The organism is Microvirga sp. 2TAF3 (assembly GCF_052114965.1).
Taxonomy (GTDB): Bacteria; Pseudomonadota; Alphaproteobacteria; order Rhizobiales; family Beijerinckiaceae; genus Microvirga.
Genome location: NZ_JBFRFT010000003.1, coordinates 115344 through 226624 on the forward strand (window position 1 = coordinate 115344; position 111281 = coordinate 226624).

Below are 111281 nucleotides of genomic sequence, written 5' to 3' on the forward strand. Positions count from 1 at the left end.
AAAATGTGACGATAGGCGAGTAATCAACTACTGCAAACATAGGATTATTTCCAATTACTTTACGTCTCGACAAATCACCTCGCCAGCATATACTGCTCACACGGAATGTCACCCTAGAATAGGTCGATCTCTATAAACAATATAAAATGTTACAACTTAAAAGTTTAGGGAAATAGCCTCGGAAATAGTTCGAATTTCGAACCAATCACTCTAGAGCGTGGCAGGAGAAGGCATGGAACATAAATTCAGCAAAGAGATGAAGTATTTTCGGGAAGTGTCATCCAGCGGCCTCTCGCACCTCCCTCCATTAACGCAACCCTCGATGCCCTCATCTCTCAGAACGAATCCGATGCCGTCATCCGAAGATTCATTCACGGTGTCGCATCTCGATCTGGTGCGGGTCGTCGAGCGTGTTCACCGCCGCTATCTCGACTTGTTCCGGCTCGATCTCGGACGGCTTGGCGTCGACGATCTAAGCCCGTCACAAGTCATGATGCTGTTCACCATCGGCGGTGACGAACTGACCGTTCGCGATCTCATCGATCGAGGCTATTATCTGGGATCAAACGCCTCGTATAACCTCAAGAGACTTGTCGAAACGGGTTACGTCGACCGCAGTGCGTCCGAGCGGGACCGGCGTTCCGCACGCATCCGCCTGTCGGAGAAAGGGCGCAAGCTCTGTGAAGCAGTCCGAAAGATGGACGAGTCCTATCATCGTCTGGTCGCGCGCAATGCGGAAGAAAAACGCGAACTCGAAATCGCCTTCAAGACCCTGAAGCGTCTCGAGAATGTCTGGACGAGCGCTCTGCGATATGGAGAAACCCAAATCGTCTAAAGTACGATTTTCGCAAGAACGACCTCCCTCTCCTCATCTCTTCGGTCCCGCTCAATAGACGTGCCTCAGTAGTCTCGCGCTGCTTTGGACAACATCCGTCAAAGGTCCAGAATATGGCCAGGTTTCTCGTTACCGGTGGCGCCGGATATGTCGGCAGCCACACTGTCCTTGCGCTCGTCGAACGCGGCGACGAGGTTGTCGTGCTCGATGATCTCTCGCAGGGACATCGCGCAGCATTGCCTCCAAACGTCGAGCTGATCGTCGAGGATATCGCTGATCGCAGGCGTCTTCAGGAGATCTTCGCGGCTTGGCGGTTCGATGGCATCGTTCACTTTGCAGCGCGCTCCCTCGTGGGGGAAAGCATGCGTGAACCCCTTCTCTATATCGCGGAGAACGTGAGCAACACGCTTCGCGTCGCGGAAGCGGCCATCAAATCCGGATGCAATCGCTTCGTGCTTTCATCGACCGCAGCACTGTTCGGCACTCCCGACCGCATCCCGATCGATGAAGATTCCAAACTCGCCCCCCTGTCACCCTATGGCGAATCGAAGCTCATGGCGGAGCGGGGGCTCGAATGGGCGCAACAGATTCATGGACTCCGCTGGGCAGCCCTTCGCTATTTCAATGCCGCGGGCGCCGATCCGAAAGGTCGGATCGGGGAGGACCACGACCCCGAAACGCATCTGATTCCCCTGACGATCAACGCCGCTCTCGGCTTGGGTCCCGAGCTGACCATTTTCGGAGACACCTACGATACGATCGACGGCACTGCTGTTCGTGATTACGTCCACGTCACCGACCTGGCGGATGCCCATCTTCGCATCCTCGATCGCCTCGAGGCCGGGCTCAGCGGTCGTTATAATGTGGGCAACGGCACCGGTTACTCCGTTCGGCAGGTGATCGAATCCGTCGAGCGCATCTCGGGCCTCAAAGTGCCGTACAAGATCGGACCACGGCGGGCCGGCGATCCGCCGGTTCTGGTCGCATCGAATGCGCGCCTGCGCCAGGATACCGGATGGGCGCCGCAATACCCCCTGCTCGATGATATCGTAAGAACGGCTTGGAATTGGCGTTCCGCCAATCCAACAGGTTTCGAGGGACCGCACGCCGCTTCCGAGGAATTGGTCCGCGTCGCGTGAAAGGTCCGCGATAGGACAGAGGACGTCCTGAGAAGCCGATATCCAATCGGAGGAATTCCCTCCGGTCCGCGACTTCGGCATGCAATGCCGATAAATGAAAACTCAATGAAAATAAGAAGGGGGCCCAAGGCCCCCTTCGACGTTTAACGTTCCATTCAACGCTATGCGACCAGCTTCATCCCCAGCTGACCGATCGTGCCCACGACGCGGGCCCTTACGCGGCGGGCATCGCCCGGAAGATATGCGATCGGAATATCTTCCGCCTCGACCAAACTGATTGTCGCAAGATCGGCTCCGGCCTCCACCGCCCTGCGCGTCGCGATCTCCTGGGCCGCAGCAAGGGCAGCCTCGCGGCTCATTCCCGAGAAGACCTGGTCGACCTCGCCGGAGACTTGAGCCATCGCGGCGCCGAGAGCATTGGCGACACCGGCATGCGGCACATGAATGACCTCGCTCACGCCCGCCAGCATCTCGGGCACGAGGAACGCTCCGCCCCCGACCACGATGATCGGCATGTCGCCGGCCGATGTCTTCATCCGGTCGACACCGTCCTCGATCATGGCATGAATGCCTCTGAGGTGTTTTTCGACCATGGCGCGATTCAGATGCTTGACGCGCTCGCGATCGCCTATTTCCACAATTCCCGCTGCAACGGCGATATCCGTCGTCGTCAAAATATCGCCGCCGAAAACGAGAGCTTTCTCCGTGATGCGATAGCCGACGCTGCGGGGACCGATCTTACCGGTTTCCGGATCGATGATCGTCCCGCCGCCGAGCGCCATGGGGAGGAGATCGGGCATGCGGAAGAGGGTTCTCACGCCGCCGACTTCGACGATGTTGTTCGCCTCCCGCGGGAATCCGTTCACGAGACAACCAATATCGCTGGTCGTTCCGCCAACGTCGATGACCATCCCGTCTTCGCGACCGGACAGGAACGCGGCGCCCCGCATCGAATTGGTCGGACCCGATGCGAAACTATAGACCGGGTTGGTGGCGGCGATCTCGGCCAGCACCACCGTGCCGTCGTTCTGCGTGAGATAGAAGGGTGCCCGGATCCCGACGCTTGCAAGAGCGTTCCGGAAGGCCTCTACCGTCGACGTTCCGAGAGTCTGCAGCGAAGCGTTGAGCAGGGTCACGTTTTCCCGCTCCAGCAAGCCAATGCGTCCGAGCCGGTGCGAGAGCGTAATCCTGGCATTGGGGATGATCGAGGCTACGATCTCGGCCGCTTCCAGCTCGCACTCCGCCGTCAACGGCGAGAACAGGGCCGCAATCCCGATAGCCGTCACACCTGCATCGCGAATCTTCGATGCCGCATCGCGGATCGCCTCGCGGTCGAGCGGGACAAGCGGACGGCCGTCATATTCATGTCCGCCTCTCACCATGAAGTTGAGCGGATCGACGGCGGCGCGCAGGTCCTGCGGCCAGTCGACCAGGGGTGGCAGGGAGGCGGAGGCCGGCATGGCGATCCGGATCGCAGCCACCCGGTCGAGGCGCGCGCGCTCGACCACCGCATTGGTGAAATGCGTCGTGCCGATCATGACGGCGTCAACATCGAGCGGTCCGTCGCCTTGCATCTTGACCAGACGTTCGATGCTCTTCACGACGCCGGACATGACATCCGGTGTCGTTGGGGATTTGACGGCTCCCAGAACTGTCGTGGAGTCGATCAGAACGGCATCCGTATTGGTGCCGCCAACGTCAATGCCGATGCGCTTCATGCTGCGAATACCGATTTGAAGTCGAGGTCGTAACCGAAAGCCCGGGGGCCGACATGATCGATGCCTTTGGGCGTGAGCAGAACTTCGGGTGCAGGCAGAGCGATGACCGTGACCCGCTGTCCGTAGCGGAGCGTTTCCGTTCCGATCGCCTCGCCGGAAACCGTGTCGAGCACGCAGATGAGATCCGGCGTCATGACGATGGGCGCCCCATCGCGGAACCCGACGGCCCATTCGTTCTGGAAGGCGAGTTCGAGCTTGCTGCCGCGATCCGTATCGAGCCCGTCGAGAATGGCCTTGCCGCGAAGAAAGCCGCCGGTCGTCCGACGCTCCACATCCGCGACTTTGCCCTTGAACACGACCTTGCCTCCTTCATGGGCCAGAACGGCGGCAATCGGATCGGCATGGGCGGCGCGGGCATCGAGCACGGCCTGGCCGAGGCGGGTGGCCTTGGTGACCGTGTGAAGCACGCCCCATTCCTTCACTTCCTTTCCGGTGCGCGGAGCCTTGCAAGTCGCAGAGGTAGATCCGACCTCCGTGCAGACATTGCGCGAAATGCGCTCCATCCATTTCCAGGAAGCGGCTCGCGCCACCACGACTTCGTTGTCGCGGCAGTCGACAAGGCTCAGCGGATACATTTGCAGATCACCGATCGCGAAGCTCGTCATCTGGGCTTCCGGATAGGCGCGGCCCATCGCATCGGCATCGACCACGGGAAGGTCGAGAATGGCGCCGGCGAGGAAGGGCGAGATGGCATTGCCGCCACCGATCTCGACGCTCATGATCGCGCGGAATTTCTTCCCCATGTAATCTTCCATCACCTGCACCGCGCGTGCGAGATGAGCAGGGTCGACCAGACGCTCCTGGCCCACCAGGGGTGCGCCCATCTTGGACACGACCGCGACATAGTCGTCATCGTCCAGAGCCAGGGGATCGATCAGCCGGCAAGGTCTCCCCTGGGCGTAAAGCTGTTTCAGATTAAGCTGGGCAAGATAGGGACTGCCGCCGCCGCCGGTCCCTAGAATCCAGGCTCCGATAGCCAAAGGATCAATTTCGTCTGCCCCGAACTCACGGATCATTGCGCTCCCTCCGGTGATGATGGGAACGGTACCGGCCCCGTCTGCCGGCCGAAATAAGGGTGTACACCTAATCCGGGTTCATGCGTCTTCGAGCGCGCTCGTGCGCGTACGCGCTTGTCCCCCGTCTTGTCATCGCTATACAAGTCATAGGGTCGGCACTAGGGGTCGGCATCTGGGCGGATTGGACTGCAACAAAGATGCACATAAGCGAAAAGCCGGATATGCTGCGCGTGGCTTTCGTGAGTGTTGGACAGACGCCGCGCCTCGATATCGTGCCGGATATGCTCTCCCAGCTCGACCTTCCCATCGCAGCGACCGAGTTCGGCGGCCTCGATGGCCTTTCGGATGTCGAGATCGCGGCCCTTACCCCCAGGACCTCCGAGCAGGCGATCATCACCCGCCTGGCTGATGGCAGCGATATCGTCCTTTCGAAGCCGCGCATCGCCGAGCGCATGGCCGCCATCGTTTCCCGGTTCGCGCCTTACGATTTCGATCTGGTCGTCATCCTCTCGACCGGGCTGTTTCGGGAGTTCGACAGCCGCTGCCCGACCGTGAATGCGCAACGCGCCATCGAGTCCGGCATCCTGGCTCTGGCGTCCCAGGGCACGGCCATCGGAATCGTGCAACCCCTCGCGCAACAGGTCTATGAGGTGGAGGTGCCTGCCCTCTCCGCCTACCGGGTGCTGATGAGCCATGCCTCTCCCGGCGACCGGGGTGCCCTCGCCGAGGCCCTCGTCGACCTCGCGGAGAGCGAGATCATCGTTTTGAATTCGGTCGGTTATACCGAGGCGGACAGGGCGATGGTGGCTCGCGCCAGCGGCAAGCCCGTGGTGCTGGCCCGACGCATCGTCGCAGGCGCCATGCGTCTGCTCCTGGATGGACGCCGGGAAGTCCCACGCTCTTACCATGCCTCGCCCATTCTGGCCGAGCGCCTCCAGCGGCTCACGCCCAGGGAACGCCAGGTTCTCTCCCTGGCGGCCGAAGGCTTGTCGAACAAGGCGATCGGCCGCCAGCTCGGGATCAGCCCGAAGACGGTGGAAATTCATCGCTCGAAAGTCATGAGCAAGATGGAAGTCACATCCACGGGCGCCCTCATCCGGCTCGTCGTTTCGGCAGAACATCCGGGCCTGTGAGCAATTGCCCAAATTCCGGGCATGCTCTCACTACGGGCAATCCCCTATAGCTTGATCTGGAAATCAAACGTTAGCCTGCTTCCTGTCTTAAGGCGGGATTGAGTGATGACGAAAAGGCTGCGGCTTGCATTCGTAACGATCGGCGAGAGCCCAAGGGATGACATTGTGCCGGAGATGCTGGCGGATATCGGCGGCGATGTCGAAGCCGTCGAGTTCGGGGCTCTCGACGCCCTCTCGGAGCCCGAGATCCAGGCCCTGTCTCCCCTCGCAGGCGAGACTTCCTTCGCCACCCGCCGCCGCGACGGACGCGAGATCACGATTTCCAAGGAACGTGTCGAGGTTCACCTGGAAGAATTGCTCGGCCGGATCGACGGCGAAGGTTTTGATGCCGTGGTGCTGCTATGCACGGGCACGCACGTGAAGCCTCTCCGCAAGACGCTGATGATCGAAGCCCAGCGCATCGTCGATTCCATGGTGGAGGCGATGGCGGCCTCGTCCCAGCGCCTCGGCGTCCTTCTGCCCCTCGAGCGCCAGATCGAAGAATTTCCCAAGCGCCATGTCTTCACCTCGACACCGAAGCTGGCGGCGGCTTCGCCCTATGCGGGAGACGACATGGCAGCAAAGGCGGCAGTGCTTGCCGATTGCGATCTCGTGATCATGCACTGCATGGGATACTCGGGTGCCATGCGCGAGGAAGTCCGCCGCGCGATCTCCGCGCCCGTCCTTCTGTCACGACGTATCGTTTCCGGAGCGATCCGGCAAATCGTTTGAACACAATCCATAACCACAAGGGAACCGGAGAGAACGATGAGGAACTGGATTTTCGGCGTTGCCGCAGCAAGTCTCATGGCGGGAATGGTGCAGGCGCAGCCCGCCGCTGCTTTCGAGCGGGTGGGAGACGGCAAGATTATCGTGTTCGGAGGCAGGCAGCAGATTCCCGTCCTCGATCCTCATGTGCGCTACGACTGGTCGACACGCATGATGCAGCAGGCGGTCTATGACGCGCTGGTGAAATACGAAGGCGATCCGGCGGAGATCAAGCCGTGGCTGGCCGAGCGCTGGGAGGCGAGCCAGGATGGCAGGACCTGGACGTTCCATCTGGCCGCCAATGCGAAATTCCACAACGGCGATCCCGTCGATGCGGAGGCTATCCGCTATTCCTTCGAGCGCGGCCTGAAGCTCAACAAGGGCGTTGCCTGGATGCTCAAGGACTTTCTCGAGCCGGAAAGCATCGAGGTCGTGGACCCGCGTACCGTCCGCTTCAATCTGAAAACCCCTTACTCCGCGTTCCTGTCCTTCCTGCCCTGGTGGTATGTCGTCAATCCCAAGGAAGTGAAGGCCAATGAGGTCGATGGCGATTACGGCCAGAAATGGCTGACCGAGCACGCGGCCGGATCCGGTCCGTTCAAGCTGAAACGCTGGGAGCCTAATGTTCTCTACGAGATCGAAGCGGTCAAGGATTACTGGAAGGGCTGGCCGCAGGCGGAAGCCAACCGTCCTGCCGGCGTGATCTACAGGATCGTGCGTGAGCCGGCGGCCCAGAAGGCGGCTCTCCTTCGCGGCGAGGTCGACATCGCCGAAGGTTTGACGCCGGACGACTATGTCCAGATCGCAAAGCAGCGCGGAGTGACGATCCAGGATCACCCGGGCATGACGACCTTCAGCATCAAGTTCAACAACCAGGAAGGCCCGACGGCGGACAAGAACCTGCGCAAGGCCATCGCCTACGCCCTCGACTACGACGGCCTCGTGCAGATCTATAATGGCGCAGCGAAACTCCAGACGAGCCCGTTCCCGAATGCGCTGCGCGGCTATGTCAATGTTCCGAACATGCCGCGCCAGGATCTGGCCAAAGCGAAGGAATATCTCGCCAAGTCGAAATATCCCAATGGCGGCCTGACGCTGGAATATTACCACGTCGCCGGACTGGAAGAAGCCCGCCGCATCGGCCTCCTGCTCCTCGACAATTTGGCGTCTCTCAACATCAAGGTCGATCTGCGCCCCGAGCAATGGCCCAACATGGTCGCCAAAGGCGCCAAGGTGGAAACCTCTCCAGCCATGACGTCGGTTTACGTCACCCCGATTTCGACCGACCCGGATGCGGTGGCTTATCAGTATCACCCGAACTCCTATGGCCAGTACTTCGCCATGTCGTTCTACAAGAACCCGGAGGTGGCGGCGAAGATCGACACGGCCCGGCGCAGCAGCGACTGGAACGAGCGCTCGAAGCTCTATGCGGAGATCCAGAACCAGATTGTCGAAGACCAGCCCGAGGTGTTCGGCATGATGCAGAACCGGCGCTGGGCGCACCGGGACTATCTCAAGGGGTTCGTGTTCAGCCCAGTGCGGTTTACCGGCGAGGTCGATCTCTACCCGCTTTGGATCGACGCGAAGTGAGGATGGCAACCTGGATCCTGCCGCGGTACCTCGCCTTCGAAGCGCATGGGGGCCGCCGTGCCCCCCTCCCCTTGTGGAATGACGCATCCTTCGTGGGAAGGACTTGACGCCATGATCTCGTTTGCCCTCCGCAAGCTTATGGTGCTCGTCGGCACCATGCTTGGCCTCGCGGCCCTGACCTTCATCATCACCAATGTCGCGCCGGGAGATCCGGCGCGCCTTGTCGCCGGGCCTGATGCCACCAACGATATGGTGGAGACGATCCGTCAGGAATATGGCCTCAACCGTCCTCTCTACGAGCAATTCGTGATCTATATGCGCGATCTGCTCACCGGAGATCTCGGCCGCTCCATCGTCTCGACCCGTCCCGTCCTCGACGAACTCGCCCGCTATGTCCCTGCGACTCTGGAGCTGGTTCTCGTCGCCATGGGGCTCGGGATCATCGTCGGCGTGCCCTTCGGCATGTTGTCCGCAGTCTACAAGGATCGTTTCCTCGATCAGGCAACCCGGATCTTCTCGATTTCGGGCGTGGCGCTGCCCGCCTTCTGGTTCGGCATTCTGCTGCAGCTCTTCTTCGCCGTACGCATGGAATGGCTGCCGGTTTCGGGACGCCTTCCCTTGACCGAATTGCCGCCTGAACCGATTACCCATCTGCTTCTGGTCGACAGCCTGCTCCGGGGACAGTTCGACACGTTCCGGGCCGCGCTCTCGCACATCATCCTTCCCGCCATCGTGCTTTCATTTCCCTGCATGGCCTCCATCCTGCGTGTGAACAGGGCGGAGATGATCGAGGCTCTGCAATCGGATCATATCGTCGCGGCCCGCGCACACGGCATCAGCGCAACAAAAATCGTAACGATCTATGCGCTCAAGAATGCGCTGTTGCCCACGCTTGCCATGATCGGCCTGCGGTTCGGCTGGATGCTCGGATCGACCGTGCTGGTGGAAACCGTGTTCGACTGGCCGGGCATCGGGCTCTATGCGGTCTCTTCGGCCCTTGCATCGGACTTCAAGCCGGTCGTCGGCATCACCCTCGTGATCGGTTTCTTCTTCATGATCGCCAACACTCTGGTCGACCTCGCCTATGCCTGGATCGATCCTCGCTTGAGGAGCGCCTGAGATGTCTGCCGACCTGCAAAGCGCCCCCGTGCAGATCCCGAGCTTTCGCGAGCGCCATGCCAGCACCATCCGGCAATGGCAGCTCTACATGCATCTCTTTTCCGGCAGCTTCTCGTCCTTGCTCGGCTTGGCGCTCGTACTGCTGTTTCTGATCCTGGCGGCTTTCGGGCCATCGATCGCACCTTACCCCGAAGATACGATGGGTGCGGTGAAACTGGGTCAGCGTCTCCTGCCGCCCAGCTTCGCTCACCTCTTCGGCACCGATGAAATGGGGGCGGATATTCTCTCCCGTGTCATTGTCGGCGCAAGGACGTCACTCTGGATCGGTATCGTCATCACCGGCCTCGGTGCGGGCATTGGCGTGCCGCTCGGCATCATTGCAGGGTACAAGGGCGGTCTGATCCGTGCGGTGATCATGCGGATCACCGACCTGTTCCTGTCGGTCCCCGGCCTTGCCCTTGCGCTCTCTATCGTCGCGGCGCTCGGTCCGGGCATCACCAATTGCGTGATCGCCCTCGCGGTCGTGTGGTGGCCCGGCTATGTGCGCCTCGTGGAAGCCAAGACGCTTTCCATCAAGGAGGAACTGCACGTTGAGGCCGCCCGCGCGCTCGGTGCGAAAACGCCCTGGATCCTGCGGCGCCATATCCTGCCGAATTGCCTGACACCCATTGTCGTCAAGGCCAGCATGGATATGGGCATGGCGATCCTGTCGGCTGCGAGCCTGGGCTTCATCGGCCTGGGCGCGAAACCTCCGCATCCGGAATGGGGGGCGATGATCTCCGTTGCCCGTACCTATATGCCCGACTGGTGGTGGTATTCGGCCTTCCCAGGCCTGGCGATCTTCCTGACGGTTCTCGGCTTCAATCTTCTCGGTGACGGCCTGCGCGACATCCTCGATCCCCGGAGCCGTGGCCGATGACGACTTTGCTCTCCATCGAGAACTACCGCCTCGATATCCCGACCTTCGACGGCACATTGAAGGTTCTGGATGGCATCGACATCAAGTTGAACCAGGGCGATACGCTCGGCATCGTCGGCGAGAGCGGCTGCGGCAAGACGGTTCTGGCGCGCTCGATCCTCGGCATCGGCCCGAGACGGGCAAGGCGGGTCTCCGGGCATATCCTGTTCGAAAAAACCAAGCTCGATGAACTGAGCGAGGACGAGTGGCGGCACATTCGTGGGGTGAAGATCTCGATGATCTTCCAGGACCCCATGACCTATCTCAATCCGTTACTCACCATCGGACGGCAGCTTTCCGACGTTCTCGTCGCGCATAGCCGCGCGCAGGCTGCGAAGCCTCCCTCGCGCGCGGCGCGGCTGAAACGCTGCAAGGACCTGCTGGAACAGGTTCAGATCTCGGATGCGGATCGTGTCGTCAGGAGCTATCCCCATCAGCTCTCCGGCGGCATGCGTCAGCGCGTTCTCATTGCGATGGCCCTCGCCGGAGAGCCGAAACTTCTGATCGCGGACGAGCCGACGACGGCTCTCGACGTCACGATCCAGGCGCAGATCCTGAAACTCCTGCGAGATCTCGTGGATCGCCTCGGACTGACCGTCGTCATGATCAGCCACGATGTCGGCGCGATTGCAGCACTCTCCCGGCGTGTCGCGGTCATGTATGCCGGAACCGTAGTGGAACAAGGGGCGGCGGACGACATTCTCACTCGCCCTCGCCATCCCTATACGCGCGGGCTGCTTGCGGCCTTGCCGGAGATCGACGGCGACACACGCCCGCTGGAGGCCATCCCCGGCACGATCCCCAACCTGATCAACCCGCCTGCCGGATGCCGCTTCCATCCTCGTTGTCCGCGAGCCACCGCGATCTGCACCCAAGAGAAACCCGAGACGCGCAGCATCGGAGCCGATCATGTCGTCGCCTGCCATCATGCCTCTCCATAAGGCTGAAACCCACGAGGCGCCGCTTCTCTCCGCAACGGGCCTCACGAAGATCTTTACGACCGGCGGCAAGGAGTTTCGCGCGGTCGATGACGTTTCCCTCGATATCCGCTCGGGCAAGGTTCTCGGCATCGTCGGCGAGTCGGGATCGGGTAAGTCCACTGTCGCACGCCTCGTGATGCGCCTGATCGAACCGACCTCGGGGACGGTCCTGTTCGACGGCGAGGAACTGACGTCTAAATCCGGCGAGGCCTTGCGCCTGATGCGGCGGCATATGCAAATCGTCTTTCAGAATCCGCACTCCGCCCTCAATCCGCGCGACACGATCCGGGATGCGATAGCGGAGCCGTTTCTGGTTCAGACGAAAATTCGCGGCCTCGAGCTCGAGCGCCGCGTCGATGCGCTTCTCGACATCGTTAGCCTTCCGAAATCCTTCAGGTACCGTTATCCGCACGAATTATCCGGCGGGCAGAAGCAGCGCATCTGCATCGCCCGCGCCGTCGCTCTCGAACCGCGCCTGCTCGTTCTAGACGAACCGACGTCAGCCCTCGACGTTTCCGTGCAGGCCCAGATCATCACGTTCCTGCAGGAACTGCGGCAGCGCCTGAACCTGACCTATCTCTTCATTTCGCACAATCTCGCCGTCGTCAGGCATCTCTGCGACGAAGTCATCGTCATGAACCGCGGCAAGGTCTTGGAAAGGGGCATCACGGAAACGGTCTTCAAAGTGCCCGAGAATGCCTATACCCGCCAGCTGATCGAAAGCGTCCCGCGCCTGCCGCGCCTGGAGATCTAGGCTCAGGCCTCGCGATAATGCTCCAGGCGCAGGTGCAATAAAATCCGCACCTTCGACGAATTCGGAACGCCTACCCTGCGCCGGATTACAAAGACGCTCGATCTCCATGTTCGCCGCTGTAGCCATTACGTGCGGGTGAGGTCCAACCCTCAGGTGGTGCCTTTGGCCTATAGACCTCGACGAGCAGGGGGTGGCAGGCCGCCTCGTCGCTGGAGTGCTTGGTGCTGCAATCACCGCCGGGACAAGCGGATAATGCGCCCAGCAGATCGATTTCAGCAAAGAACTCAAGAAAATCGCCTGGCCTTACGGGACTGGCCTTCATGAAATACTGTCCCGTATCGCGGGTGAAGCCGGTACACATGAAGACATTGAGCACATCGTGCACCGCAGGCTCAACCGCTCCGAGGGGGCGGTTCAGACGATGGGCGAGAGCCCGCGTCAGGTTCGAGTGGCAGCAATAATGGTAGTCATGACCGGAGAGGAGCTGGTGCGTGTAGGGATCGCACCGCGTGCCGATCACGTCATGGACGGAGCCACCCCACTCATCGAAGCCATACCAGTCGAGCGTGTCCTGTGTGATCGTCGCCATCGGCCGAAGATACGGCAAGGACGACCAGAGCCGGTCTCCGGTGGACAGGTGCGTGCCGTGCAATGCTCTCGTCTTGCCGGAGAAGAAGCGCTCATTGAGATCATTGGCCGCCCACAGATTGAGGTCTCCGACTTGGGAGCCCTCGATAGAGACGATGCGAAAAAAGCAGCCTGCGGGAACCTCGAAGCATTGTGCATCCCGCGGCGGCACGATCACCTCATCCACCTTCTGCCAACTTTCCCGGGCGGCGCGGTACGCCGCAAGATCAGGCGGAACCAAACTGTCCGTAGGATAGCAGATGACAGGCACAACCTTCCGGCGCGCCTCTGCATCGAGCGGTTCCGGCAGCTCACCCTTTTCAAGTTTCATCAGAATCTCCAGCAATCCATCCGCTGCCACTCTACAGAGAAGCGGACCTGAGTGGCTAGCGGGAAGCCCCATCGACGGAAGCGGAACGCTGGAGCGGCCTTACCTGCGCCCGACCTGCCGGCGGCGCAAGACAGCATGCCCTTCTTGCTGTCATGGACTTGGTAATTACCCGCGTCCTTCGCCTTGCCACTGACCGTGAAGAATTTCTTGTTAAGCTTGCCGGGCTTGAGCATCGAATCCTGTCCGGAGTTTGAACGAAATGCGGAGCTTTCCGTTGTTCATGCACGCGGGGCTCCCCGCATCTTTCTGCAATGGAGGAACATATGCTTACGAAGCATCTTGTCCTTACCCTTCTTGGTACGGCCTTGATTTCTGCCCCGGTACTGGCACAGACACAGCCTTCATCCGGGCAGATGAATACGAGCAACTGGATGACCCAGGAACTGCCAGGCCAGTGGCGCGCCTCGAAACTCGAAGGATTGAACGTCTACAACAATAGCAATGAGAAGATCGGCGATATCAGCGAACTGATCGTCGATAACAGCGGCAAAATCCAAGCGGTAGTCATCGGCGTCGGCGGATTTCTGGGGATGGGCGAGCATGACGTGGCTGTGCCCTTTGACCAGATCAAGTTCACGAACGAGCCGCGCTCCATGACCACCTCGTCCACAGCCAATCCGAATGCGCCGGCCACGACGGGAACAGTGACGTCAAGTCAGCCCAGTACCGCAAACCGCACAGCTCCGGATCACGCTGAGCTAAACATGACCAAAGATCAGCTGAAAGCCGCCCCTGAGTTCAAGTACGCTCGGTAACATCGAGAAAGGCAAAGAAAGGAGCCACACGGCTCCTTTCATCAGAAGAGGATGGTGGGCCAAAAGACCCAGGCTGCATGCGGCCGTGACAAGTTCCTTCATGAGATAGACTACGTGCAGCTAGGAATGATCCTAGGCAGAATTCCGGACCGACCGATCGTTTTTCACCCTCGCCAGCACGTCGCGGGAAAAGGCTTTCTGGTAGAATCTGGAGATGGACCCTGCGATGTTTCTTCGGAATTGTCTTGGCCGCCTTCGGCCTCATTATCGCAAGCCTGTTCATGGGGCTTGAGGATGCGATTGGCGATGTCTTTTCGTGAAGCCAATCGCATTCCTAGATGCGGCGGCGGCAAATTGTTTACGGTGACTGTTTCAAGATGTGCGGAGCGGGAGCGTTGCGCATAGCCCGCCACGAATGGCCACCGCACCGCCCCCCCCGTGGTGACGATTCGCAATGCGCCTCGGCTGAGGACAATGATAGCCCCCTCAGCTGGGGCGTTTTGTTTCCGGCACAAGGCTGTGGACGCCGCAGATTTTCTCCCTAACGGGATAGCTCCTTTGCGCAGTTGATCCACGGCGTCTCGCGACTAGTGTCGCAGCGCGGTTTCGTACCGCTCACGCCCCGGCTGAGATTTCCGGCCCCGACACCGCCCAGCCGGGGCGCCCATCTCCTTTCAGTGCAATCTGAACAAAGAAAAGCCCCGTCTGGGAAAGACGGGGCGCGCTGAAGAGCGCTAAGTGGAGCTGCCTCGGGAATTGGAGGTGGCAGCGGAGACGACCGAGACCTGCGAAACAGAGGGGAGATGCGGCTCAGGTATCCCCGTGTCAATTTAATCAGTCCCCGCCATTCTCCTATTCAGCTAATCGGATTAGGCTAAAGGTCCTAGGACAATGCCCCGAGAACCTGCCCAAGGCTGCATGAAGTAGTCGGAATTGTACCGGCACCCTCGCCCAGTTCATTCTTAGACACAGGCCGCCTGCGCGACTTCGACAGTCAAAGCCAAGATCGCCTGTCCCGCTATGATTGACAGAACTGCGGCAACAACCATCCTTCTCAGAAAGGTGATATCCTCGACCAGCCGGCTGGCGAATCCGCACATCGATGTCTCGTCAGACCGTTTAATCCGCTCGTCTATTATGAAAGCGGCCCTGGATTCGCGTAGCGGCGCACCAGGAGATCCCTGAGAGTGAAATATTACAGCGGAACCGCAGATCGCATCTACGAGGTTACGGTAAGCTCAAACTGCGACAAAAGACATTGTATCTTCTGCGCCAGATTCGCAGCCCTGTATGGCTTGTAGAGAAGATCCAACTCACCGATAGAGGATAAATCCTCCACATATCCCGTCGTCAGCAATACTTGTACGTTCGGATATTCTCGCTTGATCAAACCCGCAAGCTCAATGCCGCTGAGTTGGCCCGGCATACGTACATCACTGAGCACGAGCCGCAAATCAGCTCTGGCCTTCAGCATCTCGACCGCCTTATCCGCGGTTTCAGCTTCCGCGACCTCAAAGCCGAGAGATCTTAACGTTGAAACAGCGACTGCCCGGACAGCAGAATCATCCTCCACGACAAGAGCCGCCTGTCCGTCGCCGAAAGGCAGTGTATCGACTGTCTCATCATCCGGCTGGGGGGCGTTTATCTCTTCATTAACCCGCGGAAGGATGAGACGAATTGAGGTGCCCTCACCCGGTTCACTGTCGATTTCGATATGCCCACCCGATTGCTTCACAAAGCCGTAGACCATGCTCAGCCCGAGACCTGTTCCCTTACCGGTCTCCTTAGTGGTGAAAAAAGGCTCGAAAACGCGTTCGAGCACATGGGCCGGCATGCCGGTGCCCTTATCGGTCACAGAAATCACCACGTGATCCCCAAGCTGTCCAGCGACTTCCAAGCTGCAGTTTTCAATCTCTATGTCGAGGTCGCCGCCGTTCGGCATCGCGTCCCGGGCATTGACAGCAAGGTTGAGAAGCGCGGCCTCAAGCTGTGCTTGATCGACCCTGATGGGCCAGACCGCTTCAGGGGTTTTAAGCTGAACGCGGATCCTTTCACCGAGGGTTCGCCGCATGAGATCCAATAGATTCGGCATCACCGCACCAACATCGATCGTCATCGCCTGGAGAGGTTCGCGCCGTGAAAAGACAAGCAAGCGGTGCGTAAGATCGGCGCAACGCTGAGCACCGTCCAGAGCCATTTTCACCCGCTTGCGTGCACGCTCATTGCTCTTGATTGACTTCTGCAGGAGATCGAGATTGCCGATCACGACGCTTAGCATATTGTTGAAATCGTGCGCGATTCCTCCAGTCAGGCGACCTACGGCTTCGAGCTTGCTGGCATGAAGGAGATTCTGCTCGAGCTGCTTTCGGTCCGTTATGTCGAACCACATGCCAAAAGTTTCGCGCGGGTTGTCATCCTCGTCACGGACGACGGTGGTGTGATCCAGAAAATATCGATCGGTGCCATCAGCACATTTCCAGCGATACTCCAACGAGACAGAGCCTAGATCGGGAAGATCCGCCAACTGAGAGAGGACACGGTCACGATCTTCAGGATGCAGTCGGGAAGACCAGAAGTCCGTCCGCGCAAGAAACTCCTGAGGCTTGAATCCTGTGATGGCTTCAATATTCTCATTCGTGAAATGCAGGCGGCGATGACCTTCCTGAAGCGACGCCGTGAACAGCGCCATCGGCAGTGAACCCAGGATAATCGACTGATGCTCCTCACGGCGGCGTAGCATCTGCTCGGTTTTCAGTTTCTCACTGCGAACCTGCAGATTCTCCATCAGGAGACGGCGTTCCTCTTCGCCCTGCCGGCGGATCTCCTCCGTCTTTCGATGGAGGTCGACAAAGACATCGACCTTCGACTTCAAAATCAGCGGTTCGATGGGCTTGAACACATAGTCCACCGCGCCCGCACTGTAGCCCCGGAAGACCTGAAGATCGTCCTTGTTATAGGCGGTTAGGAACAGGATCGGCACACGCGAGGAGCGGTGACGCGCACGGATCATCCCGGCAACTTCATAGCCGTCGATACCGGGCATCTGCACATCGAGCAGGATGACGGCAAAGTCCTCCTTCAGAACGAGCCGAAGCGCTGCCTCGCCGGATTCCGCCGTTACGACCTCTACCCCCGGCGCCCCTAGCATCTCCTTGACAGCAAGAAGGTTGCGGGAGTCATCATCAACCACAAGTATCTTGGCCGAAACTGGCGAGCTGGCGTAACCTGGCGGGCGACCAGCCTGAATGTCAGCCTCCTTTACATCAGAGAATTGGTTCATAGATGCGCCCTATCATCTGCTGCACTACGATCATGCAATCTGTAGTGACTCCGTGAGAGCTGGACACGCAGAACGGCCAGAAGCTGGTCGATATCGACCGGCTTGGAGATATAATCCGTAGCCCCAGCTTCGAGGCACTTCTCGCGATCCCCTTTCATGGCTTTGGCCGTGATAGCGACCAAAGGAAGGTCTCGGTATTCCGGCCGCTCGCGGATGGCCCGCATCGTCTCAAAGCCGTCCATCTCGGGCATCATGATGTCAACCAGCATGATCTCGACACCGGATATACTTTTCAGCATCTCGATGCCTTCACGTCCATTTTCGGCAAAGACAACATCCATGCCGTGCTGCTCCAGGACGCTCGTCAACGAAAAGATGTTGCGAACGTCGTCATCCACGATCAAGACTTTCCGGCCCTGCAAAGAAACCTCGCTGGAGCGCTCAACCTTAGCCTGCTGATGCCCGGCGTTATCTGTAATAGTCTTGTGAAGAAACAAGGAGGTTTCGCTGAGAAGCTTTTCCGGGGAACCATTGCCCTTGACGATGATTGTCGAGGCGATGTTTTCCAGGCGCATTTCTTCGGCTTTTGAGAGATCAAGCCCCGTATAGACGATGATCGGCAGCTCTTCGCCGCCACGGAGGCCACGGATCCGCTCGATAAGTTCCGCTCCAGGTAGGTCCGGAAGGCCGAGATCGATGATAGCGCAATCAAAACGGCTCGCTTGTATCGCTTCGAGCGCAGCCTCGGCCGTTCCCAAGTCGGCCACCTCAACCGCGCTATCTTTCAAAAGCTCGACCATGCTCATGCGCTGATTGGCGTCATCCTCCACCAGCAACAGGTTCTTTACGGGACGGTCTATGAAATCTCTTGTGCGAGACAGCGCGTTCATTAGCGCATCCCGATCCACAGGCTTCTCCATGAAGCCGAATGCACCTGCGCGGAGACCGCGCTTCTTCTGATCGTCGACCGATATGACATGGATCGGCACATGGCGCGTCCGCGGATCATGCTTGAGGAGATCCAGCAGAGCCCAGCCGTCCATATCGGGCAGGCCGATATCGAGCGTAATAGCATGGGGTTTGTACCGGTGAGCGAGGGCCAATGCCGTCGCGCCGTCATTTGCGATCAACCCCTTGATGCCCTGCTCGCGGGCAAGTTCGAGCAGAACCGAGGCGAACATGGTGTCATCCTCGATAATGAGCACCACATGATCGCCGGGCGAGATCGTGTGGCGATCATCTGAAGAGGCCGAGAGAACGCTCGGCATCGCCGGACGTGTGATCGTCCCTTCGAGATTGCTGGATCGAGCATCGAACTCCGCGCCGGACGGAGCCTCAAGCGGCAAGAAAAGAGTGAACGTAGACCCTTCGCCCTCTTGGCTCGACAGAACGATCTCGCCCCCGAGCAGTCGTGCAATTTCACGACTGATGGCAAGGCCGAGCCCTGTGCCGCCATATCGCCGGCTCGTGGTTCCATCCGCCTGCTGGAAGGCTTCGAAGATGATGCGCTGCTTGTCCTCGGGAATACCGATGCCGGTATCCTGGACCGAGAGCGCGATCCAATCGCTGCCCGCCCGAAGGGGCGACCCTTCCGCAGAACCAATCTTCAAGGTTACCCCACCTTTCTCGGTGAACTTGAAGGCGTTGGAGAGAAGATTCCGTAGGACCTGCTGCAACCGTTTCGAATCTGTCCGGATCGTTGCCGGCAGCTGGGGATCAATAACGATATCGAAGTCGATATTGTTCTCCTCGGCCACCTGCCGGAAGGTCCGCTCCATATGGTCTGTCAGCTCATGGAAGTTCACGCTGGTGACTTCCAAGCTCACTGTTCCCGACTCGATTTTGGAGAGATCGAGAATATCGTTGATGAGAGCAAGGAGATCCGAGCCAGCGGCGTGGATCGTCTTGGCGAACTCACGCTGTTTTTCGGATAGATTACCTTCCGGGTTTTCCGTGAGAAGCTTCGAGAGAATGAGCAGACTGTTCAACGGCGTGCGCAGTTCATGGCTCATATTGGCCAGGAATTGGGACTTGTAGCGCGACGTCAACGAGAGCTGCTCGGCCTTGTCCTCAAGGGCGGACTTGGCATGCGAAACTTCCCGGTTCTTGCTTTCGACCTCTCGTTTCTGGATCTCCAGAAGCCGAGCCTTATCCTCGAGCTCTTCGTTGGTTTGCCGCAGCGCGTCCTGCTGTTGGCGCAGGAGTTCCTCGGAGCGCCGCAGGGTCGCCGCCTGCTGTTCGAGGCGGTCGTTCGTGGTCTTCAGCTCCTCCTGCTGGCTCTGGAGCTCCGTAGTAAGAAGCTGTGACTGCTTGAGTAGGCCTTCGGTTCGCATATTCGCGGCAATCGTGTTGAGCACGATACCGATCGACTCGGTCAGCTGATCCAGGAAGGATTGATGCGCTTCACTGAACCGGTTGAATGATGCAAGCTCGATGACGGCCTTTACCTCCTGCTCGAACAGGACGGGCAGGACGATAATGTTGAGCGGCGCAGCCTCGCCGAGTGCAGAACTGATGGTAATGTAGTCGCCTGGCACCTGCGTCAGAAGAATCCGTTTTTTCTCATAAGCGACCTGCCCGACGAGCCCCTCCCGAAGGCGGAACTTGCTCGCCAAATGCTTACGTTCGGTATGAGCATAAGAGGCTGCAAGCTCGAGTACAGACTCAGCTCCTTCATCCTCGACAGTATAGAAGACGCCACGCTGCGCATTCACCAGGGGAGCAATCTCGGATAGGATAAGATTGGAAACCGTGCTGAGATCGCGTTCGCCCTGGAGCATGCGGGTAAACTTGGCCAAGTTCGTCTTGAGCCAATCCTGCTCCGCATTCTTCTGCGTCGTATCGCGCAGGTTGCGGATCATCTCATTGATGTTGTCCTTAAGCGCGGCGAGTTCGCCCAGGGCTTCAGCTGTAATCGAGCGGGTAAGATCGCCACGCGTCACTGCGGTTGCGACCTCGGCGATCGCGCGAACCTGGTTCGTGAGGTTGGCGGCCAGCTGGTTCACGTTGTCGGTCAGATCGCGCCACAGGCCGGACACGCCTTCGACTCGTGCCTGACCGCCGAGCTGCCCCTCCGTCCCCACCTCCTTGGCAACGCGGGTCACTTCGGAGGCGAAGGAGTTGAGCTGGTCCACCATGGTGTTGATGGTGTTCTTCAGTTCCAACATCTCGCCTTTGACGTCGACCGTAATCTTCTTCGACAGGTTGCCATTGGCGACGGCCGTGGTGACGTCGGCGATGTTGCGCACCTGACCGGTCAGGTTGGCCGCCATCATGTTCACATTGTCGGTCAGGTCCTTCCAGGTGCCCGCCACGCCCTTCACCTGGGCCTGACCGCCGAGCCGTCCCTCCGTGCCCACCTCGCGCGCGACGCGGGTGACTTCGGAAGCGAAGGAGTTGAGCTGGTCCACCATGGTGTTGATGGTGTTCTTCAGTTCCAGCATTTCGCCTTTGACGTCGACCGTAATCTTCTTCGACAGGTTGCCATTGGCGACGGCCGTGGTGACGTCGGCGATGTTGCGCACCTGACCGGTCAGGTTGGCCGCCATCATATTCACATTGTCGGTCAAATCCTTCCAGGTGCCCGCCACGCCCTTCACCTGGGCCTGACCGCCGAGCTTGCCCTCGGATCCCACCTCGCGCGCGACGCGGGTGACTTCGGAAGCGAAGGAGTTGAGCTGATCCACCATGGTGTTGATGGTCGATTTCAGCTCCAGCATCTCGCCTTCGACAACAACGGTGATCTTCTTCGACAAATCGCCCGTCGCGACGGCTGTCACGACGTCCGCAATGCCGCGCACCTGGCCGGTCAGGTTCGCGGCCATGAGGTTGACGTTGTCGGTCAAATCCTTCCACGTTCCGCCGACGCCCTTCACCTGGGCCTGGCCGCCAAGCTTGCCCTCGGATCCCACCTCGCGCGCGACGCGCGTCACTTCGGAGGCAAAGGAGTTGAGCTGGTCCACCATGGTGTTGATGGTGTTCTTCAGCTCAAGCAGTTCACCCCGAACGTCGACGGTGATCTTCTTTGACAGGTCGCCGGTGGCGACGGCCGTGGTAACCTCGGCGATGTTGCGCACCTGACCGGTCAGGTTGGCCGCCATCATGTTCACGTTGTCGGTAAGACCCTTCCAAACGCCGCCAACACCTTCGACACGGGCCTGTCCGCCGAGTTTGCCCTCCGTGCCCACTTCGCGGGCAACGCGGGTGACTTCGGAAGCGAAGGAGTTGAGCTGATCCACCATGGTGTTGATGGTCGATTTCAGCTCCAGCATTTCGCCTTTGACATCGACGGTAATTTTCTTGGACAGGTCCCCCGTCGCGACAGCTGTGGTGACTTCCGCAATATTACGTACCTGACCGGTCAGGTTCGCAGCCATGGAGTTCACATTGTCGGTCAGGTCCTTCCACGTTCCGCCGACGCCCTTCACCTGGGCCTGGCCGCCAAGCTTGCCCTCGGTCCCCACCTCCTTGGCAACGCGGGTGACTTCGGAGGCGAAGGAGTTGAGCTGGTCCACCATGGTGTTGATGGTGTTCTTCAGTTCCAACATCTCACCCTTGACGTCGACCGTGATCTTCTTCGACAAATCGCCGGTGGCGACGGCCGTGGTGACGTCGGCAATGTTGCGCACCTGACCGGTCAGGTTGGCCGCCATCATGTTCACATTGTCGGTGAGATCACGCCACAGGCCGGCTGCTCCGGGCACGAGAGCCTGTCCACCGAGTTTGCCCTCGATGCCGACTTCTCGAGCGACGTTCGTGACCTGATCCGCAAAGGTCGCCAGCGTATCGATCATGCTGTTGATCGTATCGGCAAGAGAGGCGATCTCGCCCTTGGCTTCGACGGTCAGCTTATGGGTCAGATTACCGACAGCAACAGCCGTCACCACGTCTGCGATACCACGCACCTGACCGGTCAGGTTGGCCGCCATCATGTTCACATTGTCGGTCAGGTCCTTCCAGACCCCCGCCACGCCCTTTACCTGGGCCTGACCACCGAGCTTGCCCTCGGATCCAACCTCCTTGGCAACGCGGGTGACTTCGGAGGCGAAGGAGTTGAGCTGGTCCACCATGGTGTTGATGGTGTTCTTCAGTTCCAGCATTTCGCCTTTGACGTCGACTGTGATCTTCTTCGACAGGTTGCCATTGGCGACGGCCGTGGTGACGTCGGCGATGTTGCGCACCTGACCGGTCAGGTTGGCCGCCATCATATTCACATTGTCGGTCAAATCCTTCCACGTACCGGCAACGCCCTGCACCTGGGCCTGACCGCCGAGCCGTCCCTCCGTGCCAACCTCGCGCGCGACGCGGGTGACTTCGGAGGCGAAGGAGTTGAGCTGGCCGACCATGGTGTTGACCACCTTGCCAATCCGCAGGAACTCACCCCGAAGCGGCCGCCCTTGAATTTCAAGGTGCATTGGCTGGCTTAGGTCGCCCTTGGCCACGGCTCCGATCACACGGGCAACCTCCGTCGTCGGCTGGACCAGATCGCCAATCATCGAGTTCACGGATTCGATGCAATCGCTCCAGCAACCTCGAGCCTCTGGCAGCTTCCCGCGTTCGCCGATCTGCCCCTCCTTGCCGACGACCTTTGACATTCGGGCGAGTTCACGGGTGAGCCCCTGATTCAGTTCGACGACATCATTGAATGCCTCTGCAATCTCCCCATCGATCCCTGTAAGATCGAGCGGCAGGCGTGCGGAAAAGTCGCCTTTTCTAAAGGAGCGCAAAGCTTTGAGAAGGACCTTGCGGTCGAGCTGTGATGCAACGGTATCGGTCTGTGGCACGGGCCCCTCGTATAAACGCGCGTTCAGGAGGAAATAGGACTTTTGTCTGCGATGTTAATTGGAAACTATTATTTTTTTTGCAGCATTTATATGTCCAGAGTTGTTTCTCCAAGACAACTATGTATGGCGCACTTACCGCCGGATAAAGACGGCCCCGATTTATGAATTGATATAATATATCAATTATTTTCGAGATCGAAGGCTGTAACAGCACCCCAAAGTGTAGGTGATGTCATTGTAAATGTTCGATCTAGGATTTCTCTTTAAGAGTCGGAGCGAGGTGATGCACCTGAGATTTGGCACCAGGGTCTCGGCTGGTTGGCTTCGGGAACAACAAACATCGCCGATTATGCTTCTTCTCGAAATTGCGCTTTTCGCACCCACAGTGAGCCTGCTGTTGTGCTGGCTCATGCCAACGTTCTTTCTTGGGCAAGATTCACAATCACTGCTTCGCGCACTTGCAGCTTTGATGCCGGCCAAACTGCAGCGCCACCCCTTGGGATGACGAAGAGACAATGCAGATGGAGAAGCACAAGCGCGGACCAAGCATTCGACACGGACGAATTGCGATCGCGATCCCGGCGGCGTGTCACTCGCGAACCAGGACGAGATCCGTTGTCGGGCGGACGGGGCCGTTGACACCGATGCGGCTCAGGACAAGGATCCGCAGGTGGTCAGAACTGGGGATGGCGATCCTCATTTCCGACGTCATATTGCCGAAGACCGGCTTCGGCCAATTTATCATGAGATTGATGGCGGTTCCCTGTCGCTTGCCCGAAAGGCTTGCCGGACCAACGCGGGCCCCCGTATAGGTGCCGGTGACCTGGCCTGATCGAGGATCCAAGGCAAGGTCGGCACTGATCGACCTCGATATGATCAAATAGGCCCAACAGGTTCCGCGCAGAGCAAGACCGGCGGCGCCTTGCTGTGATGCCCTGAAGCGGCAGTTCACCCGGTGCGTGTTTGCATTCGGCCCCTCGACCACGATTCCGGACCCCGAGAACAAGCCCGTGAACAGATCAAAAGGATCCCCCCTCGTCGGAGGCGACCAGCCAAGGACTCCTATTCCAACCAAGAAAGCCGCAATGGTGCTTCTGGCAGTCATGGGGACCTGCAGAGCGGAGCTGCATATCTGGTATCTGGTTGAAGGTTAACCTCAGGATCGGAACCTTGCAACGTCGAGTGTTCGCCCCTTCGGTTTCGGGCCCCCCGCTCTCGGTGAGCTTCCGCTCAGGCTCGATATGCCGGCCCCGTTAGTACGTCCGGAATGAGCGGATGTGCTGTTATGAGTTGAATAGACCGAGCATCGGGTTATCGACCAGCCACAGCGTAGCTAGTTCGAGGAGGCCATCTCCATTGGAGAGAGTAAAATCTCATTCTGTAGCGACTGCCCCTCGAAAAAGGCTGCGACATTGGTCAGGACAGAGTCCATTTTGCCTATGAAAGAGTCCCATGTTCCCGCAGCGATGTGCGGCGTGAGCACGGTGTTGGGTAACGCCGTCAGTGGGTGGTCCGCCGGAAGAGGCTCGATCTCGAATACGTCGATGCCTGCGGCACCGGGCCTGCCCGCCTTAAGGGCCTCGACGAGAGCGGCCTCATCCACGATGCCGCCTCGCGCGGTATTGATCAGGATAGAACCGGGCTTCATGCGGACAAGCTCATCCCGACCGATCAGATGTCGTGTTCCTGCGGTCAAGGGAAGGTGGAGCGTCACAAAGTCGGCCTCCTCCAGGATCCGGTCGAGGGACGCCGGTTCAAGGCCCAACGCGGCTTCACGCTCCGGCGGCAACCGGACATAGGGATCGGAGTAAAGTCCCTTGGTCTGGAATCCCCTGAAGCGCTCGGCCGCGGCCTGACCGATCCGGCCCATGCCCACATACCCGACCGTCTTCCCGGCAAGCTCGACGGAGACCGGCCGCAGTTTGTTGGCATGCCAGCGCCCGCGTCGAAGCTCCGGATCAGCGAATGTCAGGCGTCTCGCCGCCGCAAGAGCCAGCATGACGGCATGCTCGGCAACCCCGATGGTTCCAGCCGTGCTGACGGCAAGCCGTATCCGGCGCTCGGCGAGGGCCGGAACATCGACCGTATCGTGGTAGCCGACACCCTGATGCTGGACGAAGCGCAACCGTGAAGCGGCTTCGATGGTCCTGCGCGTGAGCGGCGTTGCCGCCGTGATGATGGCCTCGCAATCACGGACTTTGGCAAGCCGCTCATCGTCATCGTCCTTCTCCAGAAGCACCAATTCCAGACAGGATGGCTTGAGGCGCTGCATGAGCCCGTAAATCTCGGGCGTGCCGAGGCTGTTGTAGAAAACCTTGACCGCTGAAGAGGCCATGTCTGTCTGCTCCTGGAGAACTGGATTCGGGGTTTCCGTCAGCGGTTGTTCCGGGTGCGCCAAGCCGCAAAATCAGGAAGGGTCTGCGGATCGGTCGGCGGATAAAGGCCGATAATCGAGCGGCCCTTGAGCACCTCCTCCTGAACGAAGTCCTCGAACGCGGTCATCTCGACGGCCTCGCTTGCGATCTCGTCTGCAAGATGGGCCGGGATCACCACCACGCCCTCTCCATCGCCGACGACCACATCGCCCGGCCATACCGGCACGTCGCCGCAGCCGATCGGGACGTTGATGTCGAGCGCCTGATGATGCGTGAGGTTGGTCGGCGCCGAGGGCCGGTTGTGGTAAGCGGGAATATCGAGCTGCGCGATCTCCGGTGAATCCCGGAAGCCGCCATCGGTGACGACGCCGGCGACGCCACGCTTCATCAGGCGCGACACCAGGATGCCGCCGGCCGAGGCGGCGCGGGCATCCTTGCGGCTATCGATCACCATGACGGCGCCGGGAGGGCACTCCTCCACGGCCTTGCGCTGCGGGTGAGTCCGGTCCTGGAACACGCCGATTGGGTTCAAATCCTCGCGGGCGGGAATGTAGCGGAGGGTGAAAGCCTCACCCACCATGTTGCCGAGGTTCGGGTTGAGCGGGCGAACGTCCTGGATGAACTGGTTGCGCAGCCCGCGCTTGAAAAGTGCCGTGCAGAGCGTCGCGGTGCTGACCGTTTTCAACTTCCCGCGGGTTTCCGGATTCAGTGTGGTCATGATTGGCTCCAGATTTCAGAAGATGGCTGGCTCGCCCGCAGGCGCGCCGAAACTTGTTTCCAGAAAGTCGAAGTCGCAGCCCTCATGGGCTTGGCGAATGTGGCGCGTGAACATCCAGCCGTAGCCGCGTTCGAATCGAGGCTCAGGCCGCACCCAGGCGGCACGGCGGCGCTCAAGTTCCTCGTCCGGAACGTCGAGGTCGATGGTGCGCTTAGCCACGTCGATCGAGATCATGTCGCCCGTCTTCACGAGAGCCAACGGACCGCCGACATAGGATTCCGGCGAGACATGCAGGATGCAGGCTCCATAGCTCGTCCCGCTCATACGCGCATCGGAGATGCGAACCATGTCGCGCACACCCTGCTTCACCAGCTTCCTGGGGATCGGCAGCATGCCCCATTCCGGCATACCCGGCCCTCCCTGTGGGCCGGCATTGCGCAGGATGAGGACGTGATCTGCTGTCACATCGAGGTTCTCATCCTCGATGCCCGCCTTCATGGATGGGTAATCGTCAAACACGAGAGCAGGACCCGTGTGCTTGAGGAAGCGCGGATCGCAGGCGCTCGGCTTGATCACGCAGCCGTCAGGAGCCAGATTGCCTTTCAGGACAGCAAGTGCTCCTTCGGCGTAAATCGGGTTGTCGACGGTACGGATGACGTCGTCATTGTAGACTTCCGCCCTCGCGATGTTTTCGCCTAGGGTTTGGCCTGTCACCGTCATAGCTTCGAGATGCAGGTGCTCGCGGATACGGGTCATCAGCGCAGGCAGCCCACCGGCATAGAAGAAGTCCTCCATCAGGTATTTGTCGCCGCTCGGGCGGACATTGGCGATGACCGGAACACTGCGGCTCGCCGCTTCGAACTCCTCGAGACCGATGTTCTGCCCGGCGCGCCGAGCCTGCGCGATCAGGTGGATGATGGCGTTCGTCGAACACCCCATGGCCATGGCGACGGCAATACCATTCAGGAAGGCTTCCCGTGTCTGGACCTTGCTGGGCACCAGGTCCTCCCACACCATCTCGACGATGCGCCGGCCGCACGCGGTGCTCATGCGGATATGGTTGGAATCCGCCGCCGGAATCGAGGAGGCTCCGGGCAAGGTCATGCCGATCGCTTCCGCGATAGCCGTCATCGTGCTCGCGGTGCCCATGGTCATGCAGGTGCCATAACTGCGGGCAATGCCCGCTTCCATGTTCAGCCAGTCCGCATCCGTGATCGTGCCGGCGCGACGTTCGTCCCAATACTTCCAGGCATCGGAGCCCGACCCCAGGATCTTGCCCTTCCAGTTGCCGCGCAGCATCGGTCCGGCGGGCAGATAGATGGCTGGCAAGTCCGCGCTCGTGGCACCAAGAAGCAGCGCGGGCGTGGTCTTGTCGCATCCGCCCATCAGGACGACGGCATCCACCGGGTGAGAGCGAAGCAGTTCTTCCACGTCCATCGCAAGCAGATTGCGGTAGAGCATGGTCGTCGGCTTGACGTATTGTTCCGCAAGCGAGATTCCCGGAAGTTCTATGGGAAAGCCGCCGGTCTGAAGGACGCCTCGTTTCACGTCGTCGACGCGCTGCTTGAAATGGGCGTGGCACGGATTGATGTCGGACCAGGTGTTGAGGATGGCGATGATGGGACGACCAGCCCAATCCTCCGGGGCATAGCCCATCTGCATCATGCGGGAACGATGACCAAATCCCCGCAGATCGTCAGGCGCGAACCAGCGCGCGCTCCTGAGCGCATCGGGTGTTTTCTTGCGTGTCATAGGACGAGTACCTGTTGAAATGATCGGGAAGGTCGGGAGCGGAGCGCATGCTCAGCTCTGAAGCCCCCATTTCCGAATGGTCTTACGCTCGATGGTCCTGAAGATCAGGTTCTCGACGATCAGGCCGATGATGATAACTGTCAGAAGGCCTGCGAATACGGAGGGAATATCGAGCAGATTGCGGTTCTCGAAGATGAACCAGCCCAGCCCCCCCTGCCCCGACGAAACGCCGAAAACGAGTTCCGCGGCGATTAAGGTGCGCCAAGCGAAGGCCCAGCCGACTTTCAACCCGGTCAGGATCGATGGGAAGGCTGCCGGAACGAGGATCTTGAAGACATAGGAAAGACCTTTCAGACCGTAATTCCGCCCGACCATACGCAGCGTCTGCGACACTCCGAGGAAACCCGTATGCGTATTGAGAGCCACTGCCCAGAGAACCGAATGGACGAGGACGAAAACGAGGCTGCCATTGCCGAGACCGAACCAGATCAGGGCCAGAGGCAGCAGCGCGATCGCCGGCAGCGGGTTGAACATCGCCGTCATCGTCTCGAGGAAATCCGTGCCGATGCGGGTGTTGATGGCGAGGATCGTCAGAACCGCGGCAATCGACACGCCGGAGGCGTAGCCCATGAGGAGAACCTTGATCGAGGTCCAGGCCCGCAGCGGGATCGTGCCGTCGGCGATCCGGTCCGAAAGGGTGGACAGCGTGTCGAGGAGCGTTGGGAAAAGCAGCGGATTATCAAGGTAACGGCCATAGATCTCCCAGATGATCCCGAGGAAGACGATGACCACCGTCTTCCGGACGAAACCGTTGCCCCAGGCCAGCTCCAGGGTGCTGAGCTTGCGCTCGACCTCGCTCGCATGCGCCTGCGCCGGCCCCGTATCGGTGCGCATTACGATCTGTGCATTGCTCATGAGCGTTATCCCTGGTGCGCGCCTTCTTCCGCGAACAGAAGCTCGTGGATGTGTTTCTCGAGCTGGCCCGCGCTGCCATCGGTCGGTGAGACGCGATCCACATCGTTCACCTCGGCCTTGACGCGACCGGGATGGGGAGAAAGGAGAAGAATGCGGTTGCCGATCTTGATGGCCTCGGCAATCGAGTGCGTGACGAACAGAACCGTGAACTTCGTATCTTCCCAAAGTTGCAGGAGTTCATCCTGGCAGGTACGGCGGGTGAGAGCATCGAGCGAGGCGAATGGTTCATCCATGAGCAGGATGTCCGGCTCCATCGCCATGCCGCGAGCAATGGCCACACGCTGCTTCATGCCGCCGGAGAGCGTATGCGGATAAGCGTTCACGGCGCGGGTGAGATTGACCTTCTCGATATAGGCTCGCGCCTTGTCCTCAGCCTCCTTGCGCGGCAGCTTGCGGGCGATGAGCAAGGGGAACATCACGTTCTCCAGCACCGTTTTCCATGGCAGAAGCTGGTCGAATTCCTGAAAGACCATCATGCGGTCCGCGCCGGGCTTGGTGACGTCGCGACCTTTGATACGGATACTGCCTTGGCTCGGGTTCAAATAGCCGCCGACGGCTTTGAGCAATGTGGACTTGCCGCAGCCGGACGGTCCGAGCAGAACGAAACGGTCCGATTGATTGACTTGAAAGCTGACCCGGTCGGTCGCTGTCACGAGAATGCTGGGAGTTTTATAGCGCAGCGTCACGCCACAGACGTCGAGAAGAGCGGTCATGAGCAAAACCTGAAAAGGAGAGTGGGATGGCGCGCCCTGCCCTCCAGCAGGGCGCGCTGCTCATCAGCTACCTTTGAGATCGTGCGCTATCGGCAGGTAGTAATCCGTCCAGGCCTTGGGCATCGTCTTGAGGGTACCGACCTTATAGAGATGCTCGGCGAACTTCATCGTGCCCTGGGGCTCAAGGTTCCATTCCATCATGCCGGGCTGCTTCAGCCACTCGAGGAGATCCTCGGCACTGGTCTTGTCGCCGGTAATCTCCTTGTAGATGTCGACCGCAGTCTTCGTATCGGAACGGATGAAGTCCTGCGCCTCCTTTGAGGCGGCGCGCACCGCCTCGATGATCTTGGGGTTGGCTTCGGCGAACTTCGTCGTCGCGAAGAATTGGCCTTGAGTCAGCGGTCCGCCAATGATGTCCGGAGATTGCAAGATAACGCGGGCGCCCGGCACCTTCTTGAGCTCGATATATTGGAAAGGGGGCGCCGCGAAGTGGCTCTTGACCTCGTGTTCGGAGTTGGTCATGGCGACGACCGCGTCCGGATGGCCGAGCTGGACCGTGTTTGCATCGAGCTTGGACCATTGATCCTCACCGAAGAGCTTCCGACTTGCCATCTGGAGCAGGATGGCTTGCGTGGATACCTTGACGGTCGGCACCGCGATCTTGTCGCCTGGACCAAAGTCGTTCAGCGATTTGATCTTAGGATCATGGGTGACGAGCGCCAGCGGCTGGGCCGATGTAGCCACGATACCCTTTACGCCACCCTTCGTCCGCTCCCAGAGCAGCAGGAGATTGCCGACACCGGTGTTCACCATGTCGACGCCGCCGGACAAAAGCGCATCCGTCTGCGCACCGCCGCCGCTGAAGGTGATCCACTTGGTCGTGACATTCTGCAAACCTAGACGAGTGGCATGCTTCTCGATGAGATGCTGCTTCTCGATGATATGGGTGGGCAGATAGAGAATGCCGGGCTGGCGGGTAATCGAAATCTCGCTTTTCTGTTGAGCCGAGGCTGTGTTCGCGAGGGCGAATAACCCGAACGCAGCCGCTATACCGGCGCCAAGGCGCCTCATCTGCATTTTCATGGCGTTTCCTCTATGTGGCCCCTCTTACCGGGGGTTCCTGTGGTCAATTTCGGCCTTTTCTACCGATGAATGGGACGCTAATGCATTAGTGCATTTCATACAAGTATGCTATAAAGAACCAAATGAGAGTTCGGATTTCTCGGAATGATGTCGTCCAAGTCAGCACTTAAGCAGCCATTTTCCGCCCAGGCGATGGAGCGTCTGGAGCGTGGCCGTCAGGCGGCCCCTCAGGTTTTTGAGCGGTTGAGGGAGGCGATTCTATCTCTGGCCCTGCCTCCCGGCACGACCCTGTCGCGCGCCACCCTCGCCACGCAGTTCGGCGTCAGCTCCACACCGATTCGCGATGCCCTCATGCGCCTGGAAGAAGAAGGTCTTGTCGAGGTCTTCCCCCAACACGCGACCGTCGTCAGTCCGATCGACCTGACGCTCGCCCGCCAAGCGCATTTCCTGCGCCGTTCCCTGGAACTCGAAATCGTGCGAGGTTTGGCCCTTGCCCCCGACCCGCGTTTGGTTGCGCGCCTGAACGGCATCCTGGCCCAACAGCAATCCCTGATGGAGGCGCAGGACCTGGAGGCTTTCGAGGCAACGGACCAAGCCTTTCACAGGCATCTCTATGAAGCGGCCCAGATGCAGGATCTCTGGATACTGGTGCGCAGCCGGAGCGGACATATCGACCGCTTACGCAGGCTATACCTGCCGACTCCCGGCAAGATCCAGGGCATCGTGCAGCATCATAAGCTGATCGTGCAGGCCATCGCCGACGGCAGACCCGATGAGGCGCAGCAGCATCTTCGCGATCACCTTTCAGGGACCCTTGCGCACGTAGACGAGATCAGCGCGCGATTTCCTGGCTATGTCAGGGGATAGAGGTCAAGAATCCCGCTCAACGAGAGTTTCACTCAACAACTCTGGTTCTTCTGGTTCTCACGCCTGATAATGATTCCGCTCCCTATCTGCGAACATCCAGAATGGGTCAGATCAGGTCAGGACCTACGCCGCACGGCGGTGACATGGCTGATGCAACAAGGCGTCGATACGTGGGAAGCGGCAGGTCATCTCAGCATGAAAGAGCAGATGATCCGCGACGTTTATGGACATCACCACCCTGACTTTATGCGGAATGCGGCAGATCGGATTAGGAGGAAGGGAGTGCGGCAATGATTGTCGCAAGTCGGAATAGCAGAGCTTAGGAGAGCGAATTGTCTAATGAAATCAGTGGTGGGCCCGGCAGGACTCGAACCTGCAACCAGACCGTTATGAGCGGCCGGCTCTAACCATTGAGCTACAGGCCCTTTGAGGAAGGGTCTGGGGCTTTTAGCGGGAAAAGGGGTCGCTTCGCAACGGTGTAAAGCAGATCGGGCTTTGGATCCCGCCTCAAGGTTCTTCAGCCCGTCGGAGCAGCGTGCGCAAAAGTGGACTCGATTTTGCGGCTACGCGATGCTCTCATCCGATGTTTTAGGGCTTGAAGACCTCGATCTTCTCGTCGAAGCCTTCCACCTCATGCGCTCCGAGCGGCGCGGGATCGCCCCAGAGGTGTTCGACGAAAGGCTTGGACATGAGCAGCGGCTCGCCGAGGCGCTTGTTCAGTTCGGCGATGCGGCTTGCGAGATTCACGTCGCGGCCGATCACCGTGAAATCGAGGCGCCGGCCCGAGCCGACATTGCCGTAGGCGGCATCCCCATGGTGGAGCGCGATACCGATATTGATGGGAACGGGAAAGCGTCCCTCGCTGTTGGCAGCCTGGACCCGCCGAAGGGCCTTGGTGGCTGCCGAGAGCGCCGCTTGGGGCGCGCCGCCCGTGTCGTCGCCCCGGTCGCGGACGATGGCGAGAAGCCCATCGCCCAGGTATTTCAGCACCTCACCGCCTTCGTCCTCGATGGGCGGAACAAGGCAGTCGAAATAATTGTTCAAAAGCTCGACCGCATGTTCGGGGCTCAAGGTCGACGAGATATGCGTATAGTCCCGCATGTCAGCGAACAGGATCGCCGAGCGGATCCGCGTCACCTGCCCGCGCAGGATTGCGCCGGAGAGGATGGCGCGGTGGGGATCGTCGCCCACATAGATGCGCAGCACCTCGTCCAGCCGGTTGCTCGTTGCACGCAGTTCGAGCACCAGGGCAAAGGACGGCATGACGAGGCGGAGCGCCTTCAAGGCCTGCTCGCTGAACCCCTCGGGGGATCGGGTGGCAAAGGAGATGGCGTTTTCGGCCCCGTTGCTGAACCTCAGCGGGATCGTGAGATAGTGCCGGTATCCGGCTTCCTTCAGCTCCGGAATAATCGGAAAGAGAGCGTCCGGCGTTTCGGCGAAATCGAGCAGCAGCCATTCGCCGATGCGGTTCACGTAGGCGAAGGGACTCGACGCATAAACCGTCTCGCGGCGCTCGCCATGAGGAAGGTAGCGTACGATTGTGCCCTCCTCCCGGGTCCAGAAACGACCGATGCCCGCATATTCCGAATGCAGCGCCTCGATGGCCGAAGCCGCGCGGTCGATGGGAATGCCCAAGCCGCGCAACTGCTCGATGAAGCCGTTGAGGATCTCGCTCGGGTCGTCCATCCGCGCGGCTTCGGTCACGAGCCAGTCCCGAAGGGCGATGACGCGCGACAGGGTCTCCGGATCCAGGCTGCGGGCCAAAGCCAAGGGATCTTCCATGAGGTCGAGGGGCGGCAGAGAGAGCATCATACGGCCAAGGTGGGTTCCTGAACCCAATCCTGCAAGCATGGAAACGCGCTGAGTCTAAGATAGGTCGCGCGCGCTTGCCGGGTAGCTTTCGTTTTGACAGGGTCGGCCGTGAGGGCTAGAGCGGATCTCGTTTCGATGGAATCGAAACCCGCTCTCGAACTGATGGGGCATGCCGCATTGTCGGACGGAAAACCGGTTCCCCACTTTTCCTGAAAATGCTCAAGAGCCGAACCATGTCCACCATCGATACGCTTTTCGTCACCAAGGTCTACCGCGCGGAACTCACCGGTGCGAAGGCCGAACGTCTCAATTCCGAACTCGAAACCGCCTGCTGGTCCATCGCCGAGGATGACGAGGCCGGCCAGCGCTGGTGCGAGAAGAACGGTTATCCGGGCTACACCTCCTACGCCTCGCTGGACGATCTGCCCTGGCGGATTCCGGTTTTCGGGGAGCTGCTCAAGGCCCTCAACACCCATGTGGCGGCCTTCGCAAAGGAACTCGAATTCGACCTCAAGGGCCGCAAGCTCGAGCTCGACAGCCTGTGGATCAACATCCTGCCTCAGGGCGGCGTGCATACCTCGCATATCCACCCCCATTCGGTGGTGAGCGGCACCTATTACGTCACGATTCCGGATGGAGCGAGCGCGCTCAAGCTCGAGGATCCGCGCCTCGGCTTCATGATGGCGGCCCCGCCGCGCAAGGCCAAGGCCAAGCCCGAAAACCGTCAATTCGCCTACATGACACCGAAACCCGGCACCATCCTGCTCTGGGAGAGCTGGCTGCGCCACGAAGTGCCCCTGAACGAGGCCGAGAGCGAGCGCATCAGCATCAGTTTCAACTACGCCTGGCGCTGATCCGGCAAAGTCGGGCTTTTACGAGATGTGGCCTCTCGGCCGCTCATGCGGCAGGAACACCGTGAGAAGCCCGATGGACGGCAGGAACGAGCAGACGCGATAGACCGTCTCGATGCTCGTCCAATCGGCCAGCTCGCCCAGGATCGCGGCGCCCAGGCCTCCCATCCCGAAGGACAGGCCGAAGAACAGGCCGGCGATCATGCCCACCCGTCCCGGCACCAGCTCCGTCGCATAGACGAGGATGGCCGAGAAAGCCGAGGCCAGGATCAGGCCGATGACGACGCTGAGCACGCCGGTCCAGAAGAGGTTGGCGTAGGGCAGGATCAGGGTGAAGGGCAGAACGCCGAGGATCGAGAACCAGATCACATATTTGCGCCCAATCCTGTCGCCGATGGGCCCGCCGAGGACCGTGCCCGCGGCCACGGCGCCGAGGAAGATGAACAGGTGCAGCTGCGCATCCTGCACCGAAAGCTGGAACTTCGAGATCAGGTAGAAGGTGAAGTAGCTGGTGATACTCGCCGTATAGAAGTTCTTCGAGAACACGAGCAGCATCAGGATCGTGATCGACCAGAAGATCCGCTTTCGCGAATGGGCAGATCTGATCTCCGCCGAACGCGGCTTGGCCCGCAAGGCGACGAGCTTGTCTCGATACCACCGCCCGACCTGGGACAGGATGATCATCGCCAGAAGCGCGACGGCGGAGAACCAGGCGATGCTGGGCTGTCCCAAAGGCACGACGATGAAGGCGGCGAGCAGCGGGCCGATGGCGGTGCCCGCATTGCCGCCGACCTGGAAGATCGACTGCGCCAGACCATGCCGCCCTCCCGAGGCCAATCGCGCGACGCGGGAGGATTCCGGATGGAAGACGGAGGAGCCCATGCCCACCAAAGCCGCGGCGAGCAACAGGAGCGGATAGGAATTGGCGCGGGAGAGGGTGAGCAGGCCGACCAGCGTGAAACCCATGCCGACGATGAGGGAGAACGGGCGCGGCTTCTTATCGGTGTAGTAGCCCACCATCGGCTGCAACAGCGAGGCGGTGAGCTGGAAGGTGAGTGTGATCAGCCCGATCTGTCCGAAATCGAGTTGATAGGCAACTTTCAGAATGGGATAGATCGCCGGGATTAGCGATTGGATAAGGTCGTTCAGGAAGTGGGAAAAGCTGATCGCCGCCAGGATCGGAACGGTCACTCCATCTGCCATGGTGCGAACGGGCGTTGCGGGAATGATCGGCGATTTCGTGTCCATGGCATTCTTTTCGAGAGGCCGAGGGGACGTTCAGCCTCGATTGGAGCATTCTTGCAGTCGGCTATAGACCAGAAAAGCCCCTATCTCTCCACTTGATTACGCAATGCTGGGTTGCCGGGTAGGCATCCCCGACCCGCCGGATCTCACGAAAACATGCGATCCCGCTTCGAAAGCCTGGGCTTTCCCGCACCCTCCTCTAAGTGAATCTTGAGGACTCCGTCCTCTTGCCGGGACGGGTCCGCTCCTGAATCTCAAGGCCCAACGAAAGTTCCATCGCTCATGCCGCAGCCGAGTTGGCGAGAGGTGATTTTCTCGATCAAGACCTTCGGCGCGGCGATGCTGGCTCTCTACATCGCCTTCCTGCTCAGCCTGACCCAACCGAGCTGGGCCATGCTGACCGCGTTCGTGGTCTCCCAGCCCATCACCGGAATGGTCGTCGCCAAGTCGATCTTCCGCGTCACGGGAACCGTGGTGGGGGCAATCATGGCGCTCGTGCTGGTGGGCCTGTTCGCGCAGGCGCCGCCGCTTTTCCTCGTGACGCTGGCCCTATGGATCGGGACCTGCACCTTCACGTCGGTGCTGCTGCGCGACGCGCCCGCCTCCTACGGCACCGTGCTATCGGGCTATACGGCCGCGATCATCGGGATCCCGGCCGCCCTCGCCCCGGAAACCGCCTTCGATTATGCGGTCGGCCGCTGCCTGGAAATCACGCTCGGCATCGGCTGCGCGACGCTCGTCAGCCAGATCGTCTTTCCGAGATCGGCCAGCGAAGCCCTGAAGGCCTCCGTGGACGCTACCCTGGCCGCCGCCGCACGCTGGATCGGCGACATGGTGCGGGGGGAAATCCCGCCCGACAGACTTCTTGCGGACCAGCGCAACCTCATCGCCGATGTGATCGCTCTTGACGCATTGAGGATTTTCTCGACCTTCGACACGCCTTCGGTGCGGGCGGCCGGCGACGTGGCGCGCCACCTGCAGGGGCAGATCCTGACTCTCCTGGCGCTTCTCGTATCGATCAACGACCGCATCGTGCTGCTGCGAAGCCGCACAACCGGGAAACTGGAAGCCCTGCAGCCTGTGCTGAGCGAGGTGGGAAACCTCTTCGACCGGGAGGATCTTTTTCAAACCGACGCGACTCGCGAGGCTGCCGTCAGGAATCTCGAGACCGAAATTGCAGGAAGAGTGCCATCGCTGGACGACATGATCCGCGATCCTGGAAGCATCATCGTCCGCAACATCCTGCTGCGCCTGCGCGATGCGCTCGATACATGGCGGCGCATCCTAGCCTTGCGCGAAAGCCTGTTCTCCGGACGCAGCATGAGGCTGCATGAAGCCGCGCCATCGACCGCTCGCTATCGGGATGTCGCGCTTGCCCTCGTCGCAGGCGGCATATCGACAACTGCCGTTCTCGCCACGTCCGCATTCTGGATTGCATCCGGCTGGCCCCACGGCAGTTCCGCGGTCATCTTCAGCGGCGTCATCTGCAGCATTCTTGCCTCCCTCGACGATCCGGCGACCGCAGCCGCGAATTTCCTGCGCATGACCTTGATCTCCGCCATAGCGGCGGCGATCTATCTCTTTGCCATCTTTCCCACCATCGATGGTTTTCCATCGCTGCTGATGGTGCTGCTACCGTTCTACCTGCCTTTCGGCGTTCTGCTTGCACTTCCAGGCTCCGGCACGAAAGTGACGCCGCTCGGCTTGAATCTCGTCGCCCTGCTCGGCCTTTCCAACACGACCGTGCAGACCGACTTCGCGAATTTCATTAATACGGCAACCGCTCTTCTCGCCGGCATCGCCGCAGGCGTGCTGATGTTCCGGATCCTGCGTCCGCTCGGTGTCGAATGGACGATCAGACGCATCCGCCGCGGCGTCATGAAGGATCTGCAAACCTTGGCCTTCGCCGAAACACGGATCGACCGGAACCGGTTTGCGAGCCGGATGTTCGACCGCATCAATGCCATCTTCTCCCGCGTGGATATCGCGCGGCCCGATCAGCAGCGAATGATGCGCGGCGTGCTCACGGCCTTGCGCATCGGCTTCAATATCCTGGCGCTGCGTTCGATCCGGCGAAAGCTGCATCCCACCGCGAAGCACGCGATCGATCGCGTGCTTGCGGAACTCGGCTGGCATTTCCGCAACCTCAAGAATGGGACGCCGAGCACGACTGCGCCGCCCGATCTCGGACGAGCCGTCAAGACCCTCCTCGAACATCGGTCTCCGGCGACGGTGGATGCGCTGACGGCACTGGTGGCGATTGGGAGCGCCTTCGACCGGCATCGGGATTTCTTCGGACTCGCGCAGCCTTATACGCTCCCCGCCGCCCTCGGTGCGGAGGCGCCCGTATGATCAAGGAAATCGACCTGTTCGGCGTCTTCCTTCCGCCCATGGTGGCCTATGCGGCCGTTGCGGCCGTGCTCTGGCTCGCCTTACGCAAAGTCCTCACCTGGATCGGCATCGATCGTTTTGTCTGGCATCCCGCGCTTTTCAATACGGCGCTCTATGTTCTCGTTCTGGCCGGCTGCGTCATGGCTGTCTTTCATTGGGATCGTTGAACCGTGCTCGTGTCTCGAACTGTCCGTGTGGTCGTGACGACATTGATCGTCGCATTGGCGGTCGTAGCAGGCTGGTTTGCGTGGCGGCTTTACGTCGAGACGCCTTGGACCCGGGACGGGCGCGTGCGTGCGGATGTCATCCAGATTGCCGCGGAAGTCTCCGGCACGGTGGCCGAGATCCGTGTGAAGGACAACGAGATGATCAAGAAGGGCGATGTGCTTTTCGTCATCGACCCGGAGCGCTACCGTTTCGCGCTGGCGCAGGCCGAAGCCAATGTGGAGGCCCGGGAGAAGGCACTGGAGCAGCGCCGCCGCGAACTCGACCGGCGCGCGCGTCTGTCGAGCGCGTCCATCACGGTGGAGGCTCGGGAGCAGGCGGAAACGGCTGTCGCCCTTGCGGAAGCGGCCTATGATGAGGCCCTGGCCGCTCTCAACACCGCCCGCCTCAATCTCGACCGGACAATCGTGCGCGCGCCGGTCAACGGCTATGTCACCAACCTGCAGATCCATGCCGGCGATTACGCGGTGGCGGGCAAGCCTTCGCTCGCCATCGTCGACAGCGATTCGTTCTACGTGGCGGGTTATTTCGAGGAGACGAAGCTGCGCAATCTCCGCAAAGGCGACAAGGCCAGCGTGAGATTGCTCGGCTTCCCTGACGAGATCGACGGGCATGTGGAAAGTATCGCGCGGGCGATTGCCGACCGCGAGATATTGCAGGGTTCGGGCGATCTCATCGCCAACGTCAATCCGACCTTCAGCTGGGTACGCCTTGCCCAGCGGATTCCTGTACGGATCGCGCTGGACCGCGTGCCCGAAACCGTGCGCCTGAGCGCGGGAATGACGGCGACGGTCGTCGTGCGGCCCGATGAGCGTCCGGCACCGCCGCGGTCTTGAGCGAGGCGCCTATTTCCCGGTTTCGTCCCACTCGTAGATCTGCTCGGGCCCGTCGGCTCCGTCCACAACCTCTTCCTCGACTTCGCGGAATATGATCTTGACCTGCGGCACGACGCTCTCGTCGCCCTGCTGGACGCGCTCGAAGCGCAGCAGGTCGTAATAGGCGCAGCGCGACCGTCCGGGATAGGAGCGGCACACGCCGGGCCTCGCGTGGTAGATCGTGCAGCCGCGTGTCTTCTGGTCGAGGAAGGTGCAGGTCTTCTCGAAGATCACGTCCTTGACCCGTTTCAGGACGCGCTCGCCGTCATACTCCGTCGTATAGCGCCGCTGCGCTTCCTCGAAGGACACGCCGAAATGCTTCGCCAGACGCGTAATGTCGCGCTTCGTCACCGCCACGCGCTCGTAGATCGAGCAACAGAAGGCCGGGCACTTGTTGCAATCGAAATAGACGCGAGGCTGATCGTCCTTGATGACCCGTTCGGCCATGCGCGCTCCTTTTGAATTCAGTTAGGTTATCATGGTTGGTCGGTGAGGAGTTTCAATAGACGCAGATCGTCACGCTATCGTTAAACCAGGCCCGAGGTGTCATCCACCGTTTCCTGCAGGCGCCGATAGGTTCCCGCACTCTGTGGCTTGATGAACAGTGTGGTGATCTCGGGGTGCGCCTCCCGCACCTTCGCCTCGATGCGCGTGACGCAGGCCTCGATGTCGGGCGTCCGCAGATCGTCCGAAAACTCGGCACTGAGAGCGGCGACGACCTGGTTCGGAGCGAGATGCACCGTCAGCACACCGTTGGCGCGCTCGACGGCAGGATCCGCCTGCGCGATGGCCAGGATCGATTTCTCCAGCCTCGCATGAGCCGCCTCACCGATCAGAAGGCCCTTCGTCTCCCGGGCCAGGAACAGTGCGGTGACGGTAAGCACGGCGCCGATGCCGAGGGACGCGATGCCGTCGAGCTCCGGCCGGTCGAAGAAATGTGCGGCCGCGATACCCACAAGCGCGATGGCGAGACCGGCAAGAGCCGCGCTGTCCTCGAACAGTACGGTGAAGGTGGTCGGATCCTTGCTTTCCCGCACGGCCCTGAAATAGCCGAGCGGCCCTTTCGCCTTGCGGAACTCCTTCAGAGCGACCCACCAGGAAGCGCCCTCGAACAGAAACGACAACCCCAGCACGGCATAGGCGATCGCCGGGCTTTCCATGGGCGCGGGATTGCGGATGTGAATGATGCCCTCATAGAAAGAAACGCCCGCGCCGAGCGAGAAAATCAGAAGCGCAACGATGAAGGTCCAGAAATAGAGTTCGCGCCCATGGCCGAGAGGATGCGCGCGATCCGGCGGCTTGGCCGCACGGTACATGCCGTAAAGCAGGAGCAGCTCGTTGCCCGTATCCACAAGCGAGTGCACGCCCTCGCTCAGCATGGCCGAGCTTCCGGTCCATGCCGCCGCCGCGAACTTCGTGATCGCGATCAGCAGATTGCCGATGAGCGCCGCGTAGATGACTTTCCTGGATGAGGTCTGTGCCGCCATGCCTGTCCTGCCTCGTCAGAAGCAGAACGGCCAAGTCTTTGCTTCAGTTGCAAAGCGCTCTTCGAAAATGCAGATATCCGGCCGGAACATGTCGAGCGTTCCGGCCGGAGGTTTTTTAGTCAGCCCTAGCGGTCGGCGCAGGGCGAAGGCCTTTACTCGGCAGCCTGGGTGATTACTTCGCTCGGCGACAGGCCCATGCGCTCGGCAACACCCAGCCCATAGGCCTTGTCGGCCAAGTAGAAGTGAACGATCTGGCGCTTGACGATGTCGAGCGGCACGCCCTGCATCGCCTCGGCGATGTTGCTCACGAGCTGGGCCTTCTGATCGTCCGACATCAGGCGGAACAGCGCGCCGGCCTGGCTGTAATCGTCGTTGCCGGCGCGGTGATCGTAACGGTCCGCATCGCCGGAGATCTTGAGCGGCGGCTCGGCGGCGCGACTATCCTGCGTCGGTCCGTTGAAGGAGTTCGGCTCGTAATAGGCATCGCCCCGGTTCGGGATATCCGAAAGCATCGCGCCATCCGCGTGATAATGCGCGACCGGGCAGCGCGGACGGTTCACCGGCAGCGCCTCGTAATGGGTGCCGACGCGGTAGCGGTGCGCATCCGCATAGGCGAAGATGCGGCCCTGCAACATCTTGTCGGGCGAGAAGCCGATGCCCGGCACGATGTTGGATGGCGAGAAGGACGATTGCTCGACTTCCGCGAAATAGTGCTGCGCATTCCGGTTCAGTTCCAGAATGCCGATCTCGTTCAGCGGGTAATCCGCATGCGGCCACACCTTGGTGAGATCGAACGGGTTGTAGGGGGTCTTCTCCGCATCGGTCTCAGGCATGATCTGCACGCAGACGCGCCAGCGTGGATAATCGCCCTTCTCGATGGCCTCGTAGAGATCGCGCTGGGCGCTCTCGCGGTCGGTAGCGATGACGGCTTCACCCTCGCGGTTCGACCATGTCTTGATGCCCTGCATCGACTTGAAGTGGAACTTCACCCAATAGCGCTCGCCTGCCTCGTTGAGGAACGAGTAGGTGTGCGAGCCGAAGCCGTGCATGAAGCGGTAGCCCTGCGGCAGGCCGCGATCAGAAAACAGAATCGTGACCTGATGCAGGCTTTCCGGCGACAGGCTCCAGAAATCCCACATGGCGGTGGGGCTGCGCAGGTTCGTCGACGGATGGCGCTTCTGGGTGCGGATGAAGTCGGGGAACTTCACCGGGTCGCGCACGAAGAAGACCGGCGTGTTATTGCCGACCACGTCCCAGTTGCCTTCCTCGGTATAGAACTTCACCGAGAAGCCGCGCACGTCGCGCTCGGCATCCGCCGCGCCGCGCTCGCCGGCAACGGTCGAAAAGCGCAGGAAAACCTCGGTCTTCTTGCCGATCTCGGAGAAGAGCTTGGCCTTGGAATATTTCGTGATGTCCTGCGTCACCGTGAAGGTGCCGTAGGCGCCGGAACCCTTCGCATGCACGACGCGCTCGGGAATACGCTCGCGGTTCTGGTGAGCCAGCTTCTCGATGAGCTGGTAATCCTGCAGCAGCAGCGGACCGCGCGGGCCGGCGGAAATCGAATTCTGGTTATCGGGAATCGGCGCGCCCGCCGTCGTGGTCATGGTCGGTTTCGACATGGTGGTCCTCCTGGGGATCGCACCATTGCCGATGCCTTTACGTTAGTCCAATTTTATTGTCTGAACGCAACGATCAGTTTAATTTATCGCCATGATCACCCTGCGCCAGCTTCGTTATCTCACTGCCATAGCCGAGACGTGCCATTTCGGCCGGGCGGCGAAGCTCTGTCATGTGACGCAGCCTGCGCTTTCCATGCAGATTCAGGAGCTTGAGCAATCCCTAAATCTTCATCTCGTCGAGCGCCGTCGCAACTCCATTGCACTGACGGCGGAGGGTCATGAGATCGCTCGGCGCGCCTCTGCGATCCTCGCCTCCGTCGCGGATCTTGAGGATTACGCCCGCCGGGAGAAGCCGCCGCTGGTCGGGCCTCTGCGGCTCGGCATCATTCCCTCGATTGCCCCCTACCTGCTTCCCAAGGCCCTCCCCGCGCTTCATCGCCATCACCCGGATCTAGACCTGCGTATCCGGGAGACCCAGACGGCCGCCCTGATCGATGAACTCGTCCGGGGAGATCTCGACCTCATTGTCGTCGCACTTCCCATCGACCGGCCGGAACTCGACACGATCAGCGCCTTTCAGGATCGCTTCCTGGTCGCCCGGCAGGCCCGGGCGGATGCGGTGGACACGCGGATGAACCCGGCCGATCTCGCCTCCGAACATCTTCTGCTGCTGGAAGAGGGCCATTGCCTGCGCGATCAGGCGCTCAGCGTCTGTAGTTCCCTATCACCCGATATCCATGCGGCCTTCGGCGCCTCCAGCCTCTCGACGGTGATGCATCTTGTTGCCAACGGCTATGGCGTGACGCTCCTGCCGGAAATGGCGGCGCAGATCGAAGGGATGGAGCGGGTCCAGCTCGTCCGCTTCGCCGAGCCGGAGCCCGTGCGCACAATCGGCCTTGCATGGCGCCGCTCGTCCTCACGGAAGACCGATGCGAAAGCGCTTGCGCAGGTGCTGATGGAAGCACGATCATGAACAAGCACAGCGTGGGAAGCCCTGAGGCTGCCTTTCGGGGTTGCGCTGCACTTTCCGGGGATTTCCGTTCATGATCCGAGACCCTCTTTTGCGCCTCGCCGTCGCTTTCGCGATCGGCCTCCTGATCGGTCTGGAGCGCGGCTGGAAGCAGCGCGAAGAAGCCGAGGGAGAGCGCACGGCGGGCCTGCGCACCTACACGCTCGCTAGCGTGCTCGGCGGCGTGTCGGCGGTTCTGGCCCAGGAGACGAGCCCGGTCTTCCTGGGTCTGTCCTTTCTCGGCTTCGCCCTCGGCTTCAGCGCCTTTGCCTGGCTGGAGGCCAAGACCGAGCGCAATTTCAGCGTCACCGGCGTCGTCGCCGCCCTTCTCGCCTTTGCGCTGGGTGCCTATGCCGTGCTCGGCGATCTTCAGGTAGCGGTCGCGGCGAGCGTGATCGTGACCCTGACCCTGGCGCTCAAGCAACCGCTCCATGCCTGGCTGCGACAGCTGACCTGGCCGGAGATCAGGTCGACCCTGATCCTTCTGGCAATGACCTTCCTGTTCTTGCCGCTGCTGCCCAATCGGACCATCGATCCATGGGGTGCCATCAACCCCGCCGCGATCTGGCTTCTCGTCATCATCCTCAGCAGCATCTCCTTCGTCGGATATTTCGCCATCCGCATCATGGGCAGTCAGGCGGGCATCGCCATGGCGGCGCTCGCGGGCGGGCTTGCCTCCTCGACCGCCACGACCCTGACCCTCAGCCGCCTTGCTAAGGAGGATCCCGCAGCAAGTCCCCTGGTGGCCGGAGGCATTCTGCTGTCGGGCTCCGTGATGGTCGCGCGGATCATCGTCATCGCGAGCGCAATCAACGTCGCCCTTCTCGTGCCGCTTGCCTGGACCTTCGGCTTGGCCGGGCTCGTTCTTGTCCTCGCGGCGGCCCTTCTGCTGTTCAGGCAAAGTTCGGAATCGGCGCGCCCTAAGCTGCAATTGAAGAACCCTCTCGATCTGAGCGCCGCGTTCAAGCTCGCCGCCCTCGTCGTGGCCATCAGCCTCATGGCCAAGGTCGTGACAACCTATGCGGGGGAAACCGGCCTCAACATCCTTGCGGCGCTCTCGGGCATCGCAGATGTGGACGCCATCACCCTGTCCTTTTCCCGCCTGTCGCTAGGCGGCATCGACGTGACGGCGGCGGTCATCGGCATAGGCATCGCGGCGGCAGTGAACACCATCGTCAAGGCGGGCATGACCTTCGCGGTCGGGACGCGCAAGGCAGGCTGGATCGTCGGCGCCGCCAGCGCCGCCGCCATCGCGACGGGTGGATTGGTGCAATTCTTCCGCATGTCTTGAGGATCTTAGAGCGGGTTTCGATGGGATCGAACCCGCTCTCGCATGGAAGGAAATGCCGCATTTTCGGACGGAAAACCGGTTCCCACTTTTCCTGAAAATGCTCTGGGCGATCACTTCACCAACAGCCGCAGCACGAAGGGCAGCAGCAGCGCCGTGACGAGGGCATTGAGCCCCATCGCGATGCTGGCAAAGGTCCCGGCCAGCGAATTGACCTGAAATGCCCTTGCGGTTCCGATCCCATGCGAGGCGAGCCCGACGGCGAAGCCGCGCGCCCGCCAATCCGTCATGCGCAAGCCGTTCATGAGCGGCGTTACCATGACGGACCCGATGACTCCGGTGAGCATGACGAGAATGGCCGTCAGCGCCGGGTCTCCGCCCAGCGTCTCCGTGATGCCCATGGCGACGGGAGCGGTGACGGATTTCGGCGCGAGCGAGACGAGGATGGAACGCGGAATGCCGAAGAGCTGCGCCACCGCAACCGCCGATATGATCGCGGTGACGGATCCCGCCACCAGCGCCAGCACCATGGGCGTAAGCGAGCGCAGCACGATGCGCCGGTTGTCGTAGAGCGGGATCGCGAGCGCCACCGTCGCCGGGCCGAGCAGAAAGTGAACGAACTTCGCTCCTTCGAAATAGACCGGATAGGAGGTCCCGGTCGCCCACAGCACGAGGGCGATCAGGATCACCGACATCAGCACCGGATTGCACAGGGGATGGCGGCCCGTCGCCAGAGAGATGCGATCCGAGATCACATAGGCGCCGAGGGTCACGGTGAGCCAGAGCAGCGGTGTCTGCGAAAGGTAGACCCAGAGGGCGAAGGACTGGTCACTCATGGTCTTTGTCCTGATGCGAAGCCTCGATCGACGAGCCGGTCAGCCGGGACACGATCACGAAGGTCAGGACCGTCACGATCAGAGTCAGAAACGTGGAGACGAGAAGCGCGACGGCAAGACCCGTCCCGTAATCCGCCAGCACATCGAGCCGCTGCACGACACCGACCCCGGCCGGGATGAACAGCAACGAGAGATGGGCGAGAAGCCCCTTGCCGGTCGAATCCAGATTCCTCCCGAATTCGGGCAGCACATTCCTGACTCGATCACGCATGCTCAAGCCGACGAGCAGGAACACCATTCCAAGCACCGGGCCGGGAACAGGCCACCCGAAACCACGGGCGACCACCTCGCCCAGAAGCTGGCAAAACAGAATTATGGTCAGACTGACGATCATGATGGCTCTCGAAGGCGAAGTGGCCTCCACGCGGGAACATGGCTCTTCTCGCTCTGTATCATCGGTTATAGCGCGAAGGGACACCGAGTACCGCATGCCAGACCGTCAGCACCGGCAACGCCGCTATTGCATGAGAATGCTCGTCGAGCCGACAGTTCAGCCAACCAAGCACTTGATATTACTCGAAGATGAATCCAGATCGGATTGCCGCATTCTTGCTACAATGAAACTTAATAACAATTATCGCGGCAGGATGAGCTGGAGCTTCTGGCAGCCGGCGAAAACTTGAGAGAATTGCCGGGATCGATGGGCCTTCCAGGATCAGCGCCAAAGAATAACTCCGCGTTATGGAAGAGAGCTCAGACGCTGCCGACATTTCCCGACGCGAAGAAATGGAGCCTCCTGGCCTCGCTCGCCGTTCATGCTCTTGTGTTATGGGCGTTGATTATCCTTCCAGCCTCCGAGAGGTCCTTTCCACTCCTTGAAGAGAACCTGTCGGTTGAAATCTGGACGCCGGGACAATGGGAGGAGCTTGCACCCAGAGAGAAACCACAGAATCTGGATGAAAGCCCTATTCCGTCGCCAAGAGCCGAGGCCGCCCCCAGCTCAGGCTCCGAGCCTGTTCCCGATGCTGAGGCGAAACATTCCGAGCCGCCGCCGGCCGAGCAGAAACCCCGTAATTCAGTAACGATCCGCGCAACGAAGATTCTTTCCGGAGCAGTCCTCTCTCATCCGCTCAGCCGGAAGATGGCAAACGTGCTTCCCTTGCTCGAAGAAGGAACTCGCTTGGAGCAAATATGCGGAATAGAGGCCATGGCCCAGATCGCGGCAGCGCTTAAACAATTCAAGCCCGACCGGGTCGTTGCTTACGCCATGGCGGACGTGAAGATTACGACCAACACCGTCCTGGCCGATGGCGCTGCATTTCGCAGCGACCGGCAGTGGTACGATCTGAAATTCAAATGCCAATTCGGGGCCGATCGTCACTCGATACAGTCCTTTGAGTTTTCGGTTGGCGATGCAATCCCGAAAAAACTCTGGGAGACTCATAATCTTCCTGAGATCTATTAAACAGAAGCGTTGGCCTCGGCATCCTTGCGCTGCGGCCGTCGCTGCCAATCCACCCTGCGCAGTCCATTGGTAGAAAATCCGCGAGGCGTGCAGTTCAGAGCTCGGTAAGCCGATTGATGCCGAGTCCCAAAAACAAGGGAGCGCCCCCATAAGGGACGCTCCCATATCGAAACGCTCGAACGAGCATGCGGGTCGAAAATTCGCTATTTCAAACCGCTTAATTGTCCAGGAAGCTCCTGAGCTTCCGGCTGCGTGAGGGATGCTTCAGCTTGCGGAGCGCCTTCGCCTCGATCTGACGAATGCGCTCGCGGGTCACCGAGAATTGCTGGCCGACTTCTTCCAACGTGTGGTCGGTGTTCATGCCGATGCCGAAGCGCATGCGCAGCACGCGCTCTTCGCGCGGCGTGAGCGAGGCGAGAACGCGGGTCGTGGTCTCGCGCAGGTTCGACTGGATCGCGGCGTCGATGGGCAGGATCGCCATCTTGTCCTCGATGAAGTCGCCGAGATGCGAATCCTCCTCGTCGCCGATAGGCGTTTCGAGGGAGATCGGCTCCTTGGCGATCTTCAGGACCTTGCGCACCTTTTCCAGCGGCATGGCGAGCTTCTCGGCCAGTTCCTCCGGGGTCGGTTCGCGGCCGATCTCGTGCAGCATCTGGCGCGAGGTGCGGACGATCTTGTTGATCGTCTCGATCATGTGCACCGGAATGCGGATCGTGCGGGCCTGGTCGGCGATCGAACGGGTGATCGCCTGCCGGATCCACCAGGTGGCGTAGGTCGAGAACTTGTAGCCGCGACGGTACTCGAACTTATCGACAGCCTTCATCAGGCCGATATTGCCCTCCTGGATCAGGTCCAGGAACTGCAGGCCGCGGTTCGTGTACTTCTTGGCGATGGAGATCACGAGGCGCAGGTTCGCCTCGATCATTTCCTTCTTCGCCTGCCGGGCCTCGCGCTCGCCCTTCTGCACCATCAGGACGATGCGGCGGAACTCCTGGATTTCCAGGCCCGTCTCGGAGGCGAGATTGTGGATCTGCTCGCGCAGGTCATGGATCTGGTCCTTGCCCTTGGCGACGAAGTCCTTCCAGCCCTTGCCGCCGAGCTTGGAGACGCGCAGCACCCATTTGGGATCGAGTTCCCAACCCTGGTAATGCTTGAGAAATTCCTCGCGGGCGACGCCGTGGCTCTCCGCAAAGCGCATCAGGCGGCCCTCATGGGAGATGAGCCGCTTGTTGATGTCGTAGAGCTGCTCGACCAGGGCTTCGATGCGGTTGTTGTTGAGCGAGAGCGACTTCACGCTCGTAACAATGTCTCCCTTGAGCGTCTTGTACTTGCGCTCCTGGGCCGGGGTCAGCTGCTTGTTCTGCAGGCGCTGCTCCACGTGCTCGACCTGGAGACGACGCAGCTTCTTGTAATTGTCGGCGATGGAATCGAAGGTCTCGAGAACGCGCGGCTTCAGCTCGGCTTCCATGGCCGAGAGCGACACGTTGTTCTCAAGGTCGTCGTCATCCAAGTCGCCTTCCGGCGGCGTGGCGCCCTCGCCATCCTCGGCGGCGGCTTCTTCCTCACCCTCGGCGATATCCTCGCGCGGCGCACCCTTGCCATCCGGACCGGCATAGGTCGCCTCAAGGTCGATGATGTCGCGCAGGAGCACCCGGCCCTCGACCAGCTCGTCACGCCAGATGATGATGGCCTGAAAGGTCAGCGGGCTCTCGCAGAGGCCCGCGATCATGGCCTCGCGACCGGCCTCGATGCGCTTGGCGATGGCGATTTCGCCCTCGCGGGAGAGAAGCTCCACCGAGCCCATTTCGCGCAAGTACATGCGCACGGGATCGTCCGTGCGGTCTGTCGGCTCCTTGGCCGTGGTCTCGCGGACGACGACGGCGCGGGTCTGGGAGGCTTCGACGAGGTCGCCGCCTTCGGCTTCCTCCTCCTCCGCCTCGGCCTTCTCGCCTTCCTCGGCTTCTTCGGACTCGACCACGTTGATGCCCATCTCGGACAATTGGCCAAGCACGTCCTCGATCTGCTCCGAGGAGAACTCCTCGGAAGGCAAGACCTCGTTCAGCTCGTCATAAGTGACATAGCCGCGCTTTTTCGCGAGCTTGATCATCCGCCGAACGGCGGCATCGGTCAGATCGAGAAGAGGCCCGTCGCTCTGCTGCTCCGGAGCCGCGGTCTCGCCTTCATCCCGTTCGGTTGCCTTCGTTGCCATGCTTTGCACTACTCCGGCGCTCCACCGATCCCCCTCCGGATCGGAGATGCGCGAATGGGCGGCAAAGCCGACCAGCTCCACCACCCGAGAATCCGTTCCAACTCATAAACAGTGAGTCGCTTGACTAACCGTTAACCATCTCCCCGCTCAGTCCGCATCCCTCCGCCTTTGCCGGACGGCCGACGCATGGGCGTCAGTGATCCCGGTGGACAACGCCGTTGTCCAGGTCGGCCTCGGCACCCTCGACGGAAGACAATTGGTTTTGGACCTCTCGCAGCCAAGCGAGATTGGCCTCATTGTCGTCTTCGGCAAGCGCGCGTTCAGCGGCCCGAAGTTCGCTATGTAACGTGCGTGCGCGGCGATGCAAGGTGATGGCTTGCCTCAATGCGTCTTCAAGCCGCAAGGGATCCGCATGCGAATCGAGCATCCAGCGGTCGCCGGGACGCACCAGAGAGGTCAATCTTTCCGCCACCTGGGCCAGACCCGACCGCTCCAGACGGGCCTGCATCACGCCCGGACCGGCTGGCTCGCCATGGGCCGCATCATCGATCAGAAGGCGCCGCAAACCTTGCGCACCCTTCCCCTCAAACTCAAGCTCAGCAAGGATTTCAGCGTGGTGTTGCAGCATCTCCGGATGGGCCAGGAAGGCGCACAGGATCATCGCTTCGCGGGGCGACTCGGCCGTGCCGCCAGTGAAAAGAGCGCTGCGCGCCAGGAGCGGGCTGACGCTCAAACGGGCGCTCGGCGTCGTTGGGGAAGGTCCCCACCGGTCGCGCCGCGAGCCACCGCCCTGACGATTGAAACGTCCAGGCCGAAGATCGGGATTTTGCACCGTTAAGCGCGCTTCGACCTCCTCCCGATAGTACCGTTTGAGGGTTTCGTCGCGAATCAGTGCAAGCGATTCGCGCAGGCGATGCTCCAGAGCCGCCTTCCGTTCCGGCGTATCGAGCGGCCCCGCCTCCATCTCCCGCGCCCAGAGAATGTCGATGAGGGGCCTCGCCGCGGCTAGCACCCGCTCGACGGCGGCCGCGCCGCCCGACCGGGCGAGGTCGTCCGGATCCTGCCCCTCGGGCAGCAGGGCGAAGCGCAGGGATTTGCCGGCGCTCAGGTTCGGCAGGGCGATATCGAGCGCCCGATAGGCGGCCCGCCGCCCGGCCTTGTCGCCGTCGAAACAGAGGATGGGCTCGTCCGCCATGCGCCAGAGCAGCGCGAGCTGGTCCTCCGTGAGCGCCGTGCCGAGGGGTGCGACCGCATGGGTAAAGCCCGCGACGCTTAAGGAAATCACGTCCACATAGCCCTCGACCGCGATGACCGTGCCTTTGTCATGGGCGGGCTTGCGGGCAAGATGGTAGTTGTACAGAAGCCGTCCCTTGTTGAAGAGCGGCGTATCCGGCGAGTTCAGATATTTCGCCGAGACTTCCGCGCTCATGGCGCGCCCGCCGAAGGCGATGACCCGGCCGCGCACGTCGCAGATCGGGAACATCACCCGGTCCCGGAAGCGGTCATAGGGAATCTTCACATCCTCGCCGGAATAGAGAAGCCCGGCCTCCTCCATCATCTCGATGGGGATGCCCTTCCCGGCCAGATGATCGCGCAGGGCATAGCGCTCCGGCGGCGCATAGCCGATGCGGAAACGCTCCTGCGTCTCGCGGCTCAGGGAACGGCCGGCGAGGTAATCCCGCGCCTTCAACCCGAAACGTCCCTGGAGCGAGGCCATGAAGAAATCCGCCGCCATCTCCATGACGTCATAGAGGGAGTTGCGCTTGACCTCCTCTTCCCGGTCCTCCCAGGAGAGCTTCGGCAGCGTCACCCCCGCCTCCCCGGCCAGCCGCTCCACGGCCTCGGGGAAGGATAGGCCCTCCGTCTCCATGAGAAAGGTGAAGATGTCCCCGTGCTTGCCGGAGGAGAAGCAGTGATAAAACTGCTTCTGGTCGTTCACATAGAAGGACGGCGTTTTCTCCGCATTGAACGGCGACAGCCCCTTCCATTCCCGCCCTGCCTTTTTAAGACGCACGCGCTTTCCCACGACAGCCGAAACCGGCAGCCGGGCGCGGATCTCTTCAAGGATTTGGGGCGGGTAGCGCACGAAGCGGGTTCTCCAAACCTGCTGGATAAACTAGGGCGTCACGATAGGGAACGACACGCTTCGGCTTCCCAAGGCTTTGCCCGCTATTCACAGGAGCCCGGCCCGCGAGAGCCACCGGGCGCATATCGCAACCCTCGGCTTCGCATTCGCGATGGTGGCAACGACGCGGGAGCTCGTGCCCCGGGGGTCATAACACCATCCTCCCCTCCCCCTTGCGGGGAGGGCTGGGGTGGGGTGTTGGCGCTTGGCTGGTTCCAGGTTAGCGCTCACACCCCCACCCTGCTCTCACCCCTTCGGCAGCATATCCTTCACGAGACCGCTCGCCTTGCCGAAATCCATGCGGCCCGCGTATTTGCCGCGCAGGAGGCCCACGACCTTGCCCATGTCCTTCATGGAGGCGGCGCCCGTCTCGGCGACGGCGGCCTCGATGGCGGCCTTCGTCTCGGCCTCATCCATCTGCTTGGGCAGGAAGGTGGCAATGACCTCGGCCTCCTCCTTTTCCTGCTGGGCGAGTTCGGGACGTCCGCCCTGTTCGTACATGGCGATGGATTCCTGGCGCTGCTTGATCATCTTCTGTAGGAGCGCGAGAATTTCGTCCTCGGTCGTCTGTCCCTTGCCGGCGCCGCGAGCCTCGATGTCCTTGTCCTTCAGGGCGGCCTGAATCAGGCGGATGGTGCCGAGCCTGCGCTTGTCGCCGGCCTTCATGGCCTCTTTCATTTCCGTCGTGAAACGTTCGCGCATGGCGCATCTCCTTTTATTTATAAGGCGCTTGAGCGTTGACGTGGCGCGAGCGGCCCCTTAAGTCACGGGGATAGTTCAAGGGCGGCCCAGGGTGGCCTCTGCTCAAGCGCGGCCCATTAGGCTCGGACTTAAAGAGATCATGACGATGCTGCAAGACAAAGACTCAGCGAGTGGCTGGACGGAGCCGCGCGCAACGGCCGTTCTCGTGCTCCAGGACGGCACGGTGCTGGAAGGCTTCGGCATCGGCGCGGCGGGCGAGGCCACGGGCGAGGTCTGCTTCAACACGGCGATGACAGGCTACCAGGAAATCCTGACAGACCCATCCTATGCCGGGCAGATCATCACCTTCACCTTCCCCCATATCGGCAATGTGGGCACGAACGAGGAAGACATCGAGAGCGTCAACGCCGCCTCGTCCTCCGGGGTGCGCGGCGCCATCATGGCGGCTGCGGTCACGGATCCGTCGAACTGGCGCGCCTCCCGCCACCTCGATGCCTGGCTGAAGGCCCGCAATATCGTCGGCCTGACCGGGATCGACACCCGCGCGCTCACCGCCCTGATCCGCGAGAAGGGCATGCCGAACGCGGTCATCGCCCATGACCCTGACGGCCGGTTCGACCTCCCCGCCCTCAAGGCCCGCGCCGCCGCCCTGCCCTCCATGGACGGCCTCGACCTCGTCCCCATGGTCACGAGCGCCCAGCGCTTCGACTGGGACGAGAGCACCTGGAAGCTCGGTGAGGGCTACGGCAAGCAGACGCAAGCCAAGCACCACGTGGTCGCCATCGATTACGGCGTGAAACGCAACATCCTGCGCCTTCTGGCCCGGGCGGGCTGCAAGGTCACGGTCGTGCCGGCCACCGCCTCGGCGGAGGATGTGCTGGCCCTGAAGCCCGACGGCGTCTTCCTCTCCAACGGCCCCGGCGACCCGGCGGCGACCGGCGAATATGCGGTGCCGGTGATCAGGAAGGTGTTGGAGGAAAAGATCCCGACCTTCGGCATCTGCCTCGGCCATCAGATGCTCAGCCTCGCCGTCGGGGGCAAGACCAAGAAGATGCACCAGGGCCATCACGGCGCGAACCACCCGGTGAAGGACAAGACCACCGGCAAGGTCGAGATCACCTCGATGAACCACGGCTTCGCGGTCGACCCCGAGAGCCTGCCCAAAAACGCCGTCGAGACCCATGTCTCGCTCTTCGACGGCTCGAATTGCGGCATCGCGCTCACCGACCGCCCGGCCTTCTCGGTGCAGTATCACCCGGAGGCTTCGCCCGGCCCGCAGGACAGCCACTATCTCTTCGACCGCTTCGTGAAGCTGATCGAGGACGGGAAGGCGACGCGCCAGGCCTGAAAACAGCGTCTTCCGGCGAAGCGGGCAGCGTTTCACCGGAAGAATTCCGCATCCGCGACAAAGCGGTGCGTTGCGCCCCTTCCCCAAATCACGTTAACCGTTTGGTAACCATAAAAACCGACGATTTAACCTTGATTTGGGGGTTTCTCCGATGACGATTGATGAGAATTCCGGCGAATTCAGCCGCCTGCACAGCCTGTTCACGTTTCATCTTGGGGTCGCCGTCACCCTGTCCTGGCTGACCTCGCTCTATGCCTCCTTCTATGCTCCCTGGGTCCGCAACATCCGTCCGCTCATCGACCCGTCCTATTCGGGCCAGGCGGAGAGCACTTGGTCGTTCCTGTTCGCCTTTCCGGTGGTGTTGAGCGTCGCCTGGGTGATAGCTTTTTCGGGGCGCGAGATCCTGCGCCATGTGAAAATGCTGAAGAACCAGACGCTCGAGTTCGGCATTGCCGCTGTCGTCGCCTTCGCCCTGTTCTATCTCGCCATCGACCGTGCCGTCACGGCAATGCTGATCGCCTCTTGAAGGCAGGATAAAAGTCCGCAATCCGAAGGTCGGAGCATCTCGGCCTGGAGGCTTTCTTCGCGCCGCGCTATGAGGCAGGGTGACAAATCCAATCCTCTCTCATGGCCATCAAGCATGAACTGGCGCGATTACTGGAACCAAGACACGCCGATCTATGCGGGCGAGCGGCACAAGCTCCTGCATTACCGGCTTGTGGCCAACGACATCGCCGGCCTGATCCCCTCTCCCAAGGCGCGGGTGCTCGATTACGGCTGCGGCGAGGCCCTGTTTGCGGACCGTGTCGCAGCGCGGTGCGGGCACCTTTATCTCTGCGATGCGGCCCCGCTGGTGCGCGACCGCCTGCGCGAGCGGCTTGGCGGCAATTCCAAGGTGACGATCCTCGCGACAGAGGAGCTTTCGGACTTGGAGGATGCCTCCCTCGATCTCATCGTAGTCAATTCGCTGCTGCAATACCTTTCCCTCGACGAGCTGCGCACCGTGCTGGAGATCTGGCGCGGCAAGCTGAAGGCGGATGGCAAGCTGGTGATCGCCGATGTGGTTCCCCCCGATGTGAGCCCGGTCACGGACGCCAAGGCGCTCCTCTCCTTCGCCTGGAAAGGCGGCTTCCTGAAATCCGCGATGTTGGGCCTCGCGCGCACCGCCCTCTCCGATTACCGCAAGATCCGGGACGAGATCGGCCTGTCGCATTACAGCGAGGCGGAGATGATTGAGATCCTGCGCGATGCTGGCTTCGCCCCGGAGCGCGTGGAGCGTAACCTGGGACACAACCAGGCGCGCATGACGTTTGCGGCGAGACCTGTCTTCCCCACCTCTCTTTGAGGGAGAGGTGGACGCGCGATACGCCCTTTGTCATTCCCGGCCGGAGCGCAGCGGAGGGGAAGGGAATCCATTTTCACCGCAACGTTTCCTCCTGGCCCCCCTTCCCGGCCTGACGGTCACCGGGGATGACAAGGGAGCATCACGCGAACGTCCACGCCTTGTGGGCCACAAAGCTCCACAGCATCACGATTCCCGTCGTCACGAGCTGAGCGGCCAGATAAGGCGCGCCGAGCCAGACGGTGAAGACGTGCATGAACAGCCAAGTCAGCAGGAACCCGACGAAAGCCACCACGGCGAAACGCCAGGTTGCTTCCCGGTGGGGACGACTGCTCGCGTAAGTGTGCTTGCGGTTCAGGGCATAGGAGACGAGCCCGCCTGCCACGTAGCCGACAAGAGTCGCGGGCACGGGATGGGATCCCGCTCCCTCCACGAGGCCGATCAGGAGGCCGTAATGAACGATCGCCGCCGCCACGCCGACACCGAAGAAGGCGACGAACTGGCGCGCAAGGCGCTGGAATGAGGTCAGTGCAGTCACGGCTCCCCGGATAGCCTTTATCGGCTAGTCTCGTCACCTCAAAAAGGAAATACGGAATCCGTTAGCCCTAGATGCGGCGCTGCTCCGCCTTGGCGATGATGTCCTTGAGGATCGCGGCAGTCTCTCGATCCGACTGCCTCAAGGACTCTTTGCAGATCCCGAGGACGCGCTCGTAACGCTCCGCATTCGCCGTGAGCGACCGGATCGCCGCGGAGCCGATCAGCAGCGGCATGGCATTGATCATGCCATCGCGGGTCCGGGGCACGCGAGATCCGAGCTTCGCCGCCTGAATGATCTTCACCACCGGCGCCGCCCGCCCAGTCGCAAAGAAGCGACCCCATAGGAAATCCAGATCTCCGGGATCCTTCACCATGATGGCGTCCGCCGAGGCAGGCGGCCCTGTCTTCGCCAAGTCCCCGTCCAGTTGCGCCCTCATCCGATCGGACCAGACGCTCCTGATGAATTCCCTTGCCTCGGGTCTTCCCGAATACCAGAGCGCCCTGACGATGAAAGCCCGTTCGGCATCCTCGAAAGTTTTCCAGTCCCTGAGCATGGCAGGAAGGCGCCGGGGGTTCTGCTCGAACACGCCGCTCAGGAACCCGGTGGTCCCCATCGCCAGGCCCAACGCCTGGGATGTCTTCGGGGTGTCGAGAAGCCGCAACCGGCTCATGTCTTTCAAGGCGTTCGGAATGGCTTCGGGATCGGGAGATCGATGATACGACTGGACCCATTCCCCAAGCTTGGCCTTCGACATCTCCTGGGAGTGGGATGGCGCGGAAAACGAGGCAGCCCAACCAACCGCAATCGCCGCCACCGTGAAGCGCAAGATGGATCGCATGACTTCCCCCTAGGCCGTACAAGCGCGAGCTTAAGTATATCATTACGCGTTGTACAATCATTCATCGGGCCCAAATGAGCGACGAGGCCTTTGAATCTGCGCCGGCTCCGTGTAAGAGCCTCTCTCAACCTTCAATCTGACACACACGCCAGCTGCGCTCGAAGCGCCGCATCATGCGGCCGCGCGGCTGGATATGCCTGGGTGGCCATATGCCGAAACGGACAGACATCTCTTCCATCCTCATCATCGGCGCGGGCCCGATCATCATCGGCCAGGCCTGCGAATTCGATTATTCGGGAACTCAGGCCTGCAAGGCCCTGAAGGAAGAGGGATACCGAATCGTCCTGGTGAATTCGAACCCGGCGACGATCATGACCGATCCCGATCTCGCCGATGCCACCTACGTGGAGCCGATTACCCCCGAGATCGTCGCCAAGATCATCGAGAAGGAGCGTCCGGACGCGCTGCTGCCCACCATGGGCGGTCAGACGGCGCTGAACTGCGCCCTTTCGCTCAAGAAGATGGGCATTCTCGAGAAGTACAATGTCGAGATGATCGGCGCGACAGCGGAGGCCATCGACAAGGCGGAGGACCGCCATCTCTTCCGCGAGGCCATGACCAAGATCGGCCTCGACACCCCAAAGTCCCGGCTCGCCAACGCCTCGGCCCTGAAGAAGGCCGACCGCGACGCCTATCTCGCCGAACTCGCCCGCCTGGAAGCCCTCGACATCCATCCCGGCGACAAGAAGCGCATGATTGCCGCCTACGAGCTCAAGTGGAACGCGGGCGAGAACGACCGTCGCAAGCGCTACCAGGAGCACGCCATGGGCGAGGCGCTGCTTGCCCTCTCCGAAGTCGGGCTTCCGGCCATTCTCCGCCCCTCCTTCACCATGGGCGGCACGGGCGGCGGCATCGCCTATAACCGCGAGGAATTCCTCGACATCGTCGAGCGCGGCCTCGACGCCTCCCCCACCAACGAGGTGCTGATCGAGGAAAGCGTGCTCGGCTGGAAGGAATACGAGATGGAGGTCGTCCGCGACAAGGCGGATAACTGCATCATCGTCTGCTCCATCGAGAACATCGATCCGATGGGCGTGCATACGGGCGATTCCATCACCGTCGCCCCGGCTCTGACGCTGACCGACAAGGAATACCAGATCATGCGCGACGCCAGCTTGGCGGTTCTGCGCGAGATCGGCGTCGAGACCGGCGGCTCGAACGTGCAGTTCGCGGTCAATCCCGAGAACGGCCGCATGATCGTGATCGAGATGAACCCGCGCGTGTCGCGCTCTTCGGCGCTCGCCTCCAAGGCCACGGGCTTCCCCATCGCCAAGGTCGCGGCCAAGCTCGCCGTCGGCTACACGATGGACGAGATCGCCAACGACATCACCGGCGGCGCGACCCCGGCCTCCTTCGAGCCGACCATCGACTACGTGGTCACCAAGATCCCGCGCTTCGCCTTCGAAAAATTCCCCGGCGCCGAACCGACCCTCACCACCGCCATGAAGTCGGTGGGCGAAGCCATGGCCATCGGCCGCACCCTGCCGGAATCGCTCCAGAAGGCCCTCCGTTCGCTCGAAACCGGCCTCACCGGCCTCGATGAGATCGAGATCGAAGGCCTCGGAAAGGGTGACGACAAGAATGCCATCAAGGCGGCGCTCGGCACCCCGACCCCGGACCGCCTCCTGAAAGTGGCCCAGGCCCTGCGCCTCGGCGTGAGCCATGACGAGGTCCATGAGAGCTGCAAGATCGACCCCTGGTTCCTGGAGCAGCTCCAGGCCATCGTCGACCTGGAAGCCAAGGTGAAGGCCCACGGCCTGCCCCAGACGCCGGGTGCCTTCCGCCACCTGAAGGCCATGGGCTTCTCGGATGCGCGGCTCGCCGTGCTCTCCCATAAGACCGAAGCCGAAGTGCGCGACCTGCGTCGCTCGCTTGCCGTGCGCCCGGTCTTCAAGCGCATCGATACCTGCGCGGCCGAGTTCGCCTCCCCCACCGCCTATATGTACTCGACCTACGCGCCCCTCTTTGCGGGCGAGCCGGCGGACGAAGCCGCTCCGTCGGATGCCAGGAAGGTCATCATCCTCGGCGGCGGGCCGAACCGGATCGGCCAGGGCATCGAGTTCGACTATTGCTGCTGCCACGCCTGCTTCGCGTTGAAGGATGCGGGCTACGAGACCATCATGGTCAATTGCAACCCGGAGACGGTCTCGACCGACTACGACACCTCGGACCGGCTTTATTTCGAGCCGCTGACCCAGGAGGATGTGCTCGAGATCATCGAGACCGAGCGCTCAAAAGGCACGCTCCACGGCGTCATCGTGCAGTTCGGCGGCCAGACACCCCTGAAGCTCGCCCATGCGCTCGAGGAGGCCGGCATCCCGATCCTCGGCACTTCGCCGGATGCCATCGACCTTGCGGAAGACCGCGACCGGTTCAAGCGCCTGCTCGACAAGCTGCATCTCAAGCAGCCGAAGAACGGCATCGCCTATTCGGTGGAGCAGAGCCGCCTGATCGCCGCCGATCTCGGCCTGCCCTTCGTGGTGCGCCCCTCCTACGTGCTCGGCGGCCGGGCCATGGCCATCATCCGCGACGAGGCGCAATTCGAGGAATATCTGCTCGGCACCCTGCCGAGCCTCATTCCGTCGGACGTGAAGGCGCGCTACCCGAACGACAAGACCGGGCAGATCAACACGGTTCTGGGCAAGAACCCGCTGCTCTTCGACCGCTATCTCTCCGATGCGATCGAGGTGGACGTGGACTGCCTCTGCGATGGCAAGGACGTGTTCATCGCCGGAATCATGGAGCATATCGAGGAGGCGGGCATCCATTCGGGCGATTCCGCCTGCTCGCTCCCGCCCCGCTCCCTGTCGAAGGAGATCATCGCCGAGCTGGAGCGCCAGACCAAGGCGCTGGCGCTGGCGCTCGATGTCGGCGGCCTGATGAACGTGCAATACGCCATCAAGGACGGCACGATCTACGTGCTCGAGGTCAACCCCCGCGCCTCGCGGACGGTGCCCTTCGTGGCCAAGGTCATCGGCGAGCCCATCGCCAAGATCGCAGCAAGGGTCATGGCGGGCGAAAACCTGGCGAAATTCGGCCTTACTCCGAAAGAACTGCCCCATATCGGCGTGAAGGAGGCGGTCTTCCCCTTCGCCCGCTTCCCCGGCGTGGACGTTCTGCTCGGCCCGGAAATGCGCTCGACGGGCGAGGTCATCGGCCTCGACCGAGGCTTCGGCGTCGCCTTCGCCAAGAGCCAACTCGGCTCCGGTACCCAGGTGCCGAAGACGGGAACGCTCTTCGTCTCCGTGCGCGACTCGGACAAGGCCCGCATCCTGCCGACCGTCCAGATGCTGCAGGATATCGGCTTCCAGATCGTCGCAACGGGCGGAACGCAGAAGTTTCTTGAGGAAAACGGTGTCAGGTCGACCCGCATCAACAAGGTGTTGGAAGGCCGCCCGCACGTGGTGGATGCCATCAAGAATGGCGATATCCAGCTCGTCTTCAATACAACTGAAGGTGCAGGCGCGCTCTCGGATTCCCGCAGCCTCCGTCAGGCTGCCCTCTTGCATAAGGTGCCTTACTACACCACTCTTGCAGGAGCGATCGCTGCAGCCGAAGGCATCAAGGCCTATCTCGGCGGTGATCTCGAGGTGCGGGCGCTTCAGGACTATTTTGCCTGAGGCTCCTGCCCCATAACCGGAACTGCGAAGCTTTCTGAGGAAGTTTTCGTTGATGAGCGAGGGCGTCGGCAACGGCGGCCTCGTACCTCTTTTTGAACGAGACGAACGATGGACAAGGTCCCTCTGACGATCAAGGGTTATGCGGCGCTTGAAGAAGAACTCAAGCAACGGCAACAGGTTGAGCGCCCCCGGATCATCCAGGCGATTGCGGAAGCCCGTGCGCTGGGCGACCTGTCGGAAAATGCCGAGTATCATGCCGCCAAGGAGGCCCAATCCCTCAACGAGGGCCGGGTTCTGGAGCTGGAAAGCCTTATTTCCCGGGCTGAAATCATCGACATTTCCAAGCTCTCGGGCGACCGGATCAAGTTCGGCGCGACCGTGAAGCTCGTCGACGAGGACACGGAAGAAGAGAAGACCTACCAGATCGTGGGCGACCCCGAGGCTGATGTGCGCTCGGGCCGGGTTTCGATCTCGTCCCCCATCGCCCGCGCCCTGATGGGCAAGACGGTCGGCGACACGGTCGAAGTTTCGACCCCCGGCGGCGGAAAGTCGTATGAGGTCGTGGGCGTCCGCTTCGGCTGACCCTATATGGGATAAGGGGGCAGAATCTGAGGGATCGCACCATGCTCCCCTTACCCCGCCGTTCGTTTCTGGCCGGTTTGACCTGCGCGGGATTGGGCTGCGCAGCCTTCGGGCCTGCACTGGCGCAGGCCTTCCCCCAATCATTCTCGTCCTTCGCCGTGGATGTGAGCGTGCTGAAGGCCAAGGGCCTCGGGTCCTTTGCCGATCTTCTCGCCGCAGCGACGCTCCAGCAATTGCGGGCGACCTTCGGCGACCGGATCGATCCGCGCGGGCCGCGTCTCGTGGTGCGCCTGACGGGGATCTTCCAGACCCCGTTCCCCGAGGGCGGAGGCGGCAGGTTCCAACATGGCGGCGGAGGTGGAGGCGGGACCGATTCGCTCGAAGGCGAGGCCCTGGCCATCGGCCCGCATGGCGAGATTCTGGCGCGGCATCCGCAACTGGCAGTGCTGGCGGTCAACAGGAGCGCGACCAACCCTGACGAGCCGGGACGCGCGGTCGAACTCGCACAGAATTATGTGCTCTGGCTGCGGCGGGAGCTGATCAGCTAGCCTCGACTTCGTCCCCGATCGGCACCAGGGGCTCGTCCTTGATCAGGTCGAGCGTCAGCGCAGTACGGACGTTGCGCACGTTCGGGAGGCTGGTGAGGTCCGAGACGAAGCCCTGGAAGGCCGCGAGGTTCGGCGCCACGCATTTCATGATGAAGTCGATATCGCCCGACAGGGTCCAGCACTCGCGGACCATGGTCCAGTCCTTGATGCACTGCTCGAACTCGTTGAGTTCCTTCTTGCCCTGGATATCGAGCTGGACCATGGCGAAGCAGACGATCTCGAACCCTAAGGCCTTCGGATCGAGCATGGCCCGATAGGCCTTGATCACGCCGGCCGCTTCCAGCGCCCGCACACGGCGCAGGCATGGGGGTGCCGACAGGCCGACACGGCGGGCCAGCTCCACATTCGTGATGCTGCCATCGGCTTGCAGTTCCTTGAGGATGGCCCAGTCTATGGAATCGAGGCGTCCGCGCACGTTATCTCCGGGAAAGGCTCGTCTCGGCTGAGTAGACGTTGTAGAGGGTCTGCACAAGAAGGTCAGGCGATTAAGTCGCAATGAACCTCATGAACTCCACAGGCATAAAGATCAAATGTTGCGTGATGCCGGCCTCACTTCCTGGGTTCTCTCCGACGGCAAGGCCGGCGACGAATTGCAGTGCCTGAGCGTGGCGGATGCCCTGGGCCTGGAGCCGGAGATCCGGCGCGTCCGTCCGCGGCCGCCCTTTTCCTGGCTGATGCCCTGGGGGCCGATCGATCCGCGGGAGCGGCCCGGTGCCCGTAACAGCCCCGTCGTCCCGCCTTTTCCCGATCTCCTGATCGGCTCCGGCCGCCGGGCCGTGCCCTATCTGCGCTTCGTGAAGCATGCCTCCGGCGGACGGACCTATACGGTCTTCCTCAAGGATCCGCGCACAGGACCGAATGCGGCCGATTTCATCTGGGCTCCCGAATACGACCGTGTGCGCGGCGTGAACGTGCTCAACACCCTCACCCCGCCGCACCGGGCCTCGCAGCAGCGTCTCGAAACCGCCAGGGCCCACCCGGACCCCCGTCTTGCCCACCTGCCCCACCCTCGCGTGGCGGTGCTGGCCGGCGGCGACAGCCGCCATCACCGCTTCACCGAGGAGGATGTCGCCCGCTTCGTCAAGCATCTGACGGTGCTGGCGGAAACCGGCGTCGGGCTGATGATGACGGCCTCCCGGCGGACCCCGCCGACCTTACGCGATGCCCTGGCCGGCTTGAGCGAGCACCACGGCGGCTTTTTCTGGGACGGCAAGGGCGCCAATCCCTTCGTCGCCCTTCTCGCCCTTGCGGATGCGATCGTGGTGACGGCCGATTCCTTCAACATGGTCGGCGAGGCGGCGGCGACGGGCGTACCGATCCTGGTCTTCGAACCGACCGGGGGGCATCCCAAGTTGCACACCTTCATGAACGGCCTTAAGGCCAAGGGAATTGTGCATGCCTTCGAGGGCCGACTTGAAGGTGCGCCCTACGAACCGCTAAATTCAACGTTCCTGATCGCGAGCGCCATCGCCCAAGGCCTGGCCCGTCACCGCTGTGCCCTCGGCTTGCCCGACGCGGCCTTCTCACTGGAGAATTCTTGATGGCCCATACCCACGCCAAGCTCATCATCATCGGCTCTGGGCCTGCGGGCTATACAGCGGCGATCTACGCGGCGCGCGCTCTCCTGGAGCCGGTCCTGATCTCGGGCTTCCAGCCCGGCGGGCAGCTCATGATCACGACGGATGTGGAGAACTATCCGGGCTTCGCCGACGTGATCCAAGGTCCCTGGCTCATGGAGCAGATGCGTCTTCAGGCCGAGCATGTGGGCACCCACATGGTCTCCGACCATATCGTGAAGGTGGACCTGAACACCCGTCCCTATCGGTTGGAAGGTGATTCCGGCGACGTCTATACCTGCGACGCCCTGATCGTCGCGACCGGCGCCCAGGCGAAATGGCTCGGCCTGCCGTCCGAAGCCCAGTTCCAGGGCTTCGGCGTCTCCGCATGCGCCACCTGCGACGGCTTCTTCTTCCGTGGCAAGGAAGTCGTGGTGGTCGGCGGCGGCAACACGGCCGTCGAGGAGGCGCTCTATCTCGCCAATCTCGCGAAGAAGGTGACGGTGGTGCACAGGCGCGATTCCTTCCGCGCCGAGCGCATTCTGCAGGACCGGCTGTTCAAGCACCCGAATATCGAGGTGATCTGGAATTCCGCCGTCGAGGAGATCTGCGGCAGCGAGGCTCCGGTCTCGGTCACCCATACCCGGCTGAAGAACCTCGTTTCCGGCCAGATTACCGAGCATAGGACGGACGGCGTGTTCATCGCCATCGGCCACAAGCCCTCGACCGAACTCTTCGCCGGCCAGCTCGACATGAAGCCGGGCGGCTATCTTCTGACCAAGCCCGGCTCGACGGCGACCAATATTCCCGGCGTCTTCGCAGCCGGCGACGTGGCCGACGACATCTATCGCCAAGCGGTCACGGCGGCGGGAATGGGCTGCATGGCAGCGCTCGAATCCGAGCGCTACCTCGCGGCTCTGGAGGTCACTCAGCAGGCCGCCGAATGAATCTTTGAAAAGAATTGGTTAGCCTTCGGTTGGAATTCCTATTGCGTCCGACCGAAGCTGATAAGAGATAAGAACCCACTTGCTAAAAGTCGGGATGTCAGGGGAATGCTGTGGATTGGGACAAGATCCGGATTTTCTATACGGTCGCGGAGGCGGGCAGCTTCACGCGGGCCGGTGACGATCTGGGCCTGAGCCAATCGGCCGTCAGCCGTCAGATCAGCGCCCTGGAACGGGAGCTGAAGGCTCCCCTCTTCCACCGCCATGCCCGCGGCCTTATCCTGACCGAGCAGGGCGACCTGCTCTTCCGCGCCGCCCGCGACATGCGCATGCGGCTGGAAACCACCAAGGCGCGTCTGGTGGAGACGAGCGAGCGCCCCTCAGGCGTGCTGAAGGTGACGACCACGGTCGGCCTCGGCTCGATCTGGCTGGCGCAGCGCATCGCCGAGTTTCTCGATCTCTATCCGGATGTGCGCGTCGAACTGATCCTCAACAACGAGGAGCTGGATCTCGCCATGCGCGAGGCCGACGTGGCGATCCGCCTGCGCCGGCCGGCCCAGCCGGACCTGATCCAGCGCCGCCTGTTCACGATCCACTTCCATGTCTATGCCTCCAACGACTATCTCAAGCGTTTCGGCGAACCGAAGACCCTTGAGGACCTGGACAAGCACCGCATCGTCTCCTTCGGCGGCCAGGAGCCGTCCTACCTGACCGCCGTGCACTGGCTTGCGAATGCGGGGCGCGAGGGCAAGGAGCCCCGCCAGTACCACTACGTGGTCAACAACATCACGGCCCTCAGATTCGCCGTCGAGACCGGGGCCGGCATCGCCGTGCTGCCGGATTACGCCGTGGTCGGAAACCCGAACCTGTCCCAGATCCTGCGCGACGTGGAAATGCCGTCCCTCGACAGCTACCTCGTCTATGCCGAGGAAATGCGCTCCGTGGCGCGCGTACAGGCTTTCCGCGACTTCCTGATCAACAAAGCCCAGCGCTGGACCTACTGAATCAGTCGGCCAGAATCGGCCAAGGTCGATGGCTGACCGCGTTCTTGGCATCTTGACGACAAGAGCCATGCATATGACGCAGCCCTTTCATGAGGCATGCTGCATTGCAAAAGGGCTGAATGCAGCCGATATGAGCCTTGGCTGATTTCAACGCGGCAGCGCTATCTTCCTCCCGGCGCTGTCGTGTCGGCCGTTCCCTCTGGAAGGTTTTCGACTTTTGTCGGACCTCACTTTAGCCGGGCTTCGTGCCCGGCTTTTTTTTGCCTTGCTGTCTGGCAGATCCGTCCGGCAGACGGAGATAACCGCCTCAGCCCGACTGCTTCACCTCGTCCTTCAACACCCGGCGCAGAACCTTACCGACATTGGTTTTCGGCAATGCGTCACGGAATTCGATCCGGCGCGGCACCTTGTAGGCGGTCAGGTTTTCGCGGGCGAACTGGCGCAGGGCTTCCGCCGTCAGCGAGGGGTCCTTCCTCACCACATAGGCGACGACCATCTCGCCGGAATGCTCGTCGGGCAGGCCGATCACCGCCGCTTCCATCACGCCCGGATGGTGCGCGAGCACATCCTCGACCTCGTTCGGATAGACGTTGAAGCCGGAGACGAGGATCATGTCCTTCATCCGGTCGACGATCTTCACCTCCCCGTCGGGCTGGATCACGGCCACATCGCCGGTGCGGAAGAAGCCATCCGGCGTCATCACCTTCGCGGTCTCCCCGGGCTGCTGCCAGTAACCCGCCATTACCTGCGGACCCTTGATGCACAATTCGCCGCGCTCGCCGAAGGGCAGCGGCATGCCGTCGCTCGAGCGGACAGAGATATCCGTCGAGGGAATCGGATAGCCGATGGTGCCGGTGAATTCCTCGATATCGAGCCGGTTGGCGCAGGCCACGGGCGATGTTTCCGAGAGGCCGTAACCCTCGACGATGGGCTGCCCCGTCACCTGCTTCCACTTCTTCGCCACCGCCGCCTGGGTCGCCATGCCGCCGGACACGGCGAAAACCAGTTGCGAGAAATCCACCTCCTCGATGCCCGGCGCATTCGCGAGCGCGTTGTAGAGGGTGTTGACGCCGGACATCAGGGTGATCTTCCTGGATTTCAGGGTCCTCACGAAGCCTGGGATGTCGCGCGGATTGGCAATCAGCAACTGGCACCCGCCGATCTTCGTCATCAGAAGCGCGCAAACCGTGAGCCCGAAGATGTGATAGAGCGGAAGCGCCGCCACCATCACATGGTCGCTCCGCTCGCCGAAGAAGGGGCGCATCCAGGCTTCGCACTGGAGCACGTTCGCCGCCACGTTGCGGTGGAGCAGCACGGCGCCCTTGGCCACGCCCGTGGTGCCGCCCGTATATTGCAGGAAGGCGATGTCATCGGGCGAAACGGCGACCGGCTTTAATGGCAGCTTCCCCCCTTCGGAGAGAACCGCCTTGAAGGAGACGGCCTTCGGAAGGTCGAAAGGTTTGACCGCTTTCTTCACGTAGCGCGACACGGCATTGACGATCAGGCCCTTGAGGCCGAGCAGATCGCCGGGGGTGACGAGAACCACGCGATCGAGCCCGAACTCCGGCAGGGTCGCCTGAACCGTTGCCGCGAAGTTCTCGAGCACGAACAGGGACCGCGCGCCGGAATCCTTGAGCTGATGAGCCAGTTCCCGCGCCGTGTAGAGCGGGTTGACGTTCACCACCGTGCAGCCCGACATGAGAATGCCGAACAGAATCGCCGGATAGGCCATGACGTTGGGCAGCATGATGGCGACACGATCGCCTTTCTGGAGACCCTGTGCCTGAAGCCAGGAGGCGACGGCCTCCGCATGGCGACCGAGCTCCGCATAGGTCATCCGCTTGCCGAAACTGTCGGCGGCGAAGCGATCCCCATAGAGCGAGACACCCTCGCGGAAGATGTCGACCAGCGTCCCGATCCTGCTCTCATCGATCGTCGCGGGAACGTTCGGCGGATAGGATTTAAGCCAGGGCCTGGTCGCTGACGGATCCGTCGCGGCCGCGATCGCGGACACCGGGGTGGTCGAACTCATTGTTTTTCCTCCGCTTCGTCATGCGGGTGCTTTATGGGAGATGGCGTCTCCATTGAAGCTTAACTTGGCGCGGTCGAGGGGATTTGTCGATGGGCCGCCCGCGGAGAGGTGGATGGCCGGTCCGAAACCGGCCATCCACAAAGGGCATGTCCCCATTTGGTCGAAGCGCGATCAATGCGCTTTCTGCATGACGAGCTCGGCCGGTCGGCCGCTGAGTTCCGCCATGTGGTCGAACCGGGTCGAGAACGTTCCGACGCCCGAGGTCGCGGAGCGAAGCTCGACGATAAGATCGCCGATCTCGGATTCCGGAATGGTCGCGCTGATCACGTCCCAGCCTGACCATCCCGGCCTCGCGTCATAGCCCAGGATCTGGCCCCGCCGGGACGTGACGAGGCCGGTCGCCTTGGACAGGGCCTCCGTGGGAATGGTGATTTCCACCGACAGCACCGGCTCCAGAAGGACGGGCTTTGCCTTCGGCAGGGCTTCCGCCAGGGCGAGCTTCGCCGCCGCCTGGAAGGCGGCGTCCGAGGAATCGACCGTGTGATAGGAGCCGTCCGTCAGCGTCACGGCGAGATCGACCACGGGAAAGCCGAGAGGGCCGCATTTGACGGCATCCCGCGCCCCCGTCTCGACGGAAGGAATGTACTGGCGCGGGACCACGCCTCCCGTGATCTTGTCCTGGAAGGCGAAGCCCTCCCCACGCGGCAGAGGCTGGACCTCGATCTGCACGTCGCCGAACTGGCCGTGACCGCCCGTCTGCTTGCGGTGCCGCCCCCGGGCGGAGGCAGGCGCACGGATGGTCTCGCAATAGGAGATCCGGGGCTTGCCGGTCTCGACCCCGACCTGGAAGCGGGAGGCGAGCTTCTCCACGGCGACGCGCAGATGCATCTCGCCCTGGCCGAGAAGCCTGATCTCGCCCATATCGGGCCGGGTCTCGACTACGAGAGAGGGGTCTTCCTCCGCGATCTTGGTCAGAGCGCCGCTGAGGCGTACGTCGTCCTTGCGATCCTTCACCCGGATGGCGAAGGCATAGACCGGCTCGGGCGGCGCAATGGACAGGATCGCATCGGGCCGCATCTTGCCGGTACTGAAGCAATCCGCGGTGTCGAGTTCCTCAAGCCTGCCGAAGCCGACCGTATCGCCGGCCTTGGCCTCGGTCGTGCGGGTCGTGCTGGTCCCTATCATGGACAGCAGGCTGCCGATCCGGGCCTCGCCGCCCCGCGATCCGATGACGGTGTCCCCTTCGTGAAACTCGCCGCGCAGCACGCGGGCGACGGAGAGCTTGCCGCCCTGTCCCAGATGCAGGGTCTTCATGATCTGCGCCAGCGGAGGCCCTTCTTCCGGCACGCCGAGACGCGCGCGGGTGTCCTCGAGACCCGGCGCCTCATGCCGCAAGGCCTTGAGCAGACGAGAGACGCCGTTGCTGCGCTCGGCCGAGCCGATGAAGGCGGGCACCACATGCTGGTCCTTCAATTCGCGCGCAAGATCGTCGAACACGCGGTCGCGCGGCGGCTCGATCTCGGAAATCAGGTCTTCCATCAGCGCATCGTCGTAATCCGCCAAGCGTTCGAGCATGGCGAAGCGCGCTTCACGCTCCCGCAGGCTCTCGCCGTCCGGCATGTCGACGATCTCGCTCGGCGCATGCTCGCGATAGATGAAGGCGCGCTCCAGGGCGAGGTCGATGAAGCCGACCGCGATGCCGTCCTTCCAGATCGGGATCTGGCGCAGCAAAAGCGGCGTGCGGGAGGCACGCTGCAGGAGCGACAGGGTTTCCCGGACGCGCCGTGTCGCGATGTCGATCTTGTTGATGAACAGGAAGCGCGGAATATCCGCTTCCTCCAGCTCCCGCAGGATGATTTCGAGGGCGGGAATCTTGCGCTCATCCGCCTCGCAAACGACGATCGCCGCATCGCAGACCGGGATCACGTTGCGCATCTCGTGCATGAATTCCATGGAACCGGGACAGTCGACGAAGGTCATGGTCTCGCCGAGAAATTCGACCGTCGCCACGTTGGGCTCGACGCTCATGCCATGGGCGCGGGCTTCCGCGCTCGCATCGCCTACGCTATCTCCATTCGTCACCCGGCCCGATCGTCCGATCGTGCCGGTGCGCTCCAGGATCGCTTCGAGAAGAGTAGTCTTGCCGCTCTGGAACGGGCCAACGATGGCGATGCATCGCGGGCCCTTCGCTTCTCTGCCGTTAGGTGCCATGACGGTTTCCTTCCTGCCCCCGTCGGCGCGCTCTTGTCGGTCGCGTCAGGTATGGATGCTCTGCCTGTCCGTCCTCCTTGGCAAGGGACTTTCTTGGGAAGGCCCTCCTCCAAAGGAAACGGCCGGGCTTTCACCCGGCCGTCGAAACCACGCTGAAAGAGGCTTTTCCTAACCCGCCGGGCGCAGCTCCAGATCACCGACGCCAAGAGCGAAGTTCAGCCCCGTCTGGCCGCTGACGGAGAGTGGCTGGAGCGCGATGGAACGGTTCGAGCCGCCGACCAGTACGTTGGCGCCGAGACCCGCGCCGACGGTCGCCTCGGCGGTCGCGCCGACATAGCTGCCCGCGAGCGAACCCCGCATCGGCACTCCTTGAGAGAAAACCGCCCATGTGATGACGCCGCGCTGGGTGGCGCCCACATCGAGGCCGAATTTGCGGATCACACCCACATATCTCTCAGGCGGACCGCGGCGGGGCTTGAAGGTGCAGACCGTCCCCTTCTGCGACCCGAGAATGAGGCCGACCCCGCCGGAGACGCTGCAGGTCAGGACGCCGGTACGGACCCGGTTCTGAGCCTGCGCCTCCGTGGCACCGATGGAAGCGATCAGTGCGAGGACCGCGACGGACGTAAGAGCGCGAAGCATCGTGATCTCCTAAAGCTCGGCTTTGACTGGCGATCAACGGATGACGCGAGAACTATGTTCCATTCGCGAGGATGGAAATCCTGGGGAGGGTCGCTCTGGAAGGGCGAAGCACGTCATCCCGGGCGCCGTAAGGCGACCCGGGATCGCAAGACGAGAAAAGCGCCTCGCTCGGGCGACGATCCCGGGTTCCGCTTTCGCGACCCCGGGATGACAGGATCGATTACCGCAGCGATCCGCAGAAGCGCTGGATGCGGTTGCAGGCATCTTCCAGGGCCGCGGTCGAGGTGGCGTAGGAGATGCGGAAGTTGGGGCCCAGTCCGAAGGCCGAGCCGTGAACCGCTGCGACGCCCTCGGCCTCGAGCAGTTCCGAGACGAAATCCTCGTCCGTCTGCAGGACCTTGCCGGACGGAGCGGTCTTGCCGATGGCCTCCACGCAGGACGGATAGACGTAGAAGGCGCCTTCCGGCATCGGGCACTTCAGGAATTTCGACTGGTTCAGCATCGAGACCACGAGGTCGCGGCGCTCCTCGAAGGCTTGTCTGAAGCGCGGCAGGTGATCCTGCGGCCCGTTGAGCGCTTCCACTGCCGCCCATTGCGCGATGGAGGAGGCGCCGGAGGTCTGCTGCCCCTGGACGAAATCCATCGCGTTGATGAGATGCTGCGGGCCGGCCGCGTAGCCGATGCGCCAGCCGGTCATGGCATAGGACTTGGACACGCCGTTCATGGTGAGCGTGCGCTCATAGAGATTGGGCTCGACCTGGGCCGGAGTGACGAACTCGAAATCGCCATAGGTCAGGTGCTCGTACATGTCGTCGGTGAGCACCCAGACATGGGGATGGCGCACCAGCACGTCGGTGATGGCTTTCATCTCGGCGTGGGTATAGGCCGCACCGGTCGGGTTCGAGGGCGAGTTGAGGATGATCCACTTGGTCCTGGGCGTGATGGCGCGTTCCAGGGGCTCCGGCTGGAGCTTGAAGTTGTGCTCCATCGTGGTGTCGACGAAGACCGGCTTGCCACCGCACAGGCCGACCATTTCCGGATACGAAACCCAGTAAGGCGTCGGGATGATGACCTCGTCGCCCGGGTTCAGGGTGGCGAGCAGCGCGTTGTAGATGACCTGCTTGCCGCCGGTCGAGACGATGGTCTGCGACGGCTTGTAGTCGAGGCTGTTCTCGCGCTTGAACTTGGCGGCAATCGCCTCGCGCAGGGGCACGATGCCGGAAACGGGGGTGTATTTCGTCTCGCCGCGACGAATGGCGGCCATGGCCGCCTCCTTGATATTGTCCGGCGTATCGAAATCCGGCTCGCCGACGGAGAGGCTGATGACGTCGCGCCCCTGCGCTTTCAGATCCCGGGCCTTCTGCGTGATCACGATGGTCGCGGACGGCTTGATGCGGGAAAGGGCGTCAGACAAAAAGCCCATGGGAATCCTCCGGTCGGGGCGTTAGAAGGGATGGGTAACGGCGCGGGACCCTAGTCCCCTCAGGCCGTCCAAGCAAGCGAAACAGCCCTGCCTCGCGGGGTTTTTGAGGAGATGCCTTTACCGATGACTTCTTCCATCACCCGCCGCCTCGCGCTCGGCCTCTTCGCGGGAGCGACGCTTCTCGCCACCGGAGCCGCCGCCCAGACCTTTCCCGAACGCGTGATCAAGATGGTCGTCCCCTACCCGGCGGGCGGGCCGACGGACGTCATAGCCCGCATCGTGGCGGAGGAGATGGGCAAGAATCTCGGCCAGAACGTGATCGTCGAGAACCTGGCAGGCGCCTCGGGCGCGGTCGGAACCCGGGCGGTCGCAAAGGCTGAAGCAGACGGATACACCATCGTGTTCGGCAACAACCAGACCCACGGGAACAACATGTTCCTGCTGAAGGAGCCGGGCTACGACGCGATCAAGGACTTCGCGCCGCTGGCGGGCGCGGGCGCCTTCGAGCATGTCTTCGTGGTCAGCAATTCGCTCCCCGTGAAGTCGATCCCAGAGCTGATCGAGCTCGCCAAGAAGGATCCCGGCAAGCTGAATTACGGTTCGACCGGCGTCGGCTCGGGCTCGCATCTGGCAACCGAGCTGTTCATGACCCGCACGGGCATCAAGATGACCCACGTGCCCTTCCGCGGCGCCGCGCCACTGGTGACGGAGCTGATGGCCGGGCGCATCGACGTGTCGAACTCGACCCTGCCGAGCGTGCTGTCCCAGTTTCAGGCGGGCGAAATGCGCGCCATCGGCCTCGCCAGCCCGCAGCGCAACCCGCAGGCTCCCGACGTCCCGACCTTGCGCGAGCAGGGCATCACCGACGCGGATGCGGAATCCTGGGCCGCTTTCTTCGCCCCCGTGAACACGCCCAAGCCCATCCTCGACAAGCTGTCGAAGACGATCATCGCCATCCTCAACAAGCCCGAGGTGAAGGAGCGCATCACCAAGCTCGGCTTCACCCTGAACGTGCGTGATCCGGAGGCTTTCAAGCCATATCTGGCCAAGGAAATCCAGACCTGGGCCGACGTCATCAAGGCAGCCAATATCAAGACCGAGGCGAACTGATCCTCCCCGCCTTGTGCTCCAATCATAAATGATCCGATGGCCGGGCTCGTCCCGGCCATTTCTGTTTGCAGCCCCCGGAAGTTAATAAACTGTTAATTCCGGCACTTGGCCGGGATTCTGAAAGTAGCCTTTTGGTTAACACCCGGAACTTTCTCGATTCACACAGGTTTTCCGCAAGCAGTTCCGAGTTTGAGGAAAAGCGCGATGAACACCACCCGAAGGCCCAACGCGTATCACGTCTCCACCCGCGCCCAGCGCCTCGATCCCCGACAGGAAAGCCGCTTCGCGCTCGCTCTCGTCCTGCTGATGGGGCTCGCGATGATTTGCGTCATGGCGACCACGACCCACGCGCTTTCAAATCACGGGACGCAGGCAAACCTCATTTCCGTGCGGCAATAACGCGGCCGTGATGACCTCGCCGGTTGACGGCCTGCCATAAACAGTTAGCTCTCCGCCCTGTTCGGATGACGGAGAGACTTCATGACCCGGTTGCGCATCACCCTTATCCTTGCCTTCGCCCTTGGCGCATCTCCCGCGACCCTCGCCCAGGACACGCAGCGCATTCGCACCGACAAGGTGGAAGTGATCGTCGAAACCGTTGCCCGCGGCCTGCAGAATCCGTGGGGCCTCGCCTTTCTCCCCGATAACCGCATGCTGGTGACGGAACGACCTGGATACCTGCGCATCGTCACGGCCGACGGCAAGCTCTCCGAGCCGGTCCAGGGCATGCCGCGCATCGCGGCCCGCGGCCAGGGCGGCCTGCTCGACGTTGCCCTCGATCCGAATTTTTCCCAGAACCGGCTCGTCTATCTTAGCTTCGCCGAGGACAGGGGCGACGGCCGGGCGGGGACCAGCGTGATGCGCGGCCGCCTGAACGAAGCCGGGACGGCGCTCGAGAACACGCAGGTCGTCTTCCGCCAGGAGCCGGCCCATACGGGCGGCAACCATTTCGGCTCGCGCCTCGTCTTCGACCGGGGCGGCAACCTCTTCGTCACCCTCGGCGAGCGTTTCGATTTGCGCGATCAGGCGCAGAACCCGGCCAATCACCTGGGCAAGGTCGTCCATATCAAGCAGGAGGGCGGGCCGGCCGGCGACAATCCCTTCCTTAATCGCGAGGGCACGCGCCCCGAGATCTGGTCCATCGGCCATCGCAACGTGCAGGGCGCGGCCCTCAATCCCGCGACCGGAGAGCTCTGGACCGCCGAGCACGGCGCTCGCGGCGGCGACGAGATCAACATCCCGCGCAAAGGAAAGAATTACGGCTGGCCCGTCATCAGCTACGGGGTCGATTATTCCGGCGCGAAGATCGGCGAAGGCACGAAAAAAGCCGGCATGGAGCAGCCAATCTATTACTGGGACCCCTCCATCGCGCCCTCCGGCATGGCGTTCTACACGGGCGACAAATTCCCGGCCTGGCGCGGCAACGTTCTCGTCGGTGCGCTGGCGGGCAAGCTCGTGTCGCGGCTGGAGACGAACGGCGACAAGATCACCGGCGAGGAGCGCATGCTCCACAATCTCGGCGAGCGCATCCGCGACGTGCGACAGGGGCCCGACGGCCTCGTCTACCTGCTGACCGATTCAAGCCAGGGCCGCATCCTGCGGGTGAAGCCGGCCGATTAAAGCATCGTGCGCAAAAGGGAATCCGGCTCGCCTGAAAAGACATCCTGACGAAAGAAGTGAGCCGGTCAGACCCCAAAGGAAAACGCATTCCGGTCGAGGCCGCCGGTGGCGGCGCGCTGCGTTTCCCGCATCGTCGATTGCGGCGGCGGCAAGGAATGCCCCACCATGAACATCAGCGCACTCATGGCCGCAAACAGCGAGAAGACGAAGAACATGCCCGCGCCGCCGAATGCGCCAAGCGCGAACCCGCCCAGCAGCGGACCGAGGAAATTGCCGACCGACGAGAACGAGTGGGCGCCGAAATAGCTGCCCCGATTGGCGTCGTTCGCGATGCCGTCGACAAGCACGTATTCCGCAGGAATCACGAGAACTTCGCCGAGCGTGAACACGACCATAGACGCGATCAGCATCTCGACGCCAGAAGAGGCCGCAAACCCCACCTCTCCCGCAAGGAAGAGAATGCATCCCAGAACGAGCGCGCGAAGCGCACCAATCCTTTGGATCACGTGGCGCGCGGGCGTGCTCGCCAGGAGAACCACGACCGCGTTGGTCGTCACCAGAAGCGCAAAGGCCTTGATGCCGTCCTCGAAGGTGCTGCCGATATATTGCGACAGGGTGACGGACCATTGGCCGTGCACGGCGAGCAGCAGCGTACCGCCGCCGAGGAAGAAGATCAGGCGATGATCGCGAAAAGCCGCGCCGAGATTGCGCAGACTGGCGGCGTGCTTTGCGCCCTCTCCCGTTTCGGCCTGCAACACGCGATGTGGAACGATGCAAGCGACCATGATCGCGAAGAGCGCGTAGACGACTCCGGCAGTCACGAACAGAGCCGAGGCCCCTGTCCCGATCGCCACGCCGATCATCGGGCCGATGGCCCATCCGGCGTTGGTCGCGAGATAGCGCCACGAGAACACGCGCAAGCGCAGATGAGGCGGCGACGCATCGCTCATCAGCGCCCGCGAAACCGGGCTATAGATCGCCTCGGCAATTGCGGAAACGATCTGCGCCGCTCCAAATGTTAGAATGGAATTCGCAAGTCCGAGCCCGACCAAGGCGAACGACATGGACACCAAGCTGATCAGCAAGATGACCTTGCGCCCGACCAGATCGGAAATCGAGCCGGCGAAGGGCGCGATGACTGCGCCCAGGAGTGGCCCCGCGCCAAGCAGCGCGCCGATGCCGGCGGGGTTCAGACCGAACTCCTGCTGCAACTTCAAAGCCAGAAAGGTGAGGCTCATACCACGGGCAATGGCGGTAATGCCGGCCCCTGCGATGAGCAACCATACTATAAATCGCCCCGTGCGCTCCGAGTAACCCATCGCCTGCCCATCTGTATTCGGTCGTCTTTTACAGAAAGCCTTACCTCGCAATGCCCCGTTTGTCTCCTCGGGCCGCGCAAGTCTTGCCACCTCGCGGAATGATAGCCGGCTTCAGCGAGTTTCTTCAGTAACGGCGCCTGAATAGTCCGCGCTTATGCTCAACGCCCCTGGAAAATGAACGCCGCCCCCGCCGCGATCAGGGCGAAGCCGATCAGGTGGTTCCAGCTCAGCGGTTCCTTCAGGTACAGCACGGAAAAGCCTGCGAAGACAATCAGGGTGATGACCTCCTGCATGGTCTTCAACTCGGCAGCGGAATAGACCGCCGAGCCGATGCGGTTGGCCGGCACGGCGAACCAGTATTCGACGAAGGCGATGCCCCAGCTCAGCAGCACGGCGATCCAGAGGGGAGTCGCCTTGAACTTGAGATGGCCATACCAGGCGAAGGTCATAAAGACGTTCGAGGCGATCAGCATGGCCACGGGGGCGGCATAAGGATTCATGGATTTTTACCAAGGAGAGTGAGGACGATCCACCCTGCCCTATTCATCCATCTGTGCCTGTCAAGCGGTGGCATGTCCTTCGAGCTCTCAGCAGGCCCGCGGCAGCCGAAGGGCGGCGCAGCGAACGCTGAGCCGCTCCAGCACCTGCTTCCCTCCTGCGATCTGCGGATGGGACGGATCGAAGCCCTCGCGCTCCTCCCGCCGTGTCACGAACCCACTCGCCTTCTCGAAGGCTGCATCGAGACGGGTCTCGCTCCGCAGGGCCCTGTTGAAGAAGGCATCGCCGAAATAGGTCCAGGCGGCTCCATCCTGGCAGCCGAAGGACGGCCTGTCGGCGGCGGCAGCCGTGATCACCAGGGTCCGCTCGTCCGCCAGCGCCTTGGCGAAGATGCCGGAATAGCAGGCCGAGACGATGACCACCCGGTTCCTGGCCCTGGTCTCGTTGAGGAGCGCGCCCACATTCGCCGGCGTCACCATTCGCTTGTCGCGCCGCGAGACCAGGCCGATCCCGTCCGGACTGCCGTGAGAGGTAAGGACGAGCACGACGATGTCCTCCTCCGGGTCGAGGGCCTGACCCGCAGCCTGGGCGGCGGCAAGAAGCGAGGCGGGCGTCGCATCGGAGCGGCGCTTGGTGTTGAATCTGACGATGGTGCGCCCCTTCGATCCGATCTGCTGCTCCAGGATCCTCGCCGCGCCCTTGGCCTCGCTTTCGAAGACGCTTTGAGGGCCCCAGAGGCCGAAGGACAGGATGTAGACATCGGTCTCGCCCGGACGATGCGGCGCGAGCTTGAACGTATCAGGCAGGAGCGCCTGCTGGCTCAGCGCCCCCATCGGCGTCCCGAGGAACAAAGCAGCGCCGATCAAGGCACAGGAGAGGAACCGGCGCATCATGAACTCCCAGGCGTCAGAATGTTTCAGCCATATCGTAACTTCATAGCAAGGATGAGCGCTACGAGAATAAACGTGACGCTGTTGGCGAAGATGATCGGCGCATTGCCGGCCATGATGCCATAGATCAGCCAGAGACCGACCCCGAACGTGAAAATGCTCTGGGTGACGAGGGAAAGGGACTTCGTGTCCTTGGTCCGGATGGTCCGGAAAGCCTGCGGCAGCCAGCACACGGTCGTCAGGATGGCGGCTACGAAGCCGAGGATTTCAAGACCGGACATGATTGGATCGAATCGCGAGGAAATGAGGCAGCATTATCACGTCCATTCTGAAGGACTTATGAAATTCCGGGCGTAAGGGGTCGCGAAATTGCGCTGCCACGGGGCTATGGGACGCACCGCCCAGCGACATAACTCACTCGTGGAAGCTGAACCGAACGCCTTCTTCCGGGTTTTCCTGTCATGACGCAGAAACGAGATTTTTCCCACGAGGTTTCGATGGACATTGCAGTCGACAAGGTTTGCGACCTCATCACCCGCGTGAAGGCGATCGACGTGAAGGAGGGCGTGACCGATCCGGATTCCGGATCCAACCCCACCGACGACGGCAATATCGACATGCTGACCACGAACCCCGACGATTCGACGGAGGAAGAGGTCCGGGAAGTGGTCGCCGGTCTCAACGACGACGAGCGGGCCGACCTGATCGCCCTTGTCTATATCGGCCGCGGCGACATGGAACCGATGGAATGGGGCGATGCGGTACGCCTCGCCCGCGAACGCGAGGCCTCGAGTGCGCTTTCCACGGCGGACTGGCTCATCGGCATCCCCAATCTCGGCGACCTCCTGGACGAGGGCCTGAACGCCCTGGGACGGAGCTGCGACTGATTACTGCCCCAGGCCCGAGCGCCACCCGGAATTGGAACACGCGAGAACGTGAACGGCAAAACCGGATCCCGCCTCTGCCGACCGCACGCCGACGCCGCATTTGCGACAAGGATCGCGATGACACTCCGCATCGTGCTTCATGGAGAGTGCCATGCCCCCACGCCACCCGCCACGATCCCCCGCCGGGCCTGCGGGAAACCCCGGCGACGCGGCTCCTGAAGAGTCGCGCACCGGCACAGTTCCCGTCGGCGAACCCGGCAATCTCACATCGCCGATGCCACAGGGCGAACCCGCATCCGACGAGCAGAAACGAGCGGACGACTCAGAACGCGCCCGCATGGAACGCGCCGCGCGCTACCTGAAGGGTCCTACCGCTTTCTCCGCGTAACCCCCTTTTTTCAAGAGGCCGTGAACCTCCCGCCGCATCACGCACCACGCTCCTGTTCATCCCTTCGAAGGTCGGCTTTCGATCGATGGCCCGCTGCCGGGCTGAGCGCCTGGAACAACTCACGGGTAGGCTATCGCTCCGCCCGCGAGATACGGATCCACGGATTCCCTGCCCCCTCTCCGTGAGGGGGCAAGTTCCCCACCCTTCCCAAATCCGGCCGTTTGTACCATATTCGTTCCATGGCCAAAGCACCCAAGAAGCCCAAGCTTTCCACCGGGAAGGCGTCGAAACCTGAATTGAAGCCGCTGGATACCTATCTGGCCGATCTGCTGAATCCCGCGGTCAATCGGGAGCGGCAGGCGGCGGAAGGGTTCGCCGAGCGGGCGCAGGAGACCTTCATCCACGGCAATGTCACGGATGTGGACCCGGCGCTCGCGAAGAAGCTCGGCTTGAAGGGGCCCGATGACGGGCCGGACACACTGCGCGACGACGAAGGCGCGCCCGAACCGCTCGACGTCAACGGCGTTTCGGCCACCGTGGATGCGCTCACCAAGCTGCTGACCGAAGGCGATCCGCGCTTCAAGGATGGCAAGCTCTGGGTGCCGCACCGCCCGACTCGGCCGGAGAAGTCCGAGGGCGGCATTCCGTTCAAGCTGGTGTCGGACTTCAAGCCCTCGGGCGACCAGCCCACCGCCATCGCTGAGCTGGTGGACGGCGTGCGCCGCAACGAGCGCGATCAGGTGCTGCTCGGCGTCACCGGCTCGGGTAAGACCTTCACCATGGCGCAGGTGATCGCGGCGACGCAACGCCCCGCGTTGATCCTCGCGCCCAACAAGACGCTGGCGGCGCAGCTCTACGGCGAGTTCAAGTCGTTCTTCCCCGACAACGCGGTGGAATATTTCGTCTCCTATTACGATTACTACCAGCCCGAGGCCTACGTTCCGCGCTCGGATACCTTCATCGAGAAGGAATCCTCCATCAACGAGCAGATCGACCGCATGCGCCACGCCGCGACGCGCGCGCTGATCGAGCGCGACGACGTCATCATCGTCGCCTCCGTGTCGTGCATCTACGGTATCGGCTCGGTCGAGACCTATACGGCCATGACCTTCTCGGTGAAGGTGGGCGAGCGCATCGAGCAGCGCCAGCTCATCGCGGACCTCGTGGCCTTGCAATACAAGCGCATCCAGAACGATTTCGCCCGCGGCACCTTTCGCGTGCGCGGCGACGTGATCGAGCTCTTTCCGGCCCACTTGGAAGATCGCGCCTGGCGCATCGGCCTGTTCGGCGACGAGATTGAAAGCATCGTCGAGTTCGATCCGCTCACCGGCAAGAAGACGAACGATCTCTCTTTCGTGAAGGTCTATGCGAACTCGCACTACGTGACGCCGCGCCCGACCCTGCAACAGGCGGTAAAGGGCATCGAGACGGAGTTGCAGCAGCGGCTGAAGGAGCTGGCGCGCATGGGCCGCCTGCTCGAAGCGCAGCGCCTGGAGCAGCGCACGCAGTTCGACCTCGAGATGATCGAGGCCACCGGCGTGTGCAACGGCATCGAAAACTATTCGCGCTATCTCACCGGCCGCAAGCCCGGCGAGCCGCCGCCGACCCTCTTCGAATATCTGCCCGACAACGCACTGGTCTTCACCGACGAGAGCCATGTTACCGTGCCGCAGATCGGCGGCATGTATCGCGGCGACTTCAGGCGCAAGGCCACCCTCGCGGAATACGGCTTCCGCCTGCCCTCCTGCATGGACAACCGCCCGCTGCGTTTCGAGGAATGGGACGCGATGCGCCCGCAATCGGTGCATGTGTCCGCGACGCCAGCGAAGTGGGAGATGGAACAGACCGGCGGCGTGTTCGTGGAGCAGGTCATCCGCCCCACGGGCCTCGTCGACCCGGTGGTGGAAATCCGGCCCGCGCGCAGCCAGGTGGACGATCTCCTGCACGAGGTGAAGGAGCTTGCCGCCAACGGCTATCGCGCGCTCGTCACCACGCTCACCAAGCGCATGTCGGAAGACCTCACGGAGTATCTGCACGAGAACGGCGTGCGCGTGCGCTACATGCACTCCGACATCGACACGCTGGAGCGCATCGAAATCATCCGCGATCTGCGCCTCGGCGCCTTCGACGTGCTGGTCGGCATCAACCTGTTGCGCGAGGGTCTCGACATTCCCGAATGCGCGCTCGTCGCCATTCTCGATGCGGACAAGGAAGGCTTTTTGCGTTCCGAAACATCCCTGGTGCAGACCATCGGCCGCGCAGCGCGCAACGTGGAAGGCAAGGCGATCCTCTATGCGGATCACATGACCGGCTCCATGGAGCGCGCGATTGCGGAAACCAACCGCCGCCGCGAGAAGCAGCTCGCCTACAACGCCGAGCACGGCATCACGCCGCAGAGCGTGAAGAAGAACATCGCCGACATTCTGGAAAGCGTCTACGAGCGCGACCATGTCAGCGTCGATACGGGCCTTGCCAAGACAGGCGAGACCGTGGGCCACAACCTCAAGGCCGTGATCGCGGATATGGAAAAGCGCATGCGCGAGGCCGCCGCGAACCTGGAATTCGAGGAAGCCGCGCGGCTTCGCGACGAGCTCAAGCGCCTGCAGGCGACGGAGCTTGCCATCAGCGACGATCCGCTGGCCCGCCAAACCGAGGTGGAGCGCGAAGCCGGGCGCTATTCCGGCTCCCGCAAATACGGCCGCAATGCCAATCTCCCGCCGAAGGGACTGCCGCCCTCGCCGGAGGGCGCGAGCCCCGCCGAGGAGGATACCCATATCTGGGGTCCCACCGGCAAGAGCCGTTCGGACGAGGGCACCCGCATCCGCAAGCCCACCCTCGACGAAATGGGCCCCGGCACGGACCGCGAAGTGCCCCTGAACTTCAAGGAACGCCCCCTGCCGCGCTCGACCCAAGGGCATGGCGGGCAGAAGCCGAAATACAAGGGACGCAAAGGGCGGTAAGGTCCGCCCCGCCTCTTCCGCCACCCCGACCTCGTGCCCGGCGAAGGGATCAGCCCGGCTGGGTCGCTAGAATCCCCGCCATGATCGAGCCGATGAAGGTGCCGACCACGGCGGCCGTCGCCATCGCCTTGGGCAGGAGAAGACCGGCGTGCCGGGCGTCTGGATACCAGCCCGCCACGACGGTGCGCCACTGCCAATAGAGCGAGAACGACCAGAGGCCCGGATAGGGCCGGTTCTCCCGCCGGCAGATATCCCAGACGATCCGGTCGTTGATCCGGTAGAACACCACCGACGCCGCTCCGAAAAGCGCCAAGCAGACAAGCCCCACCCAAGCCATCACCCGAAGCTCCGGCCTTCATCCCGCCCGCCATGATGAAGGCAGGGCGGGCCATCTTTATGGCGATGGGGGAGCGCCGAGGTCGCCCCTGACATCCCCCGGCGAGCGCAGTGCGGGAGGGGGATCCAGCGTCCAGCGTGGCGCTGATGGATTCCCTTCCCCTCCGCTGCGCTACGGCCGGGAATGACACGCGCAGCGTCACCTCTCCCGTGGGGAGAGGTCGGAACCATTAGGTCCGGGGGAGGGGTACAGGTCTGTCCGGATCACGCGCATCCCCTCCCCCTTGCGGGGAGGGGGCAGGGGTGGGGGTCGTAAAGTCGAAACGATCCCTCACTCATTGATACGTCCAGGCCGCTACCGGCGCCTTGCTGATTGTTCACTCACCCGGTCGTTCCACCCCCACCCTCAATCCCTCCCCGCAAGGGGGAGGGAAAGCCGCGTGTCCCAGCATCACTTGCGGCAGAAGAAGGGTGGGAAGGTGCTGGCCGTTCCCGCGTTCATCGCCGCGACGACCATCATGTTCGCAAGGTCGAGTTCCTCGGCGGACCGGGGGCAGACATCGGTCTTCTCCCTGCAACCCGACGCCAGGAAGGCCTCGTGACGGTCGAGGAATTCCTGTCCCAGACCCTGTGTCCCCCGCCGCGCGATGGCCTCGGCCCACGCCTTCTTGTAACGGGCGCACTTCACCTCGGGCCAGTTTTGTTGGGATTGGCTTTCCTGCGCGACGGCGAAAGACGCCCCGCCGACAGCCGCGAAGACCAACAAGGCCGCGAGCGCGGCGATCAATCGTGTCGGACGGCCCATCTCACCCTCGTCTTGCGCGGCACGGGCGCGATGGACCACGACGCCCGGTCCGGGTCAAGGCTTCGGAGCGGGGCATGCTTGTGGCGGCGGAGGAGCGAGCGAAACCCACCCCTGTCATCCCCGTTCTCCGCCCTTCCCTCACCCGCACAAGCCCGTCATCCCCGGATTGTGCCAGGGATCCACGCCTTGCTCCGCTACGGCGTGGGAAAACGCGAGATGGCCGGGACAAGCCCGGCTATGACGAGGGGAGACATTGGGATGGAGCGAGAGGATGCCCCTGGCGCAAGGAGCGCCCGCTGCCGGTTCAACGCAAAGGCATGGGGGCAGAAGTCGAAGTATCGGAAGGGGCGGTGAGGGGCTCTCGCGTGAACGCGATGATTCTACAAACTAACCACCCCAACCAATCTCAAATTGGCGCTACTTTATCCGCTAGCAAGAAGAGGCTCAAGTCTATCTTTAGTTGTGGAACCAGCCTTCTTCTTTAACGACTTGTCGCTCTGAACAGGATAAAAATCACTACGTTCAGTGCTTTCGGCAGTAGGGAAATTGTGAATCTTAAAAGGATCAATCACGAACTCGCCATTCATACGCTCAGCCATTCTTTTCGAGGTCGAGATAATCAACTCGATCTCAGCAGTCCACTCATTATGGTTCTGAGCCATCGCGCCTCTCCCTGTCGAAGCGATTCACTTTTACTGGTGAACCTAAACTGATTCGTACGGGTATCTAGGGTCTAAACAAAACATTAACAGGGAGTTTAGAGCTGAATGTCTGACGCGTTAAAATCTGCCGAGTGTCCGGAGCTGGTGTTTGGAATCGCAGGACCGATTGGTGTTGATATCGACGCCATCACAGATAGCCTATTTAACGCGCTTCGGGCGGTGCGATATGAATCTCAAGTTATCAAAATAACCTCAGAAATGGAGTTCTTCCATTCGGGCATCAATAAGCCAGAGGAACAAAATTTTTTCACCGAAGTGACCTATAAAATCGACTATGCGAACGCGCTCTGCAAAAAATATGCGGATAGCTCGACCTTAGCGCGGATCGCAATTCGCGGCATTCAGGCTCAGCGAGCGCGCCTAACCGGGAACTCCCAAAAGGCCAAAGACAATACAGCGTATATTATCAGACAACTTAAGAGACCAGATGAAATTTACCTCCTTCGACAAGTCTATGGAAAGCAATTTGTTTTAGTATCCGCATATGGATCAGCAGAACAGCGTAAAAAACTGATAGAAAATAAGCTGAAACGCACGCTTTCAACGCTTACTACTGCCCATGAGGTTTCAAGCAAAGCGGACGAACTAATCGAGCGAGATGCGAGCGAGGACGGAGAGTTTTTTGGCCAGAAACTTCGTGAAACTTTTCATCTTGCCGATGTTTTTATAGATGGTATCTCGAAGCAGGAGATGGATGAAAAATTAAGTCGCTTTGTTAATGCATTTTTTGGGAGAACTGATATCACCCCTTCCAAAGAAGAATACGGGATGTATGCTGCTAAATCAGCATCTTTACGCTCTTCCGATCTTTCAAGACAGGTTGGAGCTGCGATTTTTTCAAAGGAAGGTGAACTTATAACACAAGGGTGCAACGAAGTTCCCAAGGCATTTGGTGGAACATATTGGGATCTTGAGGAACCGGACTACCGTGACGTGAGAATCGGGCACGATCCCAATGAGATTCTAAAAAAAGAACTTCTGAGAGATTTATTTGATCGCTTAAAGAGAGCAAACTTACTTTCGGAAACCGCCTTAAGACTTGGCCCACCTGCCAAGATAGTTGAGAAATTAAGCAAAAAAGCCAAAATCGGTGTTGCCGATAGTGCGGATGGCCCCCTTGTCGGAGCCATCGCGATGGATTTGACAGAGTATGGACGTGTTGTCCACGCAGAGATGTGCGCAATATGCGACGCGGCTCGATTGGGGCGCAGCATCAAAGGAGCACGACTTTATTGCACAACGTTTCCTTGCCATAATTGCACTAAACATATTTTGGCTGCGGGAATTGAGAAGGTTATCTATATGGAGCCCTATCCTAAAAGTAAGGCTAAAGATCTTCACGAGAACGAAATCGAAATAGAAGCGGAAACCGCCGGCAAGGTATCATTCATTCCTTTTCTCGGCATCTCCCCCCATCGCTATCGCGACATCTTCCAAAAAGGGAAACGAAAGAACCCCGATGGTTCAGCTAAGCGTTGGTACGGGGGCGTTGAAAAACCGATGCTAGATAACGTGCCTATCTCTTACATCGATTTAGAATATACAGCTCTTGGTTCGCTTATTGGAACGATCGAACGGAAAGCAGCATCAAAAAAATCGAAATTGACAATAAAAAAATAACAACAAACCATAAATCAAATACTGTATATTATAATAAAATCTTTCGCTTATATTTTCATCACTTCACTCACGATAGAAGCGGGATCGTCATCGAGCGCCTCTGCCACCTCCATAAACTCAAGCGTATCAAGCCGACGCTCGCCGCTTTCGTATTTACTGACATAGGTCTTGTAGTTGCCCAACCGCTCACTCAGCTCTTCCTGAGTGAGGTCCGCCTTCTTACGCGCGTGGCGAAGAGGCATGCAGAGCTTTTCTTGTCGCGTCGTGTGAATCGACTTCATGTCGCGGTCTGCACTATCCGTCAGCTTTCAATCCGCACTTCCTTCACGATGGAAGTGGGATCAACCCCAAGAGCCTCCGCCACGACAATCGTCTCAATGAGTGTCAATTCCCGCTCGCCACTCTCGTATTTGCTGACGTAGCCCTTGTACGCCCCGAGCCGCTTTTCCAGCTCGATCTGCGTAAGACCAGCCTTCTTGCGGGCGTGCCGAAGGAGCATGCAGAGCTTTTCGTGCCGCGTCGTGTGAATGGATCGCATGGAACCGTCGGACCTGTGGACGACGGGCGAAATATGCAAATTTAGAGAATTCTCCGATTAGACGGAATATTCTCTATATTAGAGATTTATGATAATTGCTGGCGGAGCAATCCGTTCCAGTCCGTCGAGAAGCCTGCCCATGTCCACCTCCTGGAAACGCTCCCGCGAAGCCAAGCTCTGGCGCAGTCTCGATACGGCGCAGGCCATGCGCATCGTGGCCGATTGCTATGGGGCGGGAGCCGGGGCGGAGGTGCTGTTGCGGACGTTTCTGGCGGAGAGGGATCTGAACCTGCCCGCCGTGCGGTTCTGGCTCGCAGTCTATGCGGAATTGAAGGGGCCGGGACCCCAGGCGAATCTCCCTCACGCGCCTTTGGGTTGAGCGGGATGGCGGCGGATCGGGGATTAGCGCGACGGATTTCCCTTCCTCTTGCGGGGAGGGATTGAGGGTGGGGCAGAACAACCGGGTGAGCGGGCCGTCCAGCAAGGCGCCGGTATTCGCCTTGAGCCTTCGCCAATTCACATAGCGCTCCGACTTTGCGCCCCCCACCTCCAACTCCTCCCCGCAAGGGGGAGGAGAGCAGGTTGCGCTCTCTCCGGAGAAGGCGCGCCCCTCACCCGCCGCGCAGGCTCCGGTCTCACAAAGGCACGGCGAAGGAGCAGCGCAGGCCCTCGGCGTGGAAGCACATGTCGAGGGAGCCTTCCAGCTCGTTGCGGATGCCGCGCTCGATGAGCCGCGAGCCGAAACCCTTGCGGGTGGGTTCGCGGACGAGCGGGCCGTTCTTCTCCACCCAATCGACCTTGAGCACCGGCTTGCCGGCGGGGTCGCGTTCGGTGCGCCAGGCGATGTCGACGCTCCCCTGCGGCGCGGAAAGGGCGCCGTATTTCACGGCATTGGTGGCGAGTTCGTGGAAGGCCATGCCGAAGGTCAGCGCCTGCTGGGGCGTGAGGCGGATTGAATCTCCCACCGCGCAGACCCGCCGCTCGTCGATGCCGCCATAGGGCTCCAGCTCCGCGCAGAGGATCTCGCGCATGGAGGCGCTTTCCCACAATTCCTGAGTCAGGATGTTGTGGGTCGCCGAGAGCGCGAGCAGGCGGGCCTGGAAGGCCTCCTTGAAAGCCTCCAAACTGGTGCTGCCGCGCAGGGTCTGCACGGCAAGCGATTGCACGACGGAGAGCGTATTCTTCACCCGGTGGTTCAATTCGTGAACCAGCAGGTTCTGCCGCTCCTGCACCTGCTTGCGCTCGGTGATGTCGAGACACGCGCCGACCATGAGGGAATGGGGATGCTTCTTCGGATCGCGGATCATGCGGCAGCGGGCATACATCCACCGCACGGCGCCATCCGGAAGCACGGCGCGGAACTCGTAATCAGCGCTGCCGTGCAGCTTCGCATCGCGAATGGTCGCGCGGACATGGGCGCGATCCTCCGGGTGCACGAGGTGCAGGAAGGCCTCGCCGCGCCGCGGCTCCTGATCGGGAATGAGCCGGAACAGATGAACCAGCGCCGGGTCCCATTCGATGCAATCCTCGCGGATATTCCACCGCCACGTGCCCGTGCCAGAGGCTTCCAGCGCCGCAACGAGCTTCTCCTGCGCGACCTCCAGCCGTTCGACGGTGCCTCTCAGCGCCGATGCGACGAGGACCGACAGCCTCGCGCCGAAAAAGTAAAGCCCCAGATCCGCGAGCGTGCTTGCCGCGAAAAGAGGCGTGTCGCTGTAGGCCAGAAAGAGAATCGCGACGGTTGCCCCGAGCAACAGAGCAAACATGCCCGCCCCCGCGCCACCCAGCACGGCCGCCATGAGCACGATCGGGTAGAGCGTGATATCGAGAAGATTGTCACCGAGGAAAGGTTGAAGCGCCATGCGTACGCCGATCCCGACCAACACCATGACGGTCGTGATCACATAGGCAAGGCTGGAATTGGCGGGCACCAACTTGGTGTAACGGGTCAGCAAGGGCGAACTCTGGCACGAGTTACGAGACAAGATAACGTATCAAATAAGAGGTGCCGATATTCGCATCTTCGTGTCAATCCTTCGCGGACGACACGCTCCTTCCCTGTTCGGCGGCATAGTCGGGAGGGGCTAGGTCCAGAGGCCCGGAGGGCGCCCCGTCATCCGCTAAGGGGACAGCGGATGACGGGTTTCCCGATCACACGCAGGATCGGGAATGCGACCTTGCCTCTTGCGGCCCGGTTGGAGGCCGACGGGCGACGGGAGCTTGCATGACAGAGCCCCCGCCCTCGCCTGCCTCCAAGCCATCGCATGGCTGCGGCGGGAAAAGAGATAGACGCGAGCCCAGGCCTCCGATGTGCGCGGCCACACGGGACCGCCCGTGGATGAAGGTCCGGAAGCAGGCGTCGCGCCGGAGCTTCAGATTCGTCCCATCAGCAGCAGGATGATGAAAATGATGAGGATGACGCCGAGGATACCGCTCGGGCCGTAACCCCAGCCGCGGCTGTAGGGCCAGGCCGGAACGGCGCCCAGGAGAAGCAGGATGACGATGATGAGCAGAATAGTGCTGATTGCCATGGTGAAGTGTCCTTGACCTGTTGCCTCGACCCTTCCCTGCGTGCTGCTGCCGGGGAGGGTCTTCCAAGATCCTTGATGGTTGGGAGAGCCGTCGGAGCAGCGCTCTCCGCCGCTCCGACGCGCTGTCACGCTCCCGCGCTCAAGGTGTCCATGCTGAGAAACTTGGCAGTACGGATTAAGTTCCCCCTGAAGGAAATTGGGGGTTCGGCGAAAGGAATCCGTGCGGCAGGGGGAACGATAAAGCCAACCTGGACGTTGGACGTGAGGCGATTGGGTGCCGCCATGAGTGCGACCCATCAGGGAGGTCGCGAACCCGCATGGACCAGGATGACCCAATGGAACCGAAAAACCGTAAAAACGAATCCTATGGCAAATCTTATGACGATCCCGAGCCCATTCCGGGAATGAAAAGATCGTCGCCGGCCCTCACCCGTTCGATCCAGGTTCAGATCGGTCAGCGCCTGCGCCAGTTCTACGAGTCGCTGGCTCTGGGAGAGACGCCCGTACCCGAAAGGTTCATCGAAATCATCAATCGCCTCGATCAAAGGGTGCCGGAGAAGCAGCAATCATGAGCATCGACATCAACCTTCGCGATTCCATGCTCAAGGCGACGCCGAACTTGCGCGCCTTTGCGATCTCTCTCACCAACAATGTCGATCGCGCCGACGACCTCGTGCAGGAAACCCTGATGCGGGCGATCGCCAATATCGACCGCTTCCAGCCGGGCACGAACATGCAGGCTTGGCTCTTCACCATCCTGCGCAATCTCTTCCATTCCGAATACCGCAAGCGCCGCCGCGAGGTGGAGGATGCGGACGGGAAATATGCAGCGACCCTCTCGGTCCAGCCGGACCAGATACCTCATCTCGACTTCGAGGACCTGCAAAAGGCTCTCGCCCGCCTGCCGCACGACCAGCGGGAAGCGCTGCTGCTCGTCGGCGCCTCGGGCTTCTCCTACGAGCAGGCTGCGGAGATCTGCGGCTGCGCCGTGGGTACTATCAAGAGCAGGGTCAACCGCGCACGCAACCGGCTCGCCGAGCTGATGCATTTCACCGACATGGATGAAGATATCGGTCCCGACCGCGTGACCTTGTCGGTCATGGCCGCGGTCGCTTGACCGGAACGGCCGCTGAAGCGGCCGTCAGAGCATCGCGCGCAAAAGTGGACCCGGTTTTGTGGCCACATGATGCTCCCATCAAAGGAGAAAGCATCGGATGGTCCTAAAAGTGGAAGCCACTTTAGGTCCGATGCTTTAGCGGCGGCGGAACTGCGGATTGCCGCGCTGCGGCGGCCGGGGACCGGACGAACCGGAATCCTTATGACGGAAGATGAGGCGACCCTTTTCCAGATCGTAGGGGGACATCTCCACCGTCACGCGGTCGCCCGCGAGCGTCTTGATGCGGTTCTTCTTCATCTTGCCCGCCGTATAGGCAATGACCTCGTGCCCGTTATCGAGCTGCACGCGATAGCGCGCATCGGGCAGAATTTCGGTCACCAGACCTTCGAACGTGATGAGCTCTTCCTTTGCCATGCAAAGCCTTCCGTCTCAAAAACAAAAAAGCCGCCCCTCAGCGGAACGGCTGATATGCAAGAGGGCGCGACAGGCACGCCCTCCGGCATCAAACCCTTACGCGTTCTGCAGGTTCACTGCAGAGGCGCGGCCGGTGCGCTGGTCGGTCTGAAGCTCGTAGGAGATCTTCTGACCTTCGCGGAGACCGCGCATACCAGCGCGCTCAAGCGCCGTCGCATGAACGAACACGTCCTTGCCGCCGTTGTCGGGCTGGATGAAACCATAGCCTTTGGTTTCATTGTACCACTTCACGGTTCCCGTTTCCATGGGAATTCCCTTTCACTGTCGTTTGCACGTAGGTGGAAGCCAAAGCCAAACCACCCATTAGTCGATATTGGTAGAGAGAAGGAACGTGCGCTCGGCAGTGCCAAAGCGAAGTAGCCCAGTCGTCCGGCCAAATGTCGATGGGAAATAACTAGGCGAAGGTCGGGGCAATTGCAAGACATCCACTACTTTTGCACCTGTCGAGCTACCCCTAAGCTTGCCCGATACCATGCCGGCCCCACTCCCCTTCCCGACTGACCATCCTCTCCTCTGAACTCGGCCTTTTAGACATGGTTCCAATCGCCTTCAAATCCCAGGAAACGCAAGGAACTGTCTCCTCCCCCCTTCGTTGGCCTGCAGAGCCGCCCGGCATGGCGGCCCTATTCAAACAACCGAGGAACGCTCTCATGGTCAACGATCGTTACCGCTATGATCCGGATCGGTATCGCGGCCGACCCTTAAGCCGGCGCGACAGGGAAGAGGCCTATCGCGGCCGCGACCGTTATGGTTCCGACTACGATTACAGCAGACATGAGGATGACGATTACATTGCCCGGCGCGCCTTCGGCAATCCCTCGTCCGGCTACGGCCGTAATCGCAGCTACGAAACGGGGCGCGAGCGCGATTTCGGGGACTCCGCCGGTTACGGCACAGGCGGCTCGGCCCGCGATTGGCGCGATGTAGTCGGCGAGGATCGCAGGCGCGGCATGACGGGCTACGGCGTCGATTACAGCCGCAGCCAGGATCCCTACATGGGCTATGGCTCCTCCTACGAGGAGGATCGTGACCGCTACGGATCGGGCTATTTCGGCCGCGGCTCCCGTGATTACGGCGACGAGCGCAGCTTCTTCGAGCGGGCCGGCGACGAAGTGCGATCATGGTTCGGCGATGAAGAGGCCGAACGCCGCCGCGACATGGATATGCGACGCTCCGCACAATACCATCGCGGGCGCGGCCCCAAGGGCTATCAGCGCTCCGACGAGCGCATCCGCGAGGACGTGAACGACCGCCTGACCGACGATCCCCATATCGACGCCTCGGAGATCCAGGTGACCGTCTCGAGCCGCGAGGTGACACTCGATGGAACGGTCGGCAGCCGTTTCGAAAAGCGTCACGCGGAAGATATCGCCGAATTCGTATCCGGCGTGACCCATGTCCAGAACAATCTGCGGGTTCAGCAGGTTGCGGATGCCGGCATGGAAGGCAGCATGTTCTCAGGTTCCGATACATCCCGCTCAACCGACAAAGAGCAGCCCTCTCTCGGGGTGGGCACGACCAGCCGACGGGTGACGGGCGCGTCTAATACCTGACGCCTGTCGTCCACAATCGAGGACACCCCGGCCATCCGGGGTGTCTTTTGCGTTTCAGGCAAGGTTTCACCGGCAGAACCGGGTTGTCCTGGCAAGGAAACAGGCCCACCGCCACGGAGGATGCCCCCATTTATCGCCCCATCCCCTCTTGCCTTTCGCTCCACAGCCTGCAACCCCATATGTGGCGGGGAGGCTGAGAACGATAATGGCAGGTATTTCCGTCACTCTTGAGGGCAATAACATTCAGCTCGCTTTCCAGAAGGGCGAGCAATCGACCGCTGTCGTCATGGATCCCCACGCGGCGCGTTCCCTCGTCAGGGCCCTGAGCCAACTCCTTATGGCCATCGGCGAAAGCTCCGAGGAAGGCGAAGACGGTACGGAAGAAATGCTGGACGTCACCTCGCCTACCATCGATATCGGCATGGATGAGAATGGCATGGCCGTCGTCGCCCTTCAGGCTGGTCCGATGCCCCCCTTCATGCTGCGTTTGAAGGATGACGAGGCTCGGCATATCGCCAACAGCCTGCTTGAGATCTTGAACAGCCCGCGCGACGTCAGGATCTCGCTCGGAGGCCACTAGCCTTCCCTTTAAGGCGCCTTCTGACGGAGTCAGGGGCTCCTGGTTCGCACGGCGGAGCATCGAGAGGGTCGCGCACGTTCTGTCGATCGTGCCACCTTTCGCGCTCGATCGAGGAACTTCGATACCCTCATCCGGTTGTCGAACGCGGGCATCTTGCCACGCTTCGGACGAGGTCGATGACGGTTCACAACCCGGACTTTACCCCAATCGCGCATCCAGGCGTCCCGATCCTCGACGCCAAGGCCGAGCCGACGCTGAAATATCCCGAGGCAGAGGCCTTCTACGCGGAAGCGCTGCGGGAGCTGAACCAGCTCGGCCTGCCCTTCCTGCTGGCTGGAACCTATGCGCTTTCAGCCTATACGGGCATCACGCGTCCGACGAAGGATCTCGATATCTTCTGCAAAGCCGGCGACTACACGCGCGTCCTGTCCCATTTCAAGAACCTCGGCTACGCGATCGAGATCGAGGACGACCGCTGGCTCGGCAAGGTTTTCAAGGGGCGCTATTTCTTCGATGTGATCTTCGCCTCGTCGAACGGCACGATGCCGATCGGCGATCAATGGTTCGAGAATGCCCGGCAGATCGAAGTCTTCGGCTCGCCGGTCCGCATCGTCGGCCCGACCGAACTCGTCTGGTCCAAATGCTTCATTCAGCTCCGCCACCGCTATGACGGAGCCGATGTCGCTCACACCATCCTCAAGGCCAATGACCTGATCGATTGGCATCGGCTCCTGGCTTACATGGAGGTGCATTGGGAAGTGCTCCTGATGCATCTTCTCAACTTCCGCTGGATCTACCCGACCGAGCGCGACAACGTTCCGCGCTGGGTCATGGACGAGCTTCTCGACCGGCTTTCCAAGCAGCTCGATCTGCCCCCACCGCAGATGAAGGTTTGCCGCGGGCGAATGTTCTCCCGCGTGGATTATGAAATCGACGTCAAGGAATGGGGCTTCGCCGATGTGGGCGGCGAAGGCGAATGGCGGAATGACTGAGGCACATCCCCCCTTGAGGGTCGCCGCCATGGGCGATCTCCATGTCCGTGAAGACAACGTGGAATCCTATCGCGAGCTCTTCGGTGAAATCTCCAGGGAAGCCGATGTTCTCGTCCTGACGGGCGACCTGACCGATCTCGGCAAGCCCCGCGAAGCCGAGCTTCTGGCGCAGGACATCAAGGCCTGTTCCATTCCCGTGGTCGGCGTGCTCGGCAACCATGATTACGAATGCGGTGCGCCCGAGGAGGTCTCGCGGATCCTTCGCGATGCGGGAATGCGCCTGCTCGATGGCCAATCTTGCGAGATCGGCGGCGTCGGTTTCGTCGGTGTGAAGGGCTTCGCAGGCGGATTCGGCCGGCGTATGCTCGGATCCTTCGGTGAGCCCGCCATCAAGCAATTCGTGAGCGAGGCCATGAACGAAACCTTACGCCTTGAGAACGCCATGCGTCAGGTCCGCACCAAGCGCTCCGTCGTCATCCTTCACTATGCCCCCATCGTCGAGACGATCGAAAGCGAGCCTTTGGAAATCTACCCGTTCCTCGGCTCGTCGCGGCTTGCCGAGACCATCGACCGTTTCAAGGTCACGGCCATCGTGCATGGCCACGCGCACCGGGGCCGCTATGAAGGACGCACCCCCGGCGGGCAGCCGGTCTACAATGTGGCCAGACACATCGAGAAGCCGACGGGCAAGCCCTATGCGATATTGGAAATTTAGGCTGCCTGCAGCATCCGGCCGTCAGAATCGCGTTCCCGGATCGATCGGGTTGCCGGGCAGATAATCCGGCTCGGAACCGGGGCCTTTGGGATCGGTGATGCCAGGATCGTTGACCGGATAAGGCGTGCGCGGTCCTGTCGGGCCGATATCGGGCTTTTCGCCGGGTACTTGGCCAGGAGGAACTTCGCTCGGGATATTGCCGCCCGGTGCAGGGTCATGGCTCGGCGTTTCAGGATTGATCATCCTCTCTCCCTTCTTGGCATGATGGCTCACGGGATCAACCGACCCATCCACGAGGGGTTCCGCGATAAAGGCGCGCGGCCGGAACTCTCACACCGCCCACCCGTTGCCCGGCAGATCACAAACAACGGAGAGCGCCATGCCCGATATCAAACAGGCCAAGATCCTCATCATGGCCACGGATGGCTTCGAGCAGTCGGAACTGCTGGTCCCACAGAAGACGCTCAAGGATGCCGGCGCGACCGTCGTCGTTGCATCTCCGAAATCGCGTATGAAGCCCGACAGCATTCGCGGCTGGGACATGAAGGATTGGGGTCAGAACGTCAAGGTCGACAAGGATCTGGAGGATATCAACCCTGCGGAATTCGATGCGATCGTGATGCCGGGCGGACAGATCAACCCGGACAAGCTGCGCGTCGAGCCGAAAGCGATCGAAATCATTCGCGCATTCTACTCGGACGGCAAGGTTGTCGCCGCCGTCTGCCATGCGCCTTGGCTTCTCATCGAGGCCGGCTTGATCAAGGGCAGGAACTGCACCTCGTATCACTCGATCAAAACCGACGTGATCAATGCGGGCGGCAAATGGCAGGACGAGAAAGTCGTGAGCGACCAGGGCGTCATCACCAGCCGCAATCCGGGCGATCTCGACGCTTTCTCCGCGAAGATCATCGAAGAGGTGCAGGAAGGACGCCATACGGGCCGTCGTGCGGCAGCCGAATAGGATTCGCTTTCTTTCAGATGCGAAAAAGCGGCCGGTTCATCACCGGCCGCTTTTCATGTCAGATGCGCGAGAGGTTTAGCTCTGCTGGATCGCCGACAGCTTCCAGGAACCGCCCAGATCGCGCCGGAACGTCCAGACCTCGGAAGCTTCCACCGGCCTCGACGGATCGCCCTCGACGACACGGCCCGTGGCCTTGTCCGTCGTGACGTCGTTCAAGGAATAACGCATGGCGACGGTTGCATAATCGGCGCTTCCTTCGCGCCAAGCCTCGGCCAGGTCACCCTGAAGCAGATGCACGTTGGACACCGTATTCACCACGCCGCGAGAGGCGTTGTCGTTCAGTTCTTCCTGGATGTAGCCTGCCATCTCGGGCGTGGCCAAGGTCCAGAGCTTGGCCACGTCGTTGCGCGAATACGCATCCTGCACCTCGCTCAGCGTCCGCTCGAAAGCGGCGTAATCCTGCTCGCCGATCCCGATCTCATCACGCACGCCCGGCCGCTGCTGGCGTGTCTGGCCAAGGCCACCGAGGGCACTGCCGAGACCGGCACCGAGTCCGCCACCAAGACCGCCCAGTCCGCCGCGCCCCGCGGGCGGAACGGCACCATCGGACATGGAACGCTCATAGCCCTGCGGCCCTGCATAGGCCGGCTGCTGCCGACGGCGGAACCACTTCATGGCGAGCGAGACCAGGAAGACCACGAGACCGATCTGGAGCAGAAGCCCCAGAACCGAGCCGAGGCCGGACAGGCCGCCGAAGAAACCATGGCCCATCAGCATGCCGAGCAGACCGGCGCCGAAAAGGCCGGCCATGAGCCCGGTGCCGAAGCCGAAGCGGCGTGGCTGCGCCGCGGCGGGGTTAGGCATGCCCGGGCGATTCAAAGTCGGGCCCTGGTTCGGAATCTGCGAGCGCTGAATGGGCGAAGCCGTGCCGGGCGCCGTATTTGTGCTCGGAGGCGCACTCCAGGTGCGCGCGCCGCGCGAGCCGAAACTGCCCCGTCCCCCGCCGACGCGGGCCTCCGCCGCGCTTCCGGCGAAAACCAGGGCAGCCGCCAGCGCGATCATCACGCGGCTGCGACGAGAGGCGATCTTCATCATTGTCGTCATTCATCCCTTGGAGCGAAATGCTACCGGAAGTCATATGGGGGCGAATTCTTTCCCGCGAAAGAGGGAAAGCAGTTCAAGCGACGAAGCGTTGCCGCACGCGCCGCCGCGCGGCGGCGAGCCAGCCCCGCCGTCCTCTTTCCAGCAACAGCCGGGAGAGCAAGGCACCCGCCCTCGCCAAGGCCTCTCGGACGGCGCCAACCACCCGTCTTGCCTGTTGCCAGGCCCATGTGCGCTGGAGCCAGCCATGAACGAAATCGCGTATCGCGACGATCTTGGCAAAGCACCAGGCGAACCAGCCGATGGATAGGAGCTTCTCCCGTCCGATGGCGAAGAGGCGCTCGGCCAGTCCCAGGCCGACGACCTTAGCCACGAAGAACGTCAGAAGCCCCGCCCCGAAATGCCCCAGGCTGAAGAGGTAGAGGCCATAGAGCTTGAAGGGCTCGATGATGGCGAGGGGAATCAGGAACAGCATGAGAATGACATGGGGCGGCAAATGCGCGATTCCGGCCTCGATCCAGCGGATGAAGGGCAGCCGCGCCAGCGCGCCCACGGCGGGTATAACGAAAGCCCGGAAAACGTCGTCCACCACCACGACGCAGACGGCGAGCGCCAGAAGGAACGGATTCAAGATCCGCCGCAGCGCGCGGGAAACGGGTTTCGGCATATGTGCCATTACGAAATCCAAACCAAGGGAGCCTTGTATCGGCAATGTGGAGGATGTGAGACTTCGGCTTCAAGAGCCCCACACGCCGCAGAACGGAGCGCCGGCCGGATATCGTCGAAGGCCCGCTCTTCCGGCTCCTCGATCAATCGGCTTCGGGACCGATTACTCTCCGATCCTTGTTCTGATCTTCAGCGCGACTGCCCAGCTTGCAAAAACTTGGCATTTGACGCCCTGAAAACCTCTTTTGTTCATACAACGTTCCAGATGAGAACAGTGTTCGTCTAAACTCTATTCTGCAAAGGAACGAGGTACTCACAAGGATAAAATCATCCCCGTTATCCACAGGATGGCGCCTCGACTCAGAACGAAGCATGTGTTCCTATTTTGTTCTCACAAAAGGACATGGATACACGTCGATGCGTAAGCCTGGAGGTCTTGAGCGGCTTTATGTCGATTTCGACTCGTTCTTTGCGAGCGCCGAGCAGCATCTTCGTCCCCAGCTCCGCGGCAGGCCTGTCAGCGTCATTCCCATCGAGTCGGAGCATACCGGACTGATCGCGGTCAGCCGGGAAGCGAAGGCGCTCGGCATCAAGCGCGGCACCTTCGTCCGGGATGCACGACGCCTCTGCCCTGGCATCGTGCTGGTGACGGCACGGCACGAGCGTTACGTCGCCCTGCACCGTGAAATCATCGAAGCCATTGAGACCATCATTCCGGTCAAGGCCGTCTGTTCCATCGATGAGATGGTCTGCGCCCTGCTTCCCTCCGAGCAGGCCGATGCCCTCTCCCTCGCCGAACGCGTCAAGAACGCGATCGCGACCGGGATCGGGCCGACCCTCACCTGCTCGGTGGGCTTGGGTCCCAATGAGCTTCTGGCCAAGATCGCCGCGGAGATGGAAAAGCCGGATGGACTTGTCGCGATCCGTCCCGAGGATCTGCCGGGGCCCCTCCTCCGCCTGTCGCTCACCGACATTCCCGGCATCGCCAGGGGCAATGCGGCCCGCCTCGCCCGGGCGGGAATCGGCGATATGGCGGCACTCTGGAAACTCCAGCCGAAGGAGCTGCGCCGCCTCTGGGGCAGTGTGGAGGGGGAACGACTATGGATGGGGCTGCACGGCTATGCGGTAGAGAGGCCGGACACCCAGCGGCGCATGTTCGGCCACGGGAGGGTCCTGCCCGCTGATTGGCGGCATCTGGGCGGGGCCTATGCCTGCGCCCGGGTCCTGCTGGCGAAAGCCGCAAGCCGCATGCGCCGGGCGGGCTTCTCGTCGAAGGCCCTCGCCCTGTGGCTGACGGACAGGCAAAGCGCGGGCTGGCACGGGGAGGAGCGCTTCCAGCCGACCTGGGACGATCCATCCCTCCTGGCAAGCCTGTCCCGGCTCTTTCTCCATGCGGAGCGCGAGCATCCGCCCGGCGGCCGGCATCGCAGCGTCCATGTCACGCTGCACGATCTCGTTCCCGTCAAGGATGTCGAAGGCGACCTGTTCGGCTTTACGGCGGCAGCCCAAGTCAAACGCCGGCAGGAATATCTGTCGCTGCTGGCCGACCGGCTGAATGCCCATTACCGGGGCCCCCTTCTGCATTGGGGACCATGGGCCACGATTCCCGGCGGCTACGCGGGCGCGAAGATCGCGTTCAACCGGATTCCCGACACGGAGGATTTCTGATGCCTCCGCATCGGGCTCGTTGTCGAAGCAGCCGGTCAGGCAGTTTTCGCCGCCGGCATTCCGGCCGAAGCGGCGCCTTACGCCGCCTTTGCCTTGGGCTGAACCTCGGCCTCGTAATCTTCCATCAGGGTCTTGCTCATGCTGCCCGGCTGGAAGCTGTAGGGGCCGATCTCGGAAACCGGCGTCACCTCGGCGGCGCTTCCCGTGATGAAGCATTCGCTGAAGCCCGCCATCTCTTCCGGCATGATCCGCCGCTCGGCCACCTCGATCCCGCGGCGCTTGGCGAGGTCGATCACCGTGCGGCGGGTGATGCCGTCGAGGAAGCAATCCGCGATGGGCGTATGGAGGACGCCGTCCTTGATGAAGAACACGTTCGCGCCCGTGCATTCGGCCACGCGGCCCTGCCAGTCGAGCATGAGCGCATCCGCATAGCCCTTCCGCTCCGCGCGATGCTTGGAGATCGTGCAGATCATGTAGAGGCCCGCAGCCTTGGCCGTGGACGGCGCGGTGGCCGGATCGGGCCGGCGATACTCAGCCATGTCGATGCGGATGCCCTTCATCTTCTGGGCCGGATCGAAATAGCTCGGCCATTCCCAGCTGGCGATGGCGAGGTGAATTTTGTTGTGCTGCGCCGAGACGCCCATCATCTCGGAGCCGCGCCAAGCCACTGGGCGCAGATAGGCGTCCTTCTGGCCGTTCTTTTCCAGAACGAGGCGCTTGGCGGCATCGATCTCGGCCACGGTGAAGGGAATCTCGAAATCGAGGATCTGGGCCGATTTCTTCAGGCGCTCGGCATGTTCGATGGACTTGAAGATCTCGCCGCCATAGGCGCGCTCGCCCTCGAAGACGCTCGAGCCGTAATGGAGGCCATGCGTCAGTACATGAACCTTGGCATCCTTCCACGGTACCAACTGCCCGTCATACCAAATCCAACCATCACGTTGATCGAAGGGGGTAGCGGACATCGTATCTTCTCCTGAAAGGGCGGCCTTTATGGCTCATCGGGGCCGCGAAATTTCCGATGCGGTTCCGCGCGGTTTCGGATTCATTCATTTCGCGGAAGCGCCTTGACGAGTAACAATCGTCCTGAGATATGTCAACAAGGCTGACTTAAAATGGATAAGGACGGTGCCTGACGCAATCCCGGCTTTACGATCTGAGAGGCTTGCCCAGAGCCTCGGGGCGGATATCCGCGCCGAGCAGCCGGCTTATGACCTCATCGAGCTCTTCTTCTTCGCCTATCGGGACTTCGTCAGCGATCCCGACAGGATTCTGGATGAGTATGGCTTCGGGCGGGCGCATCACCGGGTGCTTCATTTCGTCGACCGGCAGCCTGGCCTGACCATTGCCGAGCTTCTCGATATCCTGCGGATCACGAAGCAGAGCCTCAACCGCGTCCTGAAGGAGCTCATCGAGAAGAGCTTCATCGAGAGCCGGACCGGCACATCCGACCGTCGCCAGCGCCTGCTCTATGTCACGGCCCAGGGCCACGATTTGGCCTTGAAGCTCGCCAAGCTGCAGACCCGGCGCATCATGGAGGCTCTGGACGACCTGGAGCCGGATGCCAAGAAGCTGGTAAGCGGCTATCTTCTGCGTGTCATCGACCCTGACGACCGGGCCCATGTGAAGCGCCTCGTGTTCGGGGACAAGGAAACCTGATAGAAACCCGAGCCTGATGGAAGCAGCACGCATCGATATTCCCGACCATGCCCCTCACATCCTCGTGGTGGATGACGACCGCCGCCTGCGCGACCTCCTCGCCCGCTTCCTGACCGAGAACGGCTATCGCATCACCACGGCGGCGAGCGCGGCCGAAGCCCGGGCCAAGGCGGAGAATTTCGTCTTCGATGCCCTGGTGCTCGATGTGATGATGCCGGGCGAAACCGGCTTCGACTATGCCCGGAGCCTGCGGCAGGTCTCCCAGATTCCGATCCTGATGCTGACCGCCCGTGCCGACGCGGCGGATCGCGTTACGGGCCTCGAGATCGGCGCCGACGATTATCTGCCGAAGCCCTTCGAACCGCGCGAACTGCTCCTGCGTCTCGGCAACATTCTCAAGCGCGCGACCCCGGCGGAGGGCAACGGCAATGGCGATGTGCTCGACATCGTCTATTTCGGACCGTTCTCATTCCGTTTCGACCGCGGCGAGCTGCGGCGGGGGGAAGACATCGTGCGCCTCACCGAGCGGGAGCGGGAGATCCTGACGATTCTCGGATCGCGCGCCGGGGACAACGTTCCCCGCGAGGAGCTTGCCGGTAATGGCATGGCGGCGAACGAGCGCACGGTCGACGTGCAGATCAACCGGCTGCGCCGCAAGATCGAGATCGACCCGGCCAACCCCATCCTCCTCCAAACCGTTCGCGGTATCGGCTACCGCCTCGTCATCGACCGATGAAACTCAGTTCGGCCTTGAAGCATTCCCCGTTCGACATCGCCATGCGATGGTTCGGACGGATATTGCCGAAGGGGCTCTACGCCCGCTCCCTCATCATCATCATCGCGCCCGTCGTGCTGCTGCAATCGGTGGCCGCCTACGTGTTCATGGAACGGCACTGGCAGCTCGTGACGCGCCGCCTGTCCTCCGCCGTCACTTCCGATATCGCGGCGCTGATCGACATCTACGAGAGCTATCCGCAGGACCGGGACGCGACCACGTTGACCCGGATCGCTTCCGAGCGCCTGCAGCTCGACGTGGATATCTTCCACGACACCGATCTGCCTCCGCCCGGCCCGAAGCCGTTCTTCTCGATTCTCGACGAAACCCTTTCCGACGAGCTGCGCCGCCAGATCGACCGGCCCTACTGGATGGATACGGTAGGACGGTCGAGCTATGTGGAAATTCGTGTGAAGCTCGATCCGAACACGGTGATGCGCGTCCTCACTCGACGCAGCCAGGCCTATGCGTCGAACTCTCATATCTTCCTGGTATGGATGGGTGGCTCGTCCCTCGTACTGGTGGGCATCGCCATTCTTTTCCTGCGCAACCAGATCCGGCCGATCCTGCGGCTCGCGGAAGCGGCGGAGGCGCTGGGCAAGGGCCGCGAGGTCGAGTTCCGCCCTCGCGGCGCGCGCGAGGTTCGCCAGGCCGGGCATTCCTTCCTCGAGATGAAGCGGCGCATTGAGCGCAACATGGAACAGCGCACCACGATGCTGAACGGCGTCAGTCATGACCTGCGCACCATCCTCACCCGTTTCAAGCTGTCCCTCGTTCTCCTGCAGCAGACGCCGGAAGTCGAGGATCTCAAGCGCGACGTGGACGAGATGAGCCGCATGCTCGAAGGCTACCTCGCCTTCGCGCGGGGTGATACGGGCGAGCAGGCCACCGCAACGGATCTGCGCCCCCTGCTCCATGAACTGCAATCCGATGCGGAGCGGCAGGGCCACAAGACGAATCTCGACATCGTCGGCGATCCGATCATCACCGTCCGGCCCGATGCGTTCCGCCGCATGCTCTTCAACCTCGTCGCCAATGCGGCCCGCCATGGCGAGACGATCGAGATCTCGGCCAACCACGAGACGCGCTGGCTCGTGCTGAATGTGGACGACGATGGTCCGGGAATTCCGGTCGAGATGCGCGAAGAGGTTTTCAAGCCGTTCGTGCGGCTGGACGAAGCGCGCAACCAGGATGAAGGCGGCTCGGGCCTCGGCCTTGCCATCGCCCGCGACATCGCCCGTTCCCATGGCGGCGATATCACCCTTGGAGAAAGCCCTCTGGGCGGCCTGCGTGCGACGGTCCGGCTACCGGCTTGACGGCAAGGCCCGCCAGTTCTCGATCACGTGGCGGGCAGGATCAGTCAGTGCTTCGAGCGCGAGGGCTTTCGCCACCGAAAACCATTCGATGCCGATATGCTCGTCACTAATGTTCGTGGGCTCGCCCTCCCACGTCTCAATCAGGAAGGAGTGGTAGTTCTTGGGACCGTTCACCTCGGGATTCGGCTCGATCATCGAGCCCAAGGCACGAAACCGCGTCACGGTGATGCCGAGCTCCTCCTGGAACTCCCTCACAAGGGCCTGTTCGTACGTTTCGCCCTGCTCGACATGGCCGCCGAACAGATCCCAGCAATGAGGATAGGACCGCTTGTGCTCCGCTCTCAGGCCGAGCAGCAGCAGTGCCTCTTCGCCGACGACAAGCCCCTGGACGACATCCCTCATCAATAGAGCCTCCCCCCGATCGGGACGTCACGGTCCGGCCTGATCAGCATCACATCGCCGTTTTCGTCCGGCACGCCGAGTGTCAGGACTTCGGATATGAAAGGCCCGATCTGGCGGGGCGGAAAGTTCACGACGGCCAGGACCTGACTGCCGACGAGTTCGCCGAGCGTATGATTCACGGTGATCTGCGCCGACGACCGTTTGGTGCCGATCTCGGGACCGAAATCGATGGTCAGCTTGAAAGCGGGCTTGCGCGCTTCGGGAAAAGCCTCTGCCGCGACGATGCGGCCGACCCTGATGTCAACTTTCAGAAAATCGCCGAACGCAATCTGCGACGCTGTCGAATTGGTCTGATCCATTGTCCCCCCAACCTGTGTTCCGGAGCATTATCCCGCAATCTGGCTTTTCGGTTTTGCGAAAAGTGCGCCTCATCAAAGAGCACCTTTCGTGAATGCGTTTCTTGACGAGCCCGCTAAATGGCGGCGGCGGGATTGCTTGCCTCGCCATCGTCGGCGCGCTTCGTGTAACTCCCGGACGGCCTGCGACTGTCCACGAGCGCGCGGCCGATGGCCCTCAACGGGGCCGTCAGGCGGCGTACATCCTCGGCCCGTTCCAGCAACTGCTCGCCACGCCGCAATTCGCGATCGAGCCTCGCCATCGTCTTCGCCAATGATGGGTCGTCATCCTCAAACCAGGTGCGCATCGTGTTGGCGTAGACCATCACCGCACCCTGAAGCTTCAAGGTGCCGAGCGGCCCTTCAGTCGGGATGCCGGCGGCAGCCAGCATGAAGCGTTGGGAATTGATGGCGGCGCTATTGAGCGCGGCAAGCGCGAGCGGATCGAATTGCAGATCCCGCGCGATGTTGCGCAACGCAATCTTGTAGGGCGCCAGGGCATCGAACCGGCGCATCATCACATCGAAGATTCGCTCCCGGGCCGGTTCGTTGGCAAGGTCTTCCGTCGTGCCTTCCAGAACCAGCCTGTCGATCTGGCGCGAGAAGGAGCCGAGCACCGCGCCTTTCGAGGGATAAAGATCGCGGAACTCCGCGAGCGATACGTTGGCCGCACGGGCCACGTCCCTGATCTCGATCTCATCCCAGTGCCGCCGGGAGGCGAGCTCCATCAGAGCTTCCACGATCGCTTTGCGCTTGGACGAAGCTTCCGCCGACATGGCAACCTCCTGAACGTGAACCGAGCCGTTTCAAGTCTCCATCTAGAGCAGTCCCTGGCGAAGGGGACACCGGCTCGCCGATAAGGCATGTGTCTTTCAAGAACTTAAGGGCCTCGCAGGTTCATAACACGCCCGTCAGCCTGCAAGCTCCTCGGCACGCTTCTTTGCCGCAGCCACGGTATCCCGCATGAGGGCCTTGAGACCCTGCGGCTCGGCCATGAGAACCTGCAAGCCCGCGGCCGTCGTGCCGCCGGGCGAGGTCACGTTCTGCCGCAGGGTTTCAGGAGACAGTTCGCTCTGGAACAGCATTTCGCCTGCGCCGGTCACCGTCGCCCGCGCAAGACGCCGCGCAAGATCCGGGGGAAGGCCCGCGGCGGCGCCAGCCTCGGCGAGGCATTCGACGAGATGGAACACATAGGCGGGACCAGAGCCGGAGACGGCCGTCACGGCATCGATCAGATCCTCGGAAGGAAGCCATTCGACCGTGCCGACGCTGCGCAGAAGCGCATCGGCCATCAGGCGCTGCGCCTCGGATACCGCGGCATTCGCGGCGGCTCCGGTCGCGCCCCGCCCGATGCTGGCGGGGAGGTTCGGCATGGCGCGCACGATGGCGTCGGCCGCGGGCAGCCGGTTGCGGAGATCGCCAACGGTCTTGCCCGCCAGGATGGATACGATGAGCGTTTGCGGCCCGAGCAGGGCATTCAGCGCTGGAGCGGCCTCATCCAGCATCTGCGGTTTGATGGCGAGCACGAGCACGTCGGGACGCTTGGGCTCGGCGGGGTTCAAGGCGATGCCGCGATCGGCGCAGAGGCGCGTCATCTCCTCCGAGGGACGAGGATCGATGACGGTGACGCCCTCAGGTGGCATGCCGACGGCAAGCCAGCCCTCCAGCATGGCGCCGCCCATCTTGCCGGCCCCGAGAAGGATGAGAGAGGACGGCAGGTGTCGAGCTTGAGCGGGCATGGGTGACCTGATGGGATAGGGACGGGAGGGCGTAATCTATCCAGCCCGTCCCTCCCCTGTCGAGGGCAGGTCAGGCTTCGCCTTCGGTTTCGAACAACACCGCGTCGAGCGCTTCCCGCGGAGACTTGCCTGCCCACATCACGAACTGAAAGGCCTGGAAGTAGCGTTCGCAGGCTTCAACCGCGACCCGCAACATGGTCTCGCATTGCCCCTGTGTCGGATCCGCGCCGCCGGCGAGCAGCAACGCATGACGGAACATCACCACGTTCTCCGTGCTCCAGAGATCGAAATGTCCGACCCAGAGCTGCTCGTTGATACGCGAGATGAGCTGGAGAAGGTCCTGCCGGCGGCGGTCGGGAACCTTGAGATCGAAGGCGCAGGCCACGTGCAATGCCTCGACGTCCTCGATCCACGTGAACGCGATATGATAATCCGCCCAACGCCCCGAGACGGAGACGGACATCTCATCGGTCTCGGCTCGATCGAAGATCCAGTCCCGCAAGGAAGCCAGCCGCTCGACCACGTCGAGCGGATGTTCCAGGCGATCAATTTCGATGTGAAGCTGAGACATATCGTTCCATGCAAATCGTTTGCCTGAAAATGCGAAGCGCAATCAGGTAATATCGTAACGTAAATTCGCTTCAAAAAGGGAAAATTTGAAACTGAATACGCTTGATATTCAGCGATTTCCCAGTCCGACGACGAATCAACTCATGAATCGACAGTCTAAGATTTCGGCCCCGGTCACAATGCGTCGGTATGACCTGTCCACAAAAGGTGGCCGGGTCGACGTGACAAGCCTGTGGAAGCTTTAGGAAGTGGTCAGCTTCGAAGGTTCGGATTGACCCAGTTTCGCCTCGAGCGCCGCCACGCGCGCCTCGAGGCGTTCGTTCTCTTCTCTCACAGCAGCTACCATCTCGCGCAGGACCTCCACCTCTTCGCGGGTGGCGACGTCCATATCCTTGATGAAGCGCTCGATCTGGGTCTTGACCACGGTCTCCATCTCCCGCCGGACTCCCTGCGCCGCGCCGGCGGCGTCCGTCGCCAGACGAGCGAGTTCATCGAAAAGCCGGTTGGAAGACTGGGTCATGGGTGCATCCGTGATCGTTGGGGCGGGTCGAACCCGCATGCGCCAACATGTGGGCGCTTTCGCCACGAACTGCAACAGGCGCAAACTGCAACAGGGTTGACGATCCCGGCTGCGGCGGTCCAATGGCTGCAACGTTGATCAAGGCCGTTTCAATGCCACTTCCCGCCCTCGCCTTCCCCATCATCGATCCGGTTGCCTTCTCGGTCGGTCCCTTCGCGATCCGCTGGTATGCGCTGGCCTATGTGGCCGGACTTCTCGGCGGCTGGTTCTACGCGAAGCGCCTCGCGGCCCGGGCCGATCTCTGGGCGCCCGCCCCCCAACCGAAGCCGATCGATATCGACGATCTCATCGTCTGGGTCGCGCTCGGCGTCGTGCTCGGCGGACGGATCGGCTATGTGCTGTTCTACAATCTGAGCGCCTATCTCGCCCAGCCACTGGAGATCTTCGCCGTCTGGCGCGGCGGCATGTCGTTCCACGGCGGCTTCCTCGGGGCTGCGCTCGCCATCGTCCTGTTTGCCCGCTCGCGCGGCTTGAATACGCTGACCATGCTCGATCTCGCATCGGTCGTGACCCCCATCGGCCTGTTCTTCGGCCGCATCGCCAATTTCATCAATGGGGAATTGTGGGGGCGGCCCGCTCCGGATTTCCCCTATGCCATCGTGTTTCCCCATGCGGGCCCCGTGCCGCGCCATCCGAGCCAGCTTTATGAAGCCTTCGGTGAGGGGCTGATCCTGTTCATCATCATGGCCTTCGCCGTACGCCGCTTCGGCTTCCGCCGCCCCGGCCTTCTCGGCGGCATCTTCGTTCTCGGTTACGCGCTGGCGCGCATCGCCTGCGAGTTCTTCCGCGAGCCGGATGAGCAGCTCGGCTTCCTGTTCGGCTCATCCGTCCAGGCGCTCGAAGGCGGCATCACCATGGGCATGCTGCTCTCGGTCCCCATGGCCCTCGTCGGGATGGCAGTCATCTGGATCGCGGCGCGCGGCCATACCCGGCCGTCGACCGTCGCCAAGCCCGCGTGACGGCGTTCGCGGACAGGCTGCGCGACCTGATCGCCCTTGAAGGGCCGATCACGGTCGAGCGCTATATGGGTCTCTGCCTCCAGCATTATTACGCTACTCGCGATCCGCTCGGGGCGGCGGGGGATTTCACGACGGCGCCCGAGATCAGCCAGATGTTCGGCGAACTGATCGGCCTCTGGATGCTCGAAGTCTGGCATGGGATGGGGCGCCCCGCCCGGGTCCGCCTGATCGAGCTGGGCCCGGGGCGCGGGACGCTCATGGCCGACCTGTTGCGCGCGGCGAGACTGATGCCGGATTTTCTCGCCGCCGTTTCGGTTCACCTCGTCGAAACCAGCCCAACCTTACGCGAACGGCAAAAGGCGATCCTGGAAAAGTCGGGGATATCGGTCGAATGGCACGACAGGCTGGAGGATGTGCCCCCGGGTCCCGCTCTTCTCGTTGCCAATGAATTCTTCGATGCTCTGCCGGTCCGCCAGTTCATGGCCACGGATCGCGGCTGGTGCGAGCGGCTCGTCGGCCTGGACCAGGATCGGCTGGCTTTCGGCCTGAGCCCTGAGCCCGAGAAATCCTTCGGCAATCCGGTGCGCCTGGGCGACATTCTCGAATGGCCCTCGGCCTCGATCACGCTGGCGAAAGACCTTGCTCGAAGGCTCGTACGCGATACGGGCGCCGCGCTCCTCATCGATTACGGTTACTGGGGCCCCGCCTTCGGCGATACGCTCCAGGCACTGAAGCGGCATGCCTATCTGGATCCCCTGGCCGAGCCTGGGGAGGCCGATCTGACGACCCATGTGGATTTCCACCGCCTCGCCCAGGCAGCCGCCAGCGAGAATGCGTTGGTGCATGGGATGGCGACGCAAAGGGACTTTCTCCAGGCACTCGGCATCGAGGCGCGAGCAAGCTCCTTGAAGCATCGGGCGAACCCGGCCCAGGCGGAGGCTATCGACCGGGCCTTGGAGCGCCTCACCGCGGGCGGCGACAAAGCCATGGGGGAGCTCTTTAAGGTTTTGGCGTTAACCCATCCCGGCCTTGAAGACGTCCCCGGATTGGCCGCCCACCCTCTGATCCAGACGAGGACCTGAAGCCCATGTATATCGAAGCGCCCGAACTCGCCGCCTACCCTAATCTACGGCATGCCTTCTTTACCCGCGAGGGCGGCGTCTCCGAGGGTATTTACGCCTCTCTCAACGGTGGGCTCGGCTCATCGGACGATCCGGCCAAAGTGGCAGAGAACCGCCGCCGCATGGCGGAGGAACTCGAAGTGGCGCCCAACGCCCTGGTGAGCGTGCATCAGGTCCACTCGGCCGATGCGGTCATCGTCGAGGGCCCCTGGAACGGCGAGCGCCCGAAGGCCGACGGTATGGCGACCTCCGTGCCGGGCATCGCGCTTGGAATCACCACGGCGGATTGCGGCCCGATCCTCTTCGCGGACCCGCATGTGAACGTCATCGGCGCGGCCCATGCGGGCTGGCGCGGTGCCTTGACCGGCGTTCTCGAGGCGACCATCGCGGCCATGGAGACGCTCGGGGCCCGGCGCGACAAGATCGTGGCGGTGCTCGGGCCCACGATCAGCCAGGGCGCGTACGAGGTAGGCTCCGATTTCGTGGCGCGTTTTGTCGAGACGAGTCCCGACAACAAGCGCTTCTTTCAGCCGAGCGAGCGGGCCGGTCACGCCATGTTCGATCTTCCCGGCTTCATCGGCATGCGGCTGGAAGCGGCCGGGATCGGCGAATTCGCCAATCTGGGCTTGTGCACCTATGTCAACGAGGAGCACTTCTTCAGCTATCGCCGCACCACCCATCGCAGCGAGCCCGATTACGGCCGGCTGATCTCGGCGATCACGCTCACTCCTTCATACCTGTAACGTCCGGCGTTTCCCAGGCCAGGTGCTGACCGCCATCGACGGCGATCATCTGGCCCGTAACGCTGCGCGCCCGGGCCAGATACATGACGGCGTCCCCGATCTCTTCCGGCGTTCCGCCGCGCCGGAGCAGGAGCGCGCGGTTCTGTTTCGCAAAATCCTCCTCTTCCTGACGTTCGTTCGCCAGTGTCGGTCCCGGCCCGATGGCGTTCACGCGGATGCGCGGCGCCAGCGCCTGGGCCATGGTCCGGGTTGACGCGAGGAGCGCCGATTTCGTCAGGGTATAGGAGAAGAATTGCGGCGTCGGCTTCCAGACGCGCTGATCGATGATGTTAACGATGCAGCCCTCGCGATCCGGCGGCATCTGGTTCGCGAAATCCCGCGCCAGGAAAGCCGGCGCACGAAGGTTGATGGAAAAATGACGATCCCAGCGTTCCTGGGTGAGAGTCTCGACCTCGTCGGGTTCGAATTCAGAGGCATTGTTGACGAGAAGGGTCAAAGGCCCAAGGGCATCGACGGCACGCCCCACCAACCTGCCAACCTCACCCGCGTCCGACAGATCTGCCTGAACGACAGCCGCCCTCCCCCCGCTCGCCCGAACATTGTCCGCGACCTTTTCAGCCTCGGTGACAGAGCGATTGCAGTGGATCGCGACGGCGTATCCTTCGCGGGCGAGTCTCTCGACAAGACACCGGCCGATTCGTCGCGCTCCTCCTGTCACCAAGGCAATCTGTGTCATCGCTTCCCCCAATTAAGGCGCCACAATATTATGTAATAGAAGAGTATTCGTCCAGAAAAAGACATTTTTTGCATCCCCGCCCGAACCAAATCAACCGCAAAGCGTTGTGAATCCCGGCGATGCCAAAGGGGAATAGCACATGTCATCTGCCACAATGCTGACACAGTGCCATCCGGCGCTGTGGTGGACATGTCACAGATCTCACGAGGCTCTCGCTCTATATAGAACTCCTTGTCTGACTCGGTCCGAAGAGCTCTTACGTCAAGAATTCGCAGGCCGAGACCGTCGAATAGGAATCAAACCAATGAAGAAAATTCTTCTCGCCAGTGTCGCTCTCTTCGGCTTTGCCGGAACCGCCTTCGCGGCCGATCTGCCCGTCCGCGCAGCTCCTCCCGCTCCGGTCATCGCCGCTGTTCCGGTCTTCACCTGGACGGGCTTCTATGTTGGCGTGAACGCTGGCTACGGCTGGCACACGAACAACGAGAGCGTGTTCGTTCCGGGCGTCGGCCTGGTCGACACCGGCAGCGATGGCGGCTTCGTCGGCGGCGGTCAGATCGGCTACAACTACCAGATCGGCTCGTTCGTCATCGGCGTCGAGACGGATCTGCAATACGCCGATCTCGGCGGCAACCGTAATGCCTTCCTGGTTGGTACGCCCGGCTCTGTCGCTTTCAACAACAACAGCAGCGACAACTACTTCGGCACGGTGCGCGCCCGCGCCGGTGTCGCCTTCGATCGCGCCCTCGTCTACGCCACCGGCGGTTTCGCCTATGGCGATGTCGGCGGCAGCTTCGGTGGCGGCGGCTCGAACGGCGGCTGGACCCTCGGTGGCGGCGTGGAATACGCCTTCACCAACAACCTGACCGCCAAGGTCGAAGGTCTGTACGTCAACCTCGAGCGCAATAACGACCGCTTCGTGGTCGGCACTCCGGTCGATTTCGTCAGCAACAAGAACAACGAGTTCGCGGTGGTTCGCGCCGGCCTGAACTACAAGTTCTCGAGCTACTAAGACCAAGTCGCATTCGCGACGGACAAGGCCCGGTGGAAACACCGGGCCTTTTTCGTATCAAGCAGGCATCTTGGTCTTGGCAAAGGCGGGAACGCGAGCTTCGAAATCCGAGAGCCATGCCACGAGCTTCGGATAGGTGTCGCGCCACTTTCCGCCCATGCGCAGGTCGAGATAGCCGAGCGCGCAGGCCAGCGCGATATGGCCCACATGCAGCGTGGACACCGGCGTCGAGAGGTGAGCCTCCGCATAATCGAGCGCGCGCTGAACCTTACCGGCCTGGAGCTCGATCCATTTCGGCTCGTGCTTGTCCTCCGCGCGGAAGCGGCCCTCATAGACCTGAAGCAGCGCCGCATCCATGATGCCGTCGGCCAAAGCCTGCTGGCGCAGAGCCGCGAACCGGTCCCAGCCGGGGGGGAAGATTTTTCCGCCCCCGGCGAGATGGTCGAGATACTCGACGATCACACGCGAGTCGTAGAGCGCCTCGCCGTTTTCCAGAATGAGCGCCGGAATTTTGCCGAGGGGATTCTGCTGGCGGATCGAATCGTCGGGATTGCCGGTATCGGCGCTCACGATCTCGATGCGGTCGGACAGACCGAGCAGAGAGGCGGCGATCTTGACCTTGCGGCCGAAGGGAGATGCGGGAGAAGTACGGAGAGAAAGCATGGGCCTATCCTGCTAGAGCATGATCGGGACAGGTGGAATCCGTTGTCCGGCAAGATCATGCGGCATCAAAGCTGGGAGTCCGATCATGTTTCAAGGAGGTATGACCGGACTCTCAGGAACGACGATCTTCATGGCGTCGGAACGATGCCGCCGCAATCGGTTTTACGCGGGAGGTCCGAAAGTCTCACAGCGATAGCCGCCATAACCGCTGCGAGACAGGCGCTCGGCGAGAGTCGGAAGGAGAATTTCGGCCTCCTCCTTCAGCGACCAGGGAGGGTTGAGGACGATCAGCCCGCTGCCGTTCAGGCGCCCCGGCTCGCGCGGATCGTCGACGAGCAGTTCGAGACGCAGACCCGGACGAGGGCTTTCCGCATGAAGCCTCGCGGCGAGCGCGTCCACCGGCTCCAGGGATTTGATCGGATACCACCCGGCATAGACCCCGGTCGGCCATTTCTTCATGGCGGCCAGAAGCTCCGTTCCGAGCCGTTCCAGTTCGTTCGGCTCCTCATAGGGCGGGTCGATCAGCACAAGCCCGCGCTTTTCCTTCGGTGGGATCAGGGCGTGAAGCGCCGTCCATCCGTCGAGATGCATGACCTTCAGATTGGTCACGGCATTGAAGGCCTCGCTCAGGACGGCATGATCGGTGGGATGCAGCTCGACGAAGACGCCCCTGTCCTGCCGCCGCAGCAATTCTCGCAGGATACCGGGAGAGCCTGGATAGATAGTCTGCCCGTGCCGGGTGCGAACCTCGGCGATGGCCTTGCGGTAGGAAGCCAGCAGCACCTCGACCTCGGGTGCGAAGAACTCGCCGAGGCGGCCGATGCCGTCGACCCACTCGCCCGTCCGCCCGGCCTCGTCGCCGGCAAGGTCGTAGAGCCCGATTCCCGCATGGGTATCGATGACGCGAAGGGGCGTTTCCTTGCGCTGGAGATAGGCCAGGATCCGCGCCAGAAGCGCGTGTTTCATGACATCGGCGAAATTGCCGGCGTGGAAAGCGTGCCGATAGTTCATGGGATGCCTAAAGCATTCTCCGCAAAAGTAGGTTTTCGGTTTTGCGGAAGAAAATGCGTCTCGTCAAAGAGGCGGAGCGCATTCCATCGCGAAAAACACTCTAGCATCGGACCCAAAAGTAGAATGCACTTTTGGGATCGACCCGATGCTCTCTCGTTGGATGAGCGCATCGTTTTGCGCGGAAAACCCGGTCCACTTTTCCGCACGATGCGCTAGCGTACGGCCGGGACCAGGATTTCGCCCGCGCGGCAGGCATCCCGGTCGACCTCGGGGCATTGGTGGAAGTTGCGAAGATCCTTGTCGAGGCAGATGCGGATTTCCTGGAACACGCGCCGCCCGCAGGACACCGCCATCATCTCGGGGCGCAGGCCCGGATTGGCATCGGCGAAGGCGCGTTCGATCTCCAGCGGCATGACCTGGGACGTAGCCTTGAGGCGATCGAGGGCCGCGGGAATGCGCACCCGGTCGCGAGCCTGCTGGACCAAGCGGAAATACCCGCTCGGGCTCTCGCCGGAACAGGTTCCATGCTTGCGCCATTGGTAGCGGGCGAGATTCGGGCTCGGAAACAGATCGGTCGTCTGGTCGATCACCGCACGCGGCACGAAGCGTCCGCTGGGCTCGCAGAAGGTGGGATAGCCCCGTTCCGATTGCGGCCACAGCCCATGGACTACGAAGCCGAGGCCGTTCCCCGCATCACATTGCTTGCTCTCGCTGCCACGGGCGCTCGTTTCGCAGAAACCGGGAGACCACGACAGGGCGAGAACGTAGAAGTCGAACGAGCCCATGGGGGCTCCCCTCGTTTCCTGCATCGTCTGAGCAGAAGAAGGAAGCGTTGCGAGAAGCCAGGCGCCTGCGAAGGCAAGGCACCGGCGCAGGATCACGGCAGCGCCTGTTTGCACAGCGGCGCGTCGGAATAGCTACGGTCGAGGCCGACGACGCACCATTCCGTGCCCCAGCTGATGCCGATGAAGCCGAGCTTCTCGCGGACCGAGTAATTGATCCTGCGCTTGTAGCCGTCCGACACGATCACCGTGCCCGTGCAATAGCGACGGGGGATGTAATCGAGCCCCCATGGCCGCCATGCCACTTCGCCCACCCGCTCGAAACCGACGATGGCCAGCGACGATTCCCAGAACCGGCCTTCGCGGGTCGAGAAAGCGGACGAGATCTGAGAAAGAACCGAGGGATCTTCGCAGCTCGGCAGCGAAGCATTGAAGGAGTGATCCCGTCGCTCCGC

General features: G+C 61.7%; 108 protein-coding genes and 1 tRNA gene (1 of these 109 only partly in view). 50 read left to right on the forward strand and 59 right to left on the reverse strand.

All coding sequences use genetic code 11. The annotated features are described in order from the left end of the window. Positions 1-349 precede the first annotated feature (349 nt). Both AB4Y97_RS04695 and galE read left to right on the forward strand, forming a co-directional pair. Positions 350-835: a winged helix DNA-binding protein gene (locus AB4Y97_RS04695; RefSeq protein ID WP_441997856.1), complete on the forward strand. Its 486-nt coding sequence runs from the start codon at positions 350-352 to the stop codon at positions 833-835. A 113-nt stretch (positions 836-948) separates the two neighbouring features. Then, positions 949-1974: a UDP-glucose 4-epimerase GalE gene (galE, locus tag AB4Y97_RS04700; protein WP_441997857.1), complete on the forward strand. Its 1026-nt coding sequence runs from the start codon at positions 949-951 to the stop codon at positions 1972-1974. A 161-nt stretch (positions 1975-2135) separates the two neighbouring features. Here galE and AB4Y97_RS04705 read toward each other — a convergent pair whose 3' ends face one another. After that, the gene (locus AB4Y97_RS04705; RefSeq protein ID WP_441997858.1) at positions 2136-3692 is read right to left on the reverse strand and encodes a hydantoinase/oxoprolinase N-terminal domain-containing protein; all 1557 of its coding nucleotides are present in this window, start codon (positions 3690-3692) and stop codon (positions 2136-2138) included. Next, entirely contained in the window at positions 3689-4768 is a 1080-nt protein-coding gene (locus AB4Y97_RS04710) for a DUF917 domain-containing protein (protein WP_441997859.1), read from the reverse strand. The genes AB4Y97_RS04705 and AB4Y97_RS04710 overlap by 4 nt, the downstream gene beginning before the upstream one ends. Positions 4769-4998: 230 nt before the next feature. Between AB4Y97_RS04710 and AB4Y97_RS04715 the strand changes: the two genes are divergently transcribed. From AB4Y97_RS04715 to AB4Y97_RS04745, 7 genes are all read left to right on the forward strand, one after another. After that, a complete protein-coding gene (locus AB4Y97_RS04715; protein ID WP_441997860.1) occupies positions 4999-5901 on the forward strand; it encodes an AroM family protein in 903 nt (300 codons plus the stop codon). 105 nt (positions 5902-6006) lie between these two features. Then, positions 6007-6672 carry an AroM family protein gene (locus AB4Y97_RS04720; RefSeq protein ID WP_441997861.1) on the forward strand — a complete coding sequence of 222 codons (666 nt, stop codon included), beginning with the start codon at positions 6007-6009 and terminating at the stop codon, positions 6670-6672. A gap of 36 nt (positions 6673-6708) precedes the next feature. After that, positions 6709-8298, forward strand: coding sequence for an ABC transporter substrate-binding protein (locus tag AB4Y97_RS04725; RefSeq protein WP_441997862.1), 1590 nt, complete (start codon positions 6709-6711; stop codon positions 8296-8298). A gap of 111 nt (positions 8299-8409) precedes the next feature. Next, on the forward strand, positions 8410-9417 hold the full coding sequence (locus AB4Y97_RS04730) for an ABC transporter permease (protein ID WP_441997863.1): 1008 nt from the start codon (positions 8410-8412) through the stop codon (positions 9415-9417). Between the two features lies 1 nt (position 9418). Beyond that, the gene (locus AB4Y97_RS04735; protein ID WP_441997864.1) at positions 9419-10336 is read left to right on the forward strand and encodes an ABC transporter permease; all 918 of its coding nucleotides are present in this window, start codon (positions 9419-9421) and stop codon (positions 10334-10336) included. Then, complete coding sequence (locus AB4Y97_RS04740; RefSeq protein WP_441997865.1) at positions 10333-11316, forward strand: ABC transporter ATP-binding protein; 984 nt, start codon at positions 10333-10335, stop codon at positions 11314-11316. The genes AB4Y97_RS04735 and AB4Y97_RS04740 overlap by 4 nt, the downstream gene beginning before the upstream one ends. Beyond that, a complete protein-coding gene (locus AB4Y97_RS04745) occupies positions 11285-12109 on the forward strand; it encodes an ATP-binding cassette domain-containing protein (protein ID WP_441997866.1) in 825 nt (274 codons plus the stop codon). The genes AB4Y97_RS04740 and AB4Y97_RS04745 overlap by 32 nt, the downstream gene beginning before the upstream one ends. Positions 12110-12194: 85 nt before the next feature. Here AB4Y97_RS04745 and AB4Y97_RS04750 read toward each other — a convergent pair whose 3' ends face one another. Continuing rightward, complete coding sequence (locus AB4Y97_RS04750; protein ID WP_441998003.1) at positions 12195-13067, reverse strand: urea carboxylase-associated family protein; 873 nt, start codon at positions 13065-13067, stop codon at positions 12195-12197. Continuing rightward, positions 13067-13300 (reverse strand): hypothetical protein, encoded by a 234-nt coding sequence (locus tag AB4Y97_RS04755; RefSeq protein WP_441997867.1) that lies wholly within the window; start codon positions 13298-13300, stop codon positions 13067-13069. Before AB4Y97_RS04755 ends, AB4Y97_RS04750 begins: the two co-directional genes overlap by 1 nt. A 90-nt stretch (positions 13301-13390) precedes the next feature. Between AB4Y97_RS04755 and AB4Y97_RS04760 the strand changes: the two genes are divergently transcribed. Continuing rightward, complete coding sequence (locus tag AB4Y97_RS04760; RefSeq protein WP_441997868.1) at positions 13391-13882, forward strand: PRC-barrel domain-containing protein; 492 nt, start codon at positions 13391-13393, stop codon at positions 13880-13882. Positions 13883-15101: 1219 nt separating this feature from the next. On the opposite strand, the gene AB4Y97_RS04765 is transcribed toward AB4Y97_RS04760, so the two are convergent. The 9 genes from AB4Y97_RS04765 to AB4Y97_RS04805 form a co-directional block, all read right to left on the reverse strand. After that, complete coding sequence (locus AB4Y97_RS04765; RefSeq protein ID WP_441997869.1) at positions 15102-17162, reverse strand: response regulator; 2061 nt, start codon at positions 17160-17162, stop codon at positions 15102-15104. Then, positions 17159-22945, reverse strand: a complete 5787-nt coding sequence (locus AB4Y97_RS04770; protein ID WP_441997870.1) for a HAMP domain-containing protein — start codon at positions 22943-22945, stop codon at positions 17159-17161. The genes AB4Y97_RS04765 and AB4Y97_RS04770 overlap by 4 nt, the downstream gene beginning before the upstream one ends. 589 nt (positions 22946-23534) lie before the next feature. Beyond that, entirely contained in the window at positions 23535-23789 is a 255-nt protein-coding gene (locus AB4Y97_RS04775) for a hypothetical protein (protein WP_441997871.1), read from the reverse strand. Positions 23790-24278: 489 nt separating this feature from the next. Further along, on the reverse strand, positions 24279-25280 hold the full coding sequence (locus AB4Y97_RS04780; RefSeq protein ID WP_441997872.1) for a hydroxyacid dehydrogenase: 1002 nt from the start codon (positions 25278-25280) through the stop codon (positions 24279-24281). Between the two features lie 38 nt (positions 25281-25318). After that, the gene (locus tag AB4Y97_RS04785; protein WP_441997873.1) at positions 25319-26038 is read right to left on the reverse strand and encodes a ribonuclease activity regulator RraA; all 720 of its coding nucleotides are present in this window, start codon (positions 26036-26038) and stop codon (positions 25319-25321) included. Between the two features lie 15 nt (positions 26039-26053). After that, entirely contained in the window at positions 26054-27790 is a 1737-nt protein-coding gene (gene araD / locus AB4Y97_RS04790; protein ID WP_441997874.1) for an L-arabinonate dehydratase, read from the reverse strand. 51 nt (positions 27791-27841) lie between these two features. Next, the gene (locus AB4Y97_RS04795; RefSeq protein WP_441997875.1) at positions 27842-28705 is read right to left on the reverse strand and encodes an ABC transporter permease; all 864 of its coding nucleotides are present in this window, start codon (positions 28703-28705) and stop codon (positions 27842-27844) included. A gap of 5 nt (positions 28706-28710) precedes the next feature. After that, the gene (locus tag AB4Y97_RS04800; protein WP_441997876.1) at positions 28711-29478 is read right to left on the reverse strand and encodes an ABC transporter ATP-binding protein; all 768 of its coding nucleotides are present in this window, start codon (positions 29476-29478) and stop codon (positions 28711-28713) included. A gap of 63 nt (positions 29479-29541) precedes the next feature. Continuing rightward, positions 29542-30549 (reverse strand): ABC transporter substrate-binding protein, encoded by a 1008-nt coding sequence (locus AB4Y97_RS04805; RefSeq protein ID WP_441998004.1) that lies wholly within the window; start codon positions 30547-30549, stop codon positions 29542-29544. Positions 30550-30705: 156 nt separating this feature from the next. On the opposite strand from AB4Y97_RS04805, the gene AB4Y97_RS04810 reads away from it, so the two are divergent. Next, positions 30706-31428 carry a GntR family transcriptional regulator gene (locus AB4Y97_RS04810; protein ID WP_441997877.1) on the forward strand — a complete coding sequence of 241 codons (723 nt, stop codon included), beginning with the start codon at positions 30706-30708 and terminating at the stop codon, positions 31426-31428. 349 nt (positions 31429-31777) lie between these two features. On the opposite strand, the gene AB4Y97_RS04815 is transcribed toward AB4Y97_RS04810, so the two are convergent. Further along, positions 31778-31853, reverse strand: a tRNA-Ile gene (locus AB4Y97_RS04815). A 163-nt stretch (positions 31854-32016) separates the two neighbouring features. Continuing rightward, positions 32017-33240: an adenylate/guanylate cyclase domain-containing protein gene (locus AB4Y97_RS04820; RefSeq protein WP_441997878.1), complete on the reverse strand. Its 1224-nt coding sequence runs from the start codon at positions 33238-33240 to the stop codon at positions 32017-32019. Between the two features lie 233 nt (positions 33241-33473). Between AB4Y97_RS04820 and AB4Y97_RS04825 the strand changes: the two genes are divergently transcribed. After that, positions 33474-34094 carry a TIGR02466 family protein gene (locus AB4Y97_RS04825; RefSeq protein ID WP_441997879.1) on the forward strand — a complete coding sequence of 207 codons (621 nt, stop codon included), beginning with the start codon at positions 33474-33476 and terminating at the stop codon, positions 34092-34094. Between the two features lie 18 nt (positions 34095-34112). Here AB4Y97_RS04825 and AB4Y97_RS04830 read toward each other — a convergent pair whose 3' ends face one another. Continuing rightward, entirely contained in the window at positions 34113-35294 is a 1182-nt protein-coding gene (locus tag AB4Y97_RS04830; RefSeq protein WP_441998005.1) for an MFS transporter, read from the reverse strand. 324 nt (positions 35295-35618) lie between these two features. Here AB4Y97_RS04830 and AB4Y97_RS04835 point away from each other — a divergent pair, with 324 nt between their 5' ends. From AB4Y97_RS04835 to AB4Y97_RS04845, 3 genes are read left to right on the forward strand one after another with little or no spacing between them, the layout of a single operon-like run. Then, positions 35619-37688, forward strand: coding sequence for an FUSC family protein (locus AB4Y97_RS04835; RefSeq protein ID WP_441997880.1), 2070 nt, complete (start codon positions 35619-35621; stop codon positions 37686-37688). Next, positions 37685-37894, forward strand: a complete 210-nt coding sequence (locus AB4Y97_RS04840) for a DUF1656 domain-containing protein (protein WP_441997881.1) — start codon at positions 37685-37687, stop codon at positions 37892-37894. The genes AB4Y97_RS04835 and AB4Y97_RS04840 overlap by 4 nt, the downstream gene beginning before the upstream one ends. A 9-nt stretch (positions 37895-37903) precedes the next feature. Beyond that, complete coding sequence (locus tag AB4Y97_RS04845; RefSeq protein ID WP_441997882.1) at positions 37904-38788, forward strand: efflux RND transporter periplasmic adaptor subunit; 885 nt, start codon at positions 37904-37906, stop codon at positions 38786-38788. 9 nt (positions 38789-38797) lie between these two features. On the opposite strand, the gene AB4Y97_RS04850 is transcribed toward AB4Y97_RS04845, so the two are convergent. The 3 genes from AB4Y97_RS04850 to AB4Y97_RS04860 form a co-directional block, all read right to left on the reverse strand. Next, positions 38798-39274, reverse strand: a complete 477-nt coding sequence (locus tag AB4Y97_RS04850) for a YkgJ family cysteine cluster protein (protein ID WP_441997883.1) — start codon at positions 39272-39274, stop codon at positions 38798-38800. Between the two features lie 80 nt (positions 39275-39354). After that, the gene (locus AB4Y97_RS04855) at positions 39355-40314 is read right to left on the reverse strand and encodes a cation diffusion facilitator family transporter (protein WP_441997884.1); all 960 of its coding nucleotides are present in this window, start codon (positions 40312-40314) and stop codon (positions 39355-39357) included. A 152-nt stretch (positions 40315-40466) separates the two neighbouring features. After that, positions 40467-41933, reverse strand: a complete 1467-nt coding sequence (locus AB4Y97_RS04860) for a catalase (protein ID WP_441997885.1) — start codon at positions 41931-41933, stop codon at positions 40467-40469. Positions 41934-42024: 91 nt separating this feature from the next. Here AB4Y97_RS04860 and AB4Y97_RS04865 point away from each other — a divergent pair, with 91 nt between their 5' ends. Further along, positions 42025-42906, forward strand: a complete 882-nt coding sequence (locus tag AB4Y97_RS04865; RefSeq protein ID WP_441997886.1) for a hydrogen peroxide-inducible genes activator — start codon at positions 42025-42027, stop codon at positions 42904-42906. Between the two features lie 70 nt (positions 42907-42976). Further along, positions 42977-44233: an MgtC/SapB family protein gene (locus AB4Y97_RS04870; protein WP_441997887.1), complete on the forward strand. Its 1257-nt coding sequence runs from the start codon at positions 42977-42979 to the stop codon at positions 44231-44233. Between the two features lie 110 nt (positions 44234-44343). Here the strand turns inward: AB4Y97_RS04870 and AB4Y97_RS04875 are convergent, their stop codons facing one another. Together AB4Y97_RS04875 and AB4Y97_RS04880 are read right to left on the reverse strand one after the other, a co-directional pair. Next, a complete protein-coding gene (locus AB4Y97_RS04875; protein ID WP_441997888.1) occupies positions 44344-45066 on the reverse strand; it encodes an LrgB family protein in 723 nt (240 codons plus the stop codon). Beyond that, complete coding sequence (locus tag AB4Y97_RS04880) at positions 45059-45460, reverse strand: CidA/LrgA family protein (RefSeq protein WP_441997889.1); 402 nt, start codon at positions 45458-45460, stop codon at positions 45059-45061. The genes AB4Y97_RS04875 and AB4Y97_RS04880 overlap by 8 nt, the downstream gene beginning before the upstream one ends. Positions 45461-45745: 285 nt before the next feature. Here AB4Y97_RS04880 and AB4Y97_RS04885 point away from each other — a divergent pair, with 285 nt between their 5' ends. Next, on the forward strand, positions 45746-46531 hold the full coding sequence (locus AB4Y97_RS04885) for a DUF930 domain-containing protein (RefSeq protein ID WP_441997890.1): 786 nt from the start codon (positions 45746-45748) through the stop codon (positions 46529-46531). Positions 46532-46748: 217 nt separating this feature from the next. Here AB4Y97_RS04885 and rpoD read toward each other — a convergent pair whose 3' ends face one another. From rpoD to AB4Y97_RS04900, 3 genes are all read right to left on the reverse strand, one after another. Continuing rightward, positions 46749-48740 carry an RNA polymerase sigma factor RpoD gene (gene rpoD, locus AB4Y97_RS04890; protein ID WP_441998006.1) on the reverse strand — a complete coding sequence of 664 codons (1992 nt, stop codon included), beginning with the start codon at positions 48738-48740 and terminating at the stop codon, positions 46749-46751. 193 nt (positions 48741-48933) lie between these two features. Next, positions 48934-50826 carry a DNA primase gene (dnaG, locus tag AB4Y97_RS04895; RefSeq protein WP_441997891.1) on the reverse strand — a complete coding sequence of 631 codons (1893 nt, stop codon included), beginning with the start codon at positions 50824-50826 and terminating at the stop codon, positions 48934-48936. A 285-nt stretch (positions 50827-51111) separates the two neighbouring features. Then, complete coding sequence (locus tag AB4Y97_RS04900) at positions 51112-51567, reverse strand: GatB/YqeY domain-containing protein (protein WP_441997892.1); 456 nt, start codon at positions 51565-51567, stop codon at positions 51112-51114. A 145-nt stretch (positions 51568-51712) separates the two neighbouring features. Here AB4Y97_RS04900 and carA point away from each other — a divergent pair, with 145 nt between their 5' ends. The 3 genes from carA (at position 51713) to AB4Y97_RS04915 (ending at position 54260) form a co-directional block, all read left to right on the forward strand. Continuing rightward, the gene (gene carA, locus AB4Y97_RS04905; protein ID WP_441997893.1) at positions 51713-52915 is read left to right on the forward strand and encodes a glutamine-hydrolyzing carbamoyl-phosphate synthase small subunit; all 1203 of its coding nucleotides are present in this window, start codon (positions 51713-51715) and stop codon (positions 52913-52915) included. A 151-nt stretch (positions 52916-53066) separates the two neighbouring features. Then, positions 53067-53441 (forward strand): hypothetical protein, encoded by a 375-nt coding sequence (locus tag AB4Y97_RS04910; protein ID WP_441997894.1) that lies wholly within the window; start codon positions 53067-53069, stop codon positions 53439-53441. A gap of 114 nt (positions 53442-53555) precedes the next feature. Then, positions 53556-54260, forward strand: coding sequence for a class I SAM-dependent methyltransferase (locus AB4Y97_RS04915; protein ID WP_441997895.1), 705 nt, complete (start codon positions 53556-53558; stop codon positions 54258-54260). A 139-nt stretch (positions 54261-54399) separates the two neighbouring features. Here the strand turns inward: AB4Y97_RS04915 and AB4Y97_RS04920 are convergent, their stop codons facing one another. Next, the gene (locus AB4Y97_RS04920) at positions 54400-54795 is read right to left on the reverse strand and encodes a GtrA family protein (protein ID WP_441997896.1); all 396 of its coding nucleotides are present in this window, start codon (positions 54793-54795) and stop codon (positions 54400-54402) included. A 67-nt stretch (positions 54796-54862) separates the two neighbouring features. Further along, positions 54863-55633, reverse strand: coding sequence for a hypothetical protein (locus AB4Y97_RS04925; protein ID WP_441997897.1), 771 nt, complete (start codon positions 55631-55633; stop codon positions 54863-54865). A 209-nt stretch (positions 55634-55842) separates the two neighbouring features. Between AB4Y97_RS04925 and carB the strand changes: the two genes are divergently transcribed. The 3 genes from carB to AB4Y97_RS04940 all read left to right on the forward strand — a co-directional run bounded on the left by carB (position 55843) and on the right by AB4Y97_RS04940 (position 60443). Then, the gene (carB, locus tag AB4Y97_RS04930; RefSeq protein ID WP_441997898.1) at positions 55843-59313 is read left to right on the forward strand and encodes a carbamoyl-phosphate synthase large subunit; all 3471 of its coding nucleotides are present in this window, start codon (positions 55843-55845) and stop codon (positions 59311-59313) included. 108 nt (positions 59314-59421) lie between these two features. Continuing rightward, a complete protein-coding gene (greA, locus tag AB4Y97_RS04935; RefSeq protein ID WP_441997899.1) occupies positions 59422-59895 on the forward strand; it encodes a transcription elongation factor GreA in 474 nt (157 codons plus the stop codon). Positions 59896-59936: 41 nt separating this feature from the next. Further along, positions 59937-60443: a hypothetical protein gene (locus tag AB4Y97_RS04940; RefSeq protein WP_441997900.1), complete on the forward strand. Its 507-nt coding sequence runs from the start codon at positions 59937-59939 to the stop codon at positions 60441-60443. On the opposite strand, the gene AB4Y97_RS04945 is transcribed toward AB4Y97_RS04940, so the two are convergent. Continuing rightward, positions 60436-60918 carry an Lrp/AsnC family transcriptional regulator gene (locus tag AB4Y97_RS04945; protein ID WP_441997901.1) on the reverse strand — a complete coding sequence of 161 codons (483 nt, stop codon included), beginning with the start codon at positions 60916-60918 and terminating at the stop codon, positions 60436-60438. The two genes, AB4Y97_RS04940 and AB4Y97_RS04945, sit on opposite strands and share 8 nt — an antisense overlap. Positions 60919-61033: 115 nt before the next feature. On the opposite strand from AB4Y97_RS04945, the gene AB4Y97_RS04950 reads away from it, so the two are divergent. The 3 genes from AB4Y97_RS04950 to AB4Y97_RS04960 all read left to right on the forward strand — a co-directional run bounded on the left by AB4Y97_RS04950 (position 61034) and on the right by AB4Y97_RS04960 (position 64007). Continuing rightward, complete coding sequence (locus AB4Y97_RS04950) at positions 61034-62044, forward strand: mitochondrial fission ELM1 family protein (protein ID WP_441997902.1); 1011 nt, start codon at positions 61034-61036, stop codon at positions 62042-62044. Then, positions 62044-63006: a thioredoxin-disulfide reductase gene (gene trxB, locus AB4Y97_RS04955; protein WP_441997903.1), complete on the forward strand. Its 963-nt coding sequence runs from the start codon at positions 62044-62046 to the stop codon at positions 63004-63006. Before AB4Y97_RS04950 ends, trxB begins: the two co-directional genes overlap by 1 nt. A gap of 110 nt (positions 63007-63116) precedes the next feature. Beyond that, a complete protein-coding gene (locus AB4Y97_RS04960; RefSeq protein WP_441997904.1) occupies positions 63117-64007 on the forward strand; it encodes a LysR family transcriptional regulator in 891 nt (296 codons plus the stop codon). A 307-nt stretch (positions 64008-64314) separates the two neighbouring features. Here AB4Y97_RS04960 and AB4Y97_RS04965 read toward each other — a convergent pair whose 3' ends face one another. The 4 genes from AB4Y97_RS04965 to AB4Y97_RS04980 all read right to left on the reverse strand — a co-directional run bounded on the left by AB4Y97_RS04965 (position 64315) and on the right by AB4Y97_RS04980 (position 70315). After that, positions 64315-66039 (reverse strand): AMP-binding protein, encoded by a 1725-nt coding sequence (locus tag AB4Y97_RS04965; protein WP_441997905.1) that lies wholly within the window; start codon positions 66037-66039, stop codon positions 64315-64317. 171 nt (positions 66040-66210) lie between these two features. Beyond that, on the reverse strand, positions 66211-68250 hold the full coding sequence (locus AB4Y97_RS04970) for an elongation factor G (RefSeq protein ID WP_441997906.1): 2040 nt from the start codon (positions 68248-68250) through the stop codon (positions 66211-66213). Between the two features lie 168 nt (positions 68251-68418). Beyond that, positions 68419-68892 carry a DUF992 domain-containing protein gene (locus AB4Y97_RS04975; RefSeq protein WP_441997907.1) on the reverse strand — a complete coding sequence of 158 codons (474 nt, stop codon included), beginning with the start codon at positions 68890-68892 and terminating at the stop codon, positions 68419-68421. A 220-nt stretch (positions 68893-69112) separates the two neighbouring features. Further along, positions 69113-70315 carry a pyridoxal phosphate-dependent aminotransferase gene (locus AB4Y97_RS04980; protein WP_441997908.1) on the reverse strand — a complete coding sequence of 401 codons (1203 nt, stop codon included), beginning with the start codon at positions 70313-70315 and terminating at the stop codon, positions 69113-69115. A gap of 123 nt (positions 70316-70438) precedes the next feature. On the opposite strand from AB4Y97_RS04980, the gene AB4Y97_RS04985 reads away from it, so the two are divergent. The 3 genes from AB4Y97_RS04985 to AB4Y97_RS04995 all read left to right on the forward strand — a co-directional run bounded on the left by AB4Y97_RS04985 (position 70439) and on the right by AB4Y97_RS04995 (position 73045). Then, the gene (locus tag AB4Y97_RS04985; protein WP_441997909.1) at positions 70439-71425 is read left to right on the forward strand and encodes a Bug family tripartite tricarboxylate transporter substrate binding protein; all 987 of its coding nucleotides are present in this window, start codon (positions 70439-70441) and stop codon (positions 71423-71425) included. 204 nt (positions 71426-71629) lie between these two features. Next, the gene (locus AB4Y97_RS04990) at positions 71630-71824 is read left to right on the forward strand and encodes a hypothetical protein (RefSeq protein WP_441997910.1); all 195 of its coding nucleotides are present in this window, start codon (positions 71630-71632) and stop codon (positions 71822-71824) included. Positions 71825-71905: 81 nt separating this feature from the next. Continuing rightward, entirely contained in the window at positions 71906-73045 is a 1140-nt protein-coding gene (locus AB4Y97_RS04995; RefSeq protein ID WP_441997911.1) for a PQQ-dependent sugar dehydrogenase, read from the forward strand. Between the two features lie 65 nt (positions 73046-73110). Here the strand turns inward: AB4Y97_RS04995 and AB4Y97_RS05000 are convergent, their stop codons facing one another. From AB4Y97_RS05000 to AB4Y97_RS05015, 4 genes are all read right to left on the reverse strand, one after another. Further along, the gene (locus tag AB4Y97_RS05000; protein WP_441997912.1) at positions 73111-74325 is read right to left on the reverse strand and encodes an MFS transporter; all 1215 of its coding nucleotides are present in this window, start codon (positions 74323-74325) and stop codon (positions 73111-73113) included. Between the two features lie 197 nt (positions 74326-74522). After that, a complete protein-coding gene (locus tag AB4Y97_RS05005; protein ID WP_441997913.1) occupies positions 74523-74864 on the reverse strand; it encodes a DMT family protein in 342 nt (113 codons plus the stop codon). Between the two features lie 87 nt (positions 74865-74951). Next, on the reverse strand, positions 74952-75755 hold the full coding sequence (locus AB4Y97_RS05010) for a C13 family peptidase (RefSeq protein WP_441997914.1): 804 nt from the start codon (positions 75753-75755) through the stop codon (positions 74952-74954). Positions 75756-75778: 23 nt separating this feature from the next. Then, positions 75779-76033 (reverse strand): SemiSWEET transporter, encoded by a 255-nt coding sequence (locus AB4Y97_RS05015; protein ID WP_441997915.1) that lies wholly within the window; start codon positions 76031-76033, stop codon positions 75779-75781. A gap of 216 nt (positions 76034-76249) precedes the next feature. On the opposite strand from AB4Y97_RS05015, the gene AB4Y97_RS05020 reads away from it, so the two are divergent. The 3 genes from AB4Y97_RS05020 to uvrB all read left to right on the forward strand — a co-directional run bounded on the left by AB4Y97_RS05020 (position 76250) and on the right by uvrB (position 79987). Further along, positions 76250-76639 carry a DUF3775 domain-containing protein gene (locus tag AB4Y97_RS05020; protein WP_441997916.1) on the forward strand — a complete coding sequence of 130 codons (390 nt, stop codon included), beginning with the start codon at positions 76250-76252 and terminating at the stop codon, positions 76637-76639. Positions 76640-76790: 151 nt separating this feature from the next. After that, positions 76791-77027 (forward strand): hypothetical protein, encoded by a 237-nt coding sequence (locus AB4Y97_RS05025; protein ID WP_441997917.1) that lies wholly within the window; start codon positions 76791-76793, stop codon positions 77025-77027. A gap of 239 nt (positions 77028-77266) precedes the next feature. Continuing rightward, on the forward strand, positions 77267-79987 hold the full coding sequence (gene uvrB, locus AB4Y97_RS05030; RefSeq protein ID WP_441997918.1) for an excinuclease ABC subunit UvrB: 2721 nt from the start codon (positions 77267-77269) through the stop codon (positions 79985-79987). Positions 79988-80036: 49 nt separating this feature from the next. On the opposite strand, the gene AB4Y97_RS05035 is transcribed toward uvrB, so the two are convergent. The 3 genes from AB4Y97_RS05035 to AB4Y97_RS05045 all read right to left on the reverse strand — a co-directional run bounded on the left by AB4Y97_RS05035 (position 80037) and on the right by AB4Y97_RS05045 (position 81790). Further along, entirely contained in the window at positions 80037-80324 is a 288-nt protein-coding gene (locus AB4Y97_RS05035; RefSeq protein WP_441997919.1) for a hypothetical protein, read from the reverse strand. Positions 80325-80774: 450 nt separating this feature from the next. After that, positions 80775-81128 carry a hypothetical protein gene (locus AB4Y97_RS05040; protein WP_441997920.1) on the reverse strand — a complete coding sequence of 118 codons (354 nt, stop codon included), beginning with the start codon at positions 81126-81128 and terminating at the stop codon, positions 80775-80777. Between the two features lie 422 nt (positions 81129-81550). After that, positions 81551-81790: a hypothetical protein gene (locus tag AB4Y97_RS05045; protein ID WP_441997921.1), complete on the reverse strand. Its 240-nt coding sequence runs from the start codon at positions 81788-81790 to the stop codon at positions 81551-81553. Positions 81791-81895: 105 nt separating this feature from the next. Here AB4Y97_RS05045 and AB4Y97_RS05050 point away from each other — a divergent pair, with 105 nt between their 5' ends. Continuing rightward, positions 81896-83470 carry an anti-phage dCTP deaminase gene (locus AB4Y97_RS05050; RefSeq protein WP_441997922.1) on the forward strand — a complete coding sequence of 525 codons (1575 nt, stop codon included), beginning with the start codon at positions 81896-81898 and terminating at the stop codon, positions 83468-83470. Between the two features lie 47 nt (positions 83471-83517). Here the strand turns inward: AB4Y97_RS05050 and AB4Y97_RS05055 are convergent, their stop codons facing one another. Both AB4Y97_RS05055 and AB4Y97_RS05060 read right to left on the reverse strand, forming a co-directional pair. After that, the gene (locus tag AB4Y97_RS05055) at positions 83518-83751 is read right to left on the reverse strand and encodes a helix-turn-helix domain-containing protein (RefSeq protein ID WP_441997923.1); all 234 of its coding nucleotides are present in this window, start codon (positions 83749-83751) and stop codon (positions 83518-83520) included. A 20-nt stretch (positions 83752-83771) separates the two neighbouring features. Further along, complete coding sequence (locus AB4Y97_RS05060) at positions 83772-83969, reverse strand: helix-turn-helix domain-containing protein (protein ID WP_441997924.1); 198 nt, start codon at positions 83967-83969, stop codon at positions 83772-83774. A gap of 178 nt (positions 83970-84147) precedes the next feature. Between AB4Y97_RS05060 and AB4Y97_RS05065 the strand changes: the two genes are divergently transcribed. Further along, positions 84148-84387, forward strand: a complete 240-nt coding sequence (locus tag AB4Y97_RS05065; RefSeq protein WP_441997925.1) for a hypothetical protein — start codon at positions 84148-84150, stop codon at positions 84385-84387. Positions 84388-84643: 256 nt separating this feature from the next. On the opposite strand, the gene AB4Y97_RS05070 is transcribed toward AB4Y97_RS05065, so the two are convergent. Continuing rightward, positions 84644-85963, reverse strand: a complete 1320-nt coding sequence (locus AB4Y97_RS05070; protein ID WP_441997926.1) for a sensor histidine kinase — start codon at positions 85961-85963, stop codon at positions 84644-84646. A 417-nt stretch (positions 85964-86380) separates the two neighbouring features. Then, positions 86381-86539 (reverse strand): DUF3309 family protein, encoded by a 159-nt coding sequence (locus AB4Y97_RS05075; protein WP_441997927.1) that lies wholly within the window; start codon positions 86537-86539, stop codon positions 86381-86383. Between the two features lie 317 nt (positions 86540-86856). Between AB4Y97_RS05075 and AB4Y97_RS05080 the strand changes: the two genes are divergently transcribed. Then, positions 86857-87111 carry a NepR family anti-sigma factor gene (locus tag AB4Y97_RS05080; protein ID WP_441997928.1) on the forward strand — a complete coding sequence of 85 codons (255 nt, stop codon included), beginning with the start codon at positions 86857-86859 and terminating at the stop codon, positions 87109-87111. After that, the gene (locus tag AB4Y97_RS05085) at positions 87108-87656 is read left to right on the forward strand and encodes a sigma-70 family RNA polymerase sigma factor (RefSeq protein WP_441997929.1); all 549 of its coding nucleotides are present in this window, start codon (positions 87108-87110) and stop codon (positions 87654-87656) included. Before AB4Y97_RS05080 ends, AB4Y97_RS05085 begins: the two co-directional genes overlap by 4 nt. A gap of 135 nt (positions 87657-87791) precedes the next feature. On the opposite strand, the gene infA is transcribed toward AB4Y97_RS05085, so the two are convergent. Next, complete coding sequence (infA, locus tag AB4Y97_RS05090) at positions 87792-88070, reverse strand: translation initiation factor IF-1 (RefSeq protein WP_210485076.1); 279 nt, start codon at positions 88068-88070, stop codon at positions 87792-87794. Between the two features lie 96 nt (positions 88071-88166). Further along, positions 88167-88376 (reverse strand): cold-shock protein, encoded by a 210-nt coding sequence (locus AB4Y97_RS05095; protein WP_091138623.1) that lies wholly within the window; start codon positions 88374-88376, stop codon positions 88167-88169. 404 nt (positions 88377-88780) lie between these two features. Between AB4Y97_RS05095 and AB4Y97_RS05100 the strand changes: the two genes are divergently transcribed. The 4 genes from AB4Y97_RS05100 to AB4Y97_RS05115 all read left to right on the forward strand — a co-directional run bounded on the left by AB4Y97_RS05100 (position 88781) and on the right by AB4Y97_RS05115 (position 91970). Next, positions 88781-89683, forward strand: coding sequence for a BON domain-containing protein (locus AB4Y97_RS05100; RefSeq protein WP_441997930.1), 903 nt, complete (start codon positions 88781-88783; stop codon positions 89681-89683). Positions 89684-89888: 205 nt separating this feature from the next. Next, on the forward strand, positions 89889-90263 hold the full coding sequence (locus tag AB4Y97_RS05105; protein WP_441997931.1) for a hypothetical protein: 375 nt from the start codon (positions 89889-89891) through the stop codon (positions 90261-90263). 176 nt (positions 90264-90439) lie between these two features. After that, complete coding sequence (locus AB4Y97_RS05110) at positions 90440-91255, forward strand: nucleotidyltransferase family protein (RefSeq protein ID WP_441997932.1); 816 nt, start codon at positions 90440-90442, stop codon at positions 91253-91255. Continuing rightward, complete coding sequence (locus AB4Y97_RS05115; protein ID WP_441997933.1) at positions 91248-91970, forward strand: metallophosphoesterase family protein; 723 nt, start codon at positions 91248-91250, stop codon at positions 91968-91970. Before AB4Y97_RS05110 ends, AB4Y97_RS05115 begins: the two co-directional genes overlap by 8 nt. A 21-nt stretch (positions 91971-91991) precedes the next feature. Here the strand turns inward: AB4Y97_RS05115 and AB4Y97_RS05120 are convergent, their stop codons facing one another. After that, positions 91992-92213 carry a hypothetical protein gene (locus tag AB4Y97_RS05120; protein ID WP_441997934.1) on the reverse strand — a complete coding sequence of 74 codons (222 nt, stop codon included), beginning with the start codon at positions 92211-92213 and terminating at the stop codon, positions 91992-91994. A gap of 136 nt (positions 92214-92349) precedes the next feature. On the opposite strand from AB4Y97_RS05120, the gene AB4Y97_RS05125 reads away from it, so the two are divergent. Further along, positions 92350-92931 carry a DJ-1/PfpI/YhbO family deglycase/protease gene (locus AB4Y97_RS05125; RefSeq protein ID WP_441997935.1) on the forward strand — a complete coding sequence of 194 codons (582 nt, stop codon included), beginning with the start codon at positions 92350-92352 and terminating at the stop codon, positions 92929-92931. Positions 92932-93006: 75 nt separating this feature from the next. Here AB4Y97_RS05125 and AB4Y97_RS05130 read toward each other — a convergent pair whose 3' ends face one another. Continuing rightward, complete coding sequence (locus AB4Y97_RS05130) at positions 93007-94026, reverse strand: Tim44 domain-containing protein (protein ID WP_441998007.1); 1020 nt, start codon at positions 94024-94026, stop codon at positions 93007-93009. Between the two features lie 82 nt (positions 94027-94108). Further along, positions 94109-94708: a hypothetical protein gene (locus tag AB4Y97_RS05135; RefSeq protein WP_441997936.1), complete on the reverse strand. Its 600-nt coding sequence runs from the start codon at positions 94706-94708 to the stop codon at positions 94109-94111. Positions 94709-95115: 407 nt separating this feature from the next. On the opposite strand from AB4Y97_RS05135, the gene AB4Y97_RS05140 reads away from it, so the two are divergent. Then, positions 95116-96366, forward strand: a complete 1251-nt coding sequence (locus AB4Y97_RS05140) for a Y-family DNA polymerase (protein ID WP_441997937.1) — start codon at positions 95116-95118, stop codon at positions 96364-96366. A gap of 77 nt (positions 96367-96443) precedes the next feature. Here AB4Y97_RS05140 and AB4Y97_RS05145 read toward each other — a convergent pair whose 3' ends face one another. Continuing rightward, entirely contained in the window at positions 96444-97331 is an 888-nt protein-coding gene (locus AB4Y97_RS05145; RefSeq protein WP_441997938.1) for a branched-chain amino acid aminotransferase, read from the reverse strand. 163 nt (positions 97332-97494) lie between these two features. Between AB4Y97_RS05145 and AB4Y97_RS05150 the strand changes: the two genes are divergently transcribed. Genes AB4Y97_RS05150 through AB4Y97_RS05160 form a run of 3 tightly spaced genes read left to right on the forward strand, consistent with a single transcriptional unit; the run spans position 97495 to position 100116 of the window. Then, positions 97495-98025, forward strand: a complete 531-nt coding sequence (locus tag AB4Y97_RS05150; RefSeq protein ID WP_441997939.1) for a MarR family winged helix-turn-helix transcriptional regulator — start codon at positions 97495-97497, stop codon at positions 98023-98025. Positions 98026-98041: 16 nt separating this feature from the next. Next, on the forward strand, positions 98042-98761 hold the full coding sequence (locus AB4Y97_RS05155) for a response regulator (protein ID WP_441997940.1): 720 nt from the start codon (positions 98042-98044) through the stop codon (positions 98759-98761). After that, a complete protein-coding gene (locus AB4Y97_RS05160; RefSeq protein WP_441997941.1) occupies positions 98758-100116 on the forward strand; it encodes an ATP-binding protein in 1359 nt (452 codons plus the stop codon). Before AB4Y97_RS05155 ends, AB4Y97_RS05160 begins: the two co-directional genes overlap by 4 nt. Here the strand turns inward: AB4Y97_RS05160 and AB4Y97_RS05165 are convergent. The 6 genes from AB4Y97_RS05165 to AB4Y97_RS05190 form a co-directional block, all read right to left on the reverse strand. Then, positions 100105-100518: an NUDIX hydrolase gene (locus tag AB4Y97_RS05165; protein WP_441997942.1), complete on the reverse strand. Its 414-nt coding sequence runs from the start codon at positions 100516-100518 to the stop codon at positions 100105-100107. The genes AB4Y97_RS05160 and AB4Y97_RS05165 overlap by 12 nt on opposite strands. Continuing rightward, a complete protein-coding gene (locus tag AB4Y97_RS05170) occupies positions 100518-100877 on the reverse strand; it encodes a tRNA-binding protein (protein ID WP_441997943.1) in 360 nt (119 codons plus the stop codon). The genes AB4Y97_RS05165 and AB4Y97_RS05170 overlap by 1 nt, the downstream gene beginning before the upstream one ends. 113 nt (positions 100878-100990) lie before the next feature. Beyond that, entirely contained in the window at positions 100991-101689 is a 699-nt protein-coding gene (locus tag AB4Y97_RS05175; protein WP_441997944.1) for a TetR/AcrR family transcriptional regulator, read from the reverse strand. 135 nt (positions 101690-101824) lie between these two features. Beyond that, positions 101825-102652, reverse strand: coding sequence for a pyrroline-5-carboxylate reductase (gene proC, locus AB4Y97_RS05180; protein WP_441997945.1), 828 nt, complete (start codon positions 102650-102652; stop codon positions 101825-101827). 70 nt (positions 102653-102722) lie between these two features. After that, the gene (locus AB4Y97_RS05185) at positions 102723-103223 is read right to left on the reverse strand and encodes a YbjN domain-containing protein (protein WP_441997946.1); all 501 of its coding nucleotides are present in this window, start codon (positions 103221-103223) and stop codon (positions 102723-102725) included. A 240-nt stretch (positions 103224-103463) separates the two neighbouring features. Continuing rightward, a complete protein-coding gene (locus AB4Y97_RS05190; protein ID WP_441997947.1) occupies positions 103464-103742 on the reverse strand; it encodes an accessory factor UbiK family protein in 279 nt (92 codons plus the stop codon). Between the two features lie 152 nt (positions 103743-103894). Between AB4Y97_RS05190 and lgt the strand changes: the two genes are divergently transcribed. The 3 genes from lgt to pgeF are packed head-to-tail and all read left to right on the forward strand — an operon-like array spanning position 103895 to position 106625. Further along, the gene (gene lgt, locus AB4Y97_RS05195; protein ID WP_441997948.1) at positions 103895-104761 is read left to right on the forward strand and encodes a prolipoprotein diacylglyceryl transferase; all 867 of its coding nucleotides are present in this window, start codon (positions 103895-103897) and stop codon (positions 104759-104761) included. Continuing rightward, positions 104758-105843, forward strand: coding sequence for a class I SAM-dependent methyltransferase (locus AB4Y97_RS05200; RefSeq protein WP_441997949.1), 1086 nt, complete (start codon positions 104758-104760; stop codon positions 105841-105843). The genes lgt and AB4Y97_RS05200 overlap by 4 nt, the downstream gene beginning before the upstream one ends. A gap of 5 nt (positions 105844-105848) precedes the next feature. Continuing rightward, entirely contained in the window at positions 105849-106625 is a 777-nt protein-coding gene (gene pgeF / locus AB4Y97_RS05205; protein ID WP_441997950.1) for a peptidoglycan editing factor PgeF, read from the forward strand. Here the strand turns inward: pgeF and AB4Y97_RS05210 are convergent. After that, positions 106606-107361: an SDR family oxidoreductase gene (locus AB4Y97_RS05210; RefSeq protein WP_441997951.1), complete on the reverse strand. Its 756-nt coding sequence runs from the start codon at positions 107359-107361 to the stop codon at positions 106606-106608. The genes pgeF and AB4Y97_RS05210 overlap by 20 nt on opposite strands. A gap of 304 nt (positions 107362-107665) precedes the next feature. Here AB4Y97_RS05210 and AB4Y97_RS05215 point away from each other — a divergent pair, with 304 nt between their 5' ends. Further along, on the forward strand, positions 107666-108370 hold the full coding sequence (locus tag AB4Y97_RS05215) for an outer membrane protein (RefSeq protein ID WP_441997952.1): 705 nt from the start codon (positions 107666-107668) through the stop codon (positions 108368-108370). A gap of 57 nt (positions 108371-108427) precedes the next feature. Here AB4Y97_RS05215 and AB4Y97_RS05220 read toward each other — a convergent pair whose 3' ends face one another. The 4 genes from AB4Y97_RS05220 to AB4Y97_RS05235 form a co-directional block, all read right to left on the reverse strand. Continuing rightward, positions 108428-109033: a glutathione S-transferase gene (locus tag AB4Y97_RS05220; protein WP_441997953.1), complete on the reverse strand. Its 606-nt coding sequence runs from the start codon at positions 109031-109033 to the stop codon at positions 108428-108430. Positions 109034-109195: 162 nt separating this feature from the next. Then, a complete protein-coding gene (locus tag AB4Y97_RS05225) occupies positions 109196-110044 on the reverse strand; it encodes a 23S rRNA (adenine(2030)-N(6))-methyltransferase RlmJ (RefSeq protein WP_441997954.1) in 849 nt (282 codons plus the stop codon). A 212-nt stretch (positions 110045-110256) separates the two neighbouring features. Continuing rightward, entirely contained in the window at positions 110257-110829 is a 573-nt protein-coding gene (locus AB4Y97_RS05230; protein WP_441997955.1) for a ribonuclease T2 family protein, read from the reverse strand. Positions 110830-110921: 92 nt separating this feature from the next. Continuing rightward, a protein-coding gene (locus AB4Y97_RS05235; protein WP_441997956.1) for a hypothetical protein crosses the window boundary here: on the reverse strand, positions 110922-111281 show its 3' portion. It continues 72 nt past the right edge of the window; 360 of the gene's 432 nt are visible here — the last part of the coding sequence; the start codon falls outside the window, past its right edge; it ends in the stop codon at positions 110922-110924.

Excerpts from the sequence above, each read along its gene's own strand:
- AB4Y97_RS04695 (WP_441997856.1), top strand. The coding sequence starts at position 350 with ATGCCGTCATCCGAAGATTCATTCACGGTGTCGCATCTCGATCTGGTG.
- galE (WP_441997857.1), top strand. The coding sequence starts at position 949 with ATGGCCAGGTTTCTCGTTACCGGTGGCGCCGGATATGTCGGCAGCCAC.
- AB4Y97_RS04705 (WP_441997858.1), bottom strand. The coding sequence starts at position 3,692 with ATGAAGCGCATCGGCATTGACGTTGGCGGCACCAATACGGATGCCGTT.
- AB4Y97_RS04710 (WP_441997859.1), bottom strand. The coding sequence starts at position 4,768 with ATGATCCGTGAGTTCGGGGCAGACGAAATTGATCCTTTGGCTATCGGA.
- AB4Y97_RS04720 (WP_441997861.1), top strand. The coding sequence starts at position 6,007 with ATGACGAAAAGGCTGCGGCTTGCATTCGTAACGATCGGCGAGAGCCCA.
- AB4Y97_RS04725 (WP_441997862.1), top strand. The coding sequence starts at position 6,709 with ATGAGGAACTGGATTTTCGGCGTTGCCGCAGCAAGTCTCATGGCGGGA.
- AB4Y97_RS04730 (WP_441997863.1), top strand. The coding sequence starts at position 8,410 with ATGATCTCGTTTGCCCTCCGCAAGCTTATGGTGCTCGTCGGCACCATG.
- AB4Y97_RS04735 (WP_441997864.1), top strand. The coding sequence starts at position 9,419 with ATGTCTGCCGACCTGCAAAGCGCCCCCGTGCAGATCCCGAGCTTTCGC.
- AB4Y97_RS04740 (WP_441997865.1), top strand. The coding sequence starts at position 10,333 with ATGACGACTTTGCTCTCCATCGAGAACTACCGCCTCGATATCCCGACC.
- AB4Y97_RS04745 (WP_441997866.1), top strand. The coding sequence starts at position 11,285 with ATGTCGTCGCCTGCCATCATGCCTCTCCATAAGGCTGAAACCCACGAG.
- AB4Y97_RS04750 (WP_441998003.1), bottom strand. The coding sequence starts at position 13,067 with ATGAAACTTGAAAAGGGTGAGCTGCCGGAACCGCTCGATGCAGAGGCG.
- AB4Y97_RS04755 (WP_441997867.1), bottom strand. The coding sequence starts at position 13,300 with ATGCTCAAGCCCGGCAAGCTTAACAAGAAATTCTTCACGGTCAGTGGC.
- AB4Y97_RS04760 (WP_441997868.1), top strand. The coding sequence starts at position 13,391 with ATGCTTACGAAGCATCTTGTCCTTACCCTTCTTGGTACGGCCTTGATT.
- AB4Y97_RS04765 (WP_441997869.1), bottom strand. The coding sequence starts at position 17,162 with ATGAACCAATTCTCTGATGTAAAGGAGGCTGACATTCAGGCTGGTCGC.
- AB4Y97_RS04780 (WP_441997872.1), bottom strand. The coding sequence starts at position 25,280 with ATGGCCTCTTCAGCGGTCAAGGTTTTCTACAACAGCCTCGGCACGCCC.
- AB4Y97_RS04785 (WP_441997873.1), bottom strand. The coding sequence starts at position 26,038 with ATGACCACACTGAATCCGGAAACCCGCGGGAAGTTGAAAACGGTCAGC.
- araD (WP_441997874.1), bottom strand. The coding sequence starts at position 27,790 with ATGACACGCAAGAAAACACCCGATGCGCTCAGGAGCGCGCGCTGGTTC.
- AB4Y97_RS04795 (WP_441997875.1), bottom strand. The coding sequence starts at position 28,705 with ATGAGCAATGCACAGATCGTAATGCGCACCGATACGGGGCCGGCGCAG.
- AB4Y97_RS04800 (WP_441997876.1), bottom strand. The coding sequence starts at position 29,478 with ATGACCGCTCTTCTCGACGTCTGTGGCGTGACGCTGCGCTATAAAACT.
- AB4Y97_RS04805 (WP_441998004.1), bottom strand. The coding sequence starts at position 30,549 with ATGAGGCGCCTTGGCGCCGGTATAGCGGCTGCGTTCGGGTTATTCGCC.
- AB4Y97_RS04810 (WP_441997877.1), top strand. The coding sequence starts at position 30,706 with ATGATGTCGTCCAAGTCAGCACTTAAGCAGCCATTTTCCGCCCAGGCG.
- AB4Y97_RS04820 (WP_441997878.1), bottom strand. The coding sequence starts at position 33,240 with ATGATGCTCTCTCTGCCGCCCCTCGACCTCATGGAAGATCCCTTGGCT.
- AB4Y97_RS04825 (WP_441997879.1), top strand. The coding sequence starts at position 33,474 with ATGTCCACCATCGATACGCTTTTCGTCACCAAGGTCTACCGCGCGGAA.
- AB4Y97_RS04830 (WP_441998005.1), bottom strand. The coding sequence starts at position 35,294 with ATGGCAGATGGAGTGACCGTTCCGATCCTGGCGGCGATCAGCTTTTCC.
- AB4Y97_RS04835 (WP_441997880.1), top strand. The coding sequence starts at position 35,619 with ATGCCGCAGCCGAGTTGGCGAGAGGTGATTTTCTCGATCAAGACCTTC.
- AB4Y97_RS04840 (WP_441997881.1), top strand. The coding sequence starts at position 37,685 with ATGATCAAGGAAATCGACCTGTTCGGCGTCTTCCTTCCGCCCATGGTG.
- AB4Y97_RS04850 (WP_441997883.1), bottom strand. The coding sequence starts at position 39,274 with ATGGCCGAACGGGTCATCAAGGACGATCAGCCTCGCGTCTATTTCGAT.
- AB4Y97_RS04855 (WP_441997884.1), bottom strand. The coding sequence starts at position 40,314 with ATGGCGGCACAGACCTCATCCAGGAAAGTCATCTACGCGGCGCTCATC.
- AB4Y97_RS04860 (WP_441997885.1), bottom strand. The coding sequence starts at position 41,933 with ATGTCGAAACCGACCATGACCACGACGGCGGGCGCGCCGATTCCCGAT.
- AB4Y97_RS04865 (WP_441997886.1), top strand. The coding sequence starts at position 42,025 with ATGATCACCCTGCGCCAGCTTCGTTATCTCACTGCCATAGCCGAGACG.
- AB4Y97_RS04870 (WP_441997887.1), top strand. The coding sequence starts at position 42,977 with ATGATCCGAGACCCTCTTTTGCGCCTCGCCGTCGCTTTCGCGATCGGC.
- AB4Y97_RS04875 (WP_441997888.1), bottom strand. The coding sequence starts at position 45,066 with ATGAGTGACCAGTCCTTCGCCCTCTGGGTCTACCTTTCGCAGACACCG.
- AB4Y97_RS04880 (WP_441997889.1), bottom strand. The coding sequence starts at position 45,460 with ATGATCGTCAGTCTGACCATAATTCTGTTTTGCCAGCTTCTGGGCGAG.
- rpoD (WP_441998006.1), bottom strand. The coding sequence starts at position 48,740 with ATGGCAACGAAGGCAACCGAACGGGATGAAGGCGAGACCGCGGCTCCG.
- AB4Y97_RS04900 (WP_441997892.1), bottom strand. The coding sequence starts at position 51,567 with ATGCGCGAACGTTTCACGACGGAAATGAAAGAGGCCATGAAGGCCGGC.
- carA (WP_441997893.1), top strand. The coding sequence starts at position 51,713 with ATGCTGCAAGACAAAGACTCAGCGAGTGGCTGGACGGAGCCGCGCGCA.
- AB4Y97_RS04910 (WP_441997894.1), top strand. The coding sequence starts at position 53,067 with ATGACGATTGATGAGAATTCCGGCGAATTCAGCCGCCTGCACAGCCTG.
- AB4Y97_RS04915 (WP_441997895.1), top strand. The coding sequence starts at position 53,556 with ATGAACTGGCGCGATTACTGGAACCAAGACACGCCGATCTATGCGGGC.
- AB4Y97_RS04925 (WP_441997897.1), bottom strand. The coding sequence starts at position 55,633 with ATGCGATCCATCTTGCGCTTCACGGTGGCGGCGATTGCGGTTGGTTGG.
- carB (WP_441997898.1), top strand. The coding sequence starts at position 55,843 with ATGCCGAAACGGACAGACATCTCTTCCATCCTCATCATCGGCGCGGGC.
- greA (WP_441997899.1), top strand. The coding sequence starts at position 59,422 with ATGGACAAGGTCCCTCTGACGATCAAGGGTTATGCGGCGCTTGAAGAA.
- AB4Y97_RS04940 (WP_441997900.1), top strand. The coding sequence starts at position 59,937 with ATGCTCCCCTTACCCCGCCGTTCGTTTCTGGCCGGTTTGACCTGCGCG.
- AB4Y97_RS04950 (WP_441997902.1), top strand. The coding sequence starts at position 61,034 with ATGTTGCGTGATGCCGGCCTCACTTCCTGGGTTCTCTCCGACGGCAAG.
- trxB (WP_441997903.1), top strand. The coding sequence starts at position 62,044 with ATGGCCCATACCCACGCCAAGCTCATCATCATCGGCTCTGGGCCTGCG.
- AB4Y97_RS04965 (WP_441997905.1), bottom strand. The coding sequence starts at position 66,039 with ATGAGTTCGACCACCCCGGTGTCCGCGATCGCGGCCGCGACGGATCCG.
- AB4Y97_RS04970 (WP_441997906.1), bottom strand. The coding sequence starts at position 68,250 with ATGGCACCTAACGGCAGAGAAGCGAAGGGCCCGCGATGCATCGCCATC.
- AB4Y97_RS04975 (WP_441997907.1), bottom strand. The coding sequence starts at position 68,892 with ATGCTTCGCGCTCTTACGTCCGTCGCGGTCCTCGCACTGATCGCTTCC.
- AB4Y97_RS04980 (WP_441997908.1), bottom strand. The coding sequence starts at position 70,315 with ATGGGCTTTTTGTCTGACGCCCTTTCCCGCATCAAGCCGTCCGCGACC.
- AB4Y97_RS04985 (WP_441997909.1), top strand. The coding sequence starts at position 70,439 with ATGACTTCTTCCATCACCCGCCGCCTCGCGCTCGGCCTCTTCGCGGGA.
- AB4Y97_RS04990 (WP_441997910.1), top strand. The coding sequence starts at position 71,630 with ATGAACACCACCCGAAGGCCCAACGCGTATCACGTCTCCACCCGCGCC.
- AB4Y97_RS04995 (WP_441997911.1), top strand. The coding sequence starts at position 71,906 with ATGACCCGGTTGCGCATCACCCTTATCCTTGCCTTCGCCCTTGGCGCA.
- AB4Y97_RS05005 (WP_441997913.1), bottom strand. The coding sequence starts at position 74,864 with ATGAATCCTTATGCCGCCCCCGTGGCCATGCTGATCGCCTCGAACGTC.
- AB4Y97_RS05010 (WP_441997914.1), bottom strand. The coding sequence starts at position 75,755 with ATGATGCGCCGGTTCCTCTCCTGTGCCTTGATCGGCGCTGCTTTGTTC.
- AB4Y97_RS05015 (WP_441997915.1), bottom strand. The coding sequence starts at position 76,033 with ATGTCCGGTCTTGAAATCCTCGGCTTCGTAGCCGCCATCCTGACGACC.
- AB4Y97_RS05020 (WP_441997916.1), top strand. The coding sequence starts at position 76,250 with ATGGACATTGCAGTCGACAAGGTTTGCGACCTCATCACCCGCGTGAAG.
- AB4Y97_RS05025 (WP_441997917.1), top strand. The coding sequence starts at position 76,791 with ATGCCCCCACGCCACCCGCCACGATCCCCCGCCGGGCCTGCGGGAAAC.
- uvrB (WP_441997918.1), top strand. The coding sequence starts at position 77,267 with ATGGCCAAAGCACCCAAGAAGCCCAAGCTTTCCACCGGGAAGGCGTCG.
- AB4Y97_RS05035 (WP_441997919.1), bottom strand. The coding sequence starts at position 80,324 with ATGGCTTGGGTGGGGCTTGTCTGCTTGGCGCTTTTCGGAGCGGCGTCG.
- AB4Y97_RS05040 (WP_441997920.1), bottom strand. The coding sequence starts at position 81,128 with ATGGGCCGTCCGACACGATTGATCGCCGCGCTCGCGGCCTTGTTGGTC.
- AB4Y97_RS05045 (WP_441997921.1), bottom strand. The coding sequence starts at position 81,790 with ATGGCTCAGAACCATAATGAGTGGACTGCTGAGATCGAGTTGATTATC.
- AB4Y97_RS05050 (WP_441997922.1), top strand. The coding sequence starts at position 81,896 with ATGTCTGACGCGTTAAAATCTGCCGAGTGTCCGGAGCTGGTGTTTGGA.
- AB4Y97_RS05055 (WP_441997923.1), bottom strand. The coding sequence starts at position 83,751 with ATGAAGTCGATTCACACGACGCGACAAGAAAAGCTCTGCATGCCTCTT.
- AB4Y97_RS05060 (WP_441997924.1), bottom strand. The coding sequence starts at position 83,969 with ATGCTCCTTCGGCACGCCCGCAAGAAGGCTGGTCTTACGCAGATCGAG.
- AB4Y97_RS05065 (WP_441997925.1), top strand. The coding sequence starts at position 84,148 with ATGTCCACCTCCTGGAAACGCTCCCGCGAAGCCAAGCTCTGGCGCAGT.
- AB4Y97_RS05075 (WP_441997927.1), bottom strand. The coding sequence starts at position 86,539 with ATGGCAATCAGCACTATTCTGCTCATCATCGTCATCCTGCTTCTCCTG.
- AB4Y97_RS05080 (WP_441997928.1), top strand. The coding sequence starts at position 86,857 with ATGGACCAGGATGACCCAATGGAACCGAAAAACCGTAAAAACGAATCC.
- AB4Y97_RS05085 (WP_441997929.1), top strand. The coding sequence starts at position 87,108 with ATGAGCATCGACATCAACCTTCGCGATTCCATGCTCAAGGCGACGCCG.
- infA (WP_210485076.1), bottom strand. The coding sequence starts at position 88,070 with ATGGCAAAGGAAGAGCTCATCACGTTCGAAGGTCTGGTGACCGAAATT.
- AB4Y97_RS05095 (WP_091138623.1), bottom strand. The coding sequence starts at position 88,376 with ATGGAAACGGGAACCGTGAAGTGGTACAATGAAACCAAAGGCTATGGT.
- AB4Y97_RS05100 (WP_441997930.1), top strand. The coding sequence starts at position 88,781 with ATGGTCAACGATCGTTACCGCTATGATCCGGATCGGTATCGCGGCCGA.
- AB4Y97_RS05105 (WP_441997931.1), top strand. The coding sequence starts at position 89,889 with ATGGCAGGTATTTCCGTCACTCTTGAGGGCAATAACATTCAGCTCGCT.
- AB4Y97_RS05110 (WP_441997932.1), top strand. The coding sequence starts at position 90,440 with ATGACGGTTCACAACCCGGACTTTACCCCAATCGCGCATCCAGGCGTC.
- AB4Y97_RS05115 (WP_441997933.1), top strand. The coding sequence starts at position 91,248 with ATGACTGAGGCACATCCCCCCTTGAGGGTCGCCGCCATGGGCGATCTC.
- AB4Y97_RS05120 (WP_441997934.1), bottom strand. The coding sequence starts at position 92,213 with ATGATCAATCCTGAAACGCCGAGCCATGACCCTGCACCGGGCGGCAAT.
- AB4Y97_RS05125 (WP_441997935.1), top strand. The coding sequence starts at position 92,350 with ATGCCCGATATCAAACAGGCCAAGATCCTCATCATGGCCACGGATGGC.
- AB4Y97_RS05130 (WP_441998007.1), bottom strand. The coding sequence starts at position 94,026 with ATGATGAAGATCGCCTCTCGTCGCAGCCGCGTGATGATCGCGCTGGCG.
- AB4Y97_RS05135 (WP_441997936.1), bottom strand. The coding sequence starts at position 94,708 with ATGGCACATATGCCGAAACCCGTTTCCCGCGCGCTGCGGCGGATCTTG.
- AB4Y97_RS05140 (WP_441997937.1), top strand. The coding sequence starts at position 95,116 with ATGCGTAAGCCTGGAGGTCTTGAGCGGCTTTATGTCGATTTCGACTCG.
- AB4Y97_RS05145 (WP_441997938.1), bottom strand. The coding sequence starts at position 97,331 with ATGTCCGCTACCCCCTTCGATCAACGTGATGGTTGGATTTGGTATGAC.
- AB4Y97_RS05155 (WP_441997940.1), top strand. The coding sequence starts at position 98,042 with ATGGAAGCAGCACGCATCGATATTCCCGACCATGCCCCTCACATCCTC.
- AB4Y97_RS05160 (WP_441997941.1), top strand. The coding sequence starts at position 98,758 with ATGAAACTCAGTTCGGCCTTGAAGCATTCCCCGTTCGACATCGCCATG.
- AB4Y97_RS05165 (WP_441997942.1), bottom strand. The coding sequence starts at position 100,518 with ATGAGGGATGTCGTCCAGGGGCTTGTCGTCGGCGAAGAGGCACTGCTG.
- AB4Y97_RS05170 (WP_441997943.1), bottom strand. The coding sequence starts at position 100,877 with ATGGATCAGACCAATTCGACAGCGTCGCAGATTGCGTTCGGCGATTTT.
- AB4Y97_RS05175 (WP_441997944.1), bottom strand. The coding sequence starts at position 101,689 with ATGTCGGCGGAAGCTTCGTCCAAGCGCAAAGCGATCGTGGAAGCTCTG.
- proC (WP_441997945.1), bottom strand. The coding sequence starts at position 102,652 with ATGCCCGCTCAAGCTCGACACCTGCCGTCCTCTCTCATCCTTCTCGGG.
- AB4Y97_RS05185 (WP_441997946.1), bottom strand. The coding sequence starts at position 103,223 with ATGTCTCAGCTTCACATCGAAATTGATCGCCTGGAACATCCGCTCGAC.
- AB4Y97_RS05190 (WP_441997947.1), bottom strand. The coding sequence starts at position 103,742 with ATGACCCAGTCTTCCAACCGGCTTTTCGATGAACTCGCTCGTCTGGCG.
- lgt (WP_441997948.1), top strand. The coding sequence starts at position 103,895 with ATGCCACTTCCCGCCCTCGCCTTCCCCATCATCGATCCGGTTGCCTTC.
- pgeF (WP_441997950.1), top strand. The coding sequence starts at position 105,849 with ATGTATATCGAAGCGCCCGAACTCGCCGCCTACCCTAATCTACGGCAT.
- AB4Y97_RS05210 (WP_441997951.1), bottom strand. The coding sequence starts at position 107,361 with ATGACACAGATTGCCTTGGTGACAGGAGGAGCGCGACGAATCGGCCGG.
- AB4Y97_RS05215 (WP_441997952.1), top strand. The coding sequence starts at position 107,666 with ATGAAGAAAATTCTTCTCGCCAGTGTCGCTCTCTTCGGCTTTGCCGGA.
- AB4Y97_RS05220 (WP_441997953.1), bottom strand. The coding sequence starts at position 109,033 with ATGCTTTCTCTCCGTACTTCTCCCGCATCTCCCTTCGGCCGCAAGGTC.
- AB4Y97_RS05225 (WP_441997954.1), bottom strand. The coding sequence starts at position 110,044 with ATGAACTATCGGCACGCTTTCCACGCCGGCAATTTCGCCGATGTCATG.
- AB4Y97_RS05230 (WP_441997955.1), bottom strand. The coding sequence starts at position 110,829 with ATGGGCTCGTTCGACTTCTACGTTCTCGCCCTGTCGTGGTCTCCCGGT.